Annotated in this window: 108 protein-coding genes and 1 pseudogene (2 of these 109 only partly in view); 59 read left to right on the plus strand and 50 right to left on the minus strand. The window is 72.6% G+C overall.

What is annotated here, in order from left to right:
* Positions 1–630: the 5' end (the start) of a PQQ-dependent sugar dehydrogenase gene (locus tag AB0B97_RS03305; RefSeq protein ID WP_357490240.1), read on the minus strand. The gene continues 2,199 nt to the left of window position 1, outside the view; only the first 630 of its 2,829 coding nucleotides appear in the window; its start codon is at positions 628–630; its stop codon lies beyond the left edge, outside the window.
* An 87-nt stretch (positions 631–717) separates the two neighbouring features.
* On the minus strand, positions 718–1,986 hold the full coding sequence (locus AB0B97_RS03310; RefSeq protein WP_357490242.1) for a ThuA domain-containing protein: 1,269 nt from the start codon (positions 1,984–1,986) through the stop codon (positions 718–720).
* A 312-nt stretch (positions 1,987–2,298) separates the two neighbouring features.
* On the opposite strand from AB0B97_RS03310, the gene AB0B97_RS03315 reads away from it, so the two are divergent.
* Entirely contained in the window at positions 2,299–2,646 is a 348-nt protein-coding gene (locus AB0B97_RS03315; protein ID WP_357490243.1) for a hypothetical protein, read from the plus strand.
* 24 nt (positions 2,647–2,670) lie between these two features.
* On the opposite strand, the gene AB0B97_RS03320 is transcribed toward AB0B97_RS03315, so the two are convergent.
* The gene (locus AB0B97_RS03320; protein WP_357490245.1) at positions 2,671–3,399 is read right to left on the minus strand and encodes an alpha/beta hydrolase; all 729 of its coding nucleotides are present in this window, start codon (positions 3,397–3,399) and stop codon (positions 2,671–2,673) included.
* 120 nt (positions 3,400–3,519) lie between these two features.
* Positions 3,520–4,263 (minus strand): methyltransferase domain-containing protein, encoded by a 744-nt coding sequence (locus tag AB0B97_RS03325; protein ID WP_357490246.1) that lies wholly within the window; start codon positions 4,261–4,263, stop codon positions 3,520–3,522.
* A 104-nt stretch (positions 4,264–4,367) separates the two neighbouring features.
* Between AB0B97_RS03325 and mug the strand changes: the two genes are divergently transcribed.
* Positions 4,368–4,934: a G/U mismatch-specific DNA glycosylase gene (gene mug / locus AB0B97_RS03330; RefSeq protein WP_357490247.1), complete on the plus strand. Its 567-nt coding sequence runs from the start codon at positions 4,368–4,370 to the stop codon at positions 4,932–4,934.
* On the opposite strand, the gene AB0B97_RS03335 is transcribed toward mug, so the two are convergent.
* Positions 4,931–5,434: an SRPBCC family protein gene (locus tag AB0B97_RS03335; protein WP_357490249.1), complete on the minus strand. Its 504-nt coding sequence runs from the start codon at positions 5,432–5,434 to the stop codon at positions 4,931–4,933. The two genes, mug and AB0B97_RS03335, sit on opposite strands and share 4 nt — an antisense overlap.
* Positions 5,431–5,793, minus strand: coding sequence for a metalloregulator ArsR/SmtB family transcription factor (locus AB0B97_RS03340; RefSeq protein WP_357490250.1), 363 nt, complete (start codon positions 5,791–5,793; stop codon positions 5,431–5,433). Before AB0B97_RS03340 ends, AB0B97_RS03335 begins: the two co-directional genes overlap by 4 nt.
* A gap of 92 nt (positions 5,794–5,885) precedes the next feature.
* On the opposite strand from AB0B97_RS03340, the gene AB0B97_RS03345 reads away from it, so the two are divergent.
* Positions 5,886–6,983: an ionic transporter y4hA gene (locus tag AB0B97_RS03345; RefSeq protein ID WP_234581952.1), complete on the plus strand. Its 1,098-nt coding sequence runs from the start codon at positions 5,886–5,888 to the stop codon at positions 6,981–6,983.
* A gap of 97 nt (positions 6,984–7,080) precedes the next feature.
* Here the strand turns inward: AB0B97_RS03345 and AB0B97_RS03350 are convergent, their stop codons facing one another.
* From AB0B97_RS03350 to AB0B97_RS03360, 3 genes are all read right to left on the minus strand, one after another.
* Positions 7,081–8,337 (minus strand): sigma-70 family RNA polymerase sigma factor, encoded by a 1,257-nt coding sequence (locus tag AB0B97_RS03350; protein WP_357490252.1) that lies wholly within the window; start codon positions 8,335–8,337, stop codon positions 7,081–7,083.
* A 4-nt stretch (positions 8,338–8,341) separates the two neighbouring features.
* Entirely contained in the window at positions 8,342–8,734 is a 393-nt protein-coding gene (locus AB0B97_RS03355) for a YciI family protein (RefSeq protein WP_234582035.1), read from the minus strand.
* A 170-nt stretch (positions 8,735–8,904) separates the two neighbouring features.
* Positions 8,905–9,267: a hypothetical protein gene (locus AB0B97_RS03360; protein ID WP_357490253.1), complete on the minus strand. Its 363-nt coding sequence runs from the start codon at positions 9,265–9,267 to the stop codon at positions 8,905–8,907.
* 223 nt (positions 9,268–9,490) lie between these two features.
* Here AB0B97_RS03360 and AB0B97_RS03365 point away from each other — a divergent pair, with 223 nt between their 5' ends.
* Positions 9,491–10,234 carry a neutral zinc metallopeptidase gene (locus tag AB0B97_RS03365; protein WP_357490255.1) on the plus strand — a complete coding sequence of 248 codons (744 nt, stop codon included), beginning with the start codon at positions 9,491–9,493 and terminating at the stop codon, positions 10,232–10,234.
* A gap of 121 nt (positions 10,235–10,355) precedes the next feature.
* A complete protein-coding gene (locus tag AB0B97_RS03370) occupies positions 10,356–11,006 on the plus strand; it encodes an HAD family phosphatase (RefSeq protein ID WP_357490610.1) in 651 nt (216 codons plus the stop codon).
* Positions 11,007–11,060: 54 nt separating this feature from the next.
* Here AB0B97_RS03370 and AB0B97_RS03375 read toward each other — a convergent pair whose 3' ends face one another.
* From AB0B97_RS03375 to AB0B97_RS03390, 4 genes are all read right to left on the minus strand, one after another.
* Positions 11,061–13,616, minus strand: a complete 2,556-nt coding sequence (locus AB0B97_RS03375) for an ABC transporter permease (protein WP_357490257.1) — start codon at positions 13,614–13,616, stop codon at positions 11,061–11,063.
* Positions 13,616–14,383 (minus strand): ABC transporter ATP-binding protein, encoded by a 768-nt coding sequence (locus tag AB0B97_RS03380; RefSeq protein WP_234581947.1) that lies wholly within the window; start codon positions 14,381–14,383, stop codon positions 13,616–13,618. Before AB0B97_RS03380 ends, AB0B97_RS03375 begins: the two co-directional genes overlap by 1 nt.
* Before the next feature lie 354 nt (positions 14,384–14,737).
* A complete protein-coding gene (locus AB0B97_RS03385; protein ID WP_357490259.1) occupies positions 14,738–15,424 on the minus strand; it encodes a response regulator transcription factor in 687 nt (228 codons plus the stop codon).
* Between the two features lie 189 nt (positions 15,425–15,613).
* A complete protein-coding gene (locus AB0B97_RS03390) occupies positions 15,614–16,528 on the minus strand; it encodes a PD-(D/E)XK nuclease family protein (protein ID WP_234581945.1) in 915 nt (304 codons plus the stop codon).
* A 77-nt stretch (positions 16,529–16,605) separates the two neighbouring features.
* Between AB0B97_RS03390 and AB0B97_RS03395 the strand changes: the two genes are divergently transcribed.
* The 3 genes from AB0B97_RS03395 to AB0B97_RS03405 are packed head-to-tail and all read left to right on the plus strand — an operon-like array spanning position 16,606 to position 19,359.
* The gene (locus tag AB0B97_RS03395; RefSeq protein ID WP_357490260.1) at positions 16,606–17,760 is read left to right on the plus strand and encodes a site-2 protease family protein; all 1,155 of its coding nucleotides are present in this window, start codon (positions 16,606–16,608) and stop codon (positions 17,758–17,760) included.
* Between the two features lie 44 nt (positions 17,761–17,804).
* Positions 17,805–18,758: a tRNA (adenine-N1)-methyltransferase gene (locus tag AB0B97_RS03400; RefSeq protein ID WP_234582033.1), complete on the plus strand. Its 954-nt coding sequence runs from the start codon at positions 17,805–17,807 to the stop codon at positions 18,756–18,758.
* Between the two features lie 28 nt (positions 18,759–18,786).
* A complete protein-coding gene (locus AB0B97_RS03405; RefSeq protein WP_234581943.1) occupies positions 18,787–19,359 on the plus strand; it encodes a hypothetical protein in 573 nt (190 codons plus the stop codon).
* A gap of 63 nt (positions 19,360–19,422) precedes the next feature.
* On the opposite strand, the gene AB0B97_RS03410 is transcribed toward AB0B97_RS03405, so the two are convergent.
* Positions 19,423–19,716 (minus strand): ferredoxin, encoded by a 294-nt coding sequence (locus AB0B97_RS03410; RefSeq protein WP_039908212.1) that lies wholly within the window; start codon positions 19,714–19,716, stop codon positions 19,423–19,425.
* Between the two features lie 178 nt (positions 19,717–19,894).
* Between AB0B97_RS03410 and arc the strand changes: the two genes are divergently transcribed.
* The 6 genes from arc (at position 19,895) to prcA (ending at position 26,154) form a co-directional block, all read left to right on the plus strand.
* Positions 19,895–21,679, plus strand: coding sequence for a proteasome ATPase (arc, locus tag AB0B97_RS03415; protein WP_234581942.1), 1,785 nt, complete (start codon positions 19,895–19,897; stop codon positions 21,677–21,679).
* Between the two features lie 310 nt (positions 21,680–21,989).
* Entirely contained in the window at positions 21,990–23,507 is a 1,518-nt protein-coding gene (gene dop, locus AB0B97_RS03420) for a depupylase/deamidase Dop (RefSeq protein WP_357490263.1), read from the plus strand.
* Positions 23,508–23,611: 104 nt separating this feature from the next.
* Positions 23,612–23,827 (plus strand): ubiquitin-like protein Pup, encoded by a 216-nt coding sequence (locus AB0B97_RS03425; RefSeq protein ID WP_030332902.1) that lies wholly within the window; start codon positions 23,612–23,614, stop codon positions 23,825–23,827.
* 245 nt (positions 23,828–24,072) lie between these two features.
* Positions 24,073–24,504 carry an endonuclease VII domain-containing protein gene (locus AB0B97_RS03430; protein WP_357490264.1) on the plus strand — a complete coding sequence of 144 codons (432 nt, stop codon included), beginning with the start codon at positions 24,073–24,075 and terminating at the stop codon, positions 24,502–24,504.
* Entirely contained in the window at positions 24,423–25,262 is an 840-nt protein-coding gene (prcB, locus tag AB0B97_RS03435) for a proteasome subunit beta (RefSeq protein WP_234581940.1), read from the plus strand. Before AB0B97_RS03430 ends, prcB begins: the two co-directional genes overlap by 82 nt.
* A 61-nt stretch (positions 25,263–25,323) precedes the next feature.
* A complete protein-coding gene (gene prcA, locus AB0B97_RS03440; RefSeq protein WP_234581939.1) occupies positions 25,324–26,154 on the plus strand; it encodes a proteasome subunit alpha in 831 nt (276 codons plus the stop codon).
* Positions 26,155–26,383: 229 nt separating this feature from the next.
* Here prcA and rfbB read toward each other — a convergent pair whose 3' ends face one another.
* Positions 26,384–27,385 (minus strand): dTDP-glucose 4,6-dehydratase, encoded by a 1,002-nt coding sequence (gene rfbB, locus AB0B97_RS03445; protein WP_357490266.1) that lies wholly within the window; start codon positions 27,383–27,385, stop codon positions 26,384–26,386.
* Between the two features lie 92 nt (positions 27,386–27,477).
* Between rfbB and rfbA the strand changes: the two genes are divergently transcribed.
* The 4 genes from rfbA (at position 27,478) to AB0B97_RS03465 (ending at position 31,413) form a co-directional block, all read left to right on the plus strand.
* Complete coding sequence (gene rfbA / locus AB0B97_RS03450; protein ID WP_357490268.1) at positions 27,478–28,362, plus strand: glucose-1-phosphate thymidylyltransferase RfbA; 885 nt, start codon at positions 27,478–27,480, stop codon at positions 28,360–28,362.
* Between the two features lie 123 nt (positions 28,363–28,485).
* On the plus strand, positions 28,486–29,844 hold the full coding sequence (gene pafA / locus AB0B97_RS03455; protein WP_234581936.1) for a Pup--protein ligase: 1,359 nt from the start codon (positions 28,486–28,488) through the stop codon (positions 29,842–29,844).
* Positions 29,845–29,912: 68 nt separating this feature from the next.
* Positions 29,913–30,116 (plus strand): hypothetical protein, encoded by a 204-nt coding sequence (locus AB0B97_RS03460; RefSeq protein WP_234581935.1) that lies wholly within the window; start codon positions 29,913–29,915, stop codon positions 30,114–30,116.
* A gap of 154 nt (positions 30,117–30,270) precedes the next feature.
* Positions 30,271–31,413: an oxalate decarboxylase family bicupin gene (locus tag AB0B97_RS03465; RefSeq protein WP_357490270.1), complete on the plus strand. Its 1,143-nt coding sequence runs from the start codon at positions 30,271–30,273 to the stop codon at positions 31,411–31,413.
* Positions 31,414–31,430: 17 nt separating this feature from the next.
* On the opposite strand, the gene AB0B97_RS03470 is transcribed toward AB0B97_RS03465, so the two are convergent.
* Positions 31,431–32,516, minus strand: a complete 1,086-nt coding sequence (locus AB0B97_RS03470; protein ID WP_357490272.1) for a DUF3866 family protein — start codon at positions 32,514–32,516, stop codon at positions 31,431–31,433.
* A 55-nt stretch (positions 32,517–32,571) separates the two neighbouring features.
* Positions 32,572–33,669: a cation diffusion facilitator family transporter gene (locus tag AB0B97_RS03475; RefSeq protein ID WP_357490274.1), complete on the minus strand. Its 1,098-nt coding sequence runs from the start codon at positions 33,667–33,669 to the stop codon at positions 32,572–32,574.
* A 119-nt stretch (positions 33,670–33,788) separates the two neighbouring features.
* Between AB0B97_RS03475 and AB0B97_RS03480 the strand changes: the two genes are divergently transcribed.
* The 6 genes from AB0B97_RS03480 (at position 33,789) to AB0B97_RS03505 (ending at position 38,720) form a co-directional block, all read left to right on the plus strand.
* Positions 33,789–34,787, plus strand: a complete 999-nt coding sequence (locus tag AB0B97_RS03480; protein ID WP_234581931.1) for a WYL domain-containing protein — start codon at positions 33,789–33,791, stop codon at positions 34,785–34,787.
* Positions 34,784–35,842, plus strand: coding sequence for a YafY family protein (locus tag AB0B97_RS03485; protein WP_357490276.1), 1,059 nt, complete (start codon positions 34,784–34,786; stop codon positions 35,840–35,842). Before AB0B97_RS03480 ends, AB0B97_RS03485 begins: the two co-directional genes overlap by 4 nt.
* A 10-nt stretch (positions 35,843–35,852) precedes the next feature.
* Positions 35,853–36,098 carry a hypothetical protein gene (locus AB0B97_RS03490; protein ID WP_234581929.1) on the plus strand — a complete coding sequence of 82 codons (246 nt, stop codon included), beginning with the start codon at positions 35,853–35,855 and terminating at the stop codon, positions 36,096–36,098.
* A 181-nt stretch (positions 36,099–36,279) separates the two neighbouring features.
* Complete coding sequence (gene tatA, locus AB0B97_RS03495) at positions 36,280–36,594, plus strand: Sec-independent protein translocase subunit TatA (RefSeq protein WP_124855346.1); 315 nt, start codon at positions 36,280–36,282, stop codon at positions 36,592–36,594.
* Positions 36,595–36,612: 18 nt separating this feature from the next.
* A complete protein-coding gene (gene tatC / locus AB0B97_RS03500; protein WP_234581928.1) occupies positions 36,613–37,563 on the plus strand; it encodes a twin-arginine translocase subunit TatC in 951 nt (316 codons plus the stop codon).
* Positions 37,564–37,835: 272 nt separating this feature from the next.
* Positions 37,836–38,720, plus strand: a complete 885-nt coding sequence (locus AB0B97_RS03505) for a diacylglycerol kinase family protein (RefSeq protein WP_357490612.1) — start codon at positions 37,836–37,838, stop codon at positions 38,718–38,720.
* On the opposite strand, the gene AB0B97_RS03510 is transcribed toward AB0B97_RS03505, so the two are convergent.
* A complete protein-coding gene (locus tag AB0B97_RS03510) occupies positions 38,683–39,594 on the minus strand; it encodes an EamA family transporter (protein WP_357490279.1) in 912 nt (303 codons plus the stop codon). The genes AB0B97_RS03505 and AB0B97_RS03510 overlap by 38 nt on opposite strands.
* 195 nt (positions 39,595–39,789) lie before the next feature.
* The gene (locus tag AB0B97_RS03515) at positions 39,790–40,560 is read right to left on the minus strand and encodes an HAD-IA family hydrolase (protein WP_357490281.1); all 771 of its coding nucleotides are present in this window, start codon (positions 40,558–40,560) and stop codon (positions 39,790–39,792) included.
* A gap of 86 nt (positions 40,561–40,646) precedes the next feature.
* Between AB0B97_RS03515 and AB0B97_RS03520 the strand changes: the two genes are divergently transcribed.
* Both AB0B97_RS03520 and AB0B97_RS03525 read left to right on the plus strand, forming a co-directional pair.
* Entirely contained in the window at positions 40,647–43,448 is a 2,802-nt protein-coding gene (locus tag AB0B97_RS03520; protein WP_357490282.1) for a DEAD/DEAH box helicase, read from the plus strand.
* A 165-nt stretch (positions 43,449–43,613) separates the two neighbouring features.
* Entirely contained in the window at positions 43,614–44,498 is an 885-nt protein-coding gene (locus tag AB0B97_RS03525; protein ID WP_357490283.1) for an MHYT domain-containing protein, read from the plus strand.
* Between the two features lie 20 nt (positions 44,499–44,518).
* Here AB0B97_RS03525 and AB0B97_RS03530 read toward each other — a convergent pair whose 3' ends face one another.
* Entirely contained in the window at positions 44,519–44,887 is a 369-nt protein-coding gene (locus AB0B97_RS03530; RefSeq protein WP_357490285.1) for a nuclear transport factor 2 family protein, read from the minus strand.
* Between the two features lie 130 nt (positions 44,888–45,017).
* Here AB0B97_RS03530 and AB0B97_RS03535 point away from each other — a divergent pair, with 130 nt between their 5' ends.
* The 7 genes from AB0B97_RS03535 to AB0B97_RS03565 all read left to right on the plus strand — a co-directional run bounded on the left by AB0B97_RS03535 (position 45,018) and on the right by AB0B97_RS03565 (position 51,479).
* Entirely contained in the window at positions 45,018–45,836 is an 819-nt protein-coding gene (locus AB0B97_RS03535; protein ID WP_357490287.1) for a helix-turn-helix transcriptional regulator, read from the plus strand.
* A 97-nt stretch (positions 45,837–45,933) separates the two neighbouring features.
* Positions 45,934–46,785 carry a fumarylacetoacetate hydrolase family protein gene (locus tag AB0B97_RS03540; RefSeq protein WP_357490288.1) on the plus strand — a complete coding sequence of 284 codons (852 nt, stop codon included), beginning with the start codon at positions 45,934–45,936 and terminating at the stop codon, positions 46,783–46,785.
* A complete protein-coding gene (locus AB0B97_RS03545) occupies positions 46,782–47,531 on the plus strand; it encodes an SDR family oxidoreductase (protein ID WP_357490290.1) in 750 nt (249 codons plus the stop codon). The genes AB0B97_RS03540 and AB0B97_RS03545 overlap by 4 nt, the downstream gene beginning before the upstream one ends.
* Before the next feature lie 19 nt (positions 47,532–47,550).
* A complete protein-coding gene (locus tag AB0B97_RS03550; protein ID WP_234581917.1) occupies positions 47,551–48,318 on the plus strand; it encodes a (Fe-S)-binding protein in 768 nt (255 codons plus the stop codon).
* A 20-nt stretch (positions 48,319–48,338) separates the two neighbouring features.
* Positions 48,339–49,775 (plus strand): LutB/LldF family L-lactate oxidation iron-sulfur protein, encoded by a 1,437-nt coding sequence (locus AB0B97_RS03555; RefSeq protein WP_357490614.1) that lies wholly within the window; start codon positions 48,339–48,341, stop codon positions 49,773–49,775.
* Positions 49,757–50,371 carry an LUD domain-containing protein gene (locus AB0B97_RS03560; protein WP_357490292.1) on the plus strand — a complete coding sequence of 205 codons (615 nt, stop codon included), beginning with the start codon at positions 49,757–49,759 and terminating at the stop codon, positions 50,369–50,371. Before AB0B97_RS03555 ends, AB0B97_RS03560 begins: the two co-directional genes overlap by 19 nt.
* 124 nt (positions 50,372–50,495) lie before the next feature.
* Positions 50,496–51,479 carry a zinc-dependent alcohol dehydrogenase family protein gene (locus AB0B97_RS03565; protein ID WP_357490293.1) on the plus strand — a complete coding sequence of 328 codons (984 nt, stop codon included), beginning with the start codon at positions 50,496–50,498 and terminating at the stop codon, positions 51,477–51,479.
* Between the two features lie 17 nt (positions 51,480–51,496).
* On the opposite strand, the gene AB0B97_RS03570 is transcribed toward AB0B97_RS03565, so the two are convergent.
* Positions 51,497–51,727, minus strand: coding sequence for a winged helix-turn-helix domain-containing protein (locus AB0B97_RS03570; protein ID WP_357490616.1), 231 nt, complete (start codon positions 51,725–51,727; stop codon positions 51,497–51,499).
* Between the two features lie 223 nt (positions 51,728–51,950).
* Between AB0B97_RS03570 and AB0B97_RS03575 the strand changes: the two genes are divergently transcribed.
* Entirely contained in the window at positions 51,951–52,163 is a 213-nt protein-coding gene (locus AB0B97_RS03575) for a hypothetical protein (RefSeq protein WP_357490295.1), read from the plus strand.
* A gap of 52 nt (positions 52,164–52,215) precedes the next feature.
* Here AB0B97_RS03575 and AB0B97_RS03580 read toward each other — a convergent pair whose 3' ends face one another.
* From AB0B97_RS03580 to AB0B97_RS03590, 3 genes are all read right to left on the minus strand, one after another.
* Positions 52,216–54,660, minus strand: a complete 2,445-nt coding sequence (locus AB0B97_RS03580; RefSeq protein ID WP_357490618.1) for a DUF4132 domain-containing protein — start codon at positions 54,658–54,660, stop codon at positions 52,216–52,218.
* A gap of 1 nt (position 54,661) precedes the next feature.
* A complete protein-coding gene (locus tag AB0B97_RS03585; RefSeq protein WP_357490296.1) occupies positions 54,662–55,090 on the minus strand; it encodes a hypothetical protein in 429 nt (142 codons plus the stop codon).
* Positions 55,091–55,164: 74 nt separating this feature from the next.
* Complete coding sequence (locus AB0B97_RS03590; RefSeq protein WP_357490297.1) at positions 55,165–56,046, minus strand: endonuclease/exonuclease/phosphatase family protein; 882 nt, start codon at positions 56,044–56,046, stop codon at positions 55,165–55,167.
* A 102-nt stretch (positions 56,047–56,148) separates the two neighbouring features.
* On the opposite strand from AB0B97_RS03590, the gene AB0B97_RS03595 reads away from it, so the two are divergent.
* The gene (locus tag AB0B97_RS03595) at positions 56,149–56,478 is read left to right on the plus strand and encodes an NIPSNAP family protein (RefSeq protein ID WP_234581910.1); all 330 of its coding nucleotides are present in this window, start codon (positions 56,149–56,151) and stop codon (positions 56,476–56,478) included.
* 45 nt (positions 56,479–56,523) lie between these two features.
* Here the strand turns inward: AB0B97_RS03595 and AB0B97_RS03600 are convergent, their stop codons facing one another.
* Both AB0B97_RS03600 and AB0B97_RS03605 read right to left on the minus strand, forming a co-directional pair.
* Positions 56,524–57,717: an endo-1,4-beta-xylanase gene (locus tag AB0B97_RS03600; protein ID WP_357490299.1), complete on the minus strand. Its 1,194-nt coding sequence runs from the start codon at positions 57,715–57,717 to the stop codon at positions 56,524–56,526.
* Between the two features lie 319 nt (positions 57,718–58,036).
* The gene (locus AB0B97_RS03605) at positions 58,037–63,499 is read right to left on the minus strand and encodes a carboxyl transferase domain-containing protein (RefSeq protein WP_357490301.1); all 5,463 of its coding nucleotides are present in this window, start codon (positions 63,497–63,499) and stop codon (positions 58,037–58,039) included.
* A gap of 436 nt (positions 63,500–63,935) precedes the next feature.
* Here AB0B97_RS03605 and AB0B97_RS03610 point away from each other — a divergent pair, with 436 nt between their 5' ends.
* Positions 63,936–65,189 carry a phosphodiester glycosidase family protein gene (locus tag AB0B97_RS03610; RefSeq protein ID WP_357490302.1) on the plus strand — a complete coding sequence of 418 codons (1,254 nt, stop codon included), beginning with the start codon at positions 63,936–63,938 and terminating at the stop codon, positions 65,187–65,189.
* A 102-nt stretch (positions 65,190–65,291) separates the two neighbouring features.
* Here AB0B97_RS03610 and AB0B97_RS03615 read toward each other — a convergent pair whose 3' ends face one another.
* The 14 genes from AB0B97_RS03615 to AB0B97_RS03680 form a co-directional block, all read right to left on the minus strand.
* A complete protein-coding gene (locus AB0B97_RS03615; RefSeq protein ID WP_234581906.1) occupies positions 65,292–66,095 on the minus strand; it encodes a methyltransferase in 804 nt (267 codons plus the stop codon).
* Positions 66,096–66,167: 72 nt separating this feature from the next.
* Positions 66,168–66,938 carry an ABC transporter ATP-binding protein gene (locus tag AB0B97_RS03620; RefSeq protein WP_357490304.1) on the minus strand — a complete coding sequence of 257 codons (771 nt, stop codon included), beginning with the start codon at positions 66,936–66,938 and terminating at the stop codon, positions 66,168–66,170.
* Complete coding sequence (locus AB0B97_RS03625; RefSeq protein WP_357490305.1) at positions 66,938–67,681, minus strand: ABC transporter ATP-binding protein; 744 nt, start codon at positions 67,679–67,681, stop codon at positions 66,938–66,940. Before AB0B97_RS03625 ends, AB0B97_RS03620 begins: the two co-directional genes overlap by 1 nt.
* Complete coding sequence (locus AB0B97_RS03630; RefSeq protein WP_357490307.1) at positions 67,678–68,706, minus strand: branched-chain amino acid ABC transporter permease; 1,029 nt, start codon at positions 68,704–68,706, stop codon at positions 67,678–67,680. Before AB0B97_RS03630 ends, AB0B97_RS03625 begins: the two co-directional genes overlap by 4 nt.
* Entirely contained in the window at positions 68,703–69,599 is an 897-nt protein-coding gene (locus AB0B97_RS03635) for a branched-chain amino acid ABC transporter permease (RefSeq protein WP_357490309.1), read from the minus strand. Before AB0B97_RS03635 ends, AB0B97_RS03630 begins: the two co-directional genes overlap by 4 nt.
* Positions 69,596–70,789: an ABC transporter substrate-binding protein gene (locus tag AB0B97_RS03640; protein WP_357490310.1), complete on the minus strand. Its 1,194-nt coding sequence runs from the start codon at positions 70,787–70,789 to the stop codon at positions 69,596–69,598. The genes AB0B97_RS03635 and AB0B97_RS03640 overlap by 4 nt, the downstream gene beginning before the upstream one ends.
* 38 nt (positions 70,790–70,827) lie before the next feature.
* Positions 70,828–71,232: a roadblock/LC7 domain-containing protein gene (locus AB0B97_RS03645; RefSeq protein ID WP_007460021.1), complete on the minus strand. Its 405-nt coding sequence runs from the start codon at positions 71,230–71,232 to the stop codon at positions 70,828–70,830.
* Between the two features lie 16 nt (positions 71,233–71,248).
* A complete protein-coding gene (locus AB0B97_RS03650) occupies positions 71,249–73,633 on the minus strand; it encodes a nitrate- and nitrite sensing domain-containing protein (protein ID WP_357490312.1) in 2,385 nt (794 codons plus the stop codon).
* A 254-nt stretch (positions 73,634–73,887) separates the two neighbouring features.
* Complete coding sequence (locus AB0B97_RS03655; RefSeq protein ID WP_357490314.1) at positions 73,888–74,367, minus strand: helix-turn-helix transcriptional regulator; 480 nt, start codon at positions 74,365–74,367, stop codon at positions 73,888–73,890.
* 243 nt (positions 74,368–74,610) lie between these two features.
* Complete coding sequence (locus tag AB0B97_RS03660) at positions 74,611–75,903, minus strand: cytochrome P450 (RefSeq protein WP_357490315.1); 1,293 nt, start codon at positions 75,901–75,903, stop codon at positions 74,611–74,613.
* A 367-nt stretch (positions 75,904–76,270) separates the two neighbouring features.
* Entirely contained in the window at positions 76,271–77,221 is a 951-nt protein-coding gene (locus tag AB0B97_RS03665) for a hypothetical protein (protein ID WP_357490317.1), read from the minus strand.
* Positions 77,222–77,307: 86 nt separating this feature from the next.
* On the minus strand, positions 77,308–80,220 hold the full coding sequence (locus AB0B97_RS03670) for a glycosyl hydrolase (protein WP_357490319.1): 2,913 nt from the start codon (positions 80,218–80,220) through the stop codon (positions 77,308–77,310).
* A 191-nt stretch (positions 80,221–80,411) separates the two neighbouring features.
* Positions 80,412–80,795, minus strand: a complete 384-nt coding sequence (locus tag AB0B97_RS03675) for a hypothetical protein (protein ID WP_357490321.1) — start codon at positions 80,793–80,795, stop codon at positions 80,412–80,414.
* A gap of 88 nt (positions 80,796–80,883) precedes the next feature.
* Positions 80,884–81,633: a DUF1223 domain-containing protein gene (locus tag AB0B97_RS03680; RefSeq protein ID WP_357490323.1), complete on the minus strand. Its 750-nt coding sequence runs from the start codon at positions 81,631–81,633 to the stop codon at positions 80,884–80,886.
* Positions 81,634–81,884: 251 nt separating this feature from the next.
* Here AB0B97_RS03680 and AB0B97_RS03685 point away from each other — a divergent pair, with 251 nt between their 5' ends.
* The 3 genes from AB0B97_RS03685 (at position 81,885) to AB0B97_RS03695 (ending at position 83,881) form a co-directional block, all read left to right on the plus strand.
* Entirely contained in the window at positions 81,885–83,060 is a 1,176-nt protein-coding gene (locus tag AB0B97_RS03685; protein WP_357490324.1) for a beta-propeller fold lactonase family protein, read from the plus strand.
* Positions 83,061–83,210: 150 nt separating this feature from the next.
* Positions 83,211–83,480: a GlsB/YeaQ/YmgE family stress response membrane protein gene (locus tag AB0B97_RS03690; protein WP_357490326.1), complete on the plus strand. Its 270-nt coding sequence runs from the start codon at positions 83,211–83,213 to the stop codon at positions 83,478–83,480.
* 98 nt (positions 83,481–83,578) lie between these two features.
* Positions 83,579–83,881 (plus strand): GNAT family N-acetyltransferase, encoded by a 303-nt coding sequence (locus AB0B97_RS03695; RefSeq protein WP_234581891.1) that lies wholly within the window; start codon positions 83,579–83,581, stop codon positions 83,879–83,881.
* A gap of 38 nt (positions 83,882–83,919) precedes the next feature.
* On the opposite strand, the gene AB0B97_RS03700 is transcribed toward AB0B97_RS03695, so the two are convergent.
* Positions 83,920–84,270, minus strand: a complete 351-nt coding sequence (locus tag AB0B97_RS03700) for a metalloregulator ArsR/SmtB family transcription factor (RefSeq protein ID WP_357490327.1) — start codon at positions 84,268–84,270, stop codon at positions 83,920–83,922.
* A complete protein-coding gene (locus tag AB0B97_RS03705; RefSeq protein WP_357490329.1) occupies positions 84,267–84,725 on the minus strand; it encodes an SRPBCC domain-containing protein in 459 nt (152 codons plus the stop codon). The genes AB0B97_RS03700 and AB0B97_RS03705 overlap by 4 nt, the downstream gene beginning before the upstream one ends.
* A 194-nt stretch (positions 84,726–84,919) precedes the next feature.
* Between AB0B97_RS03705 and AB0B97_RS03710 the strand changes: the two genes are divergently transcribed.
* The gene (locus tag AB0B97_RS03710; RefSeq protein WP_357490330.1) at positions 84,920–85,636 is read left to right on the plus strand and encodes an isocitrate lyase/phosphoenolpyruvate mutase family protein; all 717 of its coding nucleotides are present in this window, start codon (positions 84,920–84,922) and stop codon (positions 85,634–85,636) included.
* 50 nt (positions 85,637–85,686) lie between these two features.
* Here AB0B97_RS03710 and AB0B97_RS03715 read toward each other — a convergent pair whose 3' ends face one another.
* Positions 85,687–86,613 (minus strand): 5'-3' exonuclease, encoded by a 927-nt coding sequence (locus AB0B97_RS03715; RefSeq protein WP_357490332.1) that lies wholly within the window; start codon positions 86,611–86,613, stop codon positions 85,687–85,689.
* Positions 86,614–86,672: 59 nt separating this feature from the next.
* Entirely contained in the window at positions 86,673–86,900 is a 228-nt protein-coding gene (locus AB0B97_RS03720; protein ID WP_355051137.1) for a hypothetical protein, read from the minus strand.
* A 119-nt stretch (positions 86,901–87,019) separates the two neighbouring features.
* Here AB0B97_RS03720 and AB0B97_RS03725 point away from each other — a divergent pair, with 119 nt between their 5' ends.
* Entirely contained in the window at positions 87,020–88,093 is a 1,074-nt protein-coding gene (locus AB0B97_RS03725) for a DUF4037 domain-containing protein (protein ID WP_357490334.1), read from the plus strand.
* A gap of 86 nt (positions 88,094–88,179) precedes the next feature.
* Here the strand turns inward: AB0B97_RS03725 and AB0B97_RS03730 are convergent, their stop codons facing one another.
* Entirely contained in the window at positions 88,180–89,550 is a 1,371-nt protein-coding gene (locus tag AB0B97_RS03730; protein WP_357490336.1) for a glycosyl hydrolase family 18 protein, read from the minus strand.
* 205 nt (positions 89,551–89,755) lie between these two features.
* Between AB0B97_RS03730 and AB0B97_RS03735 the strand changes: the two genes are divergently transcribed.
* The 3 genes from AB0B97_RS03735 (at position 89,756) to AB0B97_RS03745 (ending at position 92,574) form a co-directional block, all read left to right on the plus strand.
* A complete protein-coding gene (locus tag AB0B97_RS03735) occupies positions 89,756–90,865 on the plus strand; it encodes a Xaa-Pro peptidase family protein (protein WP_234581880.1) in 1,110 nt (369 codons plus the stop codon).
* Positions 90,862–92,004, plus strand: a complete 1,143-nt coding sequence (locus tag AB0B97_RS03740) for an acyl-CoA dehydrogenase family protein (protein ID WP_234581879.1) — start codon at positions 90,862–90,864, stop codon at positions 92,002–92,004. Before AB0B97_RS03735 ends, AB0B97_RS03740 begins: the two co-directional genes overlap by 4 nt.
* Before the next feature lie 63 nt (positions 92,005–92,067).
* Positions 92,068–92,574, plus strand: a complete 507-nt coding sequence (locus AB0B97_RS03745; RefSeq protein WP_007460055.1) for an Lrp/AsnC family transcriptional regulator — start codon at positions 92,068–92,070, stop codon at positions 92,572–92,574.
* Here AB0B97_RS03745 and AB0B97_RS03750 read toward each other — a convergent pair.
* The gene (locus AB0B97_RS03750) at positions 92,504–93,115 is read right to left on the minus strand and encodes a histidine phosphatase family protein (protein ID WP_234581878.1); all 612 of its coding nucleotides are present in this window, start codon (positions 93,113–93,115) and stop codon (positions 92,504–92,506) included. The genes AB0B97_RS03745 and AB0B97_RS03750 overlap by 71 nt on opposite strands.
* Before the next feature lie 156 nt (positions 93,116–93,271).
* Here AB0B97_RS03750 and AB0B97_RS03755 point away from each other — a divergent pair, with 156 nt between their 5' ends.
* From AB0B97_RS03755 to AB0B97_RS03765, 3 genes are all read left to right on the plus strand, one after another.
* Positions 93,272–93,466: a CsbD family protein gene (locus AB0B97_RS03755; protein ID WP_088989634.1), complete on the plus strand. Its 195-nt coding sequence runs from the start codon at positions 93,272–93,274 to the stop codon at positions 93,464–93,466.
* A gap of 72 nt (positions 93,467–93,538) precedes the next feature.
* Positions 93,539–93,886, plus strand: coding sequence for a YnfA family protein (locus tag AB0B97_RS03760; RefSeq protein ID WP_357490339.1), 348 nt, complete (start codon positions 93,539–93,541; stop codon positions 93,884–93,886).
* Between the two features lie 433 nt (positions 93,887–94,319).
* Positions 94,320–95,018: a polysaccharide deacetylase family protein gene (locus AB0B97_RS03765; protein WP_357490341.1), complete on the plus strand. Its 699-nt coding sequence runs from the start codon at positions 94,320–94,322 to the stop codon at positions 95,016–95,018.
* Positions 95,019–95,043: 25 nt separating this feature from the next.
* Here the strand turns inward: AB0B97_RS03765 and AB0B97_RS03770 are convergent, their stop codons facing one another.
* Positions 95,044–96,435, minus strand: a complete 1,392-nt coding sequence (locus AB0B97_RS03770) for a lysine 2,3-aminomutase (RefSeq protein WP_357490343.1) — start codon at positions 96,433–96,435, stop codon at positions 95,044–95,046.
* Positions 96,436–96,588: 153 nt separating this feature from the next.
* On the opposite strand from AB0B97_RS03770, the gene AB0B97_RS03775 reads away from it, so the two are divergent.
* The 9 genes and pseudogenes from AB0B97_RS03775 (at position 96,589) to AB0B97_RS03815 (ending at position 107,156) form a co-directional block, all read left to right on the plus strand.
* On the plus strand, positions 96,589–97,638 hold the full coding sequence (locus AB0B97_RS03775) for a zinc-binding alcohol dehydrogenase (RefSeq protein WP_357490620.1): 1,050 nt from the start codon (positions 96,589–96,591) through the stop codon (positions 97,636–97,638).
* A 4-nt stretch (positions 97,639–97,642) separates the two neighbouring features.
* Positions 97,643–99,208: an amidohydrolase gene (locus tag AB0B97_RS03780; RefSeq protein WP_357490345.1), complete on the plus strand. Its 1,566-nt coding sequence runs from the start codon at positions 97,643–97,645 to the stop codon at positions 99,206–99,208.
* On the plus strand, positions 99,205–100,764 hold the full coding sequence (locus tag AB0B97_RS03785) for a lysine 5,6-aminomutase subunit alpha (protein ID WP_357490347.1): 1,560 nt from the start codon (positions 99,205–99,207) through the stop codon (positions 100,762–100,764). Before AB0B97_RS03780 ends, AB0B97_RS03785 begins: the two co-directional genes overlap by 4 nt.
* Positions 100,765–100,835: 71 nt before the next feature.
* Positions 100,836–101,585 carry an OAM dimerization domain-containing protein gene (locus AB0B97_RS03790; RefSeq protein WP_357490349.1) on the plus strand — a complete coding sequence of 250 codons (750 nt, stop codon included), beginning with the start codon at positions 100,836–100,838 and terminating at the stop codon, positions 101,583–101,585.
* Positions 101,582–101,974: a hotdog domain-containing protein gene (locus AB0B97_RS03795; RefSeq protein WP_234581872.1), complete on the plus strand. Its 393-nt coding sequence runs from the start codon at positions 101,582–101,584 to the stop codon at positions 101,972–101,974. The genes AB0B97_RS03790 and AB0B97_RS03795 overlap by 4 nt, the downstream gene beginning before the upstream one ends.
* Complete coding sequence (locus tag AB0B97_RS03800) at positions 101,971–103,308, plus strand: glutamate mutase L (protein ID WP_357490351.1); 1,338 nt, start codon at positions 101,971–101,973, stop codon at positions 103,306–103,308. The genes AB0B97_RS03795 and AB0B97_RS03800 overlap by 4 nt, the downstream gene beginning before the upstream one ends.
* Positions 103,309–104,000: 692 nt before the next feature.
* Positions 104,001–105,722 (plus strand): annotated as a pseudogene (gene lnt, locus AB0B97_RS03805) (apolipoprotein N-acyltransferase); the annotation flags it as partial.
* A 34-nt stretch (positions 105,723–105,756) separates the two neighbouring features.
* Entirely contained in the window at positions 105,757–106,566 is an 810-nt protein-coding gene (locus tag AB0B97_RS03810) for a polyprenol monophosphomannose synthase (protein ID WP_357490353.1), read from the plus strand.
* A 65-nt stretch (positions 106,567–106,631) separates the two neighbouring features.
* Complete coding sequence (locus tag AB0B97_RS03815; RefSeq protein ID WP_234591582.1) at positions 106,632–107,156, plus strand: FxsA family protein; 525 nt, start codon at positions 106,632–106,634, stop codon at positions 107,154–107,156.
* Between the two features lie 63 nt (positions 107,157–107,219).
* Here AB0B97_RS03815 and AB0B97_RS03820 read toward each other — a convergent pair whose 3' ends face one another.
* The 3 genes from AB0B97_RS03820 to AB0B97_RS03830 form a co-directional block, all read right to left on the minus strand.
* The gene (locus AB0B97_RS03820) at positions 107,220–107,561 is read right to left on the minus strand and encodes an RNA polymerase-binding protein RbpA (RefSeq protein ID WP_046564157.1); all 342 of its coding nucleotides are present in this window, start codon (positions 107,559–107,561) and stop codon (positions 107,220–107,222) included.
* Between the two features lie 188 nt (positions 107,562–107,749).
* Positions 107,750–108,937: a hypothetical protein gene (locus AB0B97_RS03825; protein WP_357490355.1), complete on the minus strand. Its 1,188-nt coding sequence runs from the start codon at positions 108,935–108,937 to the stop codon at positions 107,750–107,752.
* Between the two features lie 26 nt (positions 108,938–108,963).
* Positions 108,964–110,334, minus strand: a complete 1,371-nt coding sequence (locus AB0B97_RS03830) for an MFS transporter (RefSeq protein ID WP_357490357.1) — start codon at positions 110,332–110,334, stop codon at positions 108,964–108,966.
* Positions 110,335–110,391: 57 nt separating this feature from the next.
* Here AB0B97_RS03830 and AB0B97_RS03835 point away from each other — a divergent pair, with 57 nt between their 5' ends.
* The 3 genes in view from AB0B97_RS03835 to AB0B97_RS03845 are tightly spaced (at most 56 nt apart) and all read left to right on the plus strand, a layout consistent with a single transcriptional unit that may run on beyond the window.
* The gene (locus AB0B97_RS03835; protein WP_357490359.1) at positions 110,392–111,039 is read left to right on the plus strand and encodes a TetR/AcrR family transcriptional regulator; all 648 of its coding nucleotides are present in this window, start codon (positions 110,392–110,394) and stop codon (positions 111,037–111,039) included.
* A gap of 56 nt (positions 111,040–111,095) precedes the next feature.
* On the plus strand, positions 111,096–112,421 hold the full coding sequence (locus AB0B97_RS03840) for an NAD(P)-binding domain-containing protein (protein ID WP_357490361.1): 1,326 nt from the start codon (positions 111,096–111,098) through the stop codon (positions 112,419–112,421).
* A protein-coding gene (locus tag AB0B97_RS03845; protein WP_234590396.1) for an SDR family oxidoreductase crosses the window boundary here: on the plus strand, positions 112,418–112,584 show its 5' end (the start). The gene runs 652 nt beyond the window's last position; only the first 167 of its 819 coding nucleotides appear in the window; its start codon is at positions 112,418–112,420; its stop codon lies off the right edge, out of view. Before AB0B97_RS03840 ends, AB0B97_RS03845 begins: the two co-directional genes overlap by 4 nt.

The following is a 112,584-nucleotide window of genomic DNA, read 5'->3' on the forward strand; positions in this document are numbered from 1 at the left end:
GCCCGACGACTCGAACGGGTTGGTGTCGTCGCCGGTGGTCAGGTACAGGTTGCCGGCGGCGTCGAAGTCCAGGTCACCGCCGACGTGGCAGCACTGCCCGCGGTCGTTGGCGACCTGGAGCACGATCTTCTCGCTGCTCATGTTGACCGTGTCGTCGCTGTTGAGGGTGAACCGGGACAGCCGCAGGTGCCCCTTCCACCGGTCCCAGTCCGACTGCGTGCCGGTGGTGGGGGCGTCCCCGGACGGGGTGCTCAACGTGGGCGAGTAGTACAGGTAGATCCACCGGTTGGTGGCGAAGTTGGGGTCGACGGCGACGCCCTGCAACCCCTCCTCGTCGTGAGTGTAGACGGACAGGGTGCCGGAGACCTTGGTGTTGCCGGCCACGTCGGTGACCCGCAGGACGCCGTTGCGGGCGGTGTGCAGCACCGAGCGGTTGGGCAGAACGGCCAGGGACATGGCCTCGCCCAGCTCGGCCGAGCCGGTGGCGAGTTTGACCTGCTGGTAGTCACTGGCGGGAATCACCACCGCCTGCGCGGCGGTGGAGGGCGCGACCACGGCCAGGGTCACACTCGCGACGGTGGTGACCGCCGCGACGAGTGCCCGGGACCAGCGCCGGGATTTCGAAAGCATGATCGTCCTTCCTCGACGACCAGGGCCGGGGCGTGCGGGGGCGCACCACGGCCAGGTGAGGGTGGTGGGGAGCTAGCCGCGGAGCGGTCAGTTGGTGACGAAGTCGAACTTCTCCCACTGACCGATGGAGGTCCGGTTGGCGATCAGCGGGGACGCGCCAGCGTTGTCGGCGGCCACGTACCGGCTGTTCACGGTGGCCCGCAGACTCACCGTGCCGTCGGAGTTACGGATCAGCTGGAACGTCTCCCACGCGCCGGCGGTGGCCCGGTTGGCGATCAGCGCCGAGGCCCCGGCGTTCTCCGCCGCGACGAACTGTCCGTTGCTCTTGGCGCGCAGCGCGACGTTGCCGTTGGCGAGGTTGACCACCTCGAACCGCTCACTGGTGCCGGCGGAGGTCTTGTTGGCGATCAGCGCCGTGGTGGCGTTGGGGGCGCTGACGTACAGGTTGTTGGCGCGGGCCCGCAGGGTGGAACCGGTCGCGGCGGGCGGCGGGGTGGTCGGCGGGGCCGTGGTCGGCGGCGGGGTGGTCGGCGGGGCCGTCGTCGGCGGGGCCGTGGTCGGCGGCGGGGTGGTCGGGTTCGTCGACCCCGGCGAGCAGTTGGCGCTCACCGAACCCGCGGCGACCTGCAAACCACCGAGCAGCATCCGGGTGAAGTTCGGGTCGCTGTACGACGCCTCGGTGTGCCCGAGACCCGTGTACCAGGCCCGCCCACCGCCGTACGCCTTGCACCAGGTGATCGGGTGGTCGCCGTTCATGTTGCCGCCGCTGTAGGACGACTCGTCGAGGCTGGCCAGAACCCGTGCGCTGGACCGGGGGTTGGTGCGGTAGTTGTACCACTCGTCGGAGCGGACCCAGGTGGCGCCGAGGTGCGCGGTCGACGGGTTGGTCCGGTCCTCGATCTTCACGGTCGCGGTCTGGATCGCCGGGTGCGAGTCGAACCACGCGCCGACGAGTTGGCCGTACCACGGCCAGCTGTACTCGGTGTCGGCCGCGGCGTGCACGCCGACGTACCCGCCGCCGGCGGCGATGTACTGCTCGAAGGCCGTCTGCTGGCTGGAGTTGAGGACGTCGCCGGTCGTCGACATGAAGACCACTGCCTGGTACTGGGCCAGGTTGGAGGTGGTGAACTGGCCGGCGTCCTCGGTGGCGGTCACGCTGAAGCCGTTGGCAGCGCCGAGCTGCTGGATGGCCGCGACCCCGGTCGGGATGGACGAGTGCCGGAAGCCGGCGGTCTTGCTGAACACCAGCACCTTGGTCAGCGGTGCGGCCGAGGCTGTCGTGGGAAGGGTTATCAGGCCGGCCATCAACACGGCCAGGCCGGTGACGAATGCCAACAGGCGGGGACGGGAACGCATGGTCCTGCTCCTTAGCTGAGCGTCGACCCCGAGGGGTGCGCGAGGGCACGCCCGGGGCCAGGGTGGCGGTGGTGCGGAAGCCGGGCCGCCGATGCTCGGCTGATGTGGAGCGGTGATGTGGAGCGGTGGTGACGTGCGATTGGCCAGCCGATGACTCCGACCGACCTCTGTGGACGGTCACGGTGCATCGACTCACATCGCTGACGCAGTAAACCTCCGATGTCTGCGCCCCGTCAAGCCCACCCGCTCCGGCCTGGGACGCACCACGGCACCCTCAGCGCCGGAGTCGGGGCGGGACGTAGGGTCGGCGGTATGTCCACCGACGAAGATCGCGAGCGCCTCGCGGGGCAGCTCGCGGCGCTGCCGGTCCGTGAGCTGGTCGACGTCCTGCGGCGTGCCCTGCCGGGGTTCACGCAGGAGGCGTACGGCATGCGAACGGTGCTGACCCTGGCCAGCGTCACCTGGTTCGAGGACGACGTCGAGCCGGGCCTCGGCGTCGAGCTGGTCGCCTGGCCCGATCGCGACTACTACGGCGGCGGGCTCGGCCTGGATCAGGGCCTGTGGGAGAACGGCAGGTGTCCACGCTGCGATGTGGAGGTCACCTCGAACGCCAAGCGCGCGCACTGCCCGTACTGCGGCACCGCGTGCGCCCTGACCTGACGGTGCGCGCCAGCGTCGCGGTGGTCAGCCTCGGGTGTCCGGCTGCGGGTCGCGAGTGCCCCTGGTCGCCATGAGGATGAGGTCGGCGATCGCCTCGGGGTGCGTGACCATGGCGAGGTGCGAGGAGTCGACCTCGATCGTCGTCGCGTTCATCCGCTCGGCCAGGAACCGCTCCAGCTCGGGCGCGGTGGTCCGGTCCGCCGTGGAGACGGAGTAGTAGCAGGGCCGGTCCCGCCAGGCCGCGACAGTCGTGCGGCCGGCGAAGAGGTCCCCTGCGATCGGCCCCTGAGCCGCGAAGAGGGAACGCGCACGGGTCTCGTCGACGCCGCCGGCGAAGTCGTCGAGGAAGGCCTTCTCGCTGAGTTGCGCGAAGCCGTCGTTGTGCACGAGCCCGGCGTTCGCCGGTGGGGTGGGGAACCGCGCCGCGAGCGCCGTGAAGTCCTCTCCGGCGTCCGGCGCGCGGGCGGCGACGTACACCAGGGCGGTGACCTTGGGATGGTTGCCGGCCTCGCTGATGACCGTGCCCGCCCAGGAGTGCCCCACCAGCACCGTCGGCCCGTCCTGCCGGTCGAGGGCGCGGTTGGTGGCCGCCACGTCGTCGGCCAGGGAGGTCAGCGGGTTCTGCACCGCGGTGACCGTCAACCCGGCCCGCTGCAGGAGCGGAATGACGTCGGACCAGGAGGAGCCGTCGGCGTAGGCGCCGTGCACCAGGACCACGTTGTTGACGGGCCCGGTCGGGGTCGTGCCGCTCATCCGCACCTCCGCACACGACGACGCCGAGGCACGGCCCGGCCGTCGACGACAGGTCTCGCCAGCACTCTCCCTCATCGGGACGCGGTCGGTGGGCGAAACGGGCAGCTTGCGCCGGTGGCGTCAGCGACCGAGGACGAGGTACGCGAGGCCCAGGACGCCCCGGTAGCCGCCGACGTACTGGCGCAGCCGGTCGTCGAGCTCCGCGCGAACCTGGTCCGCGCGGGGATCCTCGGGGTACGTCAGCAGCCACTCCTGCCGGCCCGCGAGCCAGGTGGACTCGAAGTCGTCCCACTCCCGCTGGTCGGCGGCGCTCAGGTGCAGCAGCCGCCACCCCCGCGTGCGGGCGGCCTCGACGAGGCCCGCGAGATCGGTGACGTCCGCACCGAAGATCCGTGTGGCCTCGGCGGTGGGTTCGGACTGCCAGTACCCCTCGCCGAGCAGCAGCCGCCCGCCCGGGCGGACCACGCTGGCGAGCGCGTCGAGAGCCGCGCCGGTGCCGCCGAAGACGTGCGCCGAGCCGATGCACAGGACCCGGTCGGCCGGCTCGTGCCAGGCTGCCGCCTCGCCCATCACGAAGGCGACGTGCCGGTTCAGCGACTTCTCGGCGGCGAGCCGGCGCCCCCGGGCGAGGGCGGCCTCGTCGGTGTCGACGCCGACGCCCCTCGTCGCGACGGGGCCCGCCACGCCGCCGGCGGCGACGGCGCGCAGCAGCAGCTCACCCCAGCCGCAGCCCAGGTCGAGCACGCGCGCGCCGGGGCGTACGTCGAGTCGTCGCAGCAGCAGGGCGGCGTGCTCCTCCGAGAGCGGCGTGTTCCAGAGCATCCGCGCGTACCGGCTGGCGGCGAGGTGGTCGGTGCTGTGCATCCGTCCAGGGTGTCAAGTCGTGATCACCGGCGCGCACCGGGTGGGTGCGTTCGGGTTGCGCGCAGGTCGGGACGGGTGCCGGAGCGTACGCAAGGATCGGTGTGATGGACGCGGGCGCGGCGCAGCCCTGGCGGCCGCCGACCCGCCACGAGGTCGCGGCCGCGGCCGGTCGTGGCCTGGTGGACGTGATCGGCCCGGGCCTGCGGGTGCTGTTCTGCGGCTTCAACCCGGGCCTGTACTCGGCGGCGGTGGGGGAGCACTTCGCCCGCCGGGGCAGTCGCTTCTGGCCGGCCCTGCACGGCGCCGGCTTCACCGACCGGGAGCTGCGCCCGTGGGAGCGCGCCGAGCTGCTCGCGCAGGGGCTGGGGATCACCAGCCTGAGCAACCGGGCCACCGCCCGCGCCGACGAGCTGACCCCGGCGGAGCTGGTGGCCGGGGTGACCGGGCTGGCGGTCAAGGCCGAGCGGCACCGGCCGAGGTGGGTGGCGATTCTCGGGGTGACCGCGTACCGGATCGCGTTCGTCAGGCCGAAGGCCGGGCTGGGCCCGCAGCCGGAGCGGCTGGGCCCCGCCCGGGTCTGGGTGCTGCCCAACCCCAGCGGCCTGAACGCGCACTTCCCGCTGCCGGCGCTGACGGCCGAGTTCGCGGCGCTGCGGGAAGCCAGCTCCTAGACGCCGTCGGTGGCCAGCGCCCGGTAGTAGGGGGTCATGGCGGGGTGGTACTCGTCGAACTCCGGCCGACGGGAGCCGTCCCGCGACGCGACGAGCATGTCCAGGTAGTACTCCCAGCCGGCGCCCACCTCCGCGATGCCGTCCAGGCTGGTGAGGCGCTGGGCGAAGCGCAGCTCGGTGTTGCCGTCGGTCTCGGTCAGCGCGAACTCCAGCAGCCAGTTGCCCGAGCCGTCGATCATCGAGACGCCGAGGCGCCGCTGCGGCTCACACACCTCGATGCGCACCTCGCACCAGGGCTGCTGCTCCTCGTACGCCATCTGGACCCGGATGGTCCGGCCGGGCCCGGCGTCGCCCTCCCACGGGCCGAACCAGCGGGCCGTGCGCTCCGACTCGGTCAGGCTGGCCCACACGTCCGCCGCCGGGGCGCGGAAGGTGCGGGTCAGGACGAGATCGTGGCCGGTGGCGGTGCGGAACAGGCGGCCAGCGGGTGTACGGGTCATGCGATGTGCTCCGTTCGGTGTGCCGCCGGGCCGCGGGCGCGGCGTTCCCGGCGGGTGCGATGGACCTCGGTCTCCAGGGCGTCGAGGCGCTGCTCCCACTGCTCCGCCGCGGTGAACCCGGCGAGCCAGTTGATCAGCGCGGCGAGCGGGCCGGGGTCGAGCCGGTAGATCCTGCGGCGGCCGATCAGCTCGTCGCGGACCAGCCCGCTCTCCCGCAGCACCCGCAGGTGGCGACTGACCGCGGGTCGGCTGATGGCGAACCGCTGGGCGATCTCACCGGCGGCCAGCGGCGCGTCGCGCAGCATGGTCAGGATGCGCCGCCGCACCGGGTCCGCGATCGCGGTGGCCACCTCGTCCACGGCGAAAGGGTAACCCATAGGTTACGGGTCTGCGCCCCCGGCGTCGCGTCGATGGTGGGCACATGATCAGGTGACCTGGCACTCTTGACGGCATGCCAGCCCAGCTTCGATCCCGCCTGCTCGATTGGACCGTCGCCGTACCCGTACTCGCGGTGCTGGTGTTGCTCGTGACCTGGGGGCGAGAACTTCCCGCCCCCATCGTCGTGGTGGTCGCCGCGTTGCTGGGCGGCGCGGTCCTCGCGGCCGTGCACCACGCGGAGGTGGTCGCCCACCGGGTGGGGGAGCCGTACGGGTCGCTGGTGCTCGCCGTCGCGGTCACCGTGATCGAGGTCGCCCTCATCGTCACGCTGATGATCAGCGGGCCGGAGAAGACCCAGTCGCTCGCCCGGGACACCGTCTTCGCCGCCGTCATGATCACCTGTAACGGGATACTCGGCCTGTCCCTGCTGCTCGGGGCGCTGCGTCGTCGCGTCGCGGTGTTCAACCCCGAGGGCACCGGCGGCGCGCTGGCCACCGTGATCACCCTGGCCACCCTGAGCCTGGTCATCCCGACGTTCACGGCCCGGCCCGGCCCGCAGTTCAGCCCGGCCCAGCTCACCTTCGCCGCCGTGGCGTCGCTGGCGCTCTACGGGTTGTTCGTGCTGGTGCAGACCGGCCGGCACCGCGACTACTTCCTGCCGGTCGACAGCCAGGGTCGGGTGATCGACGCGGAGGAGCACGCCAAGCCGCCGACGACCCGCGCCGCGCTGGTCAGCCTGGGGCTGCTGCTGGTGGCGCTGGTCGCGGTGGTCGGCGACGCCAAGACCGTCTCACCGACCATCGAGGCCGGCGTCGCCGCGGCGAACCTGCCGCACGCGTTCGTCGGCGTGATCATCGCCCTGCTGGTGCTGCTGCCGGAGACCCTGGCCGCTGCCCGCGCCGCGCGCCGGGACCGCGTGCAGATCAGCCTCAATCTCGCCCTCGGCTCGGCGATGGCCAGCATCGGCCTGACCATCCCGGCCATCGCCATCGCCTCGATCTGGCTGGACGGCCCGCTGCTGCTCGGCCTCGGCGGCACCCAGCTCGCGCTGCTCGCGCTCACCGCGGTGACGGCAGTGCTGACCGTGGTGCCGGGGCGGGCCAACGTGTTGCAGGGCGGCGTGCACCTGGTGCTGCTGGCCGCGTTCGTCTTCCTGGCCGCCAGCCCCTGACCTCCTCGGCGTCGCGCCCCTCCGCGCTGATTCGTCACCGGTGGCCGGCTCAGCCGGTGGCCGACCCAGTCGGCGGTCGGCTCAGTCGGCGGTCGGCTCAGCCGGCGGCCGGCGGGTCGGCCGCAAGCCGGTCCGCGCGGGCGTTCAGGTAGCGCTGCTGCGCCAGGTTCGTCGAGCGTGCCGCAGCCATCCGGTACGCCTCCCGCGCCGCGACCCGCTCACCGGTCAGCTCCCACAGGTGGGCGCGAGCGGCAGGCAGCCGCGGATCGTCGGCCAACCGGACGTCGTCGGCCAGGTCGGCCAGCAGCGCCAGGCCGGCCGGCGCTCCCCGGCTCATGGCCACCGCCACCGCGTGGTTGAGCGCCACGACCGGATTGTCGGACAGGCCGAGCAGCACCTCGTACAGGGCGGTGATCTGCGCCCAGTCGGTGGCCGCCGCGCTCGGCGCCTCGTCGTGCACGGCCGCGATGGCCGCCTGGAGCTGGTACGGCCCGACCACCCCGCGCGGCAGCGCCCTGGTGATCAGGGCGACCCCCTCGGCGATCTGGTCGGCCCGCCACCGGCCGCGATCCTGCTCGGCCATCGGCACCAACTCGCCGTGGACGCCGATCCGCGCCGGTGCGCGGGCGTCGGTGAGCAGCATCAACGCGAGCAGCCCCGCGACCTCGGGGTCGTCGGGCAGCAGCCGGTGCACCAGCCGCGTCAGCCGGATCGCCTCGGCGGTCAGGTCGGCGCGCAGCAGCCCCGGGCCGGCGGTCCGCGCGTACCCCTCGGTGAAGATCAGGTAGAGCACGTGCAGCACCGCGGCGACCCGGTCGGCGCGCTCGGCCCCGGTCGGTGGCGCGAACCGCAGGCCGCTGTCGCGGATGCGCTGCTTGCCGCGGCTGATCCGCCGGCTCATCGTCGCCTCCGGCACCAGGAACGCGCGGGCCACCTCGGCGGTGCTCAACCCGCCCACCGCGCGCAGCGTCAGCGCGATCTGCGACGCCGGCGTCAGCGCCGGGTGGCAGCACAGGAACAGCAGGATGAGCGTGTCGTCGGCGTCTGCCGGAGACCGGTCGGCGGGCGGCGCCAACCACTGCTCCGGCAGCACCCAGCGCGCCGCCGTCTTCTCCCGCCGCGTCCGCGCCTGGTCGCGCCGGAGCAGGTCGGTGAGCCGCCGGGACGCGACGGTGATCAGCCACGCGCGGGGATTGTCCGGTACGCCGTCGCGCGGCCACGCGTCCGCCGCCGCGATCAGCGCCTCCTGCACCGCGTCCTCGGCGGTGTCGAAGTGCCCGTAGCGGCGGACCAGCGCGCCGAGGACCTGCGGCGCCAGCTCGCGCAGCAGATCCTCGACGGGCGTCGCCGGCACCTGGTCAGCCGGCCAGGTCCTCGACGCCGTCCAGCACCGGCCGCACGTCCACGTACGCGCCGGGGCTGTCCGGGTCGACCAGGCCGGCGGCGATCTCGGTGGCCCGGTCGAAGCTGGCGCACTCCACGATCGTGTAACCCGCGAGCACCTCCTGCGTCTCCGGGTACGGGCCGTCGGTGATGACTGACGCCCCGTCGCGTACCCGGACGCGACGGGCGTGCACCGGCTCGCTGAGGCCCCGCGCGTCGACGAGTTCCCCGGATTCGGCGAGCGCCTGGTGGAACGTCTCCATGTGCTGGTGCATGGCCGCGATCTGCTCGGCGGACATGGCCGGTCGGTCGGACGCCCGCCCCGACAGCACGTCGTAGTCCTGCTGCGACCCGTAGAGCAGAATCATGTACTTCACGGTGGCCCTCCTGTCTCCGGTGCCGCCCCGGCACCGCTCACCGGAAACGTCGAACCCAACCCCGCTCCCCGGACACTCCCGCCCCCACCAGCCCCGTTGACCATGAAGTTGTTGCCCCGACACGCCGCGTCCGAGGGCAACAACTTCATGATCAACGGGGCTCACTGGCCGTAGGAGAGGCGGAGGCGGTTGTTGATCAGGTAGTTGAGGCGGTGCCGCAGGTAGCCGAGGGTGCTCTCGCTCGGTAGGTCCGCCTCGGTGGTCAGGGTCCAGCGCAGCGTGCAGTCCCCGCCGGGCAGGCCGTGCGTCACATCGAAGCGGATCCGGTCCAGCGGCCGGTGCGGCCACAGCGACGACCACACCAGCAGCACCGGCGCGTAGCCCGCCACCACCCGGGGCGGCACCTCGTCGTCGCGCAACTCCAACCACTGACGACTGCCAGCAGCGTACGGGTCACGCAGCGACCGCCACACGACATGCGCCGGGGCCGGTTGGCTGCGTCGGCGGCTGCCCAGCACGTGCACGTCGCCCTCCTCACCGGACGGCCACGTCCGCCCCGGGCCATTGTGGCGGCCAGCGCCGGCCACGTGAACCGCCCGGCCGGTCTGCGGGTCGAGCCGCCCGGCCGGCCCGTGAACCGCCCGGCCCGTGAACCGCCCGGCCCGGTGGTGCGTGGGATCCGATGGGCGTGGCGGTCGTACCGTCGGGGTACTGCGCCGTGCGAGCGCCGAGGTCTGGGGAGGCACAGTGGGGGCATGGTCAGGACGCGACGCCCGGGGGCCCCTGGCGGGCCTGGTGGTCGCCGCGCTGGTGTCGCTCGCCTGCGCCGGCGGTGGACTGGCCGAGCCGGAGGGCGAACGCCCGGGAGCGAACCCGTCGGCCGCCTCGCCGGGGCCGGGCACCACCCGCGCCGACAGCACCACGAGCGTGGCCGAGTTCAAGCAGGACGTCGCCGACGCGCAGGCGGTCGCCGAGCGCTACTGGGCGGCCCAGTTCAAGGCGTCCGGGAAGCGCTTCCAACCGATCCGGCGGGTCACCCCGTACCAGCGGGCCGGCGAGGTGTCCTGCGGCGGGCAGCCGCTGCCCCGCAACAACGCGGTCTACTGCTCGCAGGGCGACTTCATCGCGTACGACGTCGCCTGGTCGGTGGCGGCGTTCCGCGAGGTCGGTGACGCGTTCGTGTTCTACCTGCTCGGCCATGAGTACGCCCACGGCATCCAGGTGCGCCTCGGCATCAACTACAGCTACACCATCCAGCAGGAGTTGCAGGCCGACTGCATGGCGGGGGCGTACCTCGGCGATTCGGTGCGCTCCGGCGACCTGAGCCTCGCCGAGGGCGACCTGGACGAGTTCCGGGAGGGGGTGGCGGCCGTCGGCGACGACCCCGACCAGCCGTGGTTCGCCGAGGGCGCGCACGGCACCGCCGAGCAGCGCACCGACATGTTCTTCCGCGGCTACGAGCGTTCGCTCTCCGAGTGCGACCTGGGCTGAGCGGGGTTGCCCGGATCACCCCGACGCCCGTTGCCGCCACCGGCCACGGGCCGTGCTGGCAGGATCGCCGGTGTCGCCCACGACCCTGGAGGATCCGCTGAGCAGCCAACACCCCGCCGCCGTGCTCTTCGACATGGACGGCACGCTGGTCGACAGCGAGAAGCTGTGGGACGTCGCGCTGCAGGAACTGGCGTGCGAGTACGGCGGTGACCTCTCCGCCGACGCCCGCCGGTCGATCGTCGGCACCGCCATGGCCGAGTCGATGCGCATCCTGCACGACGACCTGGGGCAGCCCGAACGGGACCCCGAGGTCAGCGCGGCGTGGATCAACGCCCGGATCCTGGACCTGTTCCGGGCCGGTCTGCCCTGGCGGCCGGGGGCGTTCGACCTGGTGCACGCGGTCCGCGCGGCGGGAATCCCCACGGCGCTGGTCACGTCCAGCCCGCGGGCCCTCGTCGAGATCGCCCTGGACACCCTGGGGCGGGACACCTTCGACGTGGTGGTCGCCGGCGACGAGGTGGTCGCGGCCAAGCCCCACCCGGAGCCCTACCTGACCGCCGCGCGGCTGCTCGGCGTCCCGATCGAGCGGTGTGTGGCGATCGAGGACTCACCGACCGGGGTGGCCAGCGCGCTCGCCTCCGGCGCGGCCGTGCTGGCCGTACCCGCCGAGGTGCCGTTGCCCGACGGGACCGGCGTACACCAGGTGGAGAGCCTGACGGGCGTGGACCTGGAGGTGCTCGCGGCCCTGCTGGCCGACCGCGCCGTGGCCTGAGGCGAAAAAAGGGGGACCCCGCAAGTGCGGGATCCCCCTTTTTCCTGCCCGACGTCAGTCGTGGGCGATCGCGCCCAGGACGTTGATCCGGGCCGCCCGCACGGCGGGCAGCACCGCCGCCACCACCCCGATGATCGCGGCGAGACCGAGGAAGACGCCCATCTGCCCCCAGGGCAGGATCAGGTCGGTGATGCCCTCGTCCTTGAGCGCCTCGACCACTGCGGCGCCGAGGCCGCTGCCGACCGCCACGCCCAGCAGCGCCCCGAACACGGAGATCACCACCGCCTCGACCGTGATCATGCCCATGGTCTGCCCGCGGCGCAGGCCGATGGCCCGCAGCAGGCCCAGTTCCCGGGTCCGCTCCAGCACCGACAGCGCGAGGGTGTTGACGATGCCCAGGACGGCGATCACGATGGCCAGCGCCAGCAGGATCTGGATCATCGTGAGCAGCCCGTCGAGCGAGCTCATCTGCTGCTGGATGAACGCGTCCCGATCGGCCACCGACACCTCGGGGCTGTCCGCGAGCAGCGCCTCCACCTGCGGCTGCACGTCGGCCACCCGGGCGCCCGGCGCCAGCTGGATGAAGCCCTGGATGGGCTGCGGGATGGCGAAGTCCTTCGCCGCGGTCGCCGGCAACGTCACCGGGTTGGTCAGCTGCGACGACTCGTAGATCCCGCTGATCGTGTACGTCCGGGCCTCGCCCCGGGTCAGCTGCACATTCACTGTCGAGCCGACCGACCAGCCACGGGACTTGGCGGTGTCGGAGCTGGCGAGCATCTGGGTCGGTCCGAGCCGGTCGATGTCACCGGCGGTGGCCTTCGCGCCGAAGATCTGCCGCAGCGACGCGACGTCGCTGCTCGCCGCCACCCAGGTGCCCTCGCCGTTGATCCTGGCCATGTCGCCGTACTCGCCGTCGACCAACTGCACGCCGGGCAGGGCCTTGGCCCGGTCCAGGACACCCGGGTCGAAGCTCGGCGGACGCGGCCCGCCCTGCTGGCCGGAGATCACCAGCTCGGCCTTGATGGTGTCCTGGGCGAGGGCGCTGATGCTGCCCTTGGCCGAATCGAGGATCACCGTGACGCCGGTGACCAGCGCGATGCCGACCATCAGCGCGGCTGCGGTGATCGCGGTGCGGCGCGGGTTGCGCCCCGAGTTCAGCCGGCCCAACTGGCCCGGCACCGACCAGGAGAAGATCGCGCCGAGCAGGCTCACCACCGGCCGACTGATCAGCGGGGTCAGCAGCGCCACGCCGATGAAGGCGAACAGCACCCCACCCAGGATGGTGGACAGAGTCTGACCACCCGCGTTGCCGCTGAGCCCAAGGAAAAGCAGCAGCGCGCCGATGCCGGTGACCACCGACCCGGCCACCGTGATCTTGGTCAGCGGCCGGTCCGGGGTCGCCACGTCCTGCATGGCGGCGATCGGCGGGATCCGGGATGCCCGCAGGGCCGGCAGCAGCGCCGCCACCACGGTGATCACCAGACCGACGCCGAAGGAACCGATCACCGCTGCCGCCGGCACGCCGATCCCGGCCAGGGTCAGCCCACCGGCCAACTTGCCGAACAGGTACGCCAGCAGCGCGCCCACACCGATGCCGGCCGCCAGGCCGAGCACCGACGCGATCAACCCGACCGCGATGGCCTCCAGCACCACCGAACCGATGATCTGCCGGCCGCTGGCGCCGATCGCGCGCATCAGCGCCAGCTCCCGGGTCCGCTGCGCCACGATGATCGAGAAGGTGTTGAGGATCAGGAACGTGCCCACCAGCAGCGCCACCGCGGCGAAGCCGAGCAGGATCTTGTTGAAGAAGGACAGGCCCTCCTTCAGCCCGGCAGAGGCGTCCGCGGCCACCTGCTTGCCCGTCTTGACCTCGAAGTCCGCGCCCAGGGTCCGGGCCACGTCGTCGCGCAGCCGCTCGTCCGAGACGCCGTCGGCGGCGCGCAGCGTGATGCTGCTGAACGTGTCCGGCTCGCCCAGCATCAGCCGCTGCGCCACTGGCGTGGTGAAGAAGACCTCGTTGACCCCGCCGATCGAGTCCCGGTCACCGCTGTAACCCATGATCCCGACCAGGGTGAAGTCCCGCTTCTTCGACTCGAACGCGGTGAGCACACCGACCTTCTGGCCGACCTGCACCTTCGCGGCCGTGGCCAGCGCCTTGTTGAGAACAATCTCGTCCTCGGCCTGCGGCGCGCGCCCCTCCCGCAACTGCATCAGGTCGGTCTCGCCGATCCAGTTCTCGCCCAACTGGGGCGGACCGAACGAGGTGATCACCTTGCCGTTGCTGCCGATCACCCGGGCACCGTCGGCGTTGACGATGCCGGTCGCCGAGGCCACGCCCGGCACCTGCTTGACCCGGTCCACCACGGCGGCCGGCAGCGGAGCGGCGGTCTGCTCGCCCTCCATCTCGTCGACCTGCACCTTCGGCTTCGCCGCGACGTTCACGTCGATCTCGGAGAAACCGTCGGCGAAGACCGAGTCGAAGGAGCGGCCCAGCGTGTCGGTCAGCACGAACGCGCCGGAGACGAACATGACCCCGAGCACCACCGCCAGCCCGGACAGGATCAGCCGGACCTTGCGGGCCAGCAGACTCTTGAGTGTCGCCCGGAACATCAGTTGCCCACCTCAGCCGGGGTGTCCAGCTTCTTCATGGTGTCCAGCACCGTGTCGGCGGTCGGCTCGATCAACTCCGAGACGATCTGCCCGTCGGCGAGGAAGACCACCCGATCGGCGTACGCCGCGGCGGTCGGGTCGTGGGTGACCATGACGATGGTCTGGCCGTGCTCACGCACGGAGTTGCGCAGGAAGCCGAGCACCTCCGCGCCGGAGCGCGAGTCCAGGTTGCCGGTCGGCTCGTCCGCGAAGATCACGTCGGGGCGGGAGACCAGCGCCCGCGCACACGCCACCCGCTGCTGCTGACCGCCGGAGAGCTGCGCCGGCCGGTGGTCCAACCGGTCCTGCAGGCCCACCGTCTTGATCACCGTGTCGTACCAGGCCGGGTCCGGCTTGCGACCGGCGATCGACAACGGCAGCAGGATGTTCTCCTTCGCGGTGAGCGTCGGCAGCAGGTTGAACTGCTGGAAGATGAAGCCCACCTTGTCCCGGCGCAGCTTCGTCAGCCCCGAGTCACCGAGGCCGGTGACCGTCGTCGCACCGATCGACACCGTCCCCCGGGTCACCGAGTCCAGACCGGCCAGGCAGTGCATCAGCGTCGACTTGCCGGAACCCGACGGGCCCATGATCGCGGTGAAGCGGCCACGTTCGAACTCCGCGCTGACCCCCCGCAGCGCGATGACCTGAGCCTCGCCGCTGCCGTACACCTTCCACACGTCGTTCGCCCGGGCCGCGGCCTGCGCCTGCTGGCCTACCGTCGCGGTCACGTCATCTACCTCTTCCGTCTGTCCGAATCTCACGCCGCCCCCCGATGGTCCGGCGTGACCGTTCAATCATCGGCGCTGCTCGCGCCCGCCCCGTCCGCCCCTGGGGGGACCCGGCGCGGATTTCTCGCTGCGGGTGCACCCCCATGCCGCATCAGGGTTGCCCCTGACCCGGCCGCCGATCGACAGGTTTCCCGACCGGCGAAACACCGCCGGACACGACACTTCCCCCGTACGCCACAGGAGGGTCAACCGCGCCGAGCCGTCTACGGTCACGGTAGGTGAGCACGGCAACAGAACCGTCCCCCCACGGAGGGATCTTCGAGTACGCCGGGTGGGGTAGCCGCCGCGTGTCCGCTACGCCCGGGGGCGGACCAGACCCGACTCGTACGCCAGCACGACCGCCTGCACCCGGTCGCGCAGCCGCAGCTTGGTCAGCACATGCCCGACGTGGGTCTTGACGGTGGTCTCGCTGACCGACAGCACCGCGGCGATCTCGGCGTTGGACAACCCCCGGGCCACCTGCACCAGCACCTCGCGCTCCCGGTCGGTGAGCGCGCTGAGCGTCGCCGACGGCGTCGCCGCCGGGTCCGGCAGCAGGTCGGCGAAGCGCTCCAGCAGCCGCCGCAGGATCCGCGGCGCGACCACCGCGTCCCCGCCGGCCACCGTGCGGATCGCCGCGATCAGCTCCTCGGCGGGTACGTCCTTGGCCAGGAACCCGCTGGCGCCCGCGCGCAGCGCCCCCACCACGTACTCGTCGAGGTCGAACGTGGTCAGCACCAGCACCCGCACCGGCAGGCGGGAGTCGACGATCGCCCGGGTCGCCGCCACCCCGTCCATGCGGGGCATCCGGATGTCCATCAGCACGACGTCGGGCAGGAGCCGCCGGGACAGCTCCACCGCCTCCACGCCGTCGCCGGCCTCCGCCACCACGTCCAGGTCACCCGCGGCGCCCAGCACCATCCGGAAGCCCGTGCGCAGCAGCGGCTGGTCGTCGGCGAGCAGGATCCGTACCGGTCGTGCCGGGGCCACCCGATCGCTCATGTCGTCTCCCGTCCCGCGTCGCCGGTCACCCTCGCGTCCACCGGCGGACGCGTCGCGGACCACGGTAGAGGTCGGCCGGGCGCCCTGTCCCGACCGAGCCCGCACCGCTGCGGTCGGGTCCGCGCCGCGCGTGTCACCGTCGCGGCGGCCGGACGGCCGGTCGGTCGGTCGGACCGCCGGGCCGGACGGTCACTCGTCGGCGCCGGGCACCACCGGGGCGGATCGGGCGTCACGCAGCGGATCGGCGTTCGCCGCCGCGACGGGGAACGGCGGCGGAGTGCCACCGAAGGTGGGGCAGATCGCCTGGTGACTGCACCAGTCGCACAGCCTGCTCGGACGGGGTCGGAAGTCCTGCCGGGCGGTGGCCTGCTCGATCGCCCGCCACAACGCCACCACCGTGCGCTCGAAGCGGACCAGCTCCTCGGCGTCGGGGGTGTAATCCAACACCTCGGCGTCGCGCAGGTAGAGCAGACGCAGCACCCGGGGCACCACCCCCCGGGTGCGCCACAGCACCAGCGCGTAGAACTTCAGCTGGAACAGCGCCCGCGCCTCGAACGCCTCCCGGGGTGCGCCGCCGGTCTTGTAGTCGACCACCCGCAGCGCGCCGTCCGGGGCGACGTCGAGCCGGTCGAGATAGCCCCGGATGAGCAGCTCCTCGTCGACGACCGCCGAGATCAGGCTCTCGCGTTCGGCCGGCTCCAGCCGGGTCGGATCCTCCACGGCGAAGTAGCCCTCCAGCAGCCCCGCCGCGGAGCGCAGGAACTCCACCGGGCCGGCCGGCTCGGCGCCGTCGAAGATCCCGGCCAGCTCCGGCTGCTCGGTGACCAGCCGGTCCCACTGGGGGGCCACCAGGTCGCCGGCCGCGGCCGGCGTGCGGGCCTGCGCGGGCAGGTCGAACAGCCGCTCCAGCACCGCGTGCACCAGCGTGCCCCGGGCCTGCTCGACGGTCGTGCGCTCGGGCAGCCGGTCGATGCTGCGGAACCGGTAGAGCAGCGGGCAGGTCTTGAAATCCGCCGCCCGCGACGGGGACAGCGAGGCCCGCACCGTCGGCGGTGTCTGTGCCGGGGTGAAGGACTGGGGGGTGGTGACCGGTTCCGCCGTCATGTCCGCAAAGGTTAGGGCACCGGTGTGACACCGCCCGCCGCCCGCCCCACGCCGGGCCGGTCCGTAGCATCGGTGCGATGGAGCAGAGAACCCGGCCACCACGTCGGTCCGACCGGCGATCCGGTCTGAGCGTGGGCCGTGTGCTCGGGGTGCCGTTGCACCTCAACGCCTCGATGCTCCTGCTCGCCGTGCTGGTCGCCGTGCTCTACGCCGAGTTCGCCCGCCGGCAACTGGACCTGCCGCAGGTCAGTGGCTATCTGATCGGCTTCGGGTTCGTGGTGTCACTGCTCGGCTCGGTGCTGCTGCACGAGCTGGGTCACGCGCTCACCGCCCGCCGCTACGGCATCGGTGTGCGCGGGATCACCCTGGAACTGCTCGGCGGGTACACCGAGATGGAACGGGACGCCCCGACGCCGAAGGTCGACCTGCTGGTGTCGCTTGCCGGCCCGGCGGTCTCCGCGGTGCTCGGCGTCCTCGCGGTCGCCGCCACCCTGGCCCTTCCCCAGGGCACAGTGGCCCACCAGCTCGCCTTCCAGCTCGCCCTGAGCAACGTCATCGTGGCGCTGTTCAACATCCTCCCCGGGCTGCCGCTGGACGGCGGGCGTGCCCTGCGCGCCGCCGTGTGGGGCCTGACCCGCGACCGGCACCGCGGCACCGAGGTCGCCGGCTGGGCGGGCCGCGTCGTCGCCGTCGGCACCGCCGCCCTGGTCGGCCTGCTGACCGTGACCGACTACCTCGTACCGGTGGCGCTGCCACTGATGCTGCTGGTGGCCGTCACGCTCTGGCGCGGCGCCGGCCAGTCGATCCGGGCGGCGCGGGTCAGCAGGCGGTTCCCGCTCATCGACCTGTCCCGACTGGCGCGGCCGATCTGGCCGGTACCCACCGGCACACCGCTGTCCGAGGCCCAGCGCCGCCGCGCCGAGGGCGGGCAGCCCACCGCCGCGCTGCTGGTCACCGACTCCACCGGCCGCCCCGTGGCGCTGGTCGACCCGGCCGCCGCCGCGGCCGTCCCCGCCGAGCGCCGCCCCTGGCTGGCGGTGGACGCCGTCGCCCGCGCGCTGGCCGCGCTACCCACCCTTGCGGTCGGGCTGGACGGCGAACGGGTGATGGAGGCCGTGCAGACCCACCCGGGCGCGCAGTACGTGGTGACGTCAGGCGAAGATGTCGTCGGCATTCTGCACATCGGGGACCTGGCACAGCTCCTCGAACCCAACCGGAAGATGACATCGTGACCGCAACTCCCTCCACCGTCGCCGCCGACCCCGCCAACCCGGCGCTGACACCCGTGCACCGTGGCCCGTTCCGGCCCGGCGACCGGGTGCAGCTGACCGACCCCAAGGGGCGGATGCACACCGTGACGCTGGAGCCCGGCAAGGAGTTCCACACCCACCGCGGCATCCTGGCCCACGACGCGCTGATCGGGCTGCCCGACGGCAGCGTGGTGACCACCTCCGGCGGCGGCACCGCCTTTTTGGCGCTGCGCCCGCTGCTCTCGGACTACGTGCTGTCCATGCCCCGCGGCGCCCAGGTGATCTACCCGAAGGACTCGGCGCAGATCGTCGCGATGGGCGACATCTTCCCCGGCGCGAAGGTCCTCGAGGCCGGGGCCGGCTCCGGGGCGCTCAGCTGCTCGCTGCTGCGCGCGGTAGGCACCGAGGGGGAGCTGCACTCGTTCGAGCTGCGCGACGACTTCGCCCAGATCGCCAAGCGCAACGTCGAGGCGTTCTTCAACGGGCCGCACCCCTCCTGGAACCTGCACGTCGGCGACGTCGCACAGTGCCAGGAGACCGGCTTCGACCGGATCATCCTGGACATGCTCACCCCCTGGGAGACCCTCGACATGGTCGAGCGGGCGCTGGTGCCCGGCGGCGTGTTCATCGGCTACGTGGCCACCACGCCCCAGCTCTCCGAACTCGTCGAGGCACTGCGCGAGCGCGGCGGCTGGACCGAGCCCCGCGCCTGGGAGTCGCTCGTGCGCGACTGGCATGCCGAAGGCCTCGCCGTCCGCCCCGACCACCGGATGATCGCGCACACCGCGTTCCTGGTCTCCGCGCGCAAGCTCGCCCCGGGCGTCACCGCGCCGCCGCGCCGCCGCAAGCCCAGCAAGGGCACCGAGGCGTACGCGCAGCGCCGGCAGGACCTGCGCGAGGCCGAGGCGGCCCGGCAGGCGGCCGCCGCCAGGGCCGCCGACGCGCAGCCCGACGCGACGGGGGAGATGGACAGGCCGTGACCATCGGCGTGCGGGGGGAGGCGGCGGCATGAGCCGACCGGGTTACGGCGGCGGCGACCTGCCCGCCGTGTTTCCGGACTGGTCGCCCTATCAGGACCTGGAGTCGGCGGCGCGGGCCTATCTGCGCGACCCGGACGTCGCCCTGGAAGCGCTCGGCGGAGTGCTGCGCGGCGCCTCGGTGCTCGGCTTCACCCTGGAACGCTTCGTCAACGAGGTCAACGGCGTGTGGCAGGAAGTCGTCGTCTGCGACGGCAGCCGGCTGATCCTCTGGCACGGCGAGGACGTGCCGCCGGGGGAGGGGCCGCCGGGATCGATGACGTCGTCCCTGCGGGTCGTGCCGGTCTCCACGGTCACCGAGGTGGGCTGCCGGCGGCGGCTCAACCGCTCCGACAGCGGCGAGATCCGAGTCGACAGCATCGACGTCTACCTGCTGCTCACCTCGTTGGACGAGGCGCCGCCGAGCGAGGACATGGCGGGTACGCCCCGGCACGACGCGCTGCGCTTCGGCAAGACACTCGACGACGGTGGCGCCGGGCAGATCGCCCGCTTGGAGGAGTTCGCCCGGCTGGTGGCGTCGGTGGTCGGCCGCCCGATGCTCTGAGCCGGCCCCTGTTCGGGTCGAGCCGGCGTCGCGCGGTCCGCGCGACGCCGGCGCCCGTTCGGCTCAGTCGTCCTCGGCGTCCGGGCCGGCGACCTCGACGCCGTCGCCACGCACCACGTGGATGCAGTCGCCCGGACACTCCTTCGCGGAGTCGATCACTTCGAGGCGCAGGTGCGCGGGCACGTCCACCCGGCTGCCCGGCGCCATCCGCAGCTCACCGTCGACGCCCTTGACGTACGCCAGGCCGTCGATGTCGAACTCGAACACCTCCGGCGCGTACTGCACGCAGAGCCCGTCACCCGTGCAGAGATCCTGGTCCACCCAGACCTGCAACTGGTCGGTCGCGACCTCGGCCACCGGTGCACCCCCCATGTTCTCCCGTACCAGCCTCCGACGGTACCCGAACGCCCGTACCGGCCCGGCAGGCCACCCTTGGCGATCAAGGTTCGGTGACGAGGGTGTTGCGTGGGACCGAATCGGGCTCATAGCGGCTAGTGTTAGCTCAGAACGTTCAAGCCCCCCGGGGAGGTGGGACGTGGCAGCACGCAGCGACGACGCGGACTCGCGCGCCGCACGGTGGGAGAAGGAAGCCCACGATCTCTCCACGCAGGTCGCGTTCCTTCAGGAGGAACTCGCCCTGGTGCGGCGGAAGTTGACCGAAAGCCCCCGACACGTCCGGCAGCTCGAAGAGCGGCTGGCGGCCACCCAGGCACAGTTGGCGCGGCTGACCGAGAACAACGACCGGCTGGTGAGCACCCTCAAGGAGGCTCGCACGCAGATCGTCACGCTCAAGGAGGAGATCGACCGGCTCGCGCAGCCGCCGAGTGGCTACGGAGTCTTCCTGGCCAAACACGACGACGGGACGGTGGACGTCTTCACCGGCGGCCGCAAGCTGCGGGTGGCCGTCTCGCCCTCACTGGACGTGGACGAGTTGCGCCGCGGTCAGGAGGTCCTGCTCAACGACGCGCTCAACATCGTCGACGCGTTCGGGTACGAGCGGGTCGGTGAGGTCGTGATGCTCAAGGAGATCCTGGAGGGACCGAACGGCGGGCCGGGCGACCGGGCGCTGGTGGTCTCCCACTCCGACGAGGAGCGCATCGTGCACCTCGCCGAGACGCTCATCGGCTCGGCGATCCGGGCCGGCGACTCGCTCATGATCGAGCCCCGCTCGGCGTACGCGTACGAGCGGATCCCGAAGAGCGAGGTCGAGGAGCTGGTCCTGGAGGAGGTGCCCGACGTCGACTACGGCGACATCGGTGGCCTCCAGTCGCAGATCGAGCAGATCCGCGACGCGGTGGAGTTGCCGTTCCTGCACGCGGACCTGTTCCGCGAGCACCAGCTCCGCCCGCCCAAGGGCATCCTGCTGTACGGGCCGCCCGGCTGCGGCAAGACGCTCATCGCCAAGGCGGTGGCCAACTCGCTGGCCAAGAAGATCGCCGAGCGCCAGGGCAAGGAGAAGCACACCAGCTTCTTCCTCAACATCAAGGGCCCGGAGCTGCTCAACAAGTACGTCGGCGAGACCGAGCGGCACATCCGGCTGATCTTCCAGCGGGCTCGGGAGAAGGCCGGCGAGGGCACCCCGGTGATCGTGTTCTTCGACGAGATGGACTCGATCTTCCGGACCCGCGGCTCCGGCGTCTCCTCCGACGTGGAGAACACGATCGTTCCGCAGCTGCTCAGCGAGATCGACGGCGTGGAGGGTCTGGAGAACGTCATCGTCATCGGCGCCTCCAACCGGGAAGACATGATCGACCCGGCGATCCTGCGCCCCGGTCGGCTCGACGTGAAAATCAAGATCGAGCGACCGGACGCCGAGGCGGCGAAGGACATCTTCTCCAAGTACATCCTCTCCGGGCTCCCGCTGCACCCGGACGACCTCGCCGAACACGGGGCCGACCCCCAGGCCACCGTCGCCGCGATGATCGACGCCGTGGTGCTGCGGATGTACTCCGAAACCGAGGAGAACCGCTTCCTCGAGGTCACCTACGCCAACGGTGACAAGGAAGTCCTCTACTTCAAGGACTTCAACTCCGGCGCGATGATCCAGAACATCGTCGACCGGAGCAAGAAGATGGCCATCAAGGAATTCCTCACCTCCGGTCGCAAGGGCATGCGCCTGCAGCACCTGCTCGACGCCTGCGTCGACGAGTTCCGCGAGAACGAGGACCTGCCCAACACCACCAACCCCGACGACTGGGCCCGCATCTCCGGCAAGAAGGGCGAGCGGATCGTCTACATCCGCACGCTCGTCTCCGGTGGCAAGGGCGCCGAGGCCGGCCGGTCCATCGAGACCGCCAGCAACACCGGCCAGTACCTCTGAACAAACGGTGACGGTAGGGGCCCGGGACGCGACGCGTCCCGGGCCCCTACCCGTCGCGCCGGCTCGGCCCCACGCGCCGCGGCCGAGCCGGGGACCCCGCCGCCCGCCCGGACCGCCGGCCAACCGTCGTGACCCTCTGCGGGCCAACGCCCGTGGGTCACCACCGTGCCGATGATCATCAAGTGCTGAGCGCGCCGCCACGGGCCGACACCCGGTGACCCGCCCGCACCGGCGTGCCCCCGTCCCCGAACAGTCGGACTACGCTCGACATGACGGGGGACCGGGTCGGGCGAGCGAAGCGGGTAGGTCGATGAGCGTAAGACGGATCATGGGCACCGAGGTCGAGTACGGCATCTCCGTGCCCGGCCAGGCCGGAGCCAACCCGATGGTCACCTCGTCCCAGGTGGTCAACGCCTACGGGGCCCGGCCCGAGCTCAACCGGGGCGGACGTGCCCGCTGGGACTACGAGGAGGAGTCGCCGCTGCGCGACGCCCGCGGCTTCACCTACTCCGGGGCCGCCTACGACCCCGCCGAGGCGCTCGCCGACGAGGACCTCGGCCTGGCCAACGTGATACTCACCAACGGTGCACGCCTCTACGTGGACCACGCCCACCCCGAATACTCCACCCCCGAGGTCACCACGCCCCGCGACATCGTGCGCTGGGACAAGGCCGGCGAGCGGGTCATGGCCGAGGCGTCCCGCCGGGCCGCCACCATCCCCGGCAGCCAGCCGATCCACCTCTACAAGAACAACACCGACAACAAGGGCGCCAGCTACGGCGCTCACGAGAACTACCTGATGCGCCGGCAGACCCCGTTCGCCGACATCGTGGCGTACCTGACGCCGTTCTTCGTGACCCGACAGATCGTCTGCGGCGCCGGCCGCGTCGGCATCGGGCAGGACGGCGGGCAGAGCGGCTTCCAGATCTCCCAGCGCGCCGACTTCTTCGAGGTCGAGGTCGGCCTGGAGACCACCCTCAAGCGGCCGATCATCAACACCCGCGACGAGCCGCACGCCGACGCCGACAAGTACCGCCGGCTGCACGTCATCATCGGCGACGCCAACCTCTCCGAGATCTCCACCTACCTCAAGGTCGGCACCACCGCGCTGATCCTCACCATGATCGAGGAGAAGGCGCTCGGCGCCGACCTCGGCATCGCCGACCCGGTCAGCGAACTGCGCGCGGTCAGCCACGACCCCTCGCTCACGCACCTCATGAGGCTGCGCGACGGCCGCCGGCTGACCGCCCTGGACGTGCAGTGGGCGTACCTGGAGCGGGTGCGGTCCTTTGTCGACGACCGCTACGGCACCGACGTCGACGAGCAGACCGCCGACGTGCTGGACCGCTGGGAGGACGTGCTGGACCGGCTCGGCCGCGACCCGATGCTCTGCGCCGACGAGCTGGACTGGGTGGCCAAGCTGCGGCTGCTGGAGGGCTACCGCGAGCGGGAGAAGCTCGGCTGGGGCTCGCACAAGCTCCAACTCGTCGACCTGCAGTACTCCGACGTACGTCCGGACAAGGGCCTCTACAACCGGCTGGTCTCCCGAGGGGCGATGAAGACGCTGCTCACCGACGAGGAGACCCGCAGCGCCATGACCGAGCCCCCGGAGGACACCCGGGCCTACTTCCGCGGCCGCTGCCTCGCCCAGTACGCCTCCGAGGTGGTCGCCGCGAGCTGGGACTCGGTGATCTTCGACGTGGGTCGCGAGTCGCTGGTCCGGGTGCCGATGATGGAGCCGGAGCGGGGCACCCGCGCCCACGTCGGCGCCCTGTTCGACCGCTGCGCCAGCGCCAAGGACCTGTTGGAGACGTTGACCGGCGGCTGAACGCGCCGCCGAATGCCCGCTGTGCGTCGCAAGCCGGCGCGCGGCGGGCTTTTCGTCGTCCGAGCGAGGTAAGTTCATCGCAGACGATCGTGGAGGAGGCAGCAATGGCCACTCATGACAGCGGCGGCCAGTCGCAGTCCGGCAAGTCCCGCCAGGGCGAGGAGATCGAGGACGTCACCACGGAGGCCAACCCCGAGGTGGCCGAGCGGCATGCCGAGATCACCGAGGACGTCGACGACCTGCTCGACGAGATCGACTCCGTCCTGGAAGAAAATGCAGAAGAATTCGTGAGAGGATATGTACAGAAAGGGGGCCAATGAGGCATATGTCCGATTCGGCAGGCCGGTCGGACAAGGTATGCCCAGATTGCAAGCGGTCGCTGCCCCGCACCGAGTTCCACAGCGACCGCCGACGAACGGACGGGCTTGCCTTCTACTGCAAGTCGTGCGCAAACGTCCGGTCGGAGGCTAGTCGCCGCAAGCGTGGGGTCTCGCCTCAGCGCAGGTCGCGGACCCCGGTCGGTGAGGGTCTGAAGTGGTGCCCGGACTGCGATCAGATCAAGCCGGTGGAGGACTTCCCGACCAGCAGCACCAAGGCCAATGGCCGGCACAGTTACTGCAAGCCCTGCCACAACGCGCGGGGCAAGGAGACTGCGCAGCGGCTCTACGGCGGGACCCGCGAGTACCACCTCCGTCGCCGCTACGGAGTCGGAGAAAAGGAGTTCCAGGAGCTCCTGGCCGAGCAGGGCGGGGTCTGCGCGATCTGCGGCGGCGCGGACCCGCAACATCTGGACCACGATCATCGCACCGGGTGGGTGCGCGGGATACTCTGCTTCAACTGCAACGGTGGTCTTGGCCAGTTCCGTGACAGTCCTACGAGGCTGGCCAGGGCGATCACGTACCTGAGAGGAACCACGTGGCAGCGGGCTTTGATCCATCCGGGCGTCTACCAGATGTGTTCACCAACGCGGGGACGTCCTCCTTCACCACGTTTCTGAGCCGGGTGGCGCCCGAGATGCTGCCCGGTCGTCGGCCGCTGCCGCCGGGCATGGCCGCCGACCTGGCGCCGCACGCGACCACCATCGTGGCGATCTCGGCCGCCGGCGGTGTGGTGATGGCCGGCGACCGACGGGCCACCATGGGCAACCTGATCGCCCAGCGCGACATCGAGAAGGTGCACCCCGCCGACGCGTACTCGCTGGTCGGCATCGCGGGCACCGCGGGCATCGGCATCGAGCTGATGCGACTGTTCCAGGTGGAGCTGGAGCACTACGAGAAGATCGAGGGCGCGATGCTCTCGCTCGACGGCAAAGCCAACCGGCTGGCGTCGATGATCCGGGGCAACCTGGGCGCGGCCATGCAGGGCCTGGCGGTGGTGCCGCTGTTCGCCGGCTTCGACCTGGCCGCCGCCGACCCGGCTCGGGCGGGGCGGATCTTCAGCTTCGACGTGACCGGTGGCCCGTACGAGGAGACCGGGTACGACGCGATCGGCTCGGGCTCGCTGTTTGCGAAGTCGGCGTTGAAGAAGCGCTTCCGGGCCGGCCTGTCCGTGGACGACGCGACCCGGCTCGCGGTCGAGGCGCTCTACGACGCGGCCGACGACGACACCGCGACCGGCGGACCGGACCTGACCCGCCGGATCTATCCGGTGGTGATGACCGCTACCGCCGAGGGCACCCGCCGGTTGACCGACACCGAGACGGCGGCGATCGCCGAGGGTGTGGTCGCCGGCCGGATGGAGAACCCGGGCGGATGAGCCCCGTCCACCCCCACCAGTCCGCAGTCGTCAGCACAGCGCCGTAAGGAGAACCGCCGCCGTGGCCATGCAGTTCTACGCCTCGCCCGAACAGATCATGCGCGACCGCTCCGAGCTGGCCCGCAAGGGCATCGCTCGGGGTCGCAGCGCGGTGGTCCTGAGCTACTCCGGCGGGGTGCTCTTCGTCGCGGAGAACCTCTCCAGCGCCCTGCACAAGGTCAGCGAGATCTACGACCGGATCGGCTTCGCCGCCGTCGGTCGGTACAACGAGTTCGAGAATCTGCGTCGGGCGGGCGTGCGGATGGCCGACCTGAACGGCCTGAGCTACGACCGGCGTGACGTCACCGGGCGGGCGCTCGCCAACGCGTTCGCGCAGACGCTCGGCGCGATCTTCACCGAGCAGTCGAAGCCGTTCGAGGTGGAGATCTGTGTCGCGGAGGTCGGGGCGACTCCGGACGACGACGAGCTGTACCGGCTCACCTATGACGGGTCGGTCAACGACGAGCCCGGCCGTATGGCCATGGGTGGTCAGGCCGAGGCGATCACCGGTGTGCTGAAGTCCCAGCACCGGGCGGACATGTCCCTCGGCGAGGCGGCCCGGGTGGCGGTGCAGGCGTTGAGCAGCGTCGGTGGTGAGGGCGGCGCGGCCCGCACGATCGCCGCCAACCAGCTCGAGGTGGCGGTGCTGGACCGCCAGCGGGTGGGTCGTACGTTCCGCCGGATCACGGGCGCGGCGCTGACGGCGCTGCTGGACGGTGATGTCGCGGCAGCCGAGCAGCCGGCCGAGGCGGGTGGGCCGGACACGCCGGCGCAGCCGACCACGGAGGCGCACAAGCCGACGACGTCGGCGGGCTCCGCCGATCTGGAGGACAAGCCGGCGGACGGCAAGTAGCGCGCGTCGTGTCGGCGGGCGGCCCGGAGGAACGGGGCGCCCGCCGACGGCGTTGAACGCCCTGTCCTGGCTGGGCTCCACCGATCTGTACGTGCGGTCGCATGGACCGACGTAGGAGGCTGGTGAAGCCGCCTCGGTCGCCGGTGGTGGCGGAGGCGAACGGTGGTGTGCCAGCCCGGAAGCAGTGGCCGACTCGCGGCGGCCCGATCGTCGGCGTCGGACGACCGGGTCATGCGGCAGGTGCGGCCTTCAACGGCTCCCACCAGGCCCGGTTTTCCCGGTACCACTGCACGGTCTGCGCCAGGCCGTCGGCGAGGTCGATGCTCGGGGCGTACCCCAACTCTTGTTTGATCTTGGTGATGTCCAGCGAGTAGCGGCGGTCGTGGCCCTTGCGGTCGGCGACCGGGACGACCCGGTCCCAGTCGGCGCCGCAGGCATCCAGCAGCAGGCCGGTCAGCTCCTTGTTGGTCAGCTCCGTGCCGCCGCCGATGTGGTAGACCTCGCCGCCACGGCCCTTCTGCGCGACCAGCGCGATGCCCCGGCAGTGGTCGTGCACGTGCAGCCAGTCGCGGATGTTGCCGCCGTCGCCGTAGAGGGGAACGGTGCCGCCGTCGAGCAGGTTGGAGACGAACAGCGGGACGACCTTCTCGGGGAACTGGTACGGCCCGTAGTTGTTGGAGCAGCGGGTGACCACCACGTCCATGCCGTGGGTGCGGTGGTAGGCCAGGGCGAGCAGGTCGGAGCCGGCCTTCGAGGCCGAGTACGGCGAGGTCGGTGCGAGCGGCCAGGTCTCGGTCCAGGAGCCCTCGTCGATCGACCCGTACACCTCGTCGGTGGAGACGTGCACGAAGCGGCCGGTGCCGTGGCGCAGCGCGGCGTCCAACAGGGTCTGCGTGCCGAGCACGTTGGTGGTGACGAACGGCGCGGGGCCGACGATCGAGCGGTCGACGTGCGATTCCGCCGCGAAGTGCACGATCACGTCGTGCCCGGGGACCACCTCGTCGACGACGGTGGGGTCGCGGATGTCGCCGTGGACGAAGCGCAGCCGCGGGTCGTCGCGCACCGGGTCGAGGTTCGCCAGGTTGCCCGAGTAGGTGAGCTTGTCGAGCACGGTCACGCCGGCGGGGTCGACCGCGGGCACACCCGAGGCGGTGCCACCAGGCACGCCCAGCAGCATGCGGACGAATTCTGAACCGATGAATCCGGCGCCGCCGGTGACGAGGAACCTCACGGGTCCAGGAGTGTACGCGAAGTAGTGGGCCCGGCTGTCCGGCAAAAACCGACAGGCCGACGGGCTGGTTGGTTGCGGCTAAGCTCCCCTGGGTGCGCGGAATCGTACTCGCTGGCGGCACCGGCTCTCGGCTCTGGCCGATCACGCGGGCGGTGTCCAAGCAGCTGATGCCGATCTTCGATAAGCCGATGATCTACTACCCGCTCTCCACGCTGGTGATGTCCGGTGTGCGGGAGATCCTGATGATCACCACACCGGAGGACCAGGACCAGTTCCGCCGGTTGCTCGGCGACGGCAGCCAGTTCGGACTGCGGCTGGAGTACGCCACGCAGGCCCGCCCGGAGGGCATCGCCCAGGCGTTCATCCTCGGCGCGGACTTCATCGGCGACGATTCGGTGGGGCTGATCCTCGGCGACAACATCTTCCACGGCGTCGGTCTGGGTCGGCAGTTGGCCACCCACAGCGACCTCGTCGGCGGCCGGGTGTTCGCGTACCCGGTGTCCAACCCGCAGGATTACGGCGTGGTGGACTTCGACGCCGAGGGTCGGGTGCTCTCGATCGAGGAGAAGCCGGCTCGGCCGAAGTCGCGCTACGCGGTGCCCGGCCTGTACTTCTACGACAACCGCGTGGTGGACATCGCACGCAAGATCACGCCCAGCCCCCGGGGCGAGTTGGAGATCACGGCGGTCAACGAGGTGTACCGGGAGACCGGTGAGCTGTCCGTCACCCTGCTGGACCGGGGCACGGCCTGGCTGGACACCGGCACGTTCGCCTCGATGATGCAGGCCGGCGAGTTCGTCCGGGTGATCGAGGAGCGGCAGGGCCTGAAGATCGGTTGCGTCGAGGAGGTGGCCTGGCGGGCGGGCCTCATCGACGACGACCAGCTGGCCGCGCTCGCCGAGCCTCTGACCAAGAGCGGCTTCGGCGACTACCTGTTCGGTCTGCTGGCCGAGAAGAACGCGCCGTTGACCCGATGAGGATCCGGGAGCGAGCCTCGGGCCGGACGGAATGTCGCACTCAACCGTTATGTGAACACCCCCGGAGTACGACCTGTGGTGTGACAGTGACGAACCGGGCCTCCGGGCGGCTAATGTCTCATCATGGAGCGGCGAATCTTCGGCCTCGAGACCGAGTACGGCGTCACCTGCACCTATCGCGGGCAGCGGCGGCTGTCCCCGGACGAGGTCGCGCGGTATCTGTTCCGTCGCGTCGTGTCCTGGGGCCGGTCGAGCAACGTGTTCCTGCGCAACGGGGCCCGTCTCTACCTGGACGTCGGGTCGCATCCGGAGTACGCGACACCGGAGTGCGACTCGGTGACCGACCTGGTGGCCCACGACCGGGCCGGCGAGCGGATCCTGGAGGGGCTGCTCGTCGATGCGGAGAAGCGGCTGCACGACGAGGGCATCGCAGGTGAGATCTACCTGTTCAAGAACAACACCGACTCGGCCGGCAACTCGTACGGCTGCCACGAGAACTACCTGGTCTCGCGGCACGGCGAGTTCGGCCGGCTCGCTGACGTGCTCATCCCGTTCCTGGTCACCCGGCAGTTGATCTGTGGGGCCGGCAAGGTTCTGCAGACCCCGCGCGGCGCGGTCTACTGCCTGTCCCAGCGGGCCGAGCACATCTGGGAGGGCGTCTCCTCGGCGACCACCCGCAGCCGGCCGATCATCAACACGCGCGACGAGCCGCACGCCGACGCCGAGCGCTACCGGCGCCTGCACGTGATCGTCGGCGACTCGAACATGAACGAGGTCACCACGCTGCTCAAGGTCGGCACCGCCGACATCGTGCTGCGGATGATCGAGGCCGGGGTCGTCATGCGGGACCTGTCGCTGGAGAACCCGATCCGGGCGATCCGCGAGGTGTCGCACGACATCACCGGTCGGCGCAAGGTGCGGCTGGCCTCCGGCAAGGAGGTCAGCGCGCTGGACATCCAGCAGGAGTACCTGGCCAAGGCCACCGAGTTCGTCGAGCGCCGCGGCGGCGACCAGGCCGCCAAGCGGGTCGTCGAGCTGTGGGGCCGGGTGCTCAACGCGGTGGAGAGCGGTGATCTGGAGCCGGTCTCGCGCGAGATCGACTGGGTCAGCAAGCTGCGGCTGATCGAGCGCTACCAGCGCAAGCACGACCTGCCGCTGTCCCACCCCCGGGTCGCGCAGATGGACCTGGCGTACCACGACGTGCGCCGTGGGCGTGGCCTCTACGGGCTGCTGGAGCGTCGCGGCGAGGTGGACCGGGTGGCCACCGACCCGGAGATCTTCGAGGCCAAGGAGACCCCGCCGCAGACCACGCGTGCGCGGCTGCGCGGCGAGTTCATCCGGCACGCCCAGGAGAAGCGGCGCGACTTCACCGTCGACTGGGTGCACCTGAAGCTCAACGACCAGGCGCAGCGCACGGTGCTCTGCAAGGACCCCTTCCGGGCGTACGACGAGCGCGTGGAGCGGTTGATCGCCAGCATGTGACGGGTGGGCCGGCCCCGGCGGTGGTGTGCCGCCGGCGGGGTCGGCCGGCCCGGTAGGCTGAGCCGGCCATGACGACTTCTGGACCATCCGACCGTTCCGAGCGCTCCGAGCGCGGCACCGAACGGCAGAACTGGGTCGAACGCCGGCGGGAGAAGATCCGCGCCGAGGTCGACCGCAACCGGCGCGGTGAGTACACCGTGCCGACGTGGGTGCTGGCCCTGGCGCTGGTGCTCATCGTGGGCGGCTGGCTCGCCCTGATCTTCCTCTCCTGATCCCTCCGCGCTGTCGCGCGAGCGGTGACCCACCGGGGCCAGAGGTTGGCCCGGCCGGGTCGCGTCGACGGGTACCCGCCGATGTCGCCGTCGCGGGGGGCCCGCCCGCCCACCGCGCCGACGACACCCGGACGCGACGACGCGGGAGGCGATCATGGACGACGACCGGACGGTGCCGCAGCCGGAACGCGGTGGGGGAGGCTGGCAGGACCCGGGTCCGCGCGACGTGGTCCGGGACCGGCAGAATCCCGATCTGCTGACCCCGCCGAGCACGGATGCGGGGACGCTGCCCAACCTGCGGTTCTCGTTCTCCGACGCGCACACCCGCGTGCAACGCGGCGGCTGGACCCGCGAGGTGACCGTACGGGAGCTGCCGATCGCCACCGAGCTCAGCGGTGTGGACATGGCGCTGGAACCGGGCGGCTACCGGGAGATGCACTGGCACAAGCAGTCCGAGTGGGCGTACGTGTCGCGGGGCAGCGCCCGGATCAGCGCCGTCGACCAGGAGGGCCGCAACTTCCTCGACGACGTACGCGCCGGTGACCTGTGGTTCTTCCCGCAGGGGGTGCCGCACCACATCCAGGCGCTCGACGAGGGCGTGGAGTTCCTGCTCGTCTTCGACGACGGCGCGTTCACCGAGAACGGCACGTTCCTGATCAGCGACTTCTTCGCGCACACCCCGAAGGACGTGCTGGCCAAGAACTTCGGCTGGCGACCCGAGCAGCTCGACTCGATCCCGGAGCGGGAGAGGTACATCTTCGCGGGGCAGGTGCCGCCGCCGCTGGACCGCGACAAGGTGGTCAGCCCGAGCGGGGACGTGCCCCGCAGCCTGAGCCACCGGCTGCTCGCGCAGCAGCCTCAACGGTTCGCCGGCGGCCAGGTCCGCATCGCCGACGTCACCCAGTTCCCGGCGGCCACCACGATCTGCGCCGCGCTGGTCGAGGTCGACCCGGGTGGGATGCGCGAGCTGCACTGGCACCCCACCGACGACGAGTGGCAGTACTACCTCTCCGGCCACGGTCGGATGGGCGTGTTCGCCTCTCAGGGCGTGGCGGGCACCTTCGACATGCGCTCGGGTGACGTCGGGTACGTGCCGTTCGCCTACGGCCACTACATCGAGAACCTCGGCACCGAACCGCTGGTCTTCCTGGAGATGTTCCGCAAGCCCCGGTTCGAGTCCGTCTCGCTGACCCAGTGGATGGCGAACACCCCGGCCCAGGTCAGCGCCGACACCCTCAACCTTCCCCGAGAGCTGATCGAAGCCCTACCAAGAGACCAACGCCCGGTGATCCGCTGACCCCGACCCCGGGTGGGTTAGGGGAGGTGGGTGGTGGCGTGGCGGCCGGCGGCGGCGGCCGTCAGGAAGTAGGCGTGGTCGGCGTCCAGGTTGCGGCCCATCGTGGACAGCGGCACGGCGCTGGCGCGCAGCGCGGCGTCGAGGCCGGCGGTGGGCACCCGGACGATCCGGTGTCGGGCCGTCAGCGGCGCCAGCGCCGCGTCGACCTCGGCGGCAAGGGCCGGGTCCAGGTCGTCGGGCACCACCAGCTCCGCCGGGGCGAGGGCGACCCGGCCGTACGCGGTGAGGCTGTGGTGCGACACGCCCCGGTGCCGGGGGCGGGGGTCGGCGTCGGAGATGCGCAGTGAGCCGATCGGGCGGCCGCCGAGCGTGGCGATCGCGTTGACGGCCTCGCCGACGGCGACGCCGGAGAAACCCCACCGGGTGCCGGTGCCCAGGTTGCCGGGCCCCTGGGCGACGATGGCCACGTCCGCGTCCAGCACGTGGCGGGCGGCGAGCAGACCGCCATGCAGGGTGGTGGCCTCCAGGTCGCCGCCGAACGCCTGCCCGACGGTGATCGTCCCGGCCAGTTCGGCGCGCAGCCCGGCGAGCGTGCGGGAGAACCAGGCCGGCAACGCCCCGCCGTCGGTGAGCAGGTACGCCACCCGGGCCTGCGGGGCCCCGGCCCGGATGCCGGCCAGGATCGCCGGCAGGGCCGAGTGCAGGTCGGCGGTGACCACCGGCATTCCACCCAGGTCGTCGGCGTCGGCGAGCAGGGCGCGGTGCGGGCTGGCCTCCTCGTCGACGCCGAGCAGGATCGGCTGCAACGGGGTGTAGCGGGCCTTGACCAGGTGCCCGGCGTCGCGGGTGTCGCCGGCGTCCGGCGGGTCCGGCGGCAGCCGGTCCGGCAGGGCCACCACGAGGGCGTAGCCGCCGGTGCCCAACCCCATCAGCAGCGCGCCCGCGTTGAGCAGCACCCGGTCACCCGGCTCGGGCGTGCCGACCAGTTCGGGATAGGCCAGCGCCCGCATGCGCGTGCCGTCGGGCAGGTCGACGTCGAGTTCCACCGCCCCGGTCCACTGCCGCCGCAGCGCCGCCACCGTCCCCGCCCGCCATCGCACCATGACGGGCACGCTAGCCGCGCGGACCAGCCGGCCCGCGCCCGGGTCGGTCCACCCCTCAGCGGGCGTCGGGTTCGCCGCCGAGGTCGGCGCTCGGCCTGGCCTGGGTGGGGTCGGAGTCACCCTCGGCGTCGGCCCTCGGACTCGCCTGGGTGGAGCCGGGTTCGCCCCCGGCGTCGGCGCTGGGCGCGGCCTGGGTGGCGCGGGCCTGCCCGACGGCCCCGGGCAGCGAGCGGGTGGGGTCGAGGAAGACGAAACGGATCTCCGGGTACCGCTCGGTGAGCCGCCGCTCGGCCTCGTCGGCGGTGGCCTCGATGGCCGCGCCGGTGGCCTCGTCGCGGAAGTCGACCTTCGCGGCGACGAGGATGTCGTCCGGGCCGAGCTGCATCGTCAGCAGGGTGTCGATGCGTTCCACCTCGGGCAGCCCGGCCAGGTCGCGTTCGATCTCGCGGCGCAGCCGCTCCGGAACGGCCCGGCCGACCAGCAGCGACAGGTTGTTGCTGGCCAGGATCCCGGCGACGGTCAGCAGCAGCAACCCGATCAGGATCGACGCGACGCCGTCCCACACCTCGTCGCCGGTGGCCTCGGACAGGCCGACGCCCAGCGCGGCCAGCAGCAGGCCGATCAGGGCCGCGCTGTCCTCCAGGAAGACCGCCTTGACCGTGGTGTCGGCGGTCAGTCGCAGGAACCGCCGAGGTGTCGTCTGCCAGCGCGCGGACTCGCGGCGGACCTGCCGCACGGCCCGGGCCAGCGAGATCGACTCGATGACGAACGACACCGCCAGCACGATGTACGAGATCAGATAGTCGCCGCTGTGCTCGTGCACGAGGATCGTGGTGACGCCGTGGGTGACGGCGAAGCCGGCGCCGGCCACGAAGGTGAACATGGCGGCGAAGAACGCCCAGACGTAGCTCTCCTTGCCGTACCCGAAGGGGTGTCGTCGGTCGGCCGGGCGGGCTCCGCGGCGCAGCGCCTGGAACAGCAGCACCTCGGTGGTCGTGTCGGCGACCGAGTGCGCCGCCTCGGAGAGCATCGCGGCCGACCCGGAGATCAGCCCGGCGATCAGCTTGGCGATCGCGATGGCGAGGTTGGCGGCGCCCGCGACGACCACCGTGCCGACGCTTTCGCTCTCGGTCTTCATCTCGCCCTGCGACATGAGGGCAACACTATGGCGGCGGGCGGCGGCTCGCCGGGGGAGGGGCTCGATCCGAACAAGTGTGCGGCACGCCCGCGTGGGTGCACGTCCTTGGCGTGTCGGCTGCTAGCGTCTACCGCGTGTCGCGGACCCGCACCGAACGCCTGGTCAACCTGGTGATCTGCCTCCTGTCCACGCGACGGTTCCTGACCGCCGCGCAGATCGCCGCGACCGTGCCCGGCTACGAGCACGACCCCGACGACGCGCGCGACCATGAGGCGTTCCAACGCAAGTTCGAGCGGGACAAGGCCGAGCTGCGCGAGCTGGGCGTGCCGCTGGAGACCGGCACGGCCAGCGTCTTCGACGCCGAGCCCGGCTACCGCATCGCCCACCGTGAGTACGCGCTGCCCGACATCCCCCTGGAACCCGACGAGGCCGCCGCGGTCGGCATCGCCGCCCGTCTGTGGCAGCACGCCGGGCTGGCCGCCGCCGCGTCGTCCGGGCTGGCCAAGCTGCGCGCCGCCGGGGTGGACGTCGACCCGCAGGCCACCCTCGGTCTGGAGCCGATGGTCACCGTCGATCCGGCGTTCGCGCCGCTGACGGCCGCCGCGCGGGACCGCCGCGAGGTCGGGTTCGACTACCGGGTGCCGGACCAGGACGCGCCCACCCGCCGCCGCCTCCAGCCGTGGGGCGTGGTCTGCTGGCGCGGGCGGTGGTACGTGGTGGGCCACGACCTGGACCGCGCGGCGACCCGCTGCTTCCGCCTGTCCCGGGTGGTCGGCGCTGTCCGGGTCACCGGCGCATCCGGCGCGTACGAGCCACCGGCCGGCGTCGACCTGATCAGCCACGTGGCCCGTTGGTCCGGGCCGGTGGAGCGCACCGGCCGGGCCACCGTGCTGGCGGCGTCCGGGCGGGCCGCCGGTCTGCGCCGCTGGGCGGTGGAGGTGACCGCCGGGCCGGACGGCGACCACCTCGTCCTGCCGTACGCCGACCCGGACTCTCTGGCCGGCCAACTCGTCGGGTACGGCCCGGACGTGCGGGTGCTCGACCCGCCGGAGGTCCGCGAAGCGGTCATCCAGCGACTCAAGGAGATCGCCGTCCGGCACGACGAGCTGACCGTCACCGGGGGTGCCCGGTGACGCGTCCGGCCGCCCGCGGCGGTTCCCGCGCCTCCGCCGACCGACTGGCGCGGCTGCTCAACCTGGTTCCCTACCTGCTGGCCCGGCCCGGCATCGAGATCGCCGAGGCGGCCGGTGACCTGGGCGTCACCGAACGGCAGCTCCGGGAGGACCTGGAGCTCCTGTGGGTGTGTGGGCTGCCCGGTTACGGCCCCGGTGACCTGATCGACATGGCGTTCGACGGCGACCGGGTGACCATCACCTACGACGCCGGCATCGACCGGCCGCTGCGGCTCACCCCCGACGAGGCCCTCGCGCTCGTGGTGGCGCTGCGGATGCTCGCCGAGACCCCCGGCGTGGCCAACCGGGAGGCCATCGAACGGGCCCTCGCGAAGATCGAGGACGCCGCCGGTGACCTGGTGGGCGCACCGGTCGCGGTCCGGCTGCCCGGGGACACCCGGCGGGTCGAGGCGCTGCGCGCCGCCGTGGAGGGCGGAAAGGCGCTGCGGATCACCTACTACACGGCGGCCCGGGACGAGACCACCGAGCGCGTCGTCGACCCGCTGCGGATGCTGATGGTCGGCGGCCGGGCGTACGTGGAGGCGTGGTGCCGGCGCGCGGAGGCCGTCCGGCTGTTCCGGGCCGACCGGATCGACGCGATCACCGAGCTGGACGAGCCGGCCACCGTCCCGCCGCAGGCCGTCCCGCACGACCTCACCGAGGGTGTGTTCCGGCCGTCGCCGGACCTGCCGCTGATCACCCTGCGGATCGGGCGGGGCGAGCGGTGGATCACCGAGTACTACCCGTGCGAGCGGGTGGAGGCCGGCGACGGCGACGAGTGGCTCGTCTCGCTGCGGGTGACCGACCTGGGGTGGGCGCGGCGGTTCGTGCTGGGCCTGGGCCCGGACGTCACAGTGGTCGCCCCGGTCGAGCTGGCCGAGCAGGTCCGGGCGACCGCAGCCGCCGCGCTCGACGCGTACGCCGTGCCGGCGGCCGTTCCCCGGCGTGCGCCGGCCGATTCCGTGCCGGTCGGCGTGCCGGCGGGCGATCCGGCGGTGCCTGCCCGCACCCAGTAGGCTGACCGGCGTGCTGATCTGGATCGTGCTCGCGGTGGTGCTGCTCCCGCTCGTGGCGCTCGCGCTTGCCGTACGCCCGGTGGTGAGCCGGCTGCCCCAGCTGCGCCGCGCCGCGGTGGCGTTGCAGCGGCGGGCCACCGAGGCGGAGGCGCTACGGGAGACCGCCGAGGCGTTGCAGCAGCGCGCCGAGGGTGTCCAGCGCCAGCTCGACACCGCCCAGCAGCGACTCGCCGTGATCAAGGCCAAGCGCGGCTGACCGACCTCTGCCGGCCACCGCCGTCCCCCGGTCGGGTGGCGATGGTTGACTGATCATCGCGGTTGGTCAAGACTTCACCGGCCGGGCCCTGATCATCATCCCCGGCCTGTGGCATTCGGTCCATCCGCACGTACGATGGGCTGCGTATCACCCCCCGGACACAGAGCGACTGGAGCTTCTCATGGGTGCCCTCAAGCCGTGGCACATCGCAGTTCTCGTGGTTGTGCTGATCCTGCTCTTCGGTGCGAAGCGGCTTCCCGACGCGGCCCGCTCGCTGGGTCGCTCGCTGCGGATCATCAAGGCCGAGACCAAGAGCCTGCAGGACGACGACCGCGACCTGGCCGAGAAGGCCGACGCGCAGGCCGGCTACCAGCCGCTGCCGCCGCACGCCGGCCAGCAGGCGCCGTACGCCGGGCAGCCGCAGCAGGCGCCGTACCAGCAGGCGCCGCCGCAGCAGCCGGTCGTCGACCCGGTGCACCGCGTCCGCGACAACTGACCGAAGGGCCCCACCACAGTGGCCTTCGCCCTGCGTAAGCGCGGCCCGAGCACCTTCGAACGGGCCGCCGACGGCTCGATGACGCTCATCGAGCACGTCCGTGAGCTGCGTAATCGTCTGTTCCGCGCCTCGCTGGCGATCCTGGTCGGCTTCGGCTTCGGCATCTGGCTGGCCGAGCCGGTGCGGCACCTGCTGTCGCAGCCGTACTGCGACCTGCCGGGGTCGAAGGACGCGTCCGGCAAGTGCCTGTTCGTCCAGCTCGGCCCGGCGGACCTCTTCCTGTTGAACCTGAAGATCGGCCTCTGGGTGGGCCTGATCATCGCGGCGCCGATCTGGCTCTATCAGCTCTGGGCGTTCATCGCGCCCGGTCTGCACCGGCACGAGCGGCGCTACGCGTACGCGTTCACGGCCCTGGCGGCACCGCTCTTCGCCGCCGGCGCGGTGCTGGCGTTCTTCGTCACCGCCAAGGGCCTCGAGTTCCTGATGAACGTGTCCGGCGATGACATCTCGACGACCCTGGAGGTCACCCGCTACATCTCGTTCGTCACCAACCTGATCCTGCTGTTCGGTGTGGCGTTCGAGTTCCCGCTGATCGTGCTGATGCTCAACTTCGTGGGCCTCGCCAGCGCGAAGCGGCTGCTGAGCTGGTGGCGGGTGGCGATCTTCGTGTTCTTCGCGTTCTCCGCAGTGGTCACCCCCACGCCGGACCCGTTCGGGATGACCGCCCTGGCGGTCTGCCTCTCCGCGCTCTACTTCGGGGCGGTCGGGGTGGCGTTCATCAACGACCGGCGGCGTGGGCGGGGCAAGGAGGTCTACGCCGGTCTCGACGACGACGAGGTCTCGCCGCTGGAGTTCGACACGGACCCGGTCGTGGCCGGGCAGCGGGTCGACGCGACAGCGCCGATCGGTGCGCCCGAACCGATCGCGAAGCCGGCGCCCATCGAACGCCGCTACGACGACATGACCTGACGGCCCCGCGCCGCCGGAGTGCACCGACGCCGTCCCCGCCTGCCGGGGGCGGCGTCGTCGTGTCAGCGGCCCCGCAGGACGCTCACCCGACGCGCCGGCGGCGAGACTGATCGTGACGTCGGCCGCCCCGGGTGAACGGCGGGTGTCCGACCGGTACGGTGCTGCCCGTGACCGCAGACGATCACCTGTCCGGCCCGCCCACCGACGGCCCGGTCGAGCGCACCCCTTCCGCCGGCGACCCGGTCGAGCGCGCCCGGGATGAGGGTGGCCCGGTGGCCGTGCTCGTCAACCCGACGGCCGGCCGGGGACGGCACCGGGCGCTGCTGCCCCGGCTGCTGGACGGGCTGGCCGCCGCCGGCCGGCCGGTCCGGAAGCTGTCGGCGTCCGACCCGGACGAGGCGGAGGCGGCGTGTCGTACCGCGGTCGCCGACGGTGTCGACGCGCTTGTCGCCATCGGCGGGGACGGCACCGTGCACCGGGCCATGCAGGCCGTCGCCGGCACCGACGTGCCGTTCGGGCCGGTGCCGGCCGGCACCGGCAACGACTTCGCCCTCGACACCGGCTTCCCGGCCGATCCCGTCGCCGCCGTGGCGGTGATCGCCGAGGCGCTGCGGGCCGGTCGGACCCGCGTCGTCGACCTGGCGCGGATGACCGGCGTCGGCGGGGCCGAGCGCTGGTACGGGGCGGTCCTCGCGGCGGGCTTCGACGCGATCGTCAACGAGCGCGCCAACCGGATGCGCTGGCCGCGCGGCCCCCGCCGGTACGACGTGGCGATCGTGGTCGAGCTGGCCCGGCTCCGGCCGCGCCGCTACACGCTGCGCCTCGACGGGGTGCCGCACGAGCTGGACGCGGTGCTGGTGGCGGTGGGCAACTGCCCGACGTACGGCGGTGGGATGCGGATCTGTCCCGACGCCGACCCGACCGACGGGCTGCTCGACGTGGTGGTGGCCGGTCGCGTCGACCGGCGGACCCTGATCCGGGTCAAGCCGCGCATCTACCAGGGCACCCACGTGAGCCACCCGCTGGTGAGCAGCTACCGGGCCCGCACCGTGGAGTTGGCCGCCGACGACATCGTCACGTACGCCGACGGGGAACGCTCGCTGCGCCTGCCGGTGACGATCACCGCCGTGCCGGGGGCTCTGCGACTGCTGCTCTGACCCGTACCGCGCCGATGCTGGCGGCGATGACCAGCACGATGGCGGCGCATTCCAGGAGCGTGAGCGCCTGCCGCAGCACCAGCCATCCGGCGAGGGTGGCAATGGCCGGGCCGAGGCTCATCAGCACCGCGAAGGTGGCGGTGGGCATCCGGCGCAGCGCCAGCAGCTCCAGGGTGTACGGCAGTCCGGACGCGAGGACCGCGAGGGCGGTGCCCAGCGCCAGCACCTGCGGGTCGAGCAGGGCCGCGCCGCCGTCGACGATTCCCAGGGGCAGGGTGACCAGCGCGGCGAGGGTCAGCGCGAGGGCCAGCCCGTCCGCGCCCGGGAACCGGTCGCCGACCCGCGCGCTGAGCACGATGTACGCCGCCCACATGGCGCCCGCGCCGAACGCGAAGGCGACCCCCGCCGGGTTGAGCCGGTCGAAGCCGCCCTGCCCGAGCAGCGCCACCCCGGCCAGCGCGAGCCCCGCCCAGCACCAGCTCGCCAGCCGACGGGCGGTAAAGACCGACAGAGTGAGGGGGCCGAGCACCTCCAGGGTCACCGTCGGGCCGAGCGGGATCCGCTCGATGGCCTGGTAGAACAGCGAGTTCATGCCGGCCAGGGCCAGCCCGAACGCGCCGGCCGCGAGCCAGGCCGATCGGTCGTGCCCGCGCAGCCGGGGCCGGCACACGATGAGCAGCAGCACGGCCGAGATCGTCAGCCGCAGGGTGACCGCCCCGGCCACCCCGGTACGCGGAAAGAGCAGCGCGGCCAGGGCGGAGCCGAACTGCACCGACAGCGCCCCGCCGAGCACCAGCCCCACGGCGAGGACGCCGCCGCGGCGTTCGGGTGGCGCGTCGGTCGGCGCCGACGCGGGCAGCAGGGTGTCCGTCACGGCCCTGACGCTAGGCGGTCGGCTTCCGGGCTTCGCGCGCGGTGTCGACCTCCCGCCACCCGAATCACCTGGCCGGTCGGGCGGTGCGATCGTCTCCAGGACGGCGATGTGGGGGCATCTGAGCGCCCGGACAGCGCCATCCCGGCGATCTGGAGTCGATCACCGGTGTGGCCTCGGGGTGCGGCGTGGCCGGATTCAGGTTGGCAGGGCCAGGTCCAGGACCGCGCCGAGGCCGTTCTCCCGACCCGGGTCGGCGGCCGGGAGCACCAGCACCGCGCAGCCGGCGGCGACCGCGCCCGCGTCCGCCGGAGTGTCGCCGACCATCAGCGTCTGCTCGGGGTCGACGCCGAGCATCCCGCACGCCCGCCAGAAGATCGCCGGGTCGGGCTTGCAGCGCCCCACCTCGTACGACAGCACGAACGCGTCCACGAGGTCGGTCAACCCCCAGGCGTCGAAGTGCGGTCGCAGGTCGAAGCCGATGTTGCTGACCACCGCGACCCGCACACCGGCGTCGCGCAGCGCGGCCAGCGTGGGGGCGGTGTCCGGGTACGGCAGCCAGCCCTCGGCGACGAGCAGCCGCTCGTAGAGGGCGTCGGCGAAACCCTCGATGCCCGCGTCCACGGTTTCGGCCAGCCCCGTGTAGGCCCCCCGGTGCGCGTGCGCGTAGAGGTCCCGGTCGGCCCACAGCTCGGCCAGCCGGGGCGGCACCCGGGCCGGCAGGGGACCGCCCGCGCGGCCGGCGGTGAGCAGCCGGTCGGCCAGCGAGGTGGCGCGAACCCGGTCCAGGGTGACCCCGCAGGCGGCGGCGGCTTCGGTGACCCACTGCCGGGGCTCCTCCACCTGGGCCAGGGTGCCGTGGAAGTCGAAGAGCACCGCCTTGACGGGCCGTCGGGACGCCCGGGGGGCGCTGGCGTCCGCGACACTGCCCGGCGGACTGGTCTGGGGCGGTTCGGCATGGTCCGGCACGCCGTGCACCCTACCGACCGCCGCCGACGGCCCCCGCGCACGGCCTTGTCGGGTGTCGTGTCCCGGCACGCACTAATCTTGGTGCCATGTCGAGCCCCGCCGAGCGGTACGCAGCGGCACGCCGCCGGGCCGCGCAGACCGCGCAGTTCCCGGCACTGGACGAGTTCGCCCTCGACCTGGGGTTCGATCTCGACGACTTCCAGCGTGAGGCGTGTCAGTCGTTGGAGCGGGGCAGCGGCGTTCTGGTCTGCGCCCCCACCGGTGCCGGTAAGACGGTGGTCGGCGAGTTCGCCGTACACCTGGCGCTGCGCGGGCGGCCCGACGACCCGGCGGCGGCCGACGACGCCGCCACGCCACCCACCCGGCGCAAGTGCTTCTACACCACGCCGATCAAGGCGCTGTCCAACCAGAAGTACCACGATCTGGTCGCCCGGTACGGCGCCGAGCAGGTCGGCCTGCTCACCGGCGACAACGCGATCAACGGCGACGCGCCGGTGGTGGTGATGACCACCGAGGTGCTGCGCAACATGCTCTACGCGGGGTCCAGCACCCTGCAGGGGCTGGCGTACGTGGTGATGGACGAGGTGCACTACCTCGCCGACCGGTTCCGCGGGGGCGTGTGGGAAGAGGTGATCATCCACCTGCCCGCCTCGGTCACCCTGGTCTCGCTGTCGGCGACCGTGTCCAACGCCGAGGAGTTCGCCGACTGGCTGGTCACCGTGCGCGGCGAGACCGCGGTGGTGGTCAGCGAGCACCGGCCGGTGCCGCTGTGGCAGCACATGCTGGTCGGCAAGCGGATGTTCGACCTGTTCCACGACGCCGACGCCGCCCGCAAGCACGACGTGCACCCGGAGCTGCTGCGCTACACCCGGGACCAGATGCGCCGGCTGGAGCTGGGGGAGGGGCGCAGCGCCGGGCCGGGCGCCGGCCGGCGTGGCCCCCGCTGGCGTGGGCCGATGCGCCCGGACATCGTCGACCGGCTGGACCGCGAGGGGCTGCTGCCGGCGATCCTGTTCATCTTCAGCCGGGCCGGCTGCGCCGCCGCCGTGCAGCAGTGCCTCGCCGCCGGGCTGCGGCTCACCTCGCCCGACGAACGCGCCGAGATCCGCCGGGTGGTCGAGTCCCGGGTCACCGCCATTCCCGGCGAGGACCTGACGGTGCTGGGCTACTGGGAGTGGCTCGACGGCCTGGAGCGCGGCCTCGCGGCCCACCACGCCGGCATGTTGCCGGTGTTCAAGGAGATCGTCGAGGAGCTGTTCGTCCGGGGCCTGGTCAAGGCGGTCTTCGCCACCGAGACCCTCGCCCTGGGCATCAACATGCCGGCCCGCTGCGTGGTCCTGGAACGGCTGGTCAAGTACAACGGCGAGGCGCACGTCGACCTGACCCCGGGGGAGTACACCCAGCTCACCGGCCGCGCCGGTCGACGGGGCATCGACGTCGAGGGGCACGCCGTCGTGGTGTGGTCCCCGGAGACCGACCCGCGGCACGTGGCGGGGCTCGCCTCCACCCGCACCTATCCGCTGCGCTCCAGCTTCCGGCCCTCGTACAACATGGCGGTGAACCTGGTCGGCACGGTCGGCGCGGAGCCGGCCCGGGCGCTGCTGGAGTCCTCGTTCGCCCAGTTCCAGGCGGACCGGTCGGTGGTCGGCCTGGCCCGGCAGGTGCAGCGCAACACCGAGACCATCGAGGCGTACGGCGCCGAGGCCGCGTGCCACCACGGCGACTTCGACGAGTACTTCGCGCTGCGGGTGGCGATCGCCGACCGGGAGAAGGCCATCGCCCGGCAGGGGCAGACCCAGCGCAAGGCCGCCGCCGTGGCGTCGCTGGAGCGCCTGCGGATCGGTGACGTCATCCGGGTGCCGTCCGGCCGGCGGGCCGGCCTGGCCGTCGTGCTGGACCCGGCGACCGGCGGGTTCGGCGAACCGCGTCCGCTGGTGCTCACTCAGGACCGCTGGGCGGGGCGGGTCAGCCCCGGCGACTTCACCACCCCCGCCGAGGTGCTGGCCCGCATCCGGGTGCCCAAGCACTTCAACCACCGCTCGCCGGGTGCCCGGCGGGATCTGGCCGCCGAGGTCAGCGGCACCGGCCTGGACCGGCACGGCGGCCGGCGCGGCGGCCGGTCCCGGCAGACGCCCGGCGAGGACCACCGGCTCACCCAGCTCCGCACCGAGCTGCGTAACCATCCCTGCCACGCCTGCCCGGAGCGCGAGGAGCACGCCCGCTGGGCGGAGCGGCGTCGCCGTCTGGAGCGGGACACCGAGGAGCTGCGCGAGCGGGTGTCCGGGCGCACCGGGTCCCTCGCGCGGACCTTCGACCGGATCGTCGCGCTGCTGACCGACCGTGGTTACCTCGCCCGCGACGGCGCGGTCACCGACGCCGGTCGGATGCTCGGCCGGATCTGGACGGAAGCGGATCTGCTGGTCGCCGAGTGCCTGCGCCGACGGGTGTGGGACGGGCTCTCCCCGGCCGAGCTGGCCGCCGCGGTGTCCGTGGTGGTCTTCGAGGCGCGTCGCGACGTCGACGAGCGGGCGTCGCTGCCGCGCGGCCCGGTGGCCGACGCCGTCGACGAGACGCTGAAGCTGTGGGGCGAGATCGAGGCCGACGAGGCGGCGCGCGGTCTGGCCGCGACCCGGGAGCCGGATCTGGGCTTCGCCTGGCCGGTCTACCGGTGGGCGCGGGGCGAGGCGCTGGCCAAGGTGCTCGGCAGCGGGCACGAGATCGACGGGGACATGCCCGCCGGCGACTTCGTCAGGTGGGCGCGGCAGGTGGTCGACCTGCTCGGTCAACTTGCCGACTCCGGCGGCGCCTCGCCGGAGCTGCGCTCCACCGCTCGGCAGGCGATAGCGGCCATCAACCGGGGCGTGCTGGCGTACCACACCTCTGCCTGATAATCATTTTCGGTCAGCGTCGTTCTCGAACCGACGCATCGCACGGTCACCGCGACAGCACCCCCCGAACAGCCCGGGGGGCGCTGTTGCGCCTGGTCGGAGCACCCCCGATCATTGCCCGAGCGCCGTGCTTACGCGCCGGTAACGAATGGGGAGAGAACCGCCGTGGCGGACATCAATCACTTTGAGTACGGGTGGATCACACCCGCGCTGAGCTACGCGCTGTCCGTGCTCGGCTCGATCCTCGGGCTCGTCTGCGCCGGTCGCATCCGTACCGCCCGCACCGCCGGTCAGCGCGCCTGGTGGGGCCTGCTGGCCGCCTGGGCGCTCGGCGGCACCGCCATCTGGGCGATGCACTTCATGGCCATGCTCGGCTTCGCCGTCGACGGCGCCCGCATCCGGTACGACGTGCCCCTCACCGCCGCCAGCACCGTCATCGCGGTGGTGGCCGTCGGTATCGGCCTGGCCATCGTCGGCACCGGCCGGCTGAATCCGGTACGCCTCATCGCCGGTGGTGTCTTCACCGGCGCCGGCGTCGCCGCCATGCACTACACGGGCATGGCGGCGATGCGCCTCAACGGCAGCCTCGGCTACGACAGCACCCGCGTCATCCTCTCGGTGATCATCGCCGTCGTCGCCGCGACCGTCGCGCTGTGGCTCGCGATGACCGTCCGGCGCGGACTGGCGATCTTCGCGTCCGCGCTGGTCATGGGCGTCGCCGTGAACGGCATGCACTTCACCGGCATGAGCGCGCTCTCGGTGCACCTGCACGAACGCGCGGGCGGGGTGACCGGCACCGGGGTGAGCACGTTGCTGGTGCCGATCGTCGTGGCGGTGATCTTCGGGGTGGTCGGGCTGCTCTACGCACTGCTCGCCGCGCCCACCGACGACGACCGGGCCGCCGCCGCGTACCTCGACGCGCGCCGGGTACCGGAGCCGGCCCCGGCCGTGCCGGTGACCGCTCCGGACCCGGTCGGGCTGCGTGCCCGCTCCACCCTCGGGCAGCCCGGTACCCCGTTCCCGTCGCGCCGGGACACCCCGCCGCGCTGACACCCGGCACGCGGGGACGTTCAGGCCACCGGGACCCGGTCCAGGAAGCCGAGCACCTGGCGGAGCTGCCCGTTGCCGTCCAGCACGGCGACGTCGAAGCCCACGACCGGCGCCTCGACCCCGTCGGGCCCCAGCTCCCAGGTGAACCGGAGCTGGTCGTGGTGGCCGTCGACCGGACCGGCCAGCCGGAACGTCATGCCGGGAAACTGGCCCTGCACGGCCGCGATCGTCGCGTCGATCGCGTCCCGGCCCTCGGCGACGGTGAGCGGGTCGACGTAACGGGCATCGGAGGCCCAGACGTCGGCGATCTCGGTGCGACGGCGGGCCGGGTCGGTCTCGTTCCAGATCGCGATGTACCGCTCGGCCAGCGCGTCGAAGCTCGTACCCATGACTTCTCTCCTCATTGACGGGCGGCGGTGGGCGCCGCTCTCGGGACAGATGGTTGCGGCCGGCCGGGGCGCTGTCGATTACGTCGGAGGTAATGGTCCGCGCACCGGCGCGCTCACTAGGGTCGGTCGCGTGACGACGACGACCAGGCCGGTACGACGGGTCGGAGAGCTGCTGCGCGACTGGCGCCGGAGCCGCCGGATGAGCCAACTGGACCTGTCGATCGAGACGGGGATCTCGGCTCGACACCTGAGCTTCGTGGAGACCGGAAGGTCCCGGCCGAGCCCCGAGCTGATCCTGCGGCTGGCCGAGCAGCTCGACGTGCCGCTGGCGGACCGCAACACGATCCTGCTCGCCGGCGGGTACGCGCCCGCCTACCCCCGCCACGAGCTGGACGACCCGGAGCTGGTGCCGGTGCGCGCCGCCGTACGGCGGATCCTCGACGGCCACGGCCCGTATCCGGCGGTGCTCATCGACAGGCACTGGCAGCTCGTGGAGGCCAACTCCGCCGTGGCGTTGTTCACCGAGGGCGCGGCGCCGCACCTGCTCGTCCCTCCGGTCAACGTCCTGCGGCTCAGCCTGCACCCCGACGGGATGGCCCCGCGGATCGGCAACCTGCCCGAGTGGCGGACGCACCTGCTCACCCGGCTGCGCCAGACGGCCGTCGCCACCGGCGACGCGGCTCTGCACGACCTGCACGAGGAGCTGCGCGGCTATCCCGGCGACAACTGCCGTCCTTTGGCCATGGACGACCCGGTCTCGCGGGTCGCGGTCGGGCTCCGGTACCGCCACCACGGCCGGGACCTGTCCTTCCTCAGCACCACCACCGTGTTCGGCACCCCGCTGGATGTCACGGTCGCCGGGTTGGCCGTCGAGTCGTTCTTCCCCGCCGACGCGGCGACGCTGCGTGCCCTGGGCGTACGGGGCGGCGGCGACGTCCCACGGAGCTGACCGAGGTGATCCCGCCGTGCCGGCCGCGGGGAGTGGCGGTGTTGAATGCGGGGGTGTCCGCCACCCGCCGGTCCGTCCGGACACGAAGGAGAGTGAGATGAACTTCCAGCGCCTCGGCCCGAGCGGCCAGGAGATCCCTGTCGTCACGCGCGACGGTACGACCTTCGACCTGCGGCCGCTCACCGCCGACCTGGACGGGGCGTTCTGGGCGTCGGACGGGATCGCGCGGACGCGGGTGGCGCTCGACAGTGGCGAGCTGGCCGAGCTGCCCGACGCGGACAGCCTGCGGGTGGGAGCTCCGGTCGCCCGACCCCACAAGGTCGTCTGCATCGGACTCAACTACCGCGATCACGCGGCGGAGACGGGTGCGGCGCTGCCGGCCGAGCCGGTGGTCTTCATGAAGGACCCGATGACCATCGTCGGGCCGTACGACGACGTTCTCGTTCCGCGCGGCTCGACGAAGACCGACTGGGAGGTCGAACTCGCGGTCGTCGTCGGCTCGACCATCCGCTACGCCGACTCTCCGCAGGAGGCCATGCGGCACATCGCGGGGTACGCGGTGTCGCACGACGTCTCCGAGCGCGCGTTCCAGTTGGAGCGCGGGGGCCAGTGGGACAAGGGCAAGAGCTGCGAGACCTTCAACCCGCTGGGGCCGAGCCTGGTGCCGGCCGACGAGATCGACGACCCGCAGTCGCTGGCGCTGCGGTTGTGGGTCAACGGGGTTCTCCGCCAGGACGGGTCCACCAAGGACATGATCTTCCCCGTGGCGCACGTCGTCTGGTATCTCAGCCAGTTCATGGTCCTGTACCCCGGCGACGTCATCAACACCGGTACGCCCGCCGGGGTGGCGCTGGGTCTCCCGGACCACCCGTACCTGCGCGCCGGCGACGTGGTGGAGCTGGAGGTCGCCGGCCTGGGGCGGGCACGCCAGACGTTGGTGGCGGCATGAGCGCGGAGTTCGCCGGGCTGGCGGCGCTGGTCACGGGCGGCTCCTCCGGCATCGGCCGCGCCACCGCCGTGGAGCTGCGCGAGCGGGGCGCCCGGGTGGCCGTCCTCGACCTCGACCCGAGCGGCCTGCCGGAGGGCATCGTCGGCATCGCCGCCGACGTGTCGAGCCGACCGTCGGTGCAGCAGGCGGTAGCCGCGGCGGCCGACGCGCTCGGCGGCATCGACGTGGTGGTCAACAACGCCGGGATCGGCGCGACCGGGACCGTCGCCGACCAGACCGACGACGAGTGGCACCGCGTTCTCGACGTCAACGTGGTGGGGATGGCGCGCGTCGTCAGCGCGGCCCTGTCCTGGCTGCGCCGCTCGGAGCACGCGTCGGTAGTCAATCTCTCGTCCATCGCCGCGCTCAACGGCCTGCCCGGCCGGGCGCTCTACTCGGCCAGCAAGGGCGCCGTGCTGTCGCTGACCCTCGCCATGGCCACCGACCACGTCCGCGAGGGCATCCGGTTCAACTGCGTCTGCCCCGGTACCGCCGACACGCCCTGGGTGGGACGGCTGCTGGCGCAGGCGGACGACCCGGCCGCCGAGCGCGTGGCGCTGCAGGCCCGCCAGCCCATCGGACGACTGGTGACGCCGGCGGAGGTCGCGAACGCGATCGTCTACCTCGCGTCGCCGCTGTCGGCGTCGACCACGGGTACGGTGTTGGACGTCGACGGTGGGGTCACCCATCTGCGGGTCCGGCCGTGACGATGGGCGGGGGTGTGCCGTGCGGATCGCGCTGTTCGTGACCTGCCTGGCCGACACCATGTTCCCGCAGGCGGCCACCGCGACGGTGCGTCTGCTGGAGCGGCTCGGCCACGACGTGGTCTTCCCGACCGAGCAGACCTGCTGCGGGCAGATGCACGTGAACACCGGCTACCCGCGCGAGGCCGTTCCCCTGGTACGCCGGCACGTGCGGGTCTTCGACCCGTACGACGTGATCGTCGCGCCGTCGGGCTCCTGCGTCGGGTCGGTGCGGCACCAGCACGCGATGGTGGCCCGGCGGGCCGGCGACGTACGGCTGGCCAGTCGGGCCGAGTCGGTGGCCGGGCGGACGTACGAGCTGTCGGAGCTGCTCGTCGACGTGCTCGGGGTGACCGACGTGGGCGCGTACTACCCGCACCGGGTCACCTACCATCCGACCTGCCACTCCCTGCGGATGCTGCGGGTGGGCGACCGGCCGCGACAGTTGCTGCGCGCGGTGCGCGGGCTCGACCTGGTGGAGTTGCCGGCGGCGGAGCAGTGCTGCGGGTTCGGCGGCACGTTCGCCGTGAAGAACCCGGAGACGTCCACGGCGATGCTTGCGGACAAGATGCGCCACGTGCTCGCCACCGGCGCCGACGTGTGCGCCGCCGGGGACGTCTCGTGTCTCATGCACATCGGCGGCGGTCTGTCGCGGCTGCGGACCGGGGTGCGCACCGTGCACCTCGCCGAGATCCTGGCCTCGACCGAGCAGAGCGGCACGCCCAGTGCCCGATCGGCGGTCCGGTCGTGACCCGCCGGACGTACCTCGGCATGCCGGCGACCGCGCCACCGGTGACCGCGCCGGCCGGCGTGGGGCACCTGCGCGGCGACGAGTCGTTCCCGGACGCCGCGCGGCGGAGCCTTGCCGACCCGCAACTGCGGCGCAACCTGCGCCACGCCACGACGACGATCCGGGCCAAGTCCGCGGGCGTGATCGACGAGCAGGCGGACTGGGAGCAGTTGCGCGCGGCGGGCGCGGCGATCAAGGCCGACACCCTGCACCGCCTGCCCGACCTGCTGGAACAGCTCGAGGAGAAGGTCACCGGGGCCGGCGGCGTGGTGCACTGGGCGGCGGACGCCATCGAGGCCAACCGCATCGTCACCGACCTCGTCCGCGCGGCCGGCGCGGACCGGGTCATCAAGGTCAAATCCATGGCGACCCAGGAGATCGGCCTCAACGAGGCCCTCGAAGGGGCCGGGATCACCCCCGTGGAGACGGACCTGGCGGAGCTGATCGTGCAGCTCGGCGACGACCGGCCGAGCCACATCCTGGTGCCCGCGATCCACCGCAACCGGGCCGAGATCCGGGAGATCTTCCTGCGCGAGATGCCCGGCGTCGACCCGGCGCTCACCGACGACCCGACGGCCCTCGCGGCCGCCGCGCGCCGGTTCCTGCGCGAGACCTTCCTGAGTACGCCGGTGGCGGTGTCCGGCGCGAACTTCGCCGTCGCCGAGACGGGCACCCTGGCCGTGGTCGAGTCCGAGGGCAACGGGCGGATGTGCCTGACCGTGCCGGACACCCTCATCACCGTGATGGGCGTGGAGAAGGTGGTGCCGACCTGGCGGGACCTGGAGGTCTTCCTCCAGCTGCTGCCGCGGGCGTCGACGGGGGAGCGGATGAACCCGTACACCTCGATGTGGACGGGCGTGACCCCGGGCGACGGACCGCAGGCGTTCCACCTGGTCCTGCTCGACAACGGGCGCAGCGCGGTGCTCGCCGACGAGGTCGGCCGGCAGGCGCTGCGGTGTATCCGCTGCTCGGCGTGCCTCAACGTGTGCCCGGTCTACGAGCGCGCCGGCGGCCACGCCTACGGGTCGGTGTACCCGGGGCCCATCGGGGCGGTGTTGTCACCCCAGCTCACCGGCATCGAGGACAACGCCTCCCTGCCGTACGCGTCGACGCTCTGCGGCGCCTGTTACGACGCGTGCCCCGTCAAAATCAACATCCCGGAGCTGCTGGTGCACCTGCGTGCCGAGGCCGTCGAGTCGCGACCGCGGCCCACCGCCGAGTCGATCGCGATGGCCGCCGCCGCGTACACGATGGACCGACCCCGGCTGTACGCGGCCGGGCAGCGCGCCGCGCGGCTGAGCCGGCTCGCCGGTCGGCGTGGCCGCGGGCTGCCCCCACCGCTGAACGGCTGGACCGCCAGCCGGGACCTGCCCGAGCCGCCGGCGCAGACGTTCCGCGAATGGTGGGCCGGGCGGTGACCTCCCGGGACCTCGTCCTCGGCCGGCTGCGGGCCGCGCTCGCCACCGGCGGCCCCGCGCCGGCACCGGTGTCCCGCGACTACGTCCAGGCCGACACCGTCGATGTGGACCAGTTGGCGCAGCGGCTGACCGACTACCGGGCGCACGTGCACCGGGCCACCGAGGCGGCCGTCGCCGCCACGATCGCCGACCTCCTGCCGGCGGGGGCCACCGTCGTCGTACCGCCGGGTCTGCCGCCCGCCTGGCTGCCGTCGACGGTGACCACGCTGACCGACGACGGCCTCGACCACGGGCGGATCGGGGCCTCGGACGCCGTCGTCACCGCCGCCGCCGTCGCCATCGCGCAGACCGGAACGATCGTCCTGGACGGCTCGCCCGATCAGGGCCGGCGGGTGCTGAGCCTCCTGCCGGACCGGCACGTGTGCGTGGTCCGCGCCGAGCAGGTGGTGGCCACCGTGCCCGAGGCCCTGGCGCGGCTGACGCCGCACCGCCCGCTGACCTGGATCAGTGGCCCGTCGGCCACCAGCGACATCGAGTTGATCCGCGTCGAAGGGGTGCACGGCCCCCGCCACCTGCACGTCGTCCTGCTGCCCTGACCACGCCCCGCGAGGCGCCCTTCGACGCGCCTCCAAACGGCACGGCTTTTCCTGATGCCGCCTCGTCGGCGCTCCCGTGCGGGCATCGTTACAGGCATCACGCACAAAGGGGCGAGGTGGCGTCATGCGCGCGGTAGTGCTCAGCGAATTCGGCGGCCCGCTGGTCGTCCAGGAGGTCGACACGCCGGTCCCTGGCGCGGGGCAGGTGCTCGTCCGCATCGCGGCAAGTGGCGTCAACCCGTTGGACACGAAGATCCGCCAGGGGAAGGCCCCGCACGCCCGCAACAATCCGCCGGTCGTCCTCGGTCTGGACCTGGCGGGAGTCGTGGCGGAGGTCGGGCCCGGTGTCGTCGGCTTCGCCCCGGGTGACGAGGTGTACGGGCTCACCGGCGGGGTCGGTGATGTCCAGGGATCGCTCGCCGAGTACGCGGCGGTCGACGCCCGGCTGCTGGCCCGGACGGCGGAATCGTTGAGCCTGCGCGAGGCGGCGGCTCTGCCGCTGGCCGTCATCACCAGTTGGGAGGCGCTGGTGCACCGGGCGCAGGTGCGGGCGGGCCAGCGGGTCCTGGTGCACGGCGGGGCCGGCGGTGTCGGGCAGGTCGCGATCCAGATCGCCCGAGCCCGCGGCGCGGAGGTCTTCGCCACCGGTTCATCCCGGAACCTGGAGACCATCGCGCGGCTCGGCGCGACGCCTATCGACTACAACGCCACCGAGGTGGCGGACTACGTGGCCGCGCACACCGGCGGCGACGGCTTCGACGTCGTCTTCGACACCGTCGGCGGCGCCACCCTGGACAGGTCCTTCACCGCCGTGCGCACCTACACCGGCCGCGTCGTGAGCGCCCTCGGATGGGGTACGCACAGCCTGGCGCCGCTGTCGTTCCGGGGCGCCAGCTACTCGGGGGTCTTCACCCTGTTGCCGCTGCTGACCGGTCAGGGGCGTGACGCGCACGGCGAGATCCTGCGCGAGGCCAGCGCGCTTGCCGACGCGGGAGCGCTGCGCCCGCTGGTCGATCCCCGACGGTTCACGCTGGACACCGTCGCGGACGCCCACGCCGTCGTGGAGGCCGGCACCAGCACGGGCAAGATCGTCATCGACGTGCCCTGAGCTCACCGAGCCTGCTATTAGGGTTGCCCAGCTTCAGCGACGTAGACACCTTTACCGGGATGCCCCTCGACCAACCCGCGGTCCTTGAGGATGGTCATGACCCGGTTGATAGTGGAGATGTGCACGGCGTGCTGTTCGGCCAGCTCCCGCGTGGACGGTAGCTTCTCGCCCGGCGCAAGCTCTCCGGACTTGATCTTTCCGGCGATGTCGTTGGCTATGCGCCGGTAGTCCACTCTCTCGGTCGGCATGACTCGATCTCCGTAGGTCCCCTGGTTTCGGCGCTTCAATTCGATCACGGGAGGACCTGTTCCAACAAGTTTCATGAGCATCAAGACTTGACTTGCTCCTACAGGTAGGAATAGGTTGAATCGCGGTTGGGTTCCCTGGTTTCGGCAAACTCCTGGGTCCCGGCCGCCTGCCCACCTGAGGGAGCGCGACGCCCTCAGGTGGGACCTCATCATCGTTGGGAAGGTGCTGACCGTGCCGATCGACGAACCGGTGTCCAAGGCGACCGAGCTGTTCATGGCGAAGCGGGTGCTCGACGCGCACTGGACTCGCGCAATCGGTCGGCCATGGCGGGTGGGTGGTTGCCTGGAGTGCAAAGGTCGCAACGACTGCCCGCAGCTTGATTGGGCGATCGCACTGACAGCAGAGATGGCAGCCTTGATGTTTCAGAAGCGCTGACGTCGTTGTCAGCGGTTGTTGTCCATTTAGATGCGGATGGCGACGCCAACCCTCATCGGCCCGCGACACTCCCCAGTTGGCTCAGCACGGTGGGGTCGGTGATCCGGTCGTCGGCGGCGAGCATGATCGCCTTGGACAGGATCGTGGAGAGCATGGGGTCGTCGTCGAACGGCAGGTGCAGCCGCCCGGTCTGGGCGCGCGCGGCGACGATGCACAGGTACGCGTCGTCGGGCTCCATCATGACGTTGCCCGACCCGAGGTGGATCCGGTACGCGCCCAGGTTGCCGCGCACCCGCAGATACCGGTCCGTGAGGTCCACCCGGTCGGCGGTGGCCATCCGGGGCAGCAGCCGCGCGAGCGCGTCCCGGCGTACCTGCGCCGACGGGGTCAGCTCCGCCACTGCCGTGCGCTGCCAGTAGGCGGAGAACCGGTCCTCGCCGCGATCGGCCCACTGCGGGTCGGTGGCGATCGAGGTGACGCCGACGAACAGGTCGACGTCGCGCATGGCTTCGCTGAACACCAGCGGTGGCACGTCGATGACAGGTGCGGGGACCCACGTCGTCCCGTCGAGCCGGGCGAAGCGCACCTGGTCGGTCGAGCAGTACTCGACGTCGTAGTGGTGTGGATCCGGGTTATCGACGAGCGCGTGGTGAAAGGACGCCCGCCACGCGCCACCGCCGAAGATTTTGGTGGCTTCGCTGTCGTACCCGCCGTCCCAGGTCCCGAGGTAGCCGGCCTGCCAGCCACGGGCGCGCAGCAGGGCGTTGGCCTGCCGGTAGCGCAGGATGTGCCCGGCGAACCGGTTGGAGTAGGTGTGTGTCTTCTCCTCGGCCGGCGTGCGCGGGTAGACCTCCCGGAAGACCTGCTTGAACGGCTGCGTCAGACCGGTGGAGACCAGGTGGCCGCGCCAGGCCAACACGTCGGCGGTGCTCGCGCGGACGGGATGCCACAACCGGACCGACCCGGGCGCGAGGGCCCGGCCGTCCCGGTCGACGATCGTCCAGCCGTCGCCGTCCCGTCGGGGCAGGCCGGCCGTCCAGCGCTGGCCGTCGGTGCTGGTCTCCCACAGCAGCCGCCGCCCGTAGATCGCCGTGACCGGGTGGTCGAGGAAGCGCGACGACCAGTCCGGGTACGACCAGGTGCGCTCCTCCGACAGCAGTCCCTCGACCCGCTGGCGCTCGCTGACAAGCGTCGCGCCGACCTGCTTGACCACAGCCCGCAACCGGGCGAGATCGTCCCCATGGGACTGCTTCACCTGAGCCGGGACGCCCTTGAGGGTGACGCCGTCGCGGGCGAAGACCAGGCGTGCCCGCTCGCCCACGATCTCGACGGTCGCCTCGTACGGGCCGACAGGTGTGTGCAGGCACCCGTCCGGCCCGAGCCCGTGGTCGTCGACGGCCAACTCCATGACCTCGCTGAGCGACCACCCGCGCCGAGCGCCGAGCTGGGTCAGCGCGGCCTGGACCCGGCTGCGCACGGCCTTGTTGCGGACCGTCATCGCCAACCGGGCCAGCGTGCGCAGCGGCACGTCGCCGTCGCGGTCGGCCAGCAGGCGTACCGCCGCGATCGCCGTGCGCGGGGCGTGCGGGAATCCGGCGGCCTCGCGGGGCGCTGCCGCCGCGCAGGCGGTGGCTCGGGCCAGCAGGTCCGTCGCCCCCTCGTCGGGCTCCCGCGACAACGCCCAGACGAGGCCGCGCAGGAGGCGGTCCGCGTCGTCGTGGACGGTGCGCCCGTGGGCGGTGAACGCGTCGAGAAGCCGGCGGAGCACCTGCCGGCTGCCGGGCGCGGCCGCGAGCAGTTCGTCGAGGCGGCGCAGCCACTTCGCGGTCGCCGCCGGTTTGTCCAGCGCGGCGCAGTGCATGAGCACCTCCGGCACCCCGGGCGCGGTAAGGGCGGCCCCCAGATCGGCGCGTACGGCGGGCCCGAAGGCGTCCCCGTCGTGCAGCAGCGACGACGGCAGGCGGCTGCCGGTGGTGCGGTCGATGGCCCGGCCGAGCAGCGTCACGACGCGTCGGCGGGTCTTCGCCGCGATGAAGTAGTCGTCGACCAGCTCACTGACCAGGGCAGACAACGCCGGCACCAGGTCGGCCAGCTCGGCGGCCGTCAGGCGCGGCGCGATCAGGGCGGGCAGCTCCAGGTGGGCGCCGTTGTCGAAGCCGTCACCGTCGGCGACGACCTCCAGGCACCACACCAGGTCCGCCCGCGTGAACGGGACGTCCTCGGTGGCGAGGCTGCGTACCACGTCGTTCAGCGCGGTGGGGGTCGAGCCGTCCGCCGACTCCCGGTGCATGGCCAGGGCGGCACGGCGACGCTCCTCGGCCGGCCACGACTCGACCGCGGTCCACTCCGGCACGCTTGTCACCGAGGAACCCCAGAAGTACGTGCTCGCGATCCGCAGCACCCCCCGGATCCGTTCGTCGGCCTCGGGAACACCGGTCTCCACCTGTCGCCGGTCCGCGTCGCTCAGGTGGGGCAGGAGTGCCGTCCAGTCGCCCATGTCAGCCACCCACCAAGGCGACGAGCCGGACGAACGCCACGTCCGGGTCGGTGCGCAGGTCGATCTCCTCGTCGAGGTCCTCGATCTGGCGGTCACCGACCAGCAGCAGGAAACCGTTACGGGCGAACGCGGCGCAGGCGCGATCGGCCTGCGCCACCCAGTCCAGTCGCCTGCCCGGGGTGACCCGGTAGCCGTTCAGCGTCGCCTCCGTGTCGGTCGGCTGCACCAGGCCCCGGAAGTGCCGCGGCTGCTGGGCGTTGAACCGCGCCACCTCCTCGCGCACGCGCAGCCGGACCAGCTCCCGCGCCGAGATGCGCTCCGGCAGGCCCGCCAACGGCCAACTCTCGATGGCTCTGCCGGTCGCTGTCTCATCCCGAACGATCACCGTGACCATGCCCTGTGCTCCCTGCTCTGCGATGGGCGGCAGCATGGCACGACCGTCCGACGAAAAGCGGCGTCGCACCCGGCGGGGACGCTGCGGAAGGTGCCGCCCAGCACGTCACGTCAGCCGCGTGGGTCGTCGATGACGAGGGTGGCCAGCAGGGCGGGGTGGTCGGTAGCCCCGCCCATGCCCACCGAGCGGGCGCAGCAGAGCATGACGTCGGCGCTCGTCAGGATGTGCTGCACCGCTCCGTCGTCGGCGCGCGGGTATCCGGCCGGCGGGCAGGACCGTACGTCGGGGTCGTCGCCGAGGCGGAGGTTGAGGTCGCCGCTGAGCACGGTGGGCGCGTACCCGCTGCTTCGCCGGACGGCGGGCAGGATCTCGTCGAGCAGATGGCCGCACTGGCTGAGGGCGACGGCGCGGCTGGTGGCCGCCAGGTGGGTGGTGCAGGCGTTGAGGGCGCCACCGACGTCGACGCAGAGCCAGGGTCGTTCCTCCGGGTCGGCGAGGTCCTGGGTCGGGTGGATTCCACTGTGTACGGCGTACCGGCCCTCGGCCGTCGCCAGCCGGGCCAACAACCCGATGCCGTACGCCTGGCCGTTGCGGCACCGGGTGTCGGCGCCGCTGGGACGGTCGCCGGCGGCCTGGAAGGCGGACACGACACCCGTGCCGGGGTGGGTGGCCGCGAACACCGCCTCCAGGGTGGGCACGTCGTCCCGGCAGATCTCGTTGAGGGTGACCACCGCGGGTCGCTCGGCCCTGATCACCTCGGCGGCCCTGGTCAGCGCCCGCCCGGTGTAACAGCCGGCGCGACCGCTGTTGCACAGGTTCATCTGCAGCACCCGCACCGTCGTGGGCGCGGACGCCCCGGCAACCGGCGACCCGGCCGGCACCCCGGCGACGGCGACGAGGCAGCCGACGGCGAGGGCTCGGCCGATCGCGCGGTACGGGCCGAGGGGTCTGCCTCGACGGCGGGCGGTGTCGCCGGGCCGATCTGTCGACATGCGGGCTCCGGCAGGGGGAGGCGACAGTCGTCGCCGAGGTGCCCGTGATCCTACTGCCGGCCGTCGCGCGGCAGGGTCCGGCGCGAGCCCTATGGTGGATCAATGATCACGTGCGTCGTGCACTACACCATCGACCCCGCGCAGATCGAGGCGTTCGAACGGTTCGCCCGCGCATGGATGCGGCTCGTGGCCCGGCACGGCGGCGTGCACCACGGATACTTCCTGCCCGCCGAGGGCGCCAGCGACCGGGCCGAGGCGCTGTTCAGTTTCGAGAGCCTGGCGGCGTACGAGCGGTACCGCGCACGGTTCGGTCACGACCCGGAGTTCGTCGCGGCCGACGCCATCCGCGACGAGTCCGGTTGTGTGGTGCGCTACGAGCGGACGTTCATGCGCCCGCTGCTGCCCGGCGACGACCTGGCCGCGCCGCGCTGACACGGGCCGTGCGGGGAGGGTGGACCCCGCACGACCCGTGTCGGTTCAGCGGTGCGGCCTGGGCGCGATGCGCGGCAGGACGTACGGCGGACCGGCGAAGATCAGGTCCGACTTCAGCTCCTGGTACGCCCGCTTGGGCTGGTAGTTCTCGTCGTAGATGGTGGCCAGACCCTCGGGCGGGTCGTTGAACCAGTCCGGCACCCACGAGTACTTGTCGCTGAAACCCCAGACGGTGTACGACAGGCAGGTGCGCACCGCGAGGCACGCCTTCATCAGCACGCTGAAGTTGGCCGCCGACGCCTGCAAGCGGGGGTTGATCTCGGCGGAGTTGCCGGCCCGGACCGCCTCGGTCATCTCGCTGCGGACGTCGACCTCGGTGAACGCGGTGGCCAGACCGAGCGCGGCGAACCGCTTCAGGGCGGCGGTCACCTGCAGGGTGTCGAAGTTGCCGTACTGGGTGCCCAGGTGGCCCTGCGAGCCGACGCCGTCGATCGGGACGCCCTGCGCGCGCAGCCGCTTGGCCATGTCGTAGACGAACTGCGTCTTGTCGTCGGCCGGGTTGCCCGAGCCGAACGCCTCGATGTTGTAGTCGTTGTAGAACAGCAGCGCCTTGGGATCGGCGGCGCGGGCCCAGCGGAACGCGTCGGCGATGTAGTCCGGGCCGAGGTTCTGCGCCCAGAAGCCCTTGTAGTGCAACGTCGACGGGGTGTCCCAGGGGTCGCTGACCGCCTCGTTGACGACGTCCCACTGCCAGATCTTGCCCCGGTAGTGGTTGACGACTGTGGTGATGTGCTTGCGCAGCAGCTCGCGCAGCTCCTGCTTGGAGATGCTGCCGTCGGCGACGCCGCTGGTCAGCCAGGCGGGCAGTTGGTTGTGCCAGACCAGCACGTGGCCGCGCACGGCCTGCCTGTTGCGCTGGGCGAACTCGACGAGCTGGTCGGCGGCCGTCCAGTCGTAGGTGCCCCGGGTGGGCTCCAGGCTCTCCCACTTCATCGCGTTCTCGGCCGTGACCGAGGAGAACTCGGAGGAGGCCAGCCGGCGGTACTGCGGGTCGCTGGCGTCGTTGAGAGCTTCCGCGTTCACCGCGGTGCCGATCTTCAGGCCGTGGCGCTGGCCGAGGGTCGCGAGGCTCTGTGTGGTCGGGTCGTACGGCCGGCTCGCGGTGGCCGGCATCGTGTTCAACGCCGCAGCGGTCGCGGCGGCGACGAGGCCGGCGCTGATCCACCGTCTTGGCTTCATCTGCCTTCCTTTCGGCGATGATCGACAAATGTCGATCTTTGAAGGGAGGGTGCGGCCCGGGGATGAGTGGGCGGGTGCGGTCTCGGGCTCGGTGGCGCTCCCCGAAGCACCGGAAACTCGTTCGAAACATTATGGCCGTCGATGGGCCTCGTCAACTCTGAAAACTTCCGGAAAAAAGTCGGGTGAGCTGCGCGACTGTGGACAGTCATCGGATGAAAGTTTCGACGGTGCGCGGCCCGGCCGGCGGGCCAACGACAGTGGGGACGGCACCGACCGCGATGGGTCGGCGCCGTCCCCACAGTGCGGGATCGGCAGCGGATCAGCCAGGCAGACGCGCCTCGATGGCCTCGATGATGCGCGGACGCAGCTCGGCGGCGCGGATGACGGCGTCCACCGAGCCCACCTCGACGGCGCGTTGGATGTTGTGCACCCGGTCGAACTCCGTGGCCACCTCGCCGAGCTTCTCCGCCCGCACCGACGAGCGCAGCTCGTCGAGCTCGGCGGCGAGCGCGGCGCGCTCGGTGCCGGCCGCGGCGGCGACGCGGGCCTCCAGGGCTCGCACCCGCTCGTCGGCGGCGGTACGGGCGTTGACGTCGGCGGAGAACACCACCGCCGCGGCGGGAGCACCGCCGAGCACCGAGGCGAACGACCCCTCCAGCGCCAGCACCGTCATGCTCGGGTTCAGCGCCTTGGAGAACACCACGAACGCGCCGCCGTGATAGCGCGAGATCACGCAGAAGACGATCGGGCCCTGGAAGTTCACGATCGCCCGGCCGATCTCCGCGCCGTACTCCAGTTGCAGCTTGCGCATCGACTCGGGCGAGCCGTCGAAGCCGGACAGGTTCGCCAGCACGACCAGGGGCCGGTTGCCGCTGGCCGCGTTGATGGCCCGCGCGGCCTTCTTCGACGAGCGGGGGAACAACGTGCCCGCCGTGTAGGTGTCCGGGCCGTCGGTGGGCGGGAACCCACGCCGCGGCACCGACCGGGACTCGATGCCGAGCAGGCACACCGGGATGCCGCCGAGGTGGGCGTCCTGCACGACAGCTGTGTCCGCGTCGGCCATGCCCGCCCACCGCTCCAGCACCGGGTGGTCCTGGTCGGCGAGGGCCCGCAGCACCGTCCGGATGTCGAACGGCTTCTTGCGGTCCGGGTTGGCCTCGGCGGAGAAGATCTCACCCACCGTGCGGAAGGGACTGCCCACCACGTCGTGCGGGAACGTCGAGACGTCACGGTCCACCGGGTCGGCGGTGGCCGCCCGCCGCGGCGCGTCCTCGCCGGGAGCGACGTACGTGTGCTCGTAGTGGGCCATCAGCACGTCCCGCGCGGCGGTCAGGTTCGGCGCCCAGTACTGCGCCTGCCCGTTCGGCCCCATCACCCGGTCGTAGCCGCCGATGCCGAAGTTGTCCTCTGCGGACACGCCGCCGGAGAAGTCGAGCGACTGCTTGCCGGTGAGCACCATCGCCGAGTCCGGCGTCATCACCAGGACGCCCTTGGTGTGCATGAGCATCGTGGCCTCGGCGTTCCAGTACGGCTGCGCGCCGACGTTGATGCCCGCCACGACGATGTTGATCTCGCCGCCGGCCTGGGTGAACTCGACGATCCGCTTGAGGGCGGCGGCGACCCAGTCCATGTTCTCCGTGCCCGAGGTCATCGAGATCCGGGCGCCGGCCGACAGCGCCCACCACTCCAGCGGCACCCGCATCCGCTCCGCCAGGTCCAGTGCGGCGATCACCCGCCGGCACTCCGGCTCGGACAGGGCGCCCAGCGACTTCGTCGGGTCGCCGAGCAGCACGACCCGGGTGACACCCTCGGGATGCAGCGTGGCTGGCGTGGTGACGACACCGGCGACGATCGCGGCGCGGTTGCGCCCCTTCGGCCGGTCCACCGGCACCAGCGCGTACGCGTCGTCGAGGTCGTGCTCGACGAAGTCACCGAGTCGGCTGGTCAACTCGTACGGGTACACCGTGTTGCGGCTGCTGGCCCGCAGCACCTTCAGCCGGTACTCGTCGAGCGGCTCGACCGGCTCGACCGGCGGCGTGCCGACGGTCAGCTCCGCGCCGCCCGCGGCGTCGAACGAGATCCGTACCGCGATCTTGGACAGCTCGCCGGTGCGACGGTCGCGCTGGCGCGCGATGAACAGGATCTCCTCCAGGCCGGCGCCCACCGTCGTCGGGCGCACGCGCCCGGCGATCATCTCCATCTCCTCGCGGGTCAGCTCGCTCGGCGGCCAGACGTAGATGACGATCCGGTTGGTGGTGAAGCGCGTCTTGGACGGCCGCCGCGACTGGGCCCGGCGGATCGAGTCGAGGCACGCCGCGACCGCGTCCTCGGCGGTCGGCAGCGCCACCAGCCGGCCGTCCTGCTCGCGCAGCTCGGTCAGGTCGCGGACCTGGGCGAACGCCACGAGACGCTCGTCGGCCGGGTTCTCCCGCGCTACGCACTGGAAGAGGTAGACCTCCTCGTCGGACGACGGCAGCCGGGTCAGGTCGAACTTGTGCAGCCGCTCCAGCTGCATCCGCTGCGCGATGTACGGGTGCAGACCGCGGATCAGCCGGTCCTCGACCATTGCGCCGTCCGACGGGCGGAAGGTGAAGTGGTGGTGCATGACCGCCCCGCCGCGACCCGCGACGGTGGCGGTGAGCCTGCGGACCCGCGCCGGCAGCGGATGCGCGGTGATCACCTCAAGCAGCGCGGCGGCCATCGCGTCGAAGTCCTCCGGCTGGTTCTCCCAACCGAGGTAGATGTCGGCGTCGACGGAGTCCTCGTCGCCGGCCAGCTCGGCGAGCCCCCGCAGCGCCCCGCCCAGCGCGTCGAAGCTCACCGCCGTGGAGACCACACTGGAGTCCGCGCGCTCGGCGACCACGAAGGCGCAGTCGGCGACCTCGCGGGTCCGTACCCGGGTGAGGGCCTTGTTGCCGTAGTAGCGGCGGGTGAGCACCTCCAGCATGACCGTGTTGTCCAGGTGGTCACGGACCAGTCGCTGGCCGAGCAGACGCACCAGCGGCTCGGTGCTGCGGACCATCTCGGCGATGCGCTCGGCGCGGTCGGGGGCGGCCGGGTGCGCGTCCAGGTGTCGCAGGTGCGCCCGGATCTGGGCGTAGACGCGGGCCCGGTTGCGGCGCAGCAGGGGCTGCGCGAACCAGGCGAACACCACGCCCCGGGCCAGGTCGGCGATGGCGGGGAAGCGGACCTGCGTCGCGGCGATCAGCCGCTCCAGCGCCAGACCGGCCGGCTCGCGCAGCGACTCGTCCGGCGGGGTCTCCCGCAGCCACTCGCGCAGCAGCGACGCCACGACCGTGGCGTCGGCGGACGCGCGCTGCTGGGCCAGGAAGATCCGGAACACGGCGGCTTCCAGGCCGGGGGAGCGCTCCAGGTCGGTGACGCCGTAGTGGCTCAGCGCCTTGGCAAGCCGCGCCTGGAAGGCGTCGGGCAGCCCGGCCCGCTCCACGTCGAGGCTCTGCAGGTAGGTGTGGAAGTACTCCCGCGCGCTGCGGACGTGGGCGCCGCCGTCCTCGCCGGTCGGCCGGTTGCGGCTCAGCTCGGCCAGGTCGGCGAACACGTCGACGAGGTCCACCTCCGCGGCCAGCGGTCGGTGCCCGTCCTCGGCGGCCATCCGCCGCACCACGAGGTAGTCGTCGAGCACCCGGCGGTCGTCGTGCGGGTCGACGTCGAAACCGAGCAGCAGTCCCCGCAGATCCTCCTGACCGCGCCGGCTGCGCTCGTACGCCCCTGCGTTGTCGTCGGCGGCGGGCAGGTCCAGCTCGACGCTGGCGACGCTCGGGCCGGCCGCGGCCTCGCCCGCGTCGTCGGCGAGCGGCTCCAGCCGCAGCAGCGGCGCCCCGGCCTCCACCTGGCTGCCGACCGAGACGGCGCACTCCTTGAGCCGGGCCCTGAACGGCGCGCGCAGCACCGTCTCCATCTTCATGGCCTCCAGCACCAGCACCGGCGCCCCCGCCTCGACCTCGGCGCCGACCTCCAGCGGGGTGGCGACGACAAGCGCGGGCATGGGCGAGCGCAGGACGCCACCCTCGTCGCGGCTGACCCGGTGCGTCACACCGTCGACCTCGACCAGGTGGGTCGGCCCGTGCGTGCCGGTGAGCAGGCGGTACCGGATGCCGTTGACGACGATCTGGCCGGTGTGCCGGTCGAAGCGGTCCAGCTCGACGTCGGCGGTGCGCACGACGGCGCCCGCCTCGATGCCGACGCGGAACCGGTGCGCGCCGATCCGCGCCACCCGCATCCGGTAGGTGACCCCACGCAGCTTGAGGTCCAGCGGCCGGCCGCTGGCGTGCTGCACCTGCGGGCGGCCACCGGCGGCGGTCGACAGCAGCCGCTGCCGCTCGGCGCGCTCCTCCTCCTCGTACGACTCGATGGCGGCGGCGGCCAGGGCGACCGCGGAGTGCCGGTGCGTGACGAGTCGGCCTTCGCCCCGGACCCGGTCGATCCAGCCGGTGTCGGCGCTGGCGTCGATGATCTCGGGCTGGTCGAGCAGGTCGAGCACGAAGCTCTTGTTCGTCGCGCCGCCCTCGATGATCACCGTGGTGTTGGCCATCGCCCGGCGCAGCTTGCCGAGGGCCTCGTCGCGGTCGCGCCCGTACGCGATGATCTTCGCGATCATCGAGTCGAAGTCGGCCGGGATGGTGTCGCCCTCGCTCACACCGGTGTCCACCCGGATGCCCGGGCCGGCGGGCAGGTCCAGCCGCGCGATGCGCCCCGGTGACGGCGCGAAGTCCCGGTCGGGGTCCTCGGCGTTGAGCCGGGCCTCGATGGCGTGGCCCCGCTCGGCCGGCGGCTCGCCGACGAGCCGGCCGCCGGACGCGACGTGCAGCTGCGCCTTGACCAGGTCGAATCCGGTGGTCAGCTCGGTGATCGGGTGCTCGACCTGGAGGCGGGTGTTGACCTCCAGGAACGCGAACAGCCGGTCGCCGGGGTGGTAGAGGAACTCGACGGTCGCCGCACCCCGGTAGCCGACCGCCACGGCGAGCCGCTCCGCCGAGGTCTTCAGCTCGGCCGCCTGGGACGCGTCGAGCACCGGCGAGGCCGACTCCTCGATGACCTTCTGGTTGCGCCGCTGCACCGAGCAGTCGCGGACGCCGAGCGCCCACGCGGTGCCCTGGCCGTCGGCGATCACCTGGACCTCGACGTGCCGGGCGCCGGTGACCAGGCGCTCCAGGAACACGATGCCGCTGCCGAACGCCCGCGCCGCCTCCTGGCTGGTGCGCTCGTACGCGTCGACGAGTTCGGCCTCGTTCGTGACCACGCGGATGCCGCGCCCGCCGCCGCCGGCCGTCGCCTTCAGCATGAGCGGGTAGCCGATCTCGGCCGCCGCCGTCCGGGCGGCGTCCAGGGTCTCGACGGCGCCGCGGCTCCACGGCGCGACCGGCACGCCGACCTCCTCGGCGATCAGCTTCGCGCCGATCTTGTCGCCGAGCTGGCGCATGGCCTCCGGGCTCGGCCCGACGAACGTGACCCCGATCTTCTCGCACAGCTCGGCGAACGCCGGATCCTCGGCCACGAAGCCCCAACCGACCCACGCGGCGTCGGCACCGGTCTCGGTCAGGGCGCGTTCCAGCGTCGCCAGGTTCAGGTACGGGCGCGCGGAGGCCGGCCCGAGGTCGTACGCGATGTCCGCCTCGCGCACGAAGGTGGCCGTGCGGTCGACGTCGGTGTGGAGGGCGACCGTCTCGATCCGGCTGCCCGTCTCCGCGGCCAGCTCCCGGACCGCGTGGATGAGCCGCATGGCGGCTTCACCACGGTTGACGATGGCGACACGGTTGAACACCCGACTGACCCCTTTGGTAGACCATGATGTGCGTGCCGGAAGTCGACGGCTCCCGGCAGTGGTCACTTTTCCGGCTCCGGACGGACAGCGCCATGGCGCAACCGCCGAACCAACAGTCGCTCTGTTGTAGGAACCCAACAAAACTTTTTGGCTGTCGGGGCGTTGGCGTCGGTTCTTCGCCCGATCCTCAACGTGGATGCCCAGATGTCCGTTGAGCGGGTTTTTGCCGTCATTTCGACGGTTGCGGGGCCGCGCTGGCCGCCTCCGGTCCTCGGCAGTTGATCAAGAAGGTGCGGGTGGTTCACCCCGGACGTCCCCGTCGTTCACCGGCGGGTGATCCGCTGACCAGGAAGATCATCGCCGGCCCGGGCCAGTCGCCCGTCCGGCGGGACCCTGCGGGCATCGGCCCGCAACCGCACCGAAGAAGGGAACGGCGATGAGGCCATCGAAGCTCGTACGGCCGGGTCTGGCGCTGCTGCTCGCCGCGGGGCTGAGCACGCCCGCGACGGCGGCCGACGCCGCCGGGATCGCGACGACGACGTCGGCGTCCGTGGCCCCGGTCACCGTCACGTCGAGCGAACAGCTCGCCCCGGGCGTCACCTACGGCTCGTTCCAGGTGGACACCCCGCGCGGCGCGGCAGTCGGTTACCTGCTCACCGCCGACCTGCGCAGGAACAGGGTGTCGGTGGACCTGCTGCACCCGGACACCGTGGCGCAGCGCCAGGTCGTCTCGGCGATGACCAACGCGCAGGGCGCGATCGCCGGCGTGAACGGGGACTTTTTCAACATCAGCGAGACGCACGCCGGCGTCGCACCGACCGGCTCGTCCTCCGGCCCGGAGATCGCCGACGGCGAGCAGCTCAAGTTCGCCGTGCCGACCGCCCAGCGCTTCGGCCCCGGCCTCGCCCCGGGCACCTCGACCCGCGACGTGTTCGGCGTCGGCGTGAACGGCGAGGCGCGTGTCGACACCCTGAGCCTCACCGGCGAGGTCCGCAGCGGACCGCACGCGATCGCCCTCAGTGGCCTCAACCAGTACGCGCTCCCGGTCGGCGGCGTCGGCCTCTTCACCTCCGCCTGGGGCACGGCCTCCCGGGTGCGGTCGACCTGCGGCAGCGACACCAGCCGCAACGACCCGTGCAGCACCCACACGTACGAGGTGACCGTCCACCGTGGAGTGGTGAGCGCGGTGGGTCGGACGCCCGGCGCGGGTGCGATCCCCGCCGACACCCAGGTGCTGGTGGGCCGTGAGGGTGGCGCCGACGCGCTCGACGACCTCGCCGTCGGCGACCGGGTGACGGTCCACGAGAAGCTCGCCTCCGCCGGCGCTCCCAAGCTGACGTTCGCGGTCGGCGGTGCGCCGATCCTGCGCGACGGCGTGCCGCTGGCCGGCCTCGACACCAGGACCGCAGCCGTGCGCAGCGCGGCCGGCGTCAGCCCGGACGGCAGGACTGTGTATCTCGTCGCGCTCGCCGGCCGTGCCCCGGCCAGCGCCGGCCTCACGATCGCCGAGCTGGCCGACGTGCTGCGCGCACTCGGCGCGCACGCGGCGGTCAACCTGGACGGCGGCGGCTCGACCACTGTCGCCGTCCGCGAGCCGGGCCAGGCCGCGGCCACCGCCCGCAACAGCCCCTCCGACGGTACGGAGCGCGCGGTCGCCAACGGCGTCGGAATCTTCGTCGGCCGTCACTGATCGAGCTGTCCGGGTCGGCGCACCTGTCGCGCCGCAGCTCTTTCCTAGGACGCTTGAGGGGGTGTGCGGCCCGCCACGCGAGGCGGGCCGCACCGGGGAGGTCTAACCGGCCAGACGGCCGCGCGTGGAGACGAAGTGGTACGACATGACGGCGAACGCGGGGTCGCGCGTCAGTCGACGGAAGGCGGTGAGCTGTTGGGGCGACAAACCCGCCGCCAGCAGGTCCGGCTCCAACTGGCGGGAGTTCGTCTCGTAGAGCGACGTGCCGCTCGACCCGCCCGCCCAGCTCTGCGAGTGGGTGATGGTGTCCACGTCGACGAGGCCCGCGAGGACCATCTCGGTGTGCACGTCCTGCGCCCACCCCAGGTCGGCGCCGTGGTCCTGCAACACACCCATCATGGTGTCCATCACCTGCGCGAACAGCTTCGCGGCGTCGTCGCTCGGCGCGTTCAGCACCCGCACCGGCGTCGTGCAGTCGAACTCCTCGACGAGCAGCCAGCCGTCGGGCGCCAGCGCGCCCGCGAGGGTGCGCAGGACCCGTCGGCGCTCGGGCAGGTGCAGCAGCACGAGACGGGCGTGGACCAGGTCGAACGTGTCCCCGGGCGGGAGGTCCGCGCGCACGTCGTGCCGGCGTACGCGCAGGTTGCCCTCCGCCACGAGGTGCGTGGGGTCGATGTCGGTGGCCAGCACGTGCCCGTCCGTGCCGACCGCGCGGGCGATCCGCCGGGCCATCGAGCCGCCACCGGCCCCGACCTCCCAGCAGGTCGAGCCGAGGCGTAGCACCGGGCGGGCCAGGCGGCGCATCGTGATCGGGTCCAGGAAGGACTCCAGCGCCCGCATCTGCGGGACCGCGTCCGGTGCGCCGTTGTCGAAGGTGTACGCGCCATCACTGGTGGGGGTCGCCATCGTCTTCTGCCTCTCCGAGAGGGATCGGGTGACTAGCGGGGTGTCGGCCGGTGAGTCGACGGACCGGTTGACCTACGGGGTGTCGGCCCAGAGCCGAGGGTTCGATCGGGTCACCGGGGGCGGCGCGGTGGGGGCGATGCCGACGATCGCCTCCAGCGGACCCGGGTCGCTGCGCGCCTCGGCGGTCGGCCGGTCGTAGACGACCCGGCCGTACTCCAGCACCGCGACCCGGTCGGCGACCTCGATCGCGTGGCGGAGCTGCTGTTCGACGAGCAGCACGGTCAGACCTCCGGCGGCTAGGTGGCCGATGAGGTCGCGGACCCGGGCGGCCAGGTCGGGGGAGAGCCCCTCGCAGGGCTCGTCGAGCAGCAGCACCCGTGGCTGACCGAGCAGCGCGCGGGCGATGGCCAGCATCTGCTGCTCACCGCCGGAGAGCTCGCAGCCGCGGTGGCGTAGCCGTGCCGCCAGCCGGGGCAGCAGTTCGAGGATCCGGGGCACCGTCCAGCCCTCGCCGCCCGGCGTCGCGGCCCGCCACGGCGACGCCGCCAGGACGAGGTGCTCGGCCACCGTCAACCGGGAGAAGACCCGCCGGCCCTGCGGCACGAGGCCGACGCCGGACTGGGCGACCCGGTGGGGCTGCCGCCCGGCCACGTGGACGCCGCCGATCTCGATGCGTCCGCTGGAGGCGCGCACCAACCCGGCGATGGTGTGCACGAGGGTGCTCTTGCCCGCACCGTTGCGGCCCACCACTGCCTGGATGCTGCCCGGGTGCACCCGGAGGTCCACCTCGTGCAGCACGATCCCCCCGGCGTAGCCGGCGCAGAGCCGCTCCACGTACAGCATCAGGACACCCCGTCGGCGTAGGCCTGCCGCACCAGCGGCGAGGTACGGATCTCGTCAGGTGTGCCGGCGGCCAGTGTCCGGCCGTCGCGCAGCACGGTGACGGTGTCGCACAGGGCGTACACCAGGTCCAGATGGTGCTCGACCAGCAGGACGGCGACCTCCCGGGGCAGCGCCGCCAGCAGCTCGGCCAGCCGGTCGACCTCGGTGGCCGACAGCCCGGCCGCCGGCTCGTCGAGCAGCAGCAGGCGCGGACGGCCGGCGAGGGCCATGGCGATCTCCACCTGCCGGCGCTGGCCGTGCGCGAGGTGACCGGCGGGCACCGTCGCGAGATCGGACAGGCCCAGCTGTTCGAGCAGGTCGGCGGCGAGCCGGCGGGCCGTGCCCCGGGTCCCTCCGGGCCACCACCTCCGGCGTCGGATGGTCCGAGGCAGGGCGGCGACCTCGATGTTCTCGATCGTGGTGAGGGTCGCGAAGACCGCGGGGCGCTGATGGGTCCGGTTGATGCCGCGGCGGGCCCGCGCCGCCGGACCGAGCCGGCTGACGTCGCGGCCGGCGAAGCGCACCGTGCCGCGCTGCGGCCGTGTCGTCGCGCCGAGCACGTTGAGCAGGGTCGTCTTGCCGGCACCGTTCGGCCCGATCACTGCGTGTCGCTGGCCGTCGTGCACGCACAGGTCGACGTCGGTGAGCGCGGCCAGCGAGCCGTACCGCACACTGATCTTCCCGGCGCTAAGAAGGCAGTTCATACCCGCAGCTCCGGCGTCGGGCCGCGGTCGCGGGTGGGTGTCGCAGCCGGCTGGCGCGGCGCGGGGATCGGTGGCCGGGATCGGCCGCGCGGTCGGCGGACCCGGGTGACGCCGGTGGGCAGCAGGTAGACCGTCGCCACGAACAGGGCGCCCAGCACCAGCGGCGCGTGACCGGGCAGCACCCCGAACAACCAGTCGCGTACGGCGATGACGAGCGCCGCCCCGACCAGCGCGCCGCCGATCGACGCGGTGCCGCCGATGACGACCCCGAGCAGGAGCAGCGCGGAGGTGTCGAAGCCGAAGTCGGCGGGGGAGATGTACTGCTGGGCGACGACGAGCAGGGAGCCGGCGGCGCCGGCGATCGCCCCGGCGGCGACGTGCGCGCCGGACAGGTACAGCCCCACCCGGTGCCCGCTGGCCCGCAGCCGCATCTCGTCGTCCCGGCCGGCGCGCAGCAGCGGCCCGACCCGGGTCCGCAGCAGCAGGAGCACCGCGCCGACGAGTGTCGCCACGACGGCAAGCGTGTAGAGATAGCGGGCCTGGTCGGTCGCCAGGACCGGCAGCCCCCACAGGGGACGGACGGGGGTGATGCCGGCCAGGCCGTCCGTGCCACCGGTCACCGACCGCCAGCGCCCGAGGACGGTCACGGCGAGTTCGCCGATCGCCAGGGTGATCATCAGGACGATGACTCCCCGGGCCGGGACGATCAGCGGCAGGGTCACGGCGGCGAGCGTCGCCCCGGCCAGCGCCGCCACGGCGACCTGCACGACGCCGACGTCGGAGACCTGGCTGCCGAGCACGGCGCTGGCGTACGCGCCGGCGGCGTACGGCGCGGTCTGGCCCAGGGTGGGCATGCCGGCGACACCGGTGAGCAGCGCCACGCTCACCCCGACCAGGCCCAGCGCGAGCGTCCGGGCGAGGATCGCCGCGGTGTAGTCGTCCACCACCCACGGCGCCACGACCAGGCCGGCCAGGACGACCGTCGCGACGGCGAGGCGTACCCGGCGGATCACCTCGTCCCTCACGCCGCCGCCCACCGTGGGGCCAGGCCCCGTGCCCGCACGGCGAGCACGGCAGCCATGGCGGCGAACAGCAGGAACGGGGCGGCCGACGGCAGCAGCGCCACGCCCAGGGTCTGGATCTCCCCGATCGCCAGCGCCGCGAGCAGGGTGCCTCCCATGGATCCGAGGCCGCCGAGGACGACGACCACGAGCGAGAGCAGCAGCACCGTGTCGGCGGTGTCCGTCCCGGGCCCGATGATCGGGGCGCCCAGAACCCCGGCCGCGCCGGCCAGCGCGCCACCGGCGGCGAGCACACCGACCCGGATCCGCGTGGGGCTCACGCCCAGGCAGGCGACCATCTCCGGGTCGTCCACGGCGGCGCGGACCAGCATCCCGGCCCGGGTCCGCCGCACCGTCAGGTAGAGCCCGGCCGCGAGCGCCGCGGCCACCACGATGAACACCAGCCGGTACGCGGCGTAGCGGTGCCCGGCGACCGCCACCGACCCGTCGAGGGCGGCGGGCACCAGCACCTGCGGATCGTCGGGCCCGAAGCCGGCGACGAGCAGGCTGCCGCCGGCCAGCGCCACCCCGAAGGTCAGCAGCGCCTGGGTGAGATGGTTGCCGGTGGCGACAGGTGTGAGCAGGCCGGCGAGCAGCACACCCGCCGCGGCGGCGGCCAGGATGCCGACACCCAGCGCCAGGGCCAGACTCCCCCAGCCGCCGTCGAGCAGCGCCGCGGCGGTGTAGCCGCCGATCGCGTACAGCATGCCGTGCGCCAGGTTGAGGATGTTGGCGACGCCGAAGCAGAAGACCAGGCCCGCCGCCGCCACGAAGACGAGCAGCCCGTAGGCGACACCGTCCAGCGCCGGGATGACGTACGGGTCGATCCGGTTCGGGCCGGCCGCCACCGCGATCACCGGCCGATGGTCGCGAGGTCACCCACGACGGTGTTGGACAGCGCCCGACCGTCCTGGCGGACCTGACGCAGGTACCACTTCTGCACCGGCGAGTGCGTGACGGTGGAGAACTGCCACGCGCCCCGCGGGCTGGCGATCTGCCCGAGCTTGCCGATCTGCGCGTTGATGGCCTCCGGTGTCGGATCGTCGCCGGCGGCCCCGATGGCCCGGTCGAGCACCGCCGCCGCGTCGTACGACGCCAGGGCGTACGTCGTCGGCGACCCGTCGTGCTTGGCCTTCCACGCCGCGACGAAGCCCCGGTTCTCGGCGTTGTCGAGGTCGGGGGAGTAGTTGAGCACCGAGAAGATGTCCCGGGCCGCCTCGCCCTGCGCGTTGAGCACGCCGCCCTCGGTGAGGAACCCGGCCGCGTACAGCGGAACGTCCCTGATCTCGGACTGCGCGTACTGCTTGACGAAGTCGACGGCGGCGCTGCCGGCGTAGAAGGTGTAGACCGCCTGCGCACCGGACGCCTTGATCCGGGCGAAGTACGGCGTGAAGTTGGTGGTGGCCGGGAACGGGGTGAAGGTGGTCTTGCCGTCGGGGTTGGCGAGGGTTCCGCCGGCCTTGGCGAACGCCTCGGTGAAGCCGCGCAGCTCGTCCCAGCCACCCTGGTAGTCGGGGCCGATGGCGTACACCGAGCCCTTGACGTTGTCCCGGACGTGCTGGGCGATCGCGGCGCCCGGCTCGTCGGAGAGGTACGAGGTGTGCCAGACCCGGGAGACGTCCTTGATCTCGGGTCGGCCGTTGGAGCCGACGAGCGGGACCTTGGTCTCCTGCAGCAGCGGGTAGACGCCGGCCACCGAACCGCCGCCGACGATGCCGGTGAGCGCGGCCACGCGGTCCTGCTTGAGCAGCTTGGTCGCCGCGGGCACTGCGGTCGCGGCGCCGTTGCCCTCGTCGGCGACGACGAGGTCCACCTGCCGGCCGCCGAGCTTGCCGTCGTGCGTGTCCAGGTACAGCTCGAAGCCGTCGCGGATCTCCTTGCCGACGGACTGGTACGTGCCGGACAGCGAGGCGAGCAGGCCGATCTTGATGGATCCGCCGCCGGTCGTGCCGGGCTCGTCGTCGGCGCAGGCGGTGCTGGCGGTCAGCACGAGCGCGAGCAGCACCGCGGTGCGGGCACGGCTGCGCAAAGGGGTGGTGAGGGACATGTCGTCTCCAGGGGAAGGGGAGGGGTCTGTCGGTGGGGTCAGCGGCTGCGGGCGAGCGCCGCGCGGGCCGCGGGGGTCAGCGCGTCGCCGATCCGGTTGGCCAGCTCCGTCATCTCGTAGGAGACCTTGCCCACGTCGCACTCGGGCGCGGCGAGCACCAGCAGCGACGCCCCGTCGTTGAAGGCCATCGAGAACATGAATCCACCTTCGAGCTGGGTGACGTTGGAGATCACCGCCCCCGCGTCGAAGAAGGCCGCCGCGCCGCGCAGCAGGCTGACCAGGCCGCTGCCCGTCGCCGCGAGCTGGTCGGCCCGGTCCGGCGGCAGATCACGGGTGGCGGCCACCATCAGGCCGTCACTGGAGATGGCGATCGCATGGCTGACCTCGGTCGCGCGCTCGGCGAAGCTGTCCAGCAGCCAGCCGAGGTCCTGGTGGTCGGTCACGTGCTCTCCCTGTCGGTCATGAGTTGCCGCTGTTGATCGGGGTGCGCCGGCGGGCCGCCACTCCGCGCGCGTACGCGGCCATCGCGCTGGCGACCTGGGCCGGGTCCCGGTATTCGGAGCGTTGTTGTTGGTGCTGCTGCGCCACGGTGACGCCACCGGGCACCAGGTGTCGTTGCGGCTGCCGTTTCGGCAGGCCGGAGGTGGTGGTCGCGGCCACGTCGGGGGTGTGCGCCTGCGCGGCGGTACGCCAGGCGTCGTCGGCGGGGCTGGACCACTGCCGGCCGTCGGAGGAGTCGACGACGTCGGCGTGGAACCAGTGGTTGACCTGGTCGAAGATGAGCAGCTCCTCGGTCGGCGCGTCGCCGGGGTCCACGCTGGGCGTCGGGCGGAACACGGGCGCCGCCGGCAGGGTCCGCGCCGCGGGGGCGTGCCCGGCGGTCGGCTCCGGCCGCGGGCGGTACGGCGGGGGCGCGGACGTGCGGGCGGCCCGCCGCGACAACCGGCCGGGAGCGAGCAGGTACTCCTCCGGCGGGAGCGACCGGATCATCGCCGCGGGCAGCGTCGCCTCGGCGAGGGTGCCGCGGCGGGGGCCGCGACGTAGTTGGACGCTGGCTCCCAGCCGGGCGGCGAGTTGGCCCACGACGACCAGCCCCATGGCCCGCACGGCGGCGACGTCGATGGCGGGTGGCCGGGCCAGCAGCTCGTTGAGTTGCTGCAACCGTTGTGGGGGCAGACCGACGCCCTCGTCGCTGATCTGGATGATGACCCGGTCGCCGAGGCTGCGGCCGCTCACCCAGGTCTCGCTGCCCGGCGGCGAGTACGCGGTCGCGTTGTCCATGAGTTCGGCGAGCAGGTGCACGACCTCGTCGACGGACTTGGCGGCCACGGCGACGTCGCCGTCGACCATGCCGAGCCGGATGCGCGCGTAGTGCTCGATCTGCGACAGGGCCGCCTGGAGCACCTGTTGCAGCGGGACGTCGTGCTGGCGTACCCGGCCGACGCCGACGCCGCCGAGCACGAGCAGGCTGGCGTTGATGCGGCCCATCCGGGTCGCCAGGTTGTCCAGGGTGTAGAGCTGGTCCAGGCGGTCGGGGTCGGTCTCGTCCCGTTCGACCCGGTCGACCTGCGCCAGGACGGCGTCGACCAGTCGCTGTTCGCGCCGGCTCAGGTGGATGAAGATGTCGGCGGTGTTGGCGCGCATGACGGCCTGTTCGGCGGCGGTCCGCACGGCGGCCTGGTGCACGGCGCTGAACGCCTGGCCCAGCTCGCCGATCTCGTCGTCGCTGGAGGGTTCGAGGGCCGCGGTGGACTGTTGCCGGGCCAGCTCGTCGGGGTCCACGCTCGCGCTGTCGGGGCGTTGCAACCGGGCCACCACGGCGGGGAGTTGTTCGAACGCGACGGCGTTGGCCGCGTCGCGCAGCCGGCGCAGCCGGCGGGTGATCTGCCGGGCGACGGCCCAGGTCACGAGCGCGGTCAGCAGCAGCGCCAGCAGTACGCCCACCGCCTCGGCCACGGCCCGGCGACGCTGGTCGGCGTGGGCGGCCCGGACGTCGTCGAGCACGGCGGCGTCGACGCGCCCCCGCAGGTCGGCGAGGCGGGCGGCGCGTTGCTGTGTCGTGGTCACCCAGTCGGCGGTCTGCAGGCGCAGTGGCGTGCCCGGCTGGGCGCGGGACACCTCGTCCTGCATCCGTTGCAGGGCCAGCGCCTCCTTGCCGGTGCCGGCCTGCTCCCACCAGATGCTCCACTCGGTGGGGGCGAGGGCCAGGAACGACAGGCTGGACTCGGTGTAGCTGGTGCGGGCGGCGGTGATGTCCTGCTGGGTGGCGGGGGTCAGCTCGCCGGCCGCGACGGCGCGGAGCACGGCGACCTGCTGTTGGCCGATCGCCTCGGCGGTCTTCGACAGGGCGGCCGAGGCTCGGATCCCGTCGGCGAGCCGGGCGTTGACGACGCCGTGCGAGACGTTCTCCCGGAAGGTGATCAGGTCGGCGATCGCGATGCGGTAGCTGAAGGTCATCGCGGACACCGAGGCGTGCTCGGCCGTGCGGACCTGGGTGCGCAGCGGAGACAGGCCGTCCAACGCCGCGTCGATGCGACGCAGGAGCGCCGCGTCGGCGTCGGTAGGCACCTTGTCCCGCTGTCGGCGGTACCGCTCGACGGCGGCGTCGGTGGCGCCCAGCTCCACGCCGAAGGTGTCCTGCTGCTCCGCGTCGGGGTGGGTGAGCAGGTCGGCGGCGGCGGCCCGTTCGCGTTGCAGCCGGTACGCCAGGTCGCCGGCCTCGGCGCCGAGGCGTGCCACGACCTCGAGGTCGCTGGCGCGGGTCGTCTGGCGTGCGCTCTCGGTGAGCGCGAGGCCGGCGAACCCGATCACGGCCACCAGTGGCGCCGCCACGATGAGGCGCATCCGACCGGCGATCTTCCAGGCGCGTCGACTCCTCGGGTAGGGTCGGGCCGCGTGGGACCTCGTGCTCGACGCCAAGATTGACTCCCACGACTCGTCGATGACGGTCAATACGCACCTTGCCGAATGCAAGTCCCATTCCGCCGGAACCCGCGCTCGGAGGCCAGACCTGGCGGTGGTACAAACTGGCCGTACCAGCATCTGTACCCAGAGTCAGCGGCCGGTGGCGCGCGGCGGCCGGTCGCGGGTGGCCGCGCTCAGCGCTTGTCGTCGAGGTGCTCGGGTGCGCGGCGCGGCCCGGGGTCGTCCGCGTCCGGTTGGCTGCTGAGCACCTGGCCGATCAGCTCCCGCAGCTCGTCGATGGCGTCCACCACGGCGCCCGGGTCGCGCGCGTCGCGCCGACTCCGCTGGCGCGGTACGGGCGGATCGAGGCGCGTCTGCTCGGGGGTCCGTGGACCCCGCCGGCCGTCGGCCGCCAACTGCTCGGCCGCGACCTGCGGCCACAGCGAGGCCAGCACGCCGCCGGTGTCGAGCACGTCGTCGCAGCGCACCGCGAACTCGTGGCTGCCGAAGCGGCGGCCCGACTCCACCGCGGCGACCGTCTCCCGGCTGAACCGCACCAGGTCCGCCAGGGCCCGCTGGGTCAGTCCCCGTCGGACCCGGCAGCTGCGCAGCTCCCAGCGGAACTGTTGGCTGGCCGCGGAGTGAGCGGCGCTCGGCGGGGGCGTGTGCTCCATGCGCTCACCTTCGTGGCACCCACGAATCAACAGCAGGTGTCAGATCGAGATTGGCCGATGGGTTGAACATTCATAGGGGGCAATTCTTAACCCTGGACACGATGGGTGTGAAGACGTGCGGCGAGATGAATCGCCGCGCAAAGCGCGCGAGCCCACACGCCCGACCCGCCGAGACGTGTCCCGCCGGTCGGACCCGGCCGCGTCGGTCGGGCCCGCAGGTCAGCGCCGCCGGCCTCCTCGTCGTCAGGCGGCGGGTGCCCCGGTGGCGGCGGCCGGAGCTGCCGTCGGGCCGTCGGTAGGCGCGAGAATATCGATTGTCGCGACGAGTGCGTGGTGCGCGCGAAATGACACATTGGGCTTGAATGAGCGGCGGTGTTCGGGTGCCAGTCGGAGGCCGGGAATGGCGGCGGCGAGTCGGGTGAGAGCCACACCGGCCTCCAGTCGCGCCAATGCGGCGCCGATGCAGAAATGCGGGCCGTGGCCGAACGACAGGTGGTCGGCGGCGTCGAGGCGGCGTGGGGCGAACCGGTCCGGGTGGGCGAAGACCGCGGGGTCCCGGTTCGCCGCTCCGATCATCAGCAGACAACGCGCTCCCGCCGGAATCGTGACCCCACCCAGAGTGACGTCCCGGCACGTCACCCGCAACCAACCGTCGATGGCGGGTGCGAACCGGAGGGTCTCGGTCACGAAGTCGGGCACGGATCGCGGCTCGGCGACGAGCGCCTGCCATCGCTGCCGGTCGGACAGGGCCTCGTCGAGTGCGTGGGCGAGCAGACCGGCGGTCGTCTCGTGCCCGGCGACCAGAAGGTTGAAGGCGAGGCTCGCCACCTCGGTCACCGTCAGCACCGTGTCGTCGTCGTCGCGGTAGGCCAGCGCCCGGCTGATGAAGTCGGCGCCCTCGGATCCACTGTCGAGTCGCCGTCGCACCAGATCCTGGCAGTAGTGCCAGAACTCCAGCAGCCCCCGGGCCAGACGTACCTGCTCGTCCGGGTCCGGCTGCCCCCAGATCAGGGCGACCTGACCGTCCGCCCACCGCCGGATCTGGTCGACGTCGGCGTCGGGCACCCCGAGGATGTCCAGGATGACCAGCAGCGGAAGCTCTGTGGTGAACTCACCGACGAGATCCGCCCGCCGGCCGGCCCGGGCCACGAGTCGGGCCACCAGGTCGTCGACGCGGCGACGGACGATCGCGCCGTACTCGGCCTCGGCCCGGTCCGCGGTGTTGGCGAAGGTGGCCCGCAGGGCGCGGCGGGTGCGGGGGTGCGTCGGCGGGTCGGCGGCGGCCGTCGTGGGTGGCGCGTCGATCCGCATGATGACGCTCATCGCCTCCGGGCAGACCTCGTAGATCGGGGCGAGGGTGAGGGCGTTGCCGAACGTCGCGGCGTCGGCGAGGGCTTGTCGGACGTCCGCGTGCCGGCTGATCAGCCACAGGCCCAGATCCTCGGCGTAGGGCACCCGGTCGGGGTCGTCGAGAATGCGTCGCCAGGCGCTTGCGGGATCGGTGAGATAGACCCCGGAAAACGGATTCAACTGCATCGAACGCCTCCTGACGCGCCGCACTAAAACCAACGACGCTCGCATTCCGCACATCGCCGATGGCGGGCCGACAATGGTGCGCATCTGCCGCGCGTCCTTCACGGTGCGCCGGCTCGATGCACAAGTCAAGATTGGCAGCTATCTATTTGATGGAGTGCTAACTGTTCCTCGCAGAACCGTTCCGGAGCTGGCCGGATGCACCTTGCACCCCGGTGCTTGCCCGCTCCATCCTCGGGCGCGGGCCCGATCGTGACTCAGCCGTCCACACTGGTCGATGGGATTGCCGGAATGTGCAAATCCTCATTTCCGGCAACGATTCCGCACGGACGAAGGTGACGTCGCGGCGAAAGGCGAACCCGCGGGGCGTTCAGCCGTCGGCGCGCTGCGCCGCCGGCTTGGTCAGGTGTGCCAGCCAACCGCCCAGGCGCCCCAGCGCGCCGGTCGATTCGAGCAGGGAGATTCCACCACCCACCATTGCCACCCCCGCCGTGGCGGCGATCATCCCGACCGGATACTCCCGGGCGTGGAACGCCAGCAGGCCCAGCACGGTGACCGCCGTCCCGCTGAGCGCCAGCAACGCGCCGGCGAGGGCGTCGCGCCGCTCGGCGAACACGAAGACGAGCGTCACGCCCAGCCAGCACAGGCCGGCCACCGCGACCAGGGCGGCGGTCGCCAGGGATCCGTCACGAGCCAGACGCACGCTGGCGGGAACGCTCAGCACGCCCAGCGCGCCGGCCCGGGACCACGTCACACGGGCCTCCCGCAGCAGCGCGAGGCCGGGGCTGCCCGTGCCGAAGAGGTGCCGGCGGTCGTACAGGACGAGCAGGCCCAACGCCACGGCGAAGCTCCCCAGGATCACCCCGACGAACCGGGCGCCGGCCCGTTCGACGCCGAAGGCGTCGGCGACCACGAACAGACCCGCGGTGCAGATGCTGATCCCCGCCAGCGAGGTCAGGGCGGTCGCCCGGTCCTGGGCGACCAGCGCGGCGCAGGCGATCGCCACGACCGCCACCAGGGTGAGCGGCCCGGCCCACGACGACGGCGTCGTCACGGCCAGCGCGACACCCACGACCGCGACGTAGAGCAGGATCCGGGGCAGCGCCGCGGCCAGCGGGGCCCGCTCGTCGAGTCGATTGTGGCCGTACACCACGGCCACCACCAGGATCACGGCGCCGACGGCGACCGGCGGGAGCACGGTGGCCAGCTGGTTCAGGGCCACTGCCGAGCCCGCCGGGCCGAGCCACCCGACCAACCGCAGCCGCCACCGCGCGGTCCCGGCCCGCGGCGGCAAGGGCTGCGGTTCGCGTACGGACGACATGCCGCCAGCCTCGCACCCGGTCGCCAGTCGCGGCGAGAGCTCGCCGCCGGCCGAGGTGCGGCCGGCGGCGAGCGCGGGGGTACGGATCAGGAGTACGGCAGGCGCAGCACCGACTGGTTGCCGATGCCCACCGTGGTGGGGTTGTTGCCGATGGCGGACCAGACCTCCACCCGCACGGTGCCGTTGCTCAACGTGCCCAACGTGCCGGTGGCCGAGGCCAGGCCGGCGTTCTGGGTGTAGTGCTCGTAGCCGGGGACCGGGTCGGTGGCGAAGTAGCGCCAGGTCTCCGTCCGGTCCCAGCTGCCGTTTCCGGTCAGGTCGTAGGAGACGCGCACCTGCACCCCGTTGCCGACGGCCGTGCCGGCGTCCAGGAACAGGTCGAACGCGGTCTGCGCCCCGGAGTAGGCGAGGTTGAGGCCGGTCGCCGTGAAGACCTGCGGGTTGGTCGGCGTACCGTCGTGGTTTCCGTTGGCGGCCGCGACAGTGGTCGTGCCCGCGCTGGCGGCGGCGCCCAGCCCGCCACCGGCGAGCAGGTAGCGCGTGGGCGAGCCCGAGCTCGGCGGCGGCGTGGTCGGCGGGGCGGTGGTCGGCGGCGCGGTCGTCGGCGGCGCCGTGGTGGGCGGTGCGGTGGTCGGCGGGTTCGTGCTCGGCGGCACGCCACCGGAGGCGTTGCCGCCACTCCACGTGTACGCCCCGGTGGTGGCCGTCTTTCCGGCCGCGACGGTGAGCCGGGTGCCGGTGGAGAACGTGACGGTGATCGGGTTCGCCGTCGGGTTCGACGCCACGTAGGTGCGCGTGCCGTTGCGGGAGAACACCGCGCTCAGCGGATGGTTGGCGGTGACCGACGTGTCGACGGTGCCCAGTGCCGCGAGGTTGCGGATCCAGTGGAAGGTGTGCGCCCGGCTCTCGCCCTCCTCGGGGGTGTAGCCCGGGTTGGCGCGCAGGTTCGCCAGGGCCGCGTCGGGGTCGCCGAGGGCCTGGAACTGCCAGAGGATGTCCTGCCACACCGTCGGCGGCCCGCCGTTGTTGCGGACCAGTTCGGCGTAGTTGGTGCGCACGTACGCCGGGTTGTTGCCGAGGTAGAGGTGCCCGCCGGTGACCGGCAGCAGGTTGATGCCCTGGATCATCTCCGGGTCGGCGCTGAACCAGGTGGCGTACGCGCCGCCGTCGCCCCAGACCATGCCGACCGTCGAGTGCCCGAAGGCGGCGGGGAAGTTCTGGTCGCTGGCGTCGAACCAGTACTCCTGGATGGCGGCGGCCTGCGTCGTGTAGAGGAAGACGCCGGCGTCGCGTACGGCGGTGTCGCCGGTGACCTGACCCCACTGGATGAGGGCGTTGGCGAAGTTCATCCCCTCCGAGGACGACTCCTGGTTGTTGCCCGAGCCGAACGAGCCGTGCCCGGACGCCCAGTCGTGGCCGGCGTAGATGTCGAAGTCGCGCAGGTACGGGAAGCGGGTGTCGTCGCGGCGGTAGTTGTTGGCGTCGCGGATCAGCAGGTCCACCATGCCGCCGTAGCGGCTGGTCGCGGCCCAGGAGGGGTCGAACTTGGCCAGGGTCGCGGCGGCGGCGATGAAGTAGCCGTAGTGGAAGTGGTGGTCGTTGAGTTCCTGGTCGGAGCCGTACGACGCCGGGTAGCCGATCAGGGTGCCCCAGTTGGCGTCGTAGTAGAAGAGCCTCTGGGTCTTGCCGCTGGACGCGGTGAACCAGTCGGTGAGGGTGCTGCGGATGGCGTTCAGCGCGCTGTCGCGGGTGGCCGTGTCGTTGACCAGGTCGGCGACCTCGGCGAGCCGGGCGGCGCGGCCGAGGCCCTTGCCGGTCCAGTACGTGTCGTTGCCCCGCTGGTCCATCGGGTTGCTCCGGGCGGCGGCCAGTTGGCTGGTGAGCGTGGCCAGGTCCGTGCCGCTGCCGTCGCCGACGGCCGGCAGTTCGGGAAGGACACCCTGGAACGCCATGGCGGTCCGGAACTGGTTGACCCCGGTGAGGACCTTCATCCGACCGCGCGCCGACGGGTACGTCGGCGTGATCGGCGTCGAGCCGGCCAGCGACTTCCACTGGTGCGGGTAGAGGCTGACCACTGTCTGCGTGGCGGTCCCCTCCCGGGCGTTGGTGGTGAACGCGTACGTCGTGCTCAGGCCGTTGGTCGCCGGGTCGTAGGCGTAGGAGACCCGGGTGCCGGTGACGTGGGCGTGCGCGTACCGGCCGTAGGTGCTGGCCAGGTCGGCGCGTTCGGTGGCGTTGGCCGTGGGAGGCAGCAGGGCCACGGAGAAGTAGCCGCGACCCGCGAGGGTGGAGGAGATGCGGCCGCCGCTGACGGTCCAGGTCGCGCCGCTGGGGGCGTACGCCACGTAGTCGTGGCCGTTGACCCGGAAGCCGATGGTGGCGCCGCTGTTGGACCACACCTCGGCGCCGGACGTGCCGATCACCGCGTCGCCGCCGCTGGCCTGGAAGTACGCGAACGGCAGGCCGTGGCCGATGGTGGCGCGCAGGGTGCGGCTTCCGTCGCTCCAGTACGGGCTGACCGTCCAGTCGGTCCAGCCGTCCACCTTGACCTGGGGCGCGGCGAGCCCGGCGACGCCGACGCGGATGTCCTGCACGTACGGGTAGTGGTACTCGCCGACGCCGGTCGCCGTGCCGCTGATGGCGGGTGTGGAGTTGGCGGAGAAGCCGAGGCCGTCGGTGAACGTGTCGTAGGACGTCGGGTGGGCGTGCAGGGGCTCGCTGAAGGCGCAGTCGGTGCGCTTCCACAGCAGCGAGGACCACCAGTCGTTGGTGGGTACGGCACCGGCGGGCGCGTTGGCGGTGGCGAACTGGCGGGGGTTGCTGGACATCGCGCCGCAGCCGGTGGGGAGCGCGCCGACCGGGGTGGTGGTGTAGCTGCCGGCGCCCACGGGTGCGGCCTCGGCGGCGCGGGTGACGGGGATCGTGAGGCCACCGACGACCAGGGCCAGGGCGGTGGCGGCTGCCAGTGCCCAGCGGCGGTGGGGGACGGGAGGTTTCATGGTGCCTCCATCGCGCGTCCCGGTACGGACCGTGCCGGCCCGGGCGCGTAGCGTCTGAATTGTGGAAAACGTCGATCGAGAGAGCGCTCTCTCAGGCGGCACGGTAATCGACCCCCGAGATCCCCGTCAATGTGTCGGTCCGGTTGCGTGCTGATGTCGCAAACTGATCGCCCGCCGCGCCGGCCCGGCCGTCAGCTCTCCGCCACGCCGATCCCGTCCAGGTCGGCGTGCAGCGCGTCCGGCGCGCGCATGCGCCACGCGTCGGTCACGAGTTCACTCAGACGCTCGACGGTGACCGCCGCCAGGCGCAGCATCACCAGCGGCAGGCCGTCGTAACCGGACGTGGTGAAGAAGACCTCCGGTTCGCCGAGCAGGAGAGCCTGCTTCTCGGCCTCGTCCCCGACGAACAGCACCGCGATGTCGCGCCGGATCACCCGGGGCCTGCCCGGGCTGCGCTCGGGATAGGACCAGACGAAACCCTTGCCGGCCACCCGGAAGTCGAAGCCCTCGCTCTCGATCTCGACCGTGTGGGGCAGGGCCAGGGCCAGACGGCGTACGTCGTCGGCGTCAGCCACCGAGACCCCGCACCGCGCGTGCCATCCGCATGCGCCGAGATTACGCACCGGGACCGACAGGTGGCGGGCGGGCCGCCCACCGGCGGCGTCAGCCGGCGGACAGGTCGACGGCGGCGGCGCCGACGACCGCCCGGTCGCCCTCGCGCTGGACGTAGCCGATCACCGTGGACTGGCCGGGGTCCAGATCCGGCGGCGTGGTCAGCTCCACCTGCCCCTGCTCGGCGTCCAGGGGCACCGAGGTGAAGGCGCGCACCACATTGTCCTGCCGCAGCGTCCGGCCGGCGTTCTCGCCGCGGGCGATCGCGCTGTGCAGGCCGCGTTGCACGAGCGCCACGTTCACCACCGCGCGCTGCGACAGCCGCTGGATCCGGTAGCCCACCACCATCCGCCGCCCGCCGTCAGCGACCTCCGCAACGGACAACGTGAGGGGCGCGGCGGCCGGCGACATCAGGGCGGACGCGACGGCCCTCGCCGCCTGGGCACGGTCGGAGCCGACAAACTCCACGGTGCCGTTGACGATCATCTGTGGGGTGTAGAGACGCCCGGAGCCGAAGCCGCGGGCGTACGCCTCCTGCCGCGCCGTGTAGGCCGCGTCCGCGAACTGGTCGGGCCAGCCCAGATCGTCCCAGTAGTCGACGTGGAAGCCGAGGGCGAAGACGGGCTCTCCCCGCGTCCGGGAGTCGTGGTCGATCTCGGTCAGCAGCTCCTCGGCGGGAGGGCAGCTGTTGCAGCCCTGGGAGCTGAACAGCTCCACGACGGCGACGCCGCCGCCCGCCTCCGAGGACTGCCGATCCGGCTGACGGGCGGGGTCCGACCCGTGCGGCGATGGGTTCGTCATGGCGCGTCTCCTCCCAGAGCTGCCGGCGCCTGGGCGATTTCCCGTTCCCGGATCGACAACGCCTGGTCAGCGGGGCCGCGAGGGCGGACGGGTGCGTCCAGGGGCCACACGTGCCTCCCTACCACGAATCGACCGTTGCGCCCGGCGATGCCACTTACGGGTAAAGCCCGCCTGAGTGATGTTCTCCTCCGATAGCGTGCCAATGAGAGGAAAACTCTCATTCGTCACAAGATGCGGCTAAGGAGTCAGTAATGAAGCGCAGCGTAGCGCTAGCGGCGGCCCTCCTGGTGGGTCTGACCAGCGTCGGAACGCTTCCCGGAGCTGCCTGGGCCGACGGCGGCGGCCCGACCGGCAACCACGACGACCGCGGGGGAGGTGACTACCACCACGACAGCGAGGGCGCGGTCTTCGTCCAGACCAACAAGGCCGAGGGCAACACCATCAAGGTGTACGACCGCGAGGAGGACGGCCGCCTCAGCAAGGCGGGTGAGTACGAGACCGGCGGGCTGGGCGGCTTCACGATCGGCGCTCCGGTCGACGCGCTGGCGTCACAGGGGTCGTTGACGTACCACCGGGGGCTGCTGTTCGCCGTGAACGCCGGCAGCAACGCCCTGACCGTCTTCCGCGTCGACGGCACCCGGCTGCACAAGGAGCAGGTGATCTGGTCCGGGGGGCTGCTCCCGGTCAGCGTCACGGTCCGCGGTGGCCTCGTCTACGTGCTCAACGCCGGTGGCGAGGGCTCGGTGCAGGGTTTCCAGCTGCACAAGGGCCGCCTGTCGCCGATCCACGACTCCAACCGGTCGCTCGGCCTGCACAACGGCAACCCGCCCGCGTTCATGACCGCCCCCGCCCAGGTCAAGATCGACCCGGAGGGTGAGTTCGTGCTGGTGTCGACCAAGGCCGCCAACGTCATGTTCAGCTTCGAGATCGGTCGCGACGGTGAACTGTCCCGCCGCCCGGTCATCAGCGACGCCGGATCCGTGCCGTTCGGCTTCACCTTCGACACGGAGGACTCGGTGCTGGTCACCGAATCCGGCAGCAACGAGGTCGGCCGGTTCGACCTCGACGAGGACGGCGCCCTCGACCAGGTCGGGCCGTCGGTGCCGAACGGCCAGCAGGCGCCCTGCTGGATCCAACGTGTCGGCGACTACTTCTACGTCGCCAACGCCGGCAGCTCCACCATCAGCGCCTACCGGGTCGACGACGACGGCAAGCTCCAACTCGTCCACGCCGTCGCCGCCGACACCGGCGGTGGGTCGATCGACATGACCACCAGCGACGGCTTCCTGTACGTCCAGAACGCCGCCGCCGGCAACGTGCAGGGCTACGAGGTCAAGGACGACGGCTCGCTGCGCCTCGTCACCACGGTCGAGGGCCTGCCGAAGTTCACCGACGGCATCGGCATGGAGGGCATCGCCGCCTCCTGACGGCCGCACACCGCTGGTCCCGGTCGCCTGCGACCGGGACCAGCGCACGTCCCCACCCGGACCGGGCACCGCGCCGCGGTGGTTTCGGCGGTGCCCGCTACGGGGCAGAAGAGAGTCGCTGACGACAACATCTTCGAAGGGACCGCCCCCGTGGAAATCCAGGGCTTCTTCACCGCGATCATCATCGGCCTGGTCATCGGCGCCCTCGGTCGACTCGTGGTGCCCGGCAAGCAGAACATCTCGATCGTGCTCACCCTGGCGATCGGCGTGCTCGCCGCGATCCTCGGCACCCTCGTTGCCGGCGGGCTCGGCGTGGACGAGACCGCCGGCATCGACTGGATCGAACTGCTCCTGCAGGTGGTGTTCGCCGCGATCGGCGTGGCCGTCACCGCCGCCGCGTACGGCCGTCGGCGCGTCTGACGTCCCCGGACGGGCCCGCTCCCGATCGGGGGCGGGCCCGCGCGCGTCGGGACCGTGACCGGGTGGGCCGGTCACGGGCGCTGTGCTTGGATGGTCCGGTGCAGTTCACCGTGACAGACGCGCCCACGCGGGAGCGGTTCGAGGCGCGCGACGAGACGGGCGCGGTCGCCGGGGTCGTCACCTACCAGCTGACCGGCGCCATCATCGCCTACACCCACACCGAGGTCGATCCGGCGTACGAGGGCCGGGGCGTCGGGTCGACCCTGGCCCGCGCGGTCATGGACGACGCACGGGCCAGGGGACGCACAGTGGTGCCGATCTGCCCGTTTCTCGCCGAGTGGCTGGTCAAGCACCCGGAGTACGAGGACATCGTGGTGCGGTCCACCCGGAAGGTGAAGTAGCGGCCGGGGCTCAGTGCCAGTCGCTGATCCGGACCATCTCATTCTCCCTGGTTGTCGGTGCGGTGACGGTCGATCGTCTCGGCGATCCGCTTGATCCGGCGGAGTCGGGCATCCCAGGTGGCGCCGACTGTCGTCAGTTGGGCGACCGCACGCGCGAGCTGCGCCTCATCGACCTGGTAGTGACGCTCACGGCCGGCCGGCGCGGAGTGGATCAGGCCGACCCGGTCCAGGACGGCCAGGTGTTTCGAGACGGCCTGGCGGGTGACGGGCAGTCGCTCGCTCAGCGACGTGGCGGTGCCGGGCCCGCCGGCGAGCAGCAGGTCGATCATGCTGCGCCGGATCGGGTCGCCGATCGCCGACCACAGGGCGTCGTCGACGGCGGTGGTCATGACGTGGCGACCAGCCGGGCGACGTACGTGCCGAGCGCGGGGACGTAGTGGTTCCACCCGCTGACGTGATCCTGGTACTGCTTCTCCAGCAGCGCGACCTCCCAGCCCATCTCGCGAAAACCAGTCTCCGTCATGCGGAGGCGGGTCCCGGTCGCGATCGGGACGAGGTCGAAGGTGACCAGCAACGACCGCCCCACCCGGTCGGGCTCGGCGAAGCACCAGCGAAAGGAGAACCGCTTCGGCGGGTCGACGTCCACGACGGCGAGGTCGACGGTCGTTGTCTCCCCGGTCTGCGCGTCGCGCCACACCAACTCGCCGGCGGCGCCCGCTACCGGTTCGAACCGGGCGTCGTCCGGCCACCACTCCCGCACGTGCTCGGGTTGGCTGACCACCTCGAAGACCACCTCGGGCGAGGCGTCGATGTCGATGTCGCGTTCGATGACTCCGTACTCCATGCGTACCACCCTTTCGCAACCTTTGGTTGCGTCAGGTTACAACGCCCCGGCCGCCTCGCGCAACCGATGGTTGCGCATTCGGTCCGGGGTACGGGGCACGACGTGCCGACATGGCGGTGACGGTACGGTCCTTGGTGGGCAACCGCCCCGCCTTCGCCATCGTCCCTCCACATCCCCGTCGGGAGACCTCAACGATGACAGCCGCCACCTTCCGTGCCCTGCACCACGACCGTCCCGCCGGCGACCCGCTCGTGCTGCCGAACGCCTGGGACGCGGGCAGCGCCCGGGTCTTCGCCGACGCCGGCTTCGAAGCGCTCGCCACGCCGAGCGCCGGGATCGCCGCCTCCCTCGGCTACGAGGACGGCTCCACCCCGCCCGCCGAGATGTTCGCCGCGGTGGCGAGGGTCGTGCGGGCCGTCTCCGTTCCGGTGTCCGCGGACGTCGAGGACGGCTACGGGCTCGCTCCCGCCGAGCTGGTCGAGCGGCTGCTGGAGGCGGGCGTCGTCGGCTGCAACCTGGAGGACTCCGAGGGGCACGCCACGCTCAAGGATCCGCAGCGGCACGCGGACTGGCTGGCCGAGGTGCGGGCGGCGGCGGGCGACGCACTCGTCATCAACGCGCGCGTCGACACGTTCCTGTTCGGCTCGGGTGACCCGGCCGACGCCGTCGCCCGCGCGAAGCTGTACGTGGCGGCGGGCGCCGACTGCGTGTACCCGCTGCGGGCCCCGACCGAGGTCCTTCCGGTGCTGCGCGAGGGCATCACCGGCCCCATCAACATGGCCGCCGCGCCGAACCGGGAGTCCGTGACCGAGCTGGCCCGACACGGCGCCACCCGCATCACGTTCGGCCCGGGTATGCAGCGCTACGCGATGGCCGCGATCGGTGACCTGGCGGCCAACCTGCGCGCCTGAGGCACCGGCCGGCCGGCACGTCCTCCGAGGTGGGCGGCTCCGCCCGGGGGTCAGGCGTCGGCGCGGGCCGCCAGGGCGTCCACGAGGCGGCGGGCGGAGCCGGCCAGGTTCCACCGGCCGGCCAGCTCGAGCAGCCGCTCCGGGTCGGCGGGAGCGGTCGGCAGCGCGGTGGGCAGCTCCGGCAGAGCCACGTCCAGGGCGACCCGGACCACCGTCGGCGCGACGGCCAGGTAGTCGCGGGCGGCGGCCAGCTTGGTGCGCAGGCCCGGCGCGAACGACGAGTCGGAGTCGTCCAGCGCGGCCAGGATGCCGTCGATGCTGCCGTACCGCTCGATGAGCCGCGCGGCGGTCTTCTCACCGACGCCCGGCACCCCGGGCAGTCCGTCGCTGGGATCGCCGCGCAGGGCGGCGAAGTCGGCGTACCGGTCGGCGGGCACCCCGTAGCGGGCGCGGACCGCCGCGTCGTCGCAGTCGTCGAGCTTGGCCACGCCGCGCCCGACGTAGAGCAGCCGCACGGCCCGGGAGTCGTCGATGAGCTGGAACAGGTCCCGGTCGCCGGAGACCACCTCGACCGGGCCCGGTTGGGTCACCGACAGCGTGCCGAGCACGTCGTCGGCCTCGTAACCGGTCGCTCCGACGGCGGTGATGCCTACCGCGTCGAGGACCTCCAGGATCATCGGCACCTGCGGGGAGAGCGTGTCGGGGACGACCTCGCCGCCCTGCGGGGCCACCCGGTGCGCCTTGTACGACGGCAGCAGCTCGACCCGCCACGCCGGCCGCCAGTCGTAGTCCAGAGCGCACACCATCCGGTCGGCGCCCCGGCCGCGGATGAGCGTGGCGAGCATGTCGAGGAAGCCGCGCACCGCGTTGACGGGCGTGCCGTCCTCGGCGCGCGCGGCGGACTCCGGGATGCCGAAGTAGGCCCGGAAGTAGAGGCTGGGTGCGTCGATCAGCAGGATCGGGGATCGGTGTGCCACGCCCGACAGCCTGGCACAGCCCTGCGACGATCAGCGGTACGCCCGGCCGCCCGGCGGGGTCAGCGCCGCTCGTCGTGCCGGTAGACGGTGTCGCGTCGGGCGAGGTGCTGCACGACGTAGCTGGTCACCAGCAGCAGGATCGCGACCAGCACCTCGACCCAGGCGGCGACGCCGTCGGCCACGGTGAGCCCGATGACCAGCAGGACCAGGCCGACGAGCGCGAGAACCCCGGCCCACAGTTGCCGGCGACGGCGGGTCGCCGCCCGGTTCGCGTCGTTCGCTGTCACGTCGGCCCTTTCGGTCGCGGCCCCATGCGGACGTCCCGAACCCAGGCTATGGCCCCCGCCCCCGTCCTACCCGGAAAACCACGGTGCGGGCGGGCCGTGCACCGGCGCAGACTGCCGGTGTGGCGTTTCTTCCCGGCCTGGTGCTGGCCCGCCGGTACCACGACGAGGTGGTCGCGCCGATCCTGCGCGGTCGTCTCCCCGCCCTGCGGTACGCGGCGGGGCTGCTCGACGGTGGTTCGGAGGTGCTCGGCCTGGACACGGCCCGGTCCACCGACCACGACTGGGGCCCGCGTGTGCAGGTGTTCGTCGGGCCGGCCGACGTCGCCGCGATCCCGCGGATCCGCGCCGTGCTGGACGCCGACCTGCCGACCGAGTTCCTCGGCTGGCCCACCCGTTTCGCCGGCGACGGCCGACTGGGCGTCGTCGACGCGGCCGGAACGCGGCACGGGGTCACGCTCGACGAGGTGGCCGGCTGGTGGCGCCGACGGCTCGGCTTCGACCCGATCGCCGGGGTCGGCACGGCGGACTGGCTGGCGAGCCCGACCCAGCGCTTGGCGGAGGTGACAGGTGGCGAGGTGTTCCATGACGGCCTCGACGGGGCGCTGACCGCTCGACGGTCGGTGCTGCGGTGGTATCCGCCGGACGTGTGGCGGTACGTCCTGGCCGCCGTGTGGACGCGGATCGCGCAGGCTGAGCACCTGCCCGGCCGGTGCGCCGAGGTCGGCGACGAGTTGGGCAGCCGGGTCGTCGCCGGAGGCATCGCCCGTGACGTGCTCCGGCTCGGTCTGCTGCTGCGCCGACGCTGGCCGCCGTACGACAAATGGCTCGGCACGGCCTTCGGCCGGCTGCCGGGCGCGGCCCCGGCGGTCGCGGCGCTGGCCGAGGCGACCGGCCCGGGCGACTGGACCCGGCGCCAGGCCGGTCTGGTCGAGGCGCTGGAGACCATGGCCCGGTGGACCGACGACACCGCTCTGGCGGCCCCGGTACGCGCCCGGGCCGGGCCGTTTCACGACCGGCCGTTCCTGGTGCTGCGGGCCGAGCGCGTCGCCGCCGCCCTACACGCCGCGGTGACCGACCCGACGCTGCGCGAGCGACCGCTGCTGGGCGCGATCGACCAGTACGTGCACAGCGTCGATGTGCTCAGCAACGCGACCCGGGCTCGCCGGGTGGCCGACGGCCTGTGGTCGGGGTGACCGCAGCCGGAGATCTTGGACAGTTTCCGTCAGCCGATGACGGAAACTGTCCAAGATCTGCTCGGAGGTGCGATTCGGCGTCCGGGTCAGGCCGGGAGGGTCCAGCGCTGGTTGGCGCCGGCGAAGCAGTCCCAGATCTGCAACCGGGCGCCGTCGGCCGTGCTGTTGTCGGTGACGTCCAGGCACTTGTTGGACTGCGGGTTGCGCAGCGTGCCGTTGGACTGGGCCTGCCAGACCTGGGCACCGCTGCCGTTGCAGTCGTACAGCTGCACCTTGGCGCCGTTGGCGGTGGAGGCGCTGGTGATGTCGGCGCACTTGCCGAGGGCGCGCAGCGTGCCGTCGCTGGCGACGGTCCAGGTCTGCGCGTTGGTGCCGTTGCAGGTCCAGAGCTGGATGGCGGCGCCGTTGGCGGTGCTGGCCGAGGCCACGTCCACGCACTTGCCGCCGAGGCCGGTGATCCGGCCGGTACGGCCGGACGGCGGCGGGGTGGTGCCGCCCATGATGGTGTCGTACATGGCGCTGACCAGCGAGGTGGAGCCGGTGGTGTCCTGCGACAGCTCCCAGTTCATGACGCCGCCGGCGTTGGCGAGGGCCCACTGCGTCTTGCGCTTGACGGTCGGGACGCCGTTGTAGCACTGCTGCGCTCCGCCGGCGGTGGTGCAGTCCCGGTTGGCGTTGGCCGGGTCCAGGGCGACGAGCGCCGAGTACGTGTAGTAGCCGGGGCGGCTGTAGAACGGGATGCCGAGGACTGCCTTACTGGCCGGCAGGCCGCGGGACTTCCACAGGTTGATGCTGTTGATCGACCAGTCGTAGTTGGAGTGTGGGCTGCCGCCGTCGTACGCCATGATGTTGAGCCAGTCGACCTGGCCGAACACGGCCGTCGGCACGCCGTCGAGGTAGTAGCCCTCGGAGACGACGGCAGCGGTGAGCAGCTTGCCGCGGCTGTGCATGGCGCTGCCGAGCTGCGTCATGAGCTGGCTGTAGTTGTTCGCCGAGGCGCCCGGGTCCGGGTACTCCCAGTCGATGTCGACGCCGTCGAGGTTGTACTGGTTGACGAAGTTGACCAGGTTGTTGACGAAGGCGCCCCGGCTGCCGGAGTTGGCCGCGAGGGCCTCGAAGGCCGAGTCGTTGCCGTCGTTCCAGCCACCCACGGCGATCGAGACCTTGACGTTGTTGGCGTGCGCCTGCGAGACCAGTGAGGAGAGCTTGCTCGGGTTCTCCACCGCGCGCAGGCTGCCGTCGTTGTTGGGCAGCACGAACGCGTAGTTGATGTGGGTGAGCTTGTTGTACTGGATGGTGTTGACGTTGCCAGCCCACGAGGGCATGTAGCCGACGCTCTTGAAGTTGTTCGGCAGCACCACTGCCTGCGCGGCGGTGGGGATGAGGGTGACGGTGGCGGCGGCGGTGGCCAGGGCGAGCAGGCCGGTGCTGAGGGCGCGGCGCAGTGGTGAGGACATCGGGGGCCTTCCCGTGGGCGGGGGACGACGCCCGCCCGCGCAGGGTTGTCGCGGGCGGGAAATGCGGTACGCAGGAACGGGTGGGCCTCGAGGCAGCCAAATCTTAAAGAGTGTTAACTGTCATCGTCAATCAACGCCGGTGGATTTCCTCGCCCGGGCGGATGTGGGCTTCTGAGGATGCCCAAACGACCGTTAAGCTCACGGGGTGGGAACCGATGAGTTGTACCCGCCGGACCGGCTGATCGCCGCCCAGCGCGCCACCGCCGCCGCCGGCCTGGACGCGCTGCTGCTCACGCCCGGCTCCGACCTGCGCTACCTGACCGGGTACGACGCCCACGTGGGGGAGCGGCTGACCTGCCTGGTGCTGCCCGCCGAGGGCGTGCCCACGCTCATCGTGCCCAGACTGGAACGTCCGGCCGCGGAGGCGGCGCCGACCACCGGCGTGCGCATCGTCGACCATCCCGACGGCGTCGACCCGTACCCCCTGGTCGTCGCCGCCCTCGACGGCCCGCCGGCGGCCGTCGGGCTCGCCGACCGGATGTGGGCCGAGCAGGTCCTCGCCCTGCGCGCGGCGCTGCCCGGCGCCGCACAGCGGCTCGCCGGCGAGGTGCTGCGCGAGCTGCGCGTCCGCAAGTCCCCGGCGGAGGTCGCGGCGCTGGCCGAGGCGGGCGCGGCCATCGACGAGGTGCACCTGCGCATGGGCCGGTGGCTGCGCCCCGGCCGCACCGAGGCCGAGGTGGCGGCCGACATCGCGGCGGCGATCCGCGACGCCGGGCACGTCAGCGTCGATTTCGTCATCGTTGCCGCCGGCCCGAACGCGGCCAGCCCGCACCACGGCACCTCGGATCGGCCGATCGGCGCCGGTGAGCCGGTGGTGGTGGACATCGGCGGCACGATGCCGTCGGGCTACCGCTCGGACTGCACCCGCACCTACGTGGCGGGCGGACCCGCGCCTGCCGACTTCGTGGACTACTACGCCGTGCTGCACGCCGCCCAGCGCGCCGCGGTGGCGGCGGTGCGTCCCGGGATCACCGGCGCGGCGGCCGACGCGGCCGCCCGGGAGCCGATCGCCGCCGCCGGTTACGGCGACGCGTTCCTGCACCGCACCGGGCACGGCATCGGCCTGGACGGTCACGAGGAGCCCTACCTGGTGGCCGGCAACGACCGGCCCCTGGAGGCCGGCATGGCGTTCTCCATCGAACCCGGCATCTACCTCGCGGGCCGGCACGGCGCCCGCATCGAGGACATCGTCGTCTGCACGACGGACGGCGTGCAGCGGCTCAACACCACCCCCACGGAGCTCATCGCGCTATGACTGTCGACCGGATCCTCCCCACCGACGAGGCCCACGACCTGCTGGACCTCGCCACCGAGCTGGCCGACCGCGAGCTCGCGCCGAAGGCCGCGGGCTTCGAGGAACGCGCCGAGTTCCCCCGCGAGGTGCTGCGCACCATCGGCCGCGCCGGCCTGCTCGGCCTGCCCTACGCCGAGGAACACGGCGGCGCGGCGCAGCCGTACGAGGTGTACCTGCAGGTGCTGGAGATCCTGGCCAGCCGGTGGCTGGCGGTCGCCGAGGCGGTAAGCGTGCACACCCTGAGCTGCTACCCGGTCGCCGCGTTCGGCAGCGCCGAGCAGCGCAAGCTCCTGCCGGACATGCTCGGCGGCGAACTGCTCGGCGCGTACTGCCTCTCCGAGCCGCAGGGCGGCTCCGACGCGGCGGCGCTGAGCACCCGGGCGGTCCGTGACGGCGACGCGTACGTCGTCTCCGGCACCAAGGCGTGGATCACGCACGCCCAGGTGGCCGACTTCTACAACGTCTTCTGCCGCACCGGCGGGCCCGGCCCGAAGGGCATCTCCTGCCTGGTCGCCGACGCGGGCACCGCCGGCATCGCGCCGCAGGCCGCCGAGCGGACCATGGGGCTGCGGTCCTCGCCGGTGGCGCAGATCGCCTTCGAGGAGGCGCGGGTGCCGGCCGACCGGCTGGTCGGCGGCGAGGGGGCGGGCTTCACCATCGCGATGTCCGCGCTGGACTCGGGTCGGCTGGGCATCGCCGCCTGCGCGGTCGGGCTGGCCCAAGCCGCGCTCGACTACGCCGTCGGCTACGCCCGGGAACGCCAGCAGTTCGGCAGGTCCATCATCGACTTCCAGGGCCTGGGCTTCCTGCTCGCCGACGCGGCCACCCAGATCTCCGCCGCCCGCGCGCTCACCCTGGCGGCGGCCCGGCTGCGCGACGCGGGGCGCCCGTACTCGATCGAGGCGGCGAAGGCGAAGCTCTTCGCCACCGACATGGCGATGCGGGTGACCACCGACGCCGTGCAGGTGCTCGGCGGCGCCGGCTACGTGGCCGACCACCCCGTCGAGCGGTACATGCGCGAAGCGAAGGTGCTCCAGATCGTGGAGGGCACCAACCAGATCCAGCGGTTGGTGATCTCCCGGGCGCTCGCCAGGAGCTGAGTCGACGGGTCAGCGCGGCGTTCGCCGTCGCCGTCGCGCCGATTTCCCGGTAGGTTGCTCGCCGTGGAGGAGATCGACCGCGCCATCGTCGCCGCGCTGACCGCTGACGGCCGTCTGTCGTACACCGACCTGGCCGAGAAGGTGGGGCTGTCGGTGTCCGCCGTGCACCAGCGGGTGCGCAGGCTGGAACAGCGCGGGGTGCTCAAGGGGTACGCCGCCCGGGTGTCGTTCGAGGCGCTCGACCTGCCGTTGACCGCGTTCGTGGCGATCCGGCCGTTCGACCCGTCGCAGCCGGACGACGCACCGGAGCGACTGGCCCACCTGCCGGAGATCGACTCGTGCTACTCGGTGGCGGGGGAGGACTTCTATCTGCTGCTGGTGCGGGTGGCCAGCCCGGCTGACCTGGAACGGGTGCTGCAGGAGATCCGCACCTCGGCGAACGTGACGACGCGCACGACAGTGGTGCTGTCCACCCCGTACGAGAACCGCCCGCCGAAGATCAGTGCCGGGGCGCCGAGTCGGTCGCGGTCCCGGGCGCCGGAGGAGCCGGCTGGTTCCACCGCAGGATGACCTGCCGGCCGTGCTCGTGACCGAGCGCGCTGACCGTGGCGGTCTCCAGGCGCAGCCGTCCGCCGGCGGACGGTGGCAGGCCGATCCAGCGGGCGCCGAGCACCCGCAGGCTGTGCGCGTGGCCGACGAGCGCCACGGTGCCCCGGTCCAGCAGCGGGGTGACCCGAGCGAGCACGCGGTCGACGCGTTCGCCCACCTCGCCGGGTGACTCGCCGCCGGGGCAGCCGTCGGTCCAGATGTTCCAGTGCGGGTCGTCGTCGTGGATGTCGACTGTGGTGCGGCCCTCGTACTCGCCGTAGTTCCACTCGCTGAGGTCCTCGTCGACCGCGTCGACGGTCAGCCCGGCCAGCTGCGCGGTGCGCAGCGCCCGGGAGCGGGGGCTGGCCAGCACGCGCACGAACTGCCGGCCGGCCAGGAACGCGGCGAGGGTGCGGGCCTGTCGCTCGCCGTCGGGGGTCAGCTCCAGATCGGTGTACGAGGTGTGCCGCAGGCTGGCGCTCCAGGTGGTCTCGCCGTGCCGGATCAGCAGGAGCTCTCCCATGCCGCCAGTTAACCATCGCGGTGGGGTGACGACTGCCGCCCTCCCTCAACCTATCTTCCTAGGATGCCCTACGCGGTGTGCCGACCGGCACCACCGGTTTCAGCACCGGAAGAGAGGGCATGCGAGCCTCGACAACCGCCAGACCGAGGAGGCGCGATGAGCTTCACCGAGAAGGCAAAGAACAAGGTTGAGCAGATGGCCGGCGCCGCGAGGGAGCGCGTCGGCGACATGACCGACAACGAGCGGATGCGTGGCGAGGGCGCCAGCCAGCAGAGCGACGCGCGCGCCAAGCAGGCCGGTCAGAACGTCAAGGACGCCGGTCGCAACGTGAAGGACTCCTTCACGAAGTGACCTGAGCGGTCCGCGGGTCCCCGGGTGCGCCGTCGCCCGGGGACCCGTCGTGTGCACGGTTAGGGTCGTGGGGTGACAGTGCTCCGTTCCCTGGTGTTGTTCGTGCTGGCCGCGCTGGCCGAGATCGGTGGCGCCTGGCTGGTCTGGCAGGGTTGGCGGGAGCAGCGCGGCCTGTGGTGGATCGCCGCCGGCGTCGTCGCGTTGGGCTGTTACGGCTTCGTGGCCACGTTCCAGCCGGACGCCAACTTCGGCCGCATCCTGGCCGCGTACGGCGGGGTGTTCGTGGCCGGCTCGCTGGGCTGGGCGATGGTGGTCGACGGCTTCCGCCCGGACCGTTGGGACCTGACCGGCGCGGCGCTGTGCCTGCTCGGCGTAGCAGTCATCATGTACGCCCCCCGCACCCCAACGCTAGGCCCCTAACCCACCCGGCCCCGCCCACCCCGGCCCCGCCCCACCACGTCGATCATGGAGTTGTGGCGGGGGATGAAGTGGTCGCGGTGCGCCAAACCCGGCACCACAAGTCCATGATCGACGCGGTGGGGGCGCGGGGCTGTGAGAGGGGCTTGCGTTTGGGATGATCAGCGGCGTGACTGGCGCTCGGCTTCGGCCGTTCTGGTGTGGCTTACTCGTTGCGGTGGCTGTGGTCGGCGGTGCCGGGTGCACGGCCTCGCGGGTGCCGCCGCCGGATCAGCCGGTCTTCGTCGGCTCGTCGACGGCTGCGGCCGTGCCCTCGGCCGGTCCCGCCGCGACGTCGGCCACTCCCGGTCTGCCCGTGGGCAGCCCCGCGGCGACGTCGGCAGGTCCCGCCGTACCGCAGACCGTTCCGACGCCGACGGCGCCGATGCTTCCGGCTGTGCCGGGGGCGACGCGGGTCGGGACCCGGGCGCCGGTGGTCGACCACGGGCCGCGGGTCGGTAACCGGGTCGCGTTGACCTTCGACGCGGACATGACCGACGGGATGCTCGCCAACCTGCGCAGCGGAAAGGTCCGGTCGTACGCCAACCTGCGCATCCTGGACCTCCTGGAGCGGGAGCAGGTGCCGGCGACGTTCTTCCTGACCGGCAAGTGGGTGCAGCGGTACCCGGACGTCACGCGACGGATCGCCGGTAATCCGCGTTTCGAGCTGGCGAACCACACGTACGGGCACGCGGCGTTCACCGCCGACTGTTACGACCTGCCGCGCCAGTCGGTCGACACGTTGGCTGCCGATGTGGCGAAGACGTTCGAGGTGATCGCGCCGTACGGCGGCCGGCAGACCCGGTACTTCCGCTTCCCGGGGCTCTGCCACGACGCGGCGGCGTTGGACGCGTTGGCGCCGCTGGGCGTGACTGTCGTCGACGGGGACGTGGTGAGCGGTGATCCGTTCGCGAAGGCGTGGAAGCCGCTGGTGCGCGCGGTGCTGGACCACGTACGCCCGGGTTCGGTGGTGATCATGCATGTGACCGAGGCGAACGCGGCGATGACCGATGAGGCGTTGCCGCACATCCTGGCCGGGTTGGCCGAGCGGGGGCTGGTGCCGGCGCCGCTGTCGCAGGTGCTGGCCGCCGGTTGAGTCGGCGGCCAGCACCTGCGGTGCGTCAGTCGTCGCGGTGGTCGTTCCACCACTGCTGGCCGCCCTCGGGGAGGGTGTCGATCGGGTCGTAGTAGGCGTAGCGCTTGTTGAGCGCCTCCAGGTCGGCGGACTCGATGGAGGTGCGGTAGTTCTTGGTCCAGTAGGAGATGCCGCGCTCACGGTCGTAGTCGGTGAGCATGTGCACCCAGCGCTTGCCGACGAAGGGCACGTCGCAGACGATCCGTGGGGTGGCGTAGCCGGGCAGGTAGCCCATGATGTCGTGCTGGAGCTGCTGGGCGTGCCAGACCGGGACGCGCCAGTGTTCGGCGTTGGGGATCATGTCGCACATGTAGAAGTAGTACGGCAGGATGCCGGCTTCGCCCTGGAGCGCGAAGCAGAGGTCGAGCAGCTCGGGTGTGGTGGCGTTGACGCCGCGCATGAGGACGCCCTGGTTGCGGACGTCGCGGACGCCGACGTCGAGGGCGGTCTGGGCGGCCTTGGCGACCAGTGGGGTGAGCGACTGGGCGTGGTTGACGTGGGTGTGGATGGCGAGGTTGACGCCGCGTCGGGCGGCGGTGCGGGCGACGCGTTCCAGGCCCTCGACGACGTCGGGTTGCAGCCAGTGCTGGGGCAGGCCCATGAGGGCCTTGGTGGCGAGGCGGACGTCGCGGACCGTCTCCAGTTCCAGCAGGCGCATGAGGTACGACTCGAGGTTGCGCCACGGGACGTTGGCGACGTCTCCGCCGGAGACGACGACGTCGCGGACGCCGGGGTGGGCCTTGAGGTAGGCGATGTGGGCGTCGTAGCGGTCGACGGGCTTGAGGGTGAGCTTGAGCTTGTCGACGGCGGGGGTGGAGTTGCCGACCAGGTCCATGCGGGTGCAGTGGCCGCAGTACTGCGGGCAGGTGGAGAGCAGTTCGGCGAGGACCTTGGTGGGGTAGCGGTGGGTGAGCCCTTCGGCGACCCACATGTCGTGCTCGTGCAGGCTGTCGCGGCTGGCGTAGGGGTGTGACGGCCAGTCGGTGCGTCGGTCGGAGGCGACCGGGATCATGTAGCGGCGGATGGGGTCGGCGAGCAGCGCCTCGGTGGTGAGCGGCGCGAACGGCACCATCGTGTTGATCATTTGTGGCGGCACCAGCATGGACATGGTGGCCAGGGCCTTCTGGTCGGCCTCGAGGTCGGCGTAGAAGGTTTCGTCGATCAGGTCACCGAAGACGGCGCGGAGCTGCTTGATGTTCTTGATGCAGTTGACGCGCTGCCACTGGGCGGATTCCCACTGGTCGCGGGTGACGGTGCGCCAGCCGGGGAAGCGGGTCCAGTCGGGTTCGACCAGGGGGCGGCGGTGGTATTCGTACGGCTGCCCGGCGGTCGGTACGGCGACCGGGGCGTGACGGGGTTGCGGGATGGTTTGGGTCACGGCCCCTCCTCGGTGGTGCGGTGGATCATCGAAACCCGAAGGCTACTGGAAAATATTCGGTACAGAAACTAGTCTGCCGTAAGTTTTCCCGCTACGCGAGCCTTGACCGGGGCTTCGAGCGGCTGGGCAGGGGAGGTCGGCGTGACGTCACCGGTGGGACTGCACCGCGTCGTGGAACCGTCGGGGGTGTTGCCGCAGGCGGCCTGGCGGCTGGACGCGTCCGCCGCGATCGCTGCGAACGAGGTGCGGATCCGGGTGGAGCGGTTGAACCTGGACGCGGCGAGTTTCCGGCAGCTGTCGGAGAAGCACGGCGGCGACGGGGATGCCGTGCGCGCCGAGGTGCTGGAGATCATCTCCACGCGGGGGAAGATGCAGAACCCGGTGACCGGCTCCGGCGGGATGCTGATCGGCACTGTCGAGGAGGCCGGTCGGCGGTCCCCGCTGGGGCTCAAGGCCGGTGAGCGGGTCGCCACGCTGGTGTCGTTGACGTTGACGCCCCTGGTGATCACCGACGGGCTGGCCCGCTGGGACGGGCGCAGTGAGCAGGTGCCGTGTGACGGGTGGGCGATCCTGTTCGCGCGGTCCATCGCGGCGGTGCTGCCCGATGACGAGGATCCGCAGTTGTCCCTGGCCGTGCTGGACGTGTGCGGGGCGCCCGCGCTGACCGCCCGGGTGGTGTCGCGCTACGTGGAGGATCGTCGGCGCGGTGGTGATCCGACGCCGGTGCGGGTCGCGGTGATCGGTGGGGCCGGCAAGAGCGGGTCGCTGTCCCTGGCCGCGGCGCGACGTGCGGGCGCCGCGCGTACCGTCGGGGTGGTTCCGGTGGCGGCGGAGCGGGACGCGCTGACGGCCGCCGGGCTGGCGTCGGTGGTGGCGTTGGCCGACGCCCGTGACCCGGTGGGGTTGTCCACGGCGGTGACCACCGCGCTGGGCGCCCCGGCGGATGTGACTGTGGTCTGCGTGGACGTGCCGGGGTGTGAGCACGGGGCGGTGCTGGCCACCGCGGACGGCGGCACCGTGATCTTCTTCTCGATGGCGACGAGCTTCTCCGCGGCCGCGTTGGGCGCGGAGGGGTTGGCGGCGGACGTGACGATGCTGGTGGGCAACGGGTACGTGCCGGGGCACGCGGAGTTGGCGTTGGGGCTGCTGCGCGCCGAGCCGGGGGTGCGTCGGCTGTTCGCGGCGCGGATCGCGGCAGACTGAGGTCATGACGAACCCCTCGACGTTGTACCGCGGCGGCGTACTGCACTGCCCCGCCGACCCGAGCGCGACCGCGCTGTTGGTGTCCGGTGGGCGGATTGCCTGGTTGGGCACCGACGGTGACGCGCCGCCGGCCGACCGGGTGGTGGACCTGGACGGGGCTCTGGTGACGCCGGCGTTCGTGGACGCGCACGTGCACGCCACGGACACCGGGTTGGCGTTGTCCGGGCTGGAGTTGTCCGGGGTGCGCTCGGCGGGGCAGTTGCTCGACGCGGTGGCGGTGTTCGCGGCGGGGTTGCCGGCGGACGCGGTGGTGCTGGGGCACGGCTGGGACGAGTCCGGCTGGTCGGACACGGCGTTGCCGGACGCGGCGGCCCTGGACCGGGCGGCCGGTGGCCGGCGGGTGTACCTGTCGCAGGCGTCGATCCATTCGGCCCTGGTGTCGTCGGCGTTGCTGGCGGCGTGTCCGCAGGCGGCGCAGGCGCCCGGGTACGACGCGTCGGGCTGGTTGCGGCGCGACGCGCACCATGTGGTGCGGGCGGCGGCGCAGGGGTCGGTGACGCGCTCGCAGCGGGTCGCCGCGCAGCGGGTGGCGCTCGCGCACGCGGCGTCGTTGGGTATCGCGGCGGTGCACGAGTGCGGTGGTCCGGAGATCTCCGACGAGGAGGACTTCACGGGTCTGCTGGGCATCTCCGGGGCGGGGTTGCCGGAGGTGTACGGGTACTGGGGTGAGCTGGGTGGCGCCGCCCGGGCCCGGGAGTTGGGCGCGGTGGGCGCCGGCGGTGATCTGTTCGCGGACGGGGCGTTGGGGTCGCGCACGGCGCACCTGTCGCAGCCGTACGGCGACGGTGAGGGCTGCGGGCACGGCTATCTGAGCGCGGAGCAGGTGCGTGATCACCTGTTGGACTGTGCGGCGCATGGCCTGCAGGGCGGGTTCCACGCGATCGGTGACGCGGCGATCGGCACGGTGCTGGACGGGTTCGCGGCGGCGGCGGCGACGCTGGGTGTGGAGCGGTTGCGCGCGGCCCGGCACCGCATCGAGCACGCGGAGATCATGAACAAGTCGATGATCGCGCGGTTCGTGGAGTACGGGATCGTGGCGAGCATGCAGCCGGCGTTCGACAGGTTGTGGGGTGGCGCGGGCCGGATGTACGAGGCGCGGTTGGGCCTTGCGCGGTCATTGGAGTCGAATCCGATGGGTGCGATGCACTCGGTGGGTGTGGCGTTGGCGTTCGGGTCGGATTCGCCGGTGACGCCGCTGGACCCGTGGGGGTCGGTGCGGGCGGCGGTGGCGCACCACAGTCCGGCGCAGCGGATGAGTGTACGGGCGGCGTTCGCGGCGCACACCCGTGGTGGGTGGCGGGCGGTGCACCTGGACGTCGAGGGTGTGCTGGCGCTGGGTGCACCGGCGACGTTCGCGGTGTGGTCGACGCCGGCGGGCGTGGAGCGGGGTTTGCCGGTGCTGGTGGCTGAGGACCCGGAGGTGCGGGGTCCGGACGATCCGACGCCGCTGCCGGTGTGCCGGCGGCTGGTGTTGCGCGGTGAGGTCATCTATGAGGAAGGGTCGTCGTGACCGGGAAACTTGACCTTGATCCGGTGTTGGTGGCGCGGGCGCGGGAGTTGGCGCGGCGGGCCGGGCAGCCGGTGGTCGACCTGGCCCGCAGCCACACGACGGTGTCGGTGGAGCGGGCGGTGCTGCGGCTGGCCGGGGTGAGCGGCGCCGACCCGGACGGCATTCCGTGGGTGAACCGGCTCGTGGACGCGGTCGTCGCGGACGTGGGGTTGGGTCACGGGGTGGCGGTGCCGGTGTTCGACGCCCTCGCCCGCGAGGGCACCACGGATGTGACGTTGCTGGCGCAGAAGGCCGCGGCGGGGTCGGTGCGGTTCACGCTGCCCACCGGGCGGTCGGCGACGGCGGCCCGGTCGGCGGCGCGCAAGGCGGTCGGCGCGGGTATCCGGCGGATCGACCGGCGGCGCGCGGAGCGGGACCGGCTGATCAAGCGGCACGGGGACCCGAAGCAGCGGCCGTGGATCTACCTGATCGTGGCGACGGGGGACATCTACGAGGACATCCCGCAGGCGCAGGCGGCCGCCCGGGCCGGCGCGGACGTCATCGCGGTGATCCGGTCGACGGGGCAGTCGCTGCTGGACTACGTGCCCGAGGGCGCGACCCGGGAGGGCTTCGCCGGCACGTACGCCACGCAGGAGAACTTCCGGCTGATGCGCGCGGCGCTGGACGAGTCGTCCAAGGAGTTGGGCCGCTACGTGCGGTTGACGAACTACGCGTCGGGCCTGTGCATGCCGGAGATGGCGACGCTGGCCGGCCTGGAACGGCTCGACATGATGCTCAACGACTCGATGTACGGCATCCTGTTCCGCGACATCAACCCGGTCCGTACGTTCGTCGACCAGCGGTTCTCCCGGCAGGTCCACGCCCGCGCCGGGATCATCATCAACACCGGTGAGGACAACTACCTCACCACCGCCGACGCGGTCGACGAGGCGCACACGGTGACGGTGTCGCAGCTGCTCAACGAGTTCTTCGCGCACGAGGCGGGCCTGGCGGACTGGCAGTTGGGCCTTGGGCACGCGTTCGAGATCAACCCGGAGGTGCCGGAGTCGTTCCGCCTGGAGTTGGCGCACGCGCTGCTGGCCCGGGAGCTGTTCCCGGACGCGCCGCTCAAGTGGATGCCGCCGACGAAGCACATGACCGGTGACGTGTTCCGGGGCAACCTGCTCGACGGGTTCTTCAACCTGGCGGGCGCGCTGACCGGCCAGGGGATCCTGCTGGTGGGGATGATGACCGAGGCGGTGGTGACGCCGTGGCTGTCGGACCGGGACATCGCGCTGCAGAACGTGCGGTACGTCCTCGGGGCCGCCGGCGGGCTGCACGAGGACTTCGTGCCCGCGCCGGACGGGTTCATTCGCCGCCGCGCCAACCAGGTCCTCGGTGAGGCTCTGGACCTGTTGGAGCGCATCGGGGAGCAGACGCTGCTCACGGCGATCGCCGAGGGCACGTTCGGGATCATGAAGCGGCCGGCGGACCGGGGCAAGGGCCTGGACGGGGTCGCCGCGCACGAGGCCGACTACTGCAACCCGGCCACCGACATCCTGGAGGCGGCGGCGTGAGCGAGCGTAGCGAGCGAACCGGCCAGCACAGCAGTCCCGCGCTCACGTCGCCGGCGCGAAGCGGCGGCGGCGTGAGTAGGCAGATCGTGCGTCCGTACGGGGACACCACCGGCGACGGGATGGTGCAGGTGTCGTTCACCCTGCCGGTGGCCCACGACAAGCGGGCCGAGGGCGCGGCGGTGCAGCTGGCCAACAAGATGGGCATCGACCCGGCGATGGTGGTGCACGCCAAGCCGATGGGTGACGGGTTCACGTTCTTCGTCGTGTACGGGCGGGTCAACCACCTCGTCGACGTCGACGCGGTGCAGGTGGTGGAACGGGACTTCCCGCTGCTGTCGGCCAAGGAGGTCAACACCGTCGTCAAGCAGCGGCTGCGCCGCAAGCTGTCGGTGGTCGGGGCGTGCATCGGCACCGACGCGCACACCGTGGGCATCGACGCGATCCTCAACGTCAAGGGCATCGCGGGGGAGAAGGGCCTGGAGTACTACCGGGAATTGAAGGTCACCAACATGGGCGCGCAGGTCAGCGTGCCGGAGTTGGTGGAGGCCGCCCGGGTGGAGAAGGCCGACGCGGTGCTCGTGTCGCAGGTCGTCACCCAACGCGACGCGCACCTGCACAACACGCGGGAGATGTCGGCGGCGTTCCGGGAGGCCATGCCGGCGGGTAGGCGGCCCCTGTTGATCGTCGGCGGTCCCCGGTTCGACGAGTCGATGACCGACGAGTTGGGCGTGGACCGGATCTTCGGTCGGGGGACCACGCCCGGCGAGGTGGCCAGCTACCTCGTGCACGCCCTGATCACGCAGCGAAAGGCGATGGCATGACCGACGCAAGGCTCGGGTTGACGGTGACGCACCGGCGGTACGTGCCGTACGCGCACGCCCACTACGCGGGCAACCTCGTCGACGGGGCGTACGCCCTCGGGTTGTTCGGCGACGTCGCCACGGAGGTGTGTATCCGCACGGACGGCGACGAGGGCCTGTTCGCCGGGTACTCCGACGTGCGGTTCACCGCGCCGATCCACGCCGGTGACGTGGTGGAGGTGACCGCCCAGGTGTCCCGGGTGGGCAGTCGCAGCCGCACCCTGGAGTTGAGCTGCGCGGTGGTGTGTCGGGGCCGCCCGGACCGCTCCGCGTCCGCCGCCGAGGTCCTGGACCCGCCGATCGTCGCGGTCACGGCGACCGGCACCGTGGTCGTACCCGCCGGGTCATGACCCTGGCGGTCTGCGCGGACGTCGGCTCGACGTACACCAAGGCGGCCGTGGTGGACCTGGCCGCAGGTGTCCTGGTGGGCGCGGCGGCCGCGCCCACCACGGTGGGCAGCGACGTGCTGCACGGCCTGGACGCCGCCGTCGCGGCGGCCACCGCCGGGCTCGGGGCTCGTGACGTGCCGTGGTACGTCTGCTCGTCGGCAGGTGGTGGGTTGCGGCTGGCCGTGCTCGGCTACGAGGCGTTGGTGACCGCGCAGGCGGGCCGGCGGGTCGGGCTGTCGGCCGGCGCGCACGTGGTGCACGTGGCGGCCGGTCGGCTCGGCGCGGCCGACCTGACGGCGTTGCGGGCGGCCCGGCCGGACGTGGTGCTGCTCGTGGGTGGCACCGACGGCGGCGACGCCGACACGATCACCCACAACGCCACCCGCCTGGCCCGGGCCCGCTGGCGGGTGCCGGTCGTCCTGGCCGGCAACGCCGCCGTCCGGGGGGAGCTGACCGGGCTGTTGGAGGCCGCCGGCGTGCCGGTGACGGGTGCGGACAATGTGCTGCCGCGCATCGGGGTGCTCGCCCCGGCGTCGGCGCGCGCGGCGATCCGCGCGGTGTTCCTGCGTCACGTCATCGGCGGCAAACGCCTGTCCAGGGGGACCCGGTTCGCGCGGCTGGTGCGCGCGGCCACCCCCGACGCCGTCCTGACCGGCGTGGAGGTGCTCGCCGACACCATCGGCGGGGACCTCGCCGTCGTCGACGTGGGTGGAGCCACCACCGACGTGTACTCGGTTCTCACGCCCGACGAGCGGGCCACCGGGCCGGGCCGGGAGGTCGCGGGCAGTCTGTGGCGGGCCCGTACCGTCGAGGGCGATCTGGGCATGCGGTGGAGCGCCCCCGGTGTGGTGCGCGCCGCCACCGAGGAGCGGCTGCTCGCCGCCGATGAAGCCGACGAGCTGGCCGCCGCCGCCGACCGGCGGGCCGCCGACCCGGCGTTCCTGGCCGCCGACGACGCCGAACGGGCCGTGGACGCGCGCATCGCCACCCTCGCGGCGACTGTGGCGCTGCGCCGGCACGCCCGGGGCGCCGCCACGGGCGAGCGGGCCGGACGGGACCTGCGCGACGTGCGGCTGCTGGTGGGCTCCGGTGGGGTGCTGCGACACGCGCCCGCCCCCGCGTCGGGGCAGGTCCTGGCGGCGGTCCTGGCCGATCACGCGGGCGGGTGGGCGCTGCCGCGGGCCGCCCGCGCGGTCGTCGACGTCGACTACGTCCTGGCCGCCGGCGGGTTGCTCGCCGAGGAACACCGCGCGGCAGCGGGGGCGCTGCTGCGCCACCACCTGGGCACGCAGTGAGACACGCCGACCCGACACGCCGTGGCGCAACACACGACAGGCCGGGGGTGGGTTGACAGGAGGCGGGGTGCAGCACGTACCGTCTTTGAGTCCTACCACGGGAAGCGGCTGTTGTTCGCTTCGTCCCTTCGTCCGCTGGCCGAGCGACATTTTCAGCGTCATCGTCGCGGCGGCCAGGTCCAGCGGGCGGGGGTCGGCGGGGCGGCGCGAACCGGTCGCGGTTACCGGTGTACGGGCAGGGTGAGGTGCACGGCCAGTAGACAACGGCCCGGCGGGGGCAGCCAGTCAACCGCCTGGTCGGTCCGAAGGTCGGCGTGCCCCATCCTCGCCGCACCGGCCGGGGAGGGCCTGGGAGCATCGGGGCGCGGCGAAAGCCGCGCCCCGATTTCATCCCCACCCCCCGCACCCCCACCCCATCCCCGCGCCGATCTTGCAGTTGCTGTCGTCGTTGTGGGCGGGAATGCCCCTTGTGTCGGGGCCGAAAGTGCACGATCGCGGAGCGGGGCCCCCGGTGCGGGGCTATGCGGTCGGCGGGGGCGGCGGACGGGTAGCCTTCGCCGGGTGATCGAGGTGAAGCAGCGGTGACGACCCTGGACCGCGACGAGAGCCAGGCCCCCACGGTGATCAGCGCGTCGGTCGCCGTGCGTCGGCCGCTGCCGCTGCGTGTCGCCGCGCCGATGGCGGTCGCCGCCGGGCTGGCCCTGCTGCTGGCCTTCCCGCCGTACGGGGTGTGGCCCCTCGCGCCGGTCGGCGTGGCCCTGCTGGCCGCCGCCGCGCACCGGCGGCGGTTGCGCGCCGGGGCCGGCGTGGGCTTCCTCACCGGGGTGGCGCTGTTCGCGCCGCTGCTGGCCTGGACGAACCTGCACACCGGCTACCTGCCGTGGGTGCTGCTGTCGCTGCTGCAGGCCGGCTACCTGGCGCTGCTCGGCGTCGCCACCGCCTGGGTGTCACCGCTGGCCGACCGTGGCCGCTGGGCGTGGCCGGCGGTGACCGGGCTGCTGTGGGTGGGGCAGGAGGCGCTGCGCGACCGCACGCCGTTCGGCGGGTTCCCGTGGGGGCGTCTCGCGTTCACCCAGGACGACTCGCCGCTGCTGCGCCTGGCCGCCCTCGGCGGAGCGCCGCTGGTCACCTTCGCCGTGGCGGTCGTCGGCGGGCTGCTGGTCACCGCCGGCTGGCGCACCTGGACCACCCTGCGCCCCACCAGCCCCACCGACACCGACCCCACCGGCCCCACCGACCCCACCGGCGTCCCCGGCGACACCGACCCCACCGGCCCCACCGACCCCACCGGCGTCCCCGGCGACACCGACCCGACTGGCACCCCCGGCGGCACCGACACCGACCCGACCCGCGCCCCCGGCGACACCGACACCACCAGCGGCCCCGGCGACACCGAACCGGCCACCCGGCCCGGCAGCGCGCGGCGGTGGACGCCGGTGGCCGTGCCGGCCGTCGCCGCCCTCGCGCTGGCCGGGGCGGGTCTGCTGGTGCCACTGGCCGCCACCGGGTCGGGCACGCCCGTCACCGTCGCGATCGTGCAGGGCAACGTGCCGCGTCTCGGACTGGACTTCAACGCCCAACGCCAGGCGGTGCTCAACAACCACGTCGACGCCACCCTGGAGCTGGCCACGCGGGTCGCCTCCGGTGCGCAGCGGCAACCCGACCTGGTGGTGTGGCCGGAGAACTCCAGCGACATCGACCCGCTGCGCAACCCCACCGCCGGGGCCCGCATCTCCCAGGCCGCGGACGCGATCCGCGCGCCCATCCTGGTCGGCGCGGTGCTGCTCGGCCCGGGCCCAGGGCAGGTCCGCAACGCGGGCATCCTGTGGCGGCCCGACACCGGCGCGGACATGTCCCAGCTCTACACCAAACGCCACCCGGTGCCGTTCGCCGAGTACGTGCCGCTGCGCGACATCGCCCGCCAGGTCAGCGACAAGGTGGACCTGATCCGCAACGACTTCGTACCGGGCAGCACCCCGGGCGTGGTACGCGCCGGCCCGGCCGTGCTCGGCGACGTCATCTGCTTCGAGGTCGCGTACGACGAGGTGGTCCGCGACACCGTCACCGGCGGCGCGCAGCTGCTGGTGGTGCAGACCAACAACGCCACCTTCGACGAGGCCGAGGCCCGCCAGCAGCTGGCCATGGTGCGACTGCGGGCGGTGGAGCACGGCCGGCCGGCGTTGATGGCCTCCACGGTCGGGGTGTCCGGGTTCGTCGCCCCCGATGGGCGGGTAAGCGACGCCACCGGGTTCAACACCCGGGAGGTCGTGGTGCGGCAGCTACGGCTCGACAGCGGGCGTACCCTCGCCACCCGCCTCGGCTGGTGGCCGGAGCTGGCCCTCGCCGGGCTGGCCGTGGCCGCCCTGGCCGGCGCGGGCGTGCTGCGCCGACGGCAGCGGGTCGTGCCCGGATAGCAACAGCCGGTACGCCGGCGGGAGCGGAGGAACCGTGATCCAGGCGACCGATACGATCCGGCGTCCGGACGAGGTGCCCGGCGTGGGCCGGGTGCTCGTGGTGATCCCCACCTACAACGAGGCGGACAACGTCGCGGCGATCGTGGGGCGGGTCCGCCGGGCCGCCCCCGCCGTGCAGATCCTCATCGCCGACGACAACAGCCCCGACGGCACCGGCGCGATCGCCGACGCGATCGCCGACGGCGACCCGCACGTGCAGGTGCTGCACCGCGAGGGCAAGCAGGGCCTGGGCGCGGCGTACCTGGCCGGGTTCGGGTGGGCGCGCGAGCGCGGCTACCACGCGGTGGTGGAGATGGACGCCGACGGCTCACACGCCCCGGAGGACCTGCCGGCGCTGCTGGACGCCGCCCGCGACGCCGACGTGGTGATCGGGTCGCGGTGGACCAGCGGCGCGCAGGTGGTGAACTGGCCGCTGCGGCGGCTGCTGCTGTCACGCTGCGGCAACCTGTACGCCCGTCTCGCGCTGGGCATGCCCGTCTCGGACGCCACCGGCGGCTACCGGGTGTACCGGATCAGTGCCCTGGACGCCATCGACCTGGAGTCGGTGTGCTCGCAGGGCTACTCGTTCCAGGTGGAGCTGTCGCGGCTCGCCCACCGGGCCGGGGTGCGGATCGTGGAGGTGCCGATCACGTTCGCCGAGCGGGAACGCGGCGACAGCAAGATGAGCCCGCGCATCGTCGCCGAGGCGCTGTGGCGGATCACCCGCTGGGGTGTGCAGGACCGGCGCCAGGCCGTACGCCGGGGTCTGCACGGCACCCCCACGGGTCAGGTGCGGTGGCCGTGAGCGCGGCCGTGTCATGCTGGATGTGCGGTACGTGTCGGTGTGCCGCGGGATGGCGATGAGGTGAGATGCGCCGAGGACTGAGGTTCGTGCCGGTCGCCCTGCTGCTGGCGGTGGTGCTGGAGTTGACGGTGTTCGTCCTGGTGGGGCGGGCGGTGGGGTTCGGCGCGGCGGTGCTGCTGGTGTTCGCCGCGTCGCTGCTGGGGCTGGTGCTGCTGCGCCGCGAGGGGATGCGCGCCTGGCGCGGGTTCCGCACCGCCGCGCAGGCCGGGCAGCCGCCGGGACGGCAGGTGACCGACGGGCTCGTCGGGTTGGCCGGCGCGCTGCTGCTGGCGGCGCCCGGTCTGGTCAGCGGTCTGGTCGGGTTGTTGCTGATGGTGCCGCCGGTGCGTCGCCTGGCCCGCGCCGGGGTGCAACGCACCGCCGAGCGGCGGGTGTCGTCGATGGTCGCCGGTGACCTGTTCGGGCCACGTACGGTGCGGGTGCGCCAGGGTGCGCCGCAGCCGACACCGCGTCCGGAGCCGGAGCGGCCGGTGGTCGTCGACGGCGGCCGGGCCATCGAGGGTGAGATCGTCGAGCCGGGCCGCAACTGAACTTAGGCACACACGACGACGCCCCCGGGTTCTCCCGGGGGCGTCGTGTCGTGCGGGTGCGGCTCAGGCGCGGCCGCGGCGGGTCCGAACCTCCTGGAGGCGTTCGGCGAGGATGTCCTCGAGCTCGGCGATCGAGCGCCGCTCCAGCAGCATGTCCCAGTGGGTACGCGGCGGCTTGGCCTTCTTCTGCTCCGGCTCGCTGCCGTCGACGAGTCGGGCGACGCTGCCGTCGAACTTGCATTCCCAGGTCGTCGGGACCTCGGCGTCGACGGCGAACGGCACCTCGAACTGGTGGCCCTTGGCACAGAGGTACTCGCGGGTCTGACGCGGCGCGAGCTCCGTGTTGCGGTCGGATTCGTAGCTGACCGCGCCCAGGCGGCTTCCGCGCAGCATACGCTCGCCCATGATCGACTTCCCCTCGTTCGTGGTGCTGGTCTTCTGGGTGTAACGGTGTCTTCCCGTCGCCCCATTCCCGCCCGAGGGCGTGAGGCGTCCACGGGTGAGCCGGACCCAAGGGTAGCCGGCTCAGGCGGTGACGCCACGGCGGCGGCCTGTCGGGACCGCCACCGGGGATGTTAACCGCCCGGACGCGGTCAAGGTTGCGCCGGCGGGGCACCCGGGTCGGAAGCGCCCGCGCCGCCGGGGGTGGCGGCGCCCAGGCGGGCCAGTGCCAATGCCAGGTCGCTGACCTGGTCGCCGAGCTGCGCCACCCGCCGCTGCGCCACGTCACGGTCGGCCTCGGCGGCGTCGAGCCGTACCGTCAGGGCGGTGAGCCGACCCTCGGCGGTGGCCGCGGCCTGCCGCGCGGCGCTCAGGTCGGCGGCGAGGGCGTCGCGCTGCGCGGCCGTAGCGGTCAGCTCGGCGCGCAGCCGGGCGGCCAGCTCGGCGGCCTCCTGGCGGGCGTCGTCGGCCTCCGCGGCAACGGCCTGGGCGCGGTCGCGGGCCCGTTCGGCCTGTTCCCGGGCCCGGGCCGCGTCGGCGGCCTCGGTGCGGGTCCGCGCGGCGTCGGCGCGGGCCTGGTCGATCTGGCGGCGCACGTCCTGCACCTCGGCCTGCCACCGTCCGGCCCGCTCGGTCGCCTCGGCGGCGGCCCGGGTGGCCCGCTCGGCGTCGGTGCGCGCCGTGTCCCGCTCGACGGTCAGGTCGGCCGCGCGCTGGCGCTCGGTGTCGCGCTCGGCCCGCAGGTCACGCACCTCGGCGCGGGCCTGGTCCCGGTCCCGTTCGGCCTGGGCACGCAGCGCCTCGGCGGCGCTGACGTCGTGCCGCGCCTGATCGCGGGCGGCCTCGGCGTGTTGCGCCCGCTCGTCGGCCGCGGTGGCCTGGGTCGCCGCCTGCTCGGCGCGCTGGCGGGCGTCGTCGGCCTCGGCGCGTGCCGTGCGGGCCTGCTCGCGGGCGCGTGCCGCGTCGGCCGCCGCCGCCTCGGCGTCGTCACGGGCCTCGTCGCGTTCGGTCTGCGCCGCCGCGATCTCGGTGGCGGCCTCCGCGCGGGCCTGCGCGAGTTGCCGCTGCACGCCACCGGGGGACAGTTCGGCGTGCAACGCCTCGGTCAACGTCTCGACGATCTGGTCGAGACGGTCCACCGCCTCCCAGGTGCGGGCCACCTGACCGGGCAGGCCGGGCGCGTTGCGGTGGCGCATGCGGCTGTTGCGCGAGGCGCGCTGGCAGGCGCCGTCGTTGTCGCGGCAGTACCGAAAGGGCCGGCCCGCGCCGACACGCTGCGGCACCGGTCGTCCACAGTGGGCGCACGGGCGGGTTTCGGTGGGGGTGAGCGGGGCGTCCATCGAGCGCGAAGTCTAGTGCCGGCCGCTCAGCTCGCGGCCCGGGCGGTCGTGTCCAGGGTGTAGCGGCGTTGCAGCAGCAGGGCGGCGAGCATCGCCGCCGCGGGCAGCAGCCCGAAGCCGTAGCGGACCGCCACGAGCGCCGCGTCCGGCTGCACCGGCGACTCGCCCGCCGTGGACGCCACGAAACCACCAACGCCCAGGCACAGCGCGTACGCGTAGGGGCCGAGGGCCGCGCCGGTGGCCTCGGTGGCCGTCCACACCCCGGTGTAGGTGCCCGCGCCCGTCGCCGCACCGGCGCCGGTGTCAGCCGCAGCGGCGCGGATCACGTCGGGCAGCATCGAGAACGGCAGCAACTGCATGCCGGCGAACGCCACCCCGAGCACCGCCACCGCGGCCACCAGCACCGGCAGGCCCGCCGGGCGACCCACCGCCAGCACCAGCGACCCGGCCGCGAACGCGCCCTGCGCGCCGAGCAGCGCCCGCTGCTTGCCGACCCGGCGGGCCAGCAGCAGCCAGCCGGGGGTGACCAGCAGCGCCGGGGCGACGAACGCGGCCACCAGCACCGTGGTCAGGCCGGGGGCGCGCAGCTCGTACTCGGCGTAGTAGGGCACCCCGGCCAGGACCAGGTGGGTGGTCGTGGACATGGCCAGGTACGCGGCGACGAGCCAGCGGAACTGCGTGTCGCGCAGGGCGGTGCGCAACGCCCGCCACCCGCCGTGTCCCGCCGTCGTGGTGCTCGCGGCAGCGCCGCGCAACCGGGCGATGCCGGCCACTCCGACGAGCATGGCGGCCAGCATCCCGACGGCCAGGACCACGCCCATGCGCTGGTAGCCACCCCGGGTCGCGGTGTCCCCGCCGGTCAGCAGCGGGGCCAGCAGCCCGGAGGCCAGGATGCCGAGGGTCAGCACGACCATCCGGAACGCCATCAGCCGGGTGCGTTCGTCGTAGCCGATGCGCAGGTCGGCCGGGGTGGCCAGGTAGGGGACCTGGTAGGCGGCGAAGAGCAGGTTGCCGGCGACGAAGAACACCGCCACCCACGCGGCGGCCGCAGCGCCGGTCAGGCCGCCGGGCACGGCGAAGAGCGCGGCGAACGCGACCGGCAGGGCGCAGCCGAGCAGCAGCAGCCGTCGCCGGTCGCCCCGGCGGGCCTGCGCGACGTCGGCGCGGTGCCCCACCCAGGGGTGCAGCAGCACGTCGGCGATCTTGGGCAGCAGCAGCGCGAGGCCGGCCAGCCACGGCCCGACGGCCAGCACGTCGGTGAGGAAGTAGAGCAGCAGCAGGCCGGGCACGGTCACCCAGATGCCCATGCCGAGCGAGCCGGCCGCGAAGCCGGCCAGGGGGCCACGGGGCAGTGTCGCGTCGGTGGCGGCCGCGGGCCGCCGGTCGAGCCCCGTCATCGCCGCATCCTCTCCGCAATCCAACAGTTGCCGGATTGTAGGGGCAGAATGGCGGCCATGACCATGCCCCGACGCCGTCCGGGTCGGCCCCGGCGCGACGAGACCCGACCGACCCGCGAGGTGGTGCTCACCGCCGCCACCGCGCTGTTCGCCGAGCGCGGCTTCGACGCCGTCGGGCTGCGGGAGGTCGCGGCGGCCGCCGGGGTGGACGTCGCGACGGTCGCCCACCACACGGGGCCGAAGGCGGCGCTCTACGAGGCCTGCTTCGCGCGGGTGTTCGCCGTGGAGCGGGAGGTCCTCACCGAGGCCGCCGCGCGGGCCCGCGCGGCCCTGGACTCCGGGCCGGGCGCGGCGCGGCGGGCGCTGCACGACCTGGTGGACGCGTTCGTGGACTTCCTCGAGGACCACCCGGAGACCACCGCGCTGTGGCTGCGGCGCTGGTTGGAGCCGCAGCGGCACGCCGAGCTGGACGAGCGCTACGCCGAGCCGCTGTACCGGCTGGTGGCCGAGCTGCTGACCGCCGCGGCGGCCGCCGGCGCGCTGGCCGAGCCGACCCCGCACATCACCGTACGCAGCCTGGTCTGGGCGACGCACGGGCACGTCGTGGCGCTCGCCGCGGGAACGCCGGGCGCGCGGGAACGGCGCGAGTTCCGAGCGTTCGTGCACCGCCTCCTGGACGGGCTCTACGGACCGCCGGGCCCTTGACGGGCCGCCGCTACCCGACGATTATCCATCGGACGTTGGATTAATTGGGGGCAGCGATGCAGGCACCACCCAGGGTTGCGGTGATCGGCGCCGGCGCGGCCGGGCTCGCCGCCGTCAAGGCACTGCGCGACGCGGCAGTCGCGGTGGTCTGCTTCGAGGCCACCGACCAGGTCGGCGGCCTCTGGGTGTACGGGGCGCCCGACTCGCCCGCGTACCGCACGCTGCACCTGAACACCAGCCGCGGCCGCACCGAGTTCGCCGACCACCCGATGCCCGCCGACTGGCCCGACTACCCGGACCACACGCGGGTCGCCGGCTACCTGGCCGACTACGCCGACCGGTTCGGGCTGCACGACGCCATCCGCCTGCGGCACACCGTCGAGCGGGTCACCCGGCAACCCGACGGCACGTGGACGGTCGCCGCCAGCGGGCCGGACGGGCCGGTCGAGGTCACCGTCGAGGCCGTGGTCGTCGCCAACGGCCACAACCGGGCGCCCCGGCTGCCCGACCCGCCGTACCCCGGCGCCAGCACGGCCGAGCAGCTGCACAGCCACGACTACCGGGGCCCCGAGCAGTTGACCGGGAAACGCGTCCTGGTCGTCGGGGGCGGCAACTCGGCGATGGACATCGCGGTGGACGCCTCGTACGCCGCCGAGCGGACCCTGCTGTCGCTGCGCCGGGGCGTCTGGGTGGTGCCCAAGTACCTGCTGGGCCGCCCGTCGGACACCCTCAACGGCGCGCTGGCCCGCCGGCTGCCGTGGCGACTGCGCCAGCGCATCAGCCAGACGATGCTCACCGCCACCGTCGGCAGCCCCGCCCGCTACGGGCTCCCCGCGCCCACGCACGGCTTCCTGCAGGACCACCCGACGCTCTCCGACGGGCTGCTGTCCCGGCTGACCCACGGCGACGTCGAAGCCCGCCCCGGCGTCGCCGCCCTGCACGGCGACCGGGTCGAGTTCACCGACGGCCGTACCGACGAGGTCGACCTGATCGTCTGGTGCACCGGCTACCGGGTGGAGATCGGGTTCCTCGACCCCGAGCTGCTCGGCGGCGGCGCCGACACCCTGGCGCTGTACCGGCACGTGTTCCACCCGGACGCCCCCGGGCTGATGTTCGTTGGGCTGATGCAGTCCACCGGGTCCGCGTTCCCCCTGGTCGAGGCGCAGGCCAAGCTGATCGCCGCGCACCTCGCCGGCCGGTACGCGCTGCCGGAGCCGGAGCGGCAGCGGGCCTTCAGCCGGGCCGAGCTGCGGGCGGCGACGGCCCGCTGGGGCCAACGCCGCCCGGCGATGCGGGTGGACTTCGACGCCTACCTGGCCGAGCTGACCCGGGAACTGACCTCCGGCGCCCGCCGCGCCCGCCCGGCCGGAGCGGACCGGTGACCGGCCTGAGCGGCCGGCGGGTCCTCGTCACCGGCGCGAGCGGCACCTTCGGCCGGCACCTCGGCGCCGCGCTGACCGCCGCCGGCGCCCGGGTGGTCGGGCTCGACCTGCGCGCGGGAGGCGACGACGACCTGCCGGTGCTCGGCTGCGACCTGACCGACCC

Origin of the sequence: Micromonospora sp. NPDC049004, assembly GCF_040649315.1 — a bacterium.
Taxonomy (GTDB): domain Bacteria; phylum Actinomycetota; class Actinomycetes; order Mycobacteriales; family Micromonosporaceae; genus Micromonospora.

Excerpts from the sequence above, each read along its gene's own strand:
- AB0B97_RS03680 (WP_357490323.1), bottom strand. The coding sequence starts at position 81,633 with ATGACGAACCCATCGCCGCACGGGTCGGACCCCGCCCGTCAGCCGGAT.
- AB0B97_RS03355 (WP_234582035.1), bottom strand. The coding sequence starts at position 8,734 with ATGATTCTGCTCTACGGGTCGCAGCAGGACTACGACGTGCTGTCGGGG.
- AB0B97_RS03800 (WP_357490351.1), top strand. The coding sequence starts at position 101,971 with ATGACCCTGGCGGTCTGCGCGGACGTCGGCTCGACGTACACCAAGGCG.
- AB0B97_RS03580 (WP_357490618.1), bottom strand. The coding sequence starts at position 54,660 with ATGGGCGACTGGACGGCACTCCTGCCCCACCTGAGCGACGCGGACCGG.
- dop (WP_357490263.1), top strand. The coding sequence starts at position 21,990 with ATGAGCGTAAGACGGATCATGGGCACCGAGGTCGAGTACGGCATCTCC.
- AB0B97_RS03560 (WP_357490292.1), top strand. The coding sequence starts at position 49,757 with ATGGTGGGCCGGGCGGTGACCTCCCGGGACCTCGTCCTCGGCCGGCTG.
- AB0B97_RS03320 (WP_357490245.1), bottom strand. The coding sequence starts at position 3,399 with ATGAGCGGCACGACCCCGACCGGGCCCGTCAACAACGTGGTCCTGGTG.
- AB0B97_RS03530 (WP_357490285.1), bottom strand. The coding sequence starts at position 44,887 with ATGGGTACGAGCTTCGACGCGCTGGCCGAGCGGTACATCGCGATCTGG.
- AB0B97_RS03375 (WP_357490257.1), bottom strand. The coding sequence starts at position 13,616 with ATGTTCCGGGCGACACTCAAGAGTCTGCTGGCCCGCAAGGTCCGGCTG.
- AB0B97_RS03730 (WP_357490336.1), bottom strand. The coding sequence starts at position 89,550 with ATGTCCTCACCACTGCGCCGCGCCCTCAGCACCGGCCTGCTCGCCCTG.
- AB0B97_RS03815 (WP_234591582.1), top strand. The coding sequence starts at position 106,632 with ATGCGCCGAGGACTGAGGTTCGTGCCGGTCGCCCTGCTGCTGGCGGTG.
- AB0B97_RS03660 (WP_357490315.1), bottom strand. The coding sequence starts at position 75,903 with ATGCAGTTGAATCCGTTTTCCGGGGTCTATCTCACCGATCCCGCAAGC.
- AB0B97_RS03830 (WP_357490357.1), bottom strand. The coding sequence starts at position 110,334 with ATGACGGGGCTCGACCGGCGGCCCGCGGCCGCCACCGACGCGACACTG.
- AB0B97_RS03780 (WP_357490345.1), top strand. The coding sequence starts at position 97,643 with ATGACGAACCCCTCGACGTTGTACCGCGGCGGCGTACTGCACTGCCCC.
- AB0B97_RS03395 (WP_357490260.1), top strand. The coding sequence starts at position 16,606 with ATGGAGCAGAGAACCCGGCCACCACGTCGGTCCGACCGGCGATCCGGT.
- AB0B97_RS03740 (WP_234581879.1), top strand. The coding sequence starts at position 90,862 with ATGACTGTCGACCGGATCCTCCCCACCGACGAGGCCCACGACCTGCTG.
- AB0B97_RS03585 (WP_357490296.1), bottom strand. The coding sequence starts at position 55,090 with ATGCTGCCGCCCATCGCAGAGCAGGGAGCACAGGGCATGGTCACGGTG.
- tatA (WP_124855346.1), top strand. The coding sequence starts at position 36,280 with ATGGGTGCCCTCAAGCCGTGGCACATCGCAGTTCTCGTGGTTGTGCTG.
- AB0B97_RS03835 (WP_357490359.1), top strand. The coding sequence starts at position 110,392 with ATGACCATGCCCCGACGCCGTCCGGGTCGGCCCCGGCGCGACGAGACC.
- AB0B97_RS03685 (WP_357490324.1), top strand. The coding sequence starts at position 81,885 with ATGAAGCGCAGCGTAGCGCTAGCGGCGGCCCTCCTGGTGGGTCTGACC.
- AB0B97_RS03520 (WP_357490282.1), top strand. The coding sequence starts at position 40,647 with ATGTCGAGCCCCGCCGAGCGGTACGCAGCGGCACGCCGCCGGGCCGCG.
- AB0B97_RS03590 (WP_357490297.1), bottom strand. The coding sequence starts at position 56,046 with ATGTCGACAGATCGGCCCGGCGACACCGCCCGCCGTCGAGGCAGACCC.
- AB0B97_RS03555 (WP_357490614.1), top strand. The coding sequence starts at position 48,339 with ATGCCGGCGACCGCGCCACCGGTGACCGCGCCGGCCGGCGTGGGGCAC.
- AB0B97_RS03405 (WP_234581943.1), top strand. The coding sequence starts at position 18,787 with ATGAGCCGACCGGGTTACGGCGGCGGCGACCTGCCCGCCGTGTTTCCG.
- AB0B97_RS03325 (WP_357490246.1), bottom strand. The coding sequence starts at position 4,263 with ATGCACAGCACCGACCACCTCGCCGCCAGCCGGTACGCGCGGATGCTC.
- pafA (WP_234581936.1), top strand. The coding sequence starts at position 28,486 with ATGGAGCGGCGAATCTTCGGCCTCGAGACCGAGTACGGCGTCACCTGC.
- AB0B97_RS03615 (WP_234581906.1), bottom strand. The coding sequence starts at position 66,095 with ATGGCGACCCCCACCAGTGATGGCGCGTACACCTTCGACAACGGCGCA.
- AB0B97_RS03390 (WP_234581945.1), bottom strand. The coding sequence starts at position 16,528 with ATGACGGCGGAACCGGTCACCACCCCCCAGTCCTTCACCCCGGCACAG.
- AB0B97_RS03315 (WP_357490243.1), top strand. The coding sequence starts at position 2,299 with ATGTCCACCGACGAAGATCGCGAGCGCCTCGCGGGGCAGCTCGCGGCG.
- AB0B97_RS03310 (WP_357490242.1), bottom strand. The coding sequence starts at position 1,986 with ATGCGTTCCCGTCCCCGCCTGTTGGCATTCGTCACCGGCCTGGCCGTG.
- AB0B97_RS03595 (WP_234581910.1), top strand. The coding sequence starts at position 56,149 with ATGATCACGTGCGTCGTGCACTACACCATCGACCCCGCGCAGATCGAG.
- AB0B97_RS03625 (WP_357490305.1), bottom strand. The coding sequence starts at position 67,681 with ATGAACTGCCTTCTTAGCGCCGGGAAGATCAGTGTGCGGTACGGCTCG.
- AB0B97_RS03425 (WP_030332902.1), top strand. The coding sequence starts at position 23,612 with ATGGCCACTCATGACAGCGGCGGCCAGTCGCAGTCCGGCAAGTCCCGC.
- AB0B97_RS03640 (WP_357490310.1), bottom strand. The coding sequence starts at position 70,789 with ATGTCCCTCACCACCCCTTTGCGCAGCCGTGCCCGCACCGCGGTGCTG.
- AB0B97_RS03750 (WP_234581878.1), bottom strand. The coding sequence starts at position 93,115 with ATGGGAGAGCTCCTGCTGATCCGGCACGGCGAGACCACCTGGAGCGCC.
- AB0B97_RS03610 (WP_357490302.1), top strand. The coding sequence starts at position 63,936 with ATGAGGCCATCGAAGCTCGTACGGCCGGGTCTGGCGCTGCTGCTCGCC.
- AB0B97_RS03475 (WP_357490274.1), bottom strand. The coding sequence starts at position 33,669 with ATGTCGCAGGGCGAGATGAAGACCGAGAGCGAAAGCGTCGGCACGGTG.
- AB0B97_RS03335 (WP_357490249.1), bottom strand. The coding sequence starts at position 5,434 with ATGACCCGTACACCCGCTGGCCGCCTGTTCCGCACCGCCACCGGCCAC.
- AB0B97_RS03465 (WP_357490270.1), top strand. The coding sequence starts at position 30,271 with ATGGACGACGACCGGACGGTGCCGCAGCCGGAACGCGGTGGGGGAGGC.
- AB0B97_RS03540 (WP_357490288.1), top strand. The coding sequence starts at position 45,934 with ATGAACTTCCAGCGCCTCGGCCCGAGCGGCCAGGAGATCCCTGTCGTC.
- AB0B97_RS03755 (WP_088989634.1), top strand. The coding sequence starts at position 93,272 with ATGAGCTTCACCGAGAAGGCAAAGAACAAGGTTGAGCAGATGGCCGGC.
- AB0B97_RS03655 (WP_357490314.1), bottom strand. The coding sequence starts at position 74,367 with ATGGAGCACACGCCCCCGCCGAGCGCCGCTCACTCCGCGGCCAGCCAA.
- AB0B97_RS03665 (WP_357490317.1), bottom strand. The coding sequence starts at position 77,221 with ATGTCGTCCGTACGCGAACCGCAGCCCTTGCCGCCGCGGGCCGGGACC.
- AB0B97_RS03385 (WP_357490259.1), bottom strand. The coding sequence starts at position 15,424 with ATGAGCGATCGGGTGGCCCCGGCACGACCGGTACGGATCCTGCTCGCC.
- AB0B97_RS03795 (WP_234581872.1), top strand. The coding sequence starts at position 101,582 with ATGACCGACGCAAGGCTCGGGTTGACGGTGACGCACCGGCGGTACGTG.
- AB0B97_RS03650 (WP_357490312.1), bottom strand. The coding sequence starts at position 73,633 with ATGCGCCTCATCGTGGCGGCGCCACTGGTGGCCGTGATCGGGTTCGCC.
- AB0B97_RS03600 (WP_357490299.1), bottom strand. The coding sequence starts at position 57,717 with ATGAAGCCAAGACGGTGGATCAGCGCCGGCCTCGTCGCCGCCGCGACC.
- AB0B97_RS03545 (WP_357490290.1), top strand. The coding sequence starts at position 46,782 with ATGAGCGCGGAGTTCGCCGGGCTGGCGGCGCTGGTCACGGGCGGCTCC.
- AB0B97_RS03460 (WP_234581935.1), top strand. The coding sequence starts at position 29,913 with ATGACGACTTCTGGACCATCCGACCGTTCCGAGCGCTCCGAGCGCGGC.
- mug (WP_357490247.1), top strand. The coding sequence starts at position 4,368 with ATGGACGCGGGCGCGGCGCAGCCCTGGCGGCCGCCGACCCGCCACGAG.
- AB0B97_RS03470 (WP_357490272.1), bottom strand. The coding sequence starts at position 32,516 with ATGGTGCGATGGCGGGCGGGGACGGTGGCGGCGCTGCGGCGGCAGTGG.
- AB0B97_RS03710 (WP_357490330.1), top strand. The coding sequence starts at position 84,920 with ATGACAGCCGCCACCTTCCGTGCCCTGCACCACGACCGTCCCGCCGGC.
- AB0B97_RS03570 (WP_357490616.1), bottom strand. The coding sequence starts at position 51,727 with ATGCCGACCGAGAGAGTGGACTACCGGCGCATAGCCAACGACATCGCC.
- AB0B97_RS03700 (WP_357490327.1), bottom strand. The coding sequence starts at position 84,270 with ATGACCACCGCCGTCGACGACGCCCTGTGGTCGGCGATCGGCGACCCG.
- AB0B97_RS03840 (WP_357490361.1), top strand. The coding sequence starts at position 111,096 with ATGCAGGCACCACCCAGGGTTGCGGTGATCGGCGCCGGCGCGGCCGGG.
- AB0B97_RS03565 (WP_357490293.1), top strand. The coding sequence starts at position 50,496 with ATGCGCGCGGTAGTGCTCAGCGAATTCGGCGGCCCGCTGGTCGTCCAG.
- AB0B97_RS03820 (WP_046564157.1), bottom strand. The coding sequence starts at position 107,561 with ATGGGCGAGCGTATGCTGCGCGGAAGCCGCCTGGGCGCGGTCAGCTAC.
- AB0B97_RS03825 (WP_357490355.1), bottom strand. The coding sequence starts at position 108,937 with ATGGACGCCCCGCTCACCCCCACCGAAACCCGCCCGTGCGCCCACTGT.
- AB0B97_RS03620 (WP_357490304.1), bottom strand. The coding sequence starts at position 66,938 with ATGCTGTACGTGGAGCGGCTCTGCGCCGGCTACGCCGGGGGGATCGTG.
- AB0B97_RS03345 (WP_234581952.1), top strand. The coding sequence starts at position 5,886 with ATGCCAGCCCAGCTTCGATCCCGCCTGCTCGATTGGACCGTCGCCGTA.
- AB0B97_RS03705 (WP_357490329.1), bottom strand. The coding sequence starts at position 84,725 with ATGGAGTACGGAGTCATCGAACGCGACATCGACATCGACGCCTCGCCC.
- AB0B97_RS03670 (WP_357490319.1), bottom strand. The coding sequence starts at position 80,220 with ATGAAACCTCCCGTCCCCCACCGCCGCTGGGCACTGGCAGCCGCCACC.